Here is a 115,343-nt window from a genome sequence, read left to right as displayed (position 1 = left end):
GGTGTAGAGAATTTGTAACCCGCCGAACCCGAATCCCCCGTCTACAGTCTTACCGAACACGATCACCCTCAAGGAGCTTCCATGTCACGTTTCACTCGCAGTGCCGCCCTTATTGCCCTCAGCGTTGGCAGCGTCGCCAGCCTGCCCGTGCTGGCTGCCGATCAACTGCACTACAACCAGATTTCCCTGCGGGCCGAAGTCAGCCAGGAAGTGGCCCGTGACCAGATGATCGTCACCCTGTACACCGAGTCCCAGAACACCGACCCGGCCAAGCTGGCCGCCGAGATCACCACCACCATGAACAAGGCGCTGGCCCAGGCCCGCGAAGTCAAGGGCGTCACCCTGCGCCAGGGCAGCCGCAACAGCTACCCGATCTACGACAACAAGAACCAGAAGATCACCGGCTGGCGTGAACGCGCCGAATTGCGCATGGAAAGCTCGGACTTCGCGGCGCTGTCCAAGCTCACCGGCGAGATGCTGACCAATCTGAAAATGGACAGTATGGACTTCGCCATCGCCAACCCGACCCGCAAGGCCAGCGAAGATGCGCTGCTCAAGGAAGCGGTCGCTGCATTCAAGGCCCGCGCGCAATTGGCCACTGATGCGCTGGGTGGCAAGGGTTACAAGATCGTCAACCTGAACTTCAACACTAATGGTTATCCACAGCCTTATGCCCGCGGCGGCATGATGATGAAGGCTGCGGCGATGGATTCAGCGCCGACGCCTGAGGTCGAGGCGGGCACCAGCCAAGTCAGCATGAGTGCGGACGGGGTGATTGAAGTTTTACAGTAAGCGTTTCAATCTACAAAGACGGCACAGCCTAATAGCTTGTGCCGTTTTTTTTGGCCTGCCGTTCGATAACAAGACGAACGATGTAGGGGTTTACTTAAACGATCAACCGCACCTAAAGCCCAAGCATAAAAATTGAACCCTTCCCCGGCGCCCTGCCACCTAGCTAAACCAAACTTCTCCAACAAACTAGACATTTAATAAAACATCCCCACAGACAAATACCTATGTCTAAGACACGGACATATAGGCAACTTCATTCGAATTCTCACAGGGAGGATGGGAGCGCGAATAAAACGAGACGTTCATGAATATAAATCCTGCGCCCGCTCTACCGAACTCGACAACAACCCATTCATTATCCGCCGTCAATCCATTGCCCGCAGAAACTACCGCCCCCGCACATCGGCGGCAGACTCGTGCAACCACCGCAACATCCTCTCCACAGAATGCTGCGCACAGAGGGGACAGTGGCTCGCCGCAAACTACAAACCCTGAAATAGCAATCCAAAAAAGAGTTATCTACGGTTCAGACACCGTGCCTGCACCCTCGGCTGGCTACACCCTGCAAGAGCGCAAGCAGCGCATTGATGACTACGCTTTTCGCGTAACGATGCTGATTGAAGAAATACCCAGTATCAACCAGGGTGAAATGGCCGTCAGGTTCCAGAATGCCCGCCTGTTCATGGAGCCGGCAGGCTACTTCAGCGGTGGTTTATTGGCCGCAGGCTATGACCCCCATGAAAAAATCACGGTGACGTTCACGTCCTACACGGGGGTGGGGAAACCAGAAAATCTGAGCAGTACCTCAAAGCGTACTTACTTTGCCTGGGAAATTGCTGCAGGTGCTTTAGAGCACGACAAAGTACAACGGGGCGGCCCGCTCAACTTCAACTTTATGGAGATAGATCCAAAAGATCAAACTAAGGTTGATGATCTGGAGTCGTTGGGCAAAAACCTTCAAAACCACTGGGAACATGAAATATCCAAACCCATGCGAGACCCTTCTGGCCAACTCGCAACCCTCTCGGGACAAGCGGACGCCTACGCAGTACGGGGAACCTTGCAAACCCTGCGCAGTGATACGCAGAGTTTTAAAAAATTGAGCCCTGAAGGGCAAGAAGCTGTCGCGCGGACACTGGATAAGAATGGGCAAGTCATCATTCCAAATATCTACGGCTACCCCTTGTCAGGCTATGCATTTATTCCGTACACGCCCTATGACGGAGATTATAAAAACAGGCCCAACCAAGGATTGATGTTAGATCTGAAGAATGGCACCGTCCGTGAAATACATGGGGATGCCGACTTTGCAACCTGGGCTAAAGACAACCGGGACAACTTGCTGAGAAACTTCAACACCCGAGATATACAAGGCGGCAAGGATTCACACTGGCCCAGCGCGGGTTATGTGCTTGAAACGTTGATCTCCGGCGCCAACGCTCACTTCCCCGGCTATCACAACCTGGTTTCAGATGAGGAAATACCGGCGTCACAACTGTTCAATTACACCCGAGCCCGAGGCAGCGAGTATCAGTTGAAGTTCGGCAATCTTTACAACGGTGTGGCCGACCAGTACCAAGCGGTGAATGCCAAGAATGCATTATGGTCCGACCAAACCCTGGTGTTTGGTTCCTCACAGCAGGATTGGAAGTCGGCGAAAGACTTCTGGGGCAATACATTCGGCTACGTGCCCGTGATTGGCAACACAGGCAATATCGTCTTCGGCGTCCATGACAGTCTCTACGGCATGACGGCGCAGGATCGTGTGGGCGGCAATGCAGCGGCGGTAATATCAGGCCTGCAACTGGCCCACGAACTTGCGCCAGGTGCCGTCGAGTCCGGGCTAGGTGAACCCGCCAAAGTCCCTGGCGTCCCAAGAGCCGAAGATTACCAATGGAGGCAGAACTCACAGACAAACGACTTTGAGTTCGTGCACGCCCCCAAGCCCGCAAAGAATACCGATGAAGTCACCGTGCCAAGCCAGGCCCAGCCTGCCAACCCCTTGCGCCCAAGCCAGGCCGGGCATATCAGCCAGCATGCAGTGCCAAATGGCGAACAGTTGATTGAAAATGTGAAGCCCAACGCCAAAGGGATTTATCAGGTCAAGGATGCAACCACCAACGCAGATCGCTGGTTAATCCGCTACACCGATGCCACCGGCATCAGCAACGTGTATGAGATCCGAGGGGATTTCAAACTGAGCAACGGCTATGTGCAGATCATTGACCAGCAAACCAGGCGCCCTGTGATGACTGTCCACTCTTCGGGCAATGGCGAGTGGGTCTCAGCCAATGGAAAAGGCGGCATCAAGTGGTTCTGGGAGCGCAGCGGCTCACCACCCCCCAGCGATGACATGAAGCTCCCAGCGTCTTTTGCCAATCACTTCGTCGACCTCGAAGGCAAACCAATCACAGGCGCCAACAAGATCGACGAGTTCTTGAAAATCAACGCGGGGTCCAGCTACGAGTTCGCCAGCAGCAATTTCGAGGATAAAGGCGTCATCAAAACTAACTTCAGGGTTTCCTGGAACATCGACGAGACTGGCTTCTCCGTTGCGCCCGGAGAAAAGGCACAGCCCACGGAACACAGTTCGAGCCAGTACTCACCCAACTTTGTCTTGGATATAAACCGTAACCCTTACACCGTCACCACCAAAGAAAAAGGGCTATCCGTCAGCCATCGACTGGACGCCACAGCGAACTCGGCCGAGGGCATCAGGCAAGCGAGGCTGGCGCAGTTCGAGCGCACAATTCCAGACCGCGACCTGCGTGCGCGTATTTCCGAAGTCGCCCATCAAGGCTCAATAGCCCCCGCCACCATTGACTTGAACGGTGGCTCGGTACTGCAAGATGGCTACTACTTTGGCGCTGACGATACCCAGTTTCACATCGAGCACGATCCATCGAGCAAAGTGACGAAGGTCCAAATTACATCCAAAGGACACCTGTCCAACCCGGAAAAAGACATCAACCGGGTGCCGGGTGTGGAGGTGATCATCAAGAGAACGTTCACGATACGCGAAGGTAATGAGCTCGACAGCTTGTACACCATCGACAAGGACGCGCCCACCACTATCGAGGTCGTGACGCTCTCGTAGCCAAGGCACGGCTACAACGGCCACTTACCTGATCCCCTGAACGGCGGTAACCTCGGTGACTGCCGTTTTTCGTATGGGCAGCCTTATATACCTGCCATCTCAGGGGTCTCCATGGAAAAAAACGCCTTGAAAACACTGTTCCTCGCTGCGGGGTTGTTGGCATTGACGCCCATGGCCCATGCCGCCAGTACCCTGGTCTACTGCTCCGAAGCCAGCCCCGCCGGTTTCGACCCCAGCCAATACACCAGCGGCACCGACTTTGATGCCTCGGCCGAAACCGTGTTCAACCGCCTGACCCAGTTCAAGCGCGGCGGGACCGAAGTCGAGCCGGGACTGGCGACCCGTTGGGAGGTGTCCGAGGATGGCCTGGCCTATACCTTCCACCTGCGCGACGGGGTCAAGTTCCACACCACCGAGTACTTCACACCGACCCGCGACTTTAATGCCGACGATGTGTTGTTCACCTTCCAACGCCTGTTGGACGCCAACCACCCATTCCGCCAGGCCTACCCGTCCGAATCGCCGTACTTCACCGACATGGGCCTGAACACCACGATCAAAAGCGTGGAAAAGCTCGACGAGCACAGCGTGCGCTTCAACCTCAATAACGTCGACGCCGCGTTCGTGCAGAACCTGGCCATGAGCTTTGCTTCCGTGCAATCGGCCGAGTACGCCGCGCAGTTGCTTGAACAAGGCAAGGCTGCCGATATCAACCAGAAGCCGGTCGGTACCGGGCCGTTTGTGTTCAAGCGCTACCAGAAGGACTCGCAGATTCGCTACGTCGCCAATAAACAGTATTGGAAGCCTGAGGATGTGAAGCTCGACAACCTGGTATTCGCCATCACCCCCGACGCCGCGTCGCGCCTGCAAAAGCTCAAGGCCGGCGAATGCCAGGTCAGCGGCTATCCGCGCCCCTCGGATATAGAGGTGATGAAGCAGGATCCCAACCTGCGCGTGCTGCAACAGGCAGGCTTCAATCTGGGCTTCCTGGCCTATAACGTGACCCATCCGCCGCTGGATCAACTCAAGGTGCGCCAGGCCCTGGACATGGCCATCGATAAGCCGGCGATTATCCAGGCGGTGTACCAAAGTGCCGGGCAATTGGCGCAAAACGCGCTACCTCCGGCCCAGTGGTCTTATGACCCCAACATCAAGGACGCGCCGCACGATCCGGCCAAAGCCCGGGCGCTACTAAAAGAAGCAGGGGTTGCACCAGGTACCACCATCAACTTGTGGGCGATGACCGTGCAGCGCGCCTCCAATCCCAATGCGCGAATGTCGGCGCAGATGATCCAGCAGGATTGGGCCAAGGTCGGGATCACCGCCAATATCGTCAGCTATGAGTGGGGCGAATACATAAAGCGCGCGAAAAACGGCGAGCACGATGTGATGATTTACGGCTGGACCGGCGACAACGGAGACCCCGATAACTGGCTTGGGGTGCTCTACAGTTGTGCGGCGGTAAAGGGCAGCAACTATGCAAAATGGTGTAACCCGCAGTACGACCAACTGGTGCAGAAGGCCAAGCTCAGCAGCAACCGTGACGAGCGCATCAAGTGGTATCAACAGGCGCAAAAAATACTTAAGGATCAAGTACCTATAACGCCTATTGCGAACTCGACGGTTTTCCAGCCACTGCGCAAGGAAGTCCAGGACTTCAAAATCAGCCCGTTTGGGCTGACGCCGTTCTATGGCGTAAGTCTGAATAAGTAACAATCACGCCCCAACCGAGTGCGCCAGACACCTCGGTTGGGCCGATTTAGTGCACTGCGCGCACCGAAAAAAACCTCGAAAATGCAGATTTGTGTCGAAAATTATATGAATGCGACATTCTTGTACGTTCGTACCACTCTTTGCCGCTTGTTGCCTCTCAACGTCTTGCAATGGGTATGGGGCCTGCATAAGTATCCGCAGGCCGACTCACGAGGTCGCCCTCAATTCCAAAAATGACAACAAATCATGAGGCCAACATGCTTAAACACGCAGTCATTCCGTTTTTAGTCAGCGCCGGTTTAATGGCCGCTGCACCTTTCGCCCAGGCGGCGACTAATCTGGTGTTCTGCTCCGAAGGGAGCCCGGCGGGTTTCGACCCAGGCCAGTACACCACCGGAACAGACTTCGATGCTTCGGCCGAAACCATGTTCAACCGTCTCAGCCAGTTCGAGCGTGGCGGCACCGCCGTGATTCCTGGCCTGGCCACCAAGTGGGACGTTTCCGAAGATGGCCTGACCTACACCTTCCACCTGCGCGAAGGGGTCAAGTTCCATACCACGCCGTACTTCAAGCCGACTCGTGAATTCAACGCCGACGACGTGCTTTTCACCTTCAACCGGATGATCAACAAAGACGATCCGTTCCGTAAGGCCTACCCCACCGAGTTCCCGTACTTCACGGACATGGGGATGGACACCAACATCAAGAACATCGAGAAAATCGACGACCACACCGTCAAGTTCACCCTTGGCACCGTGGACGCCGCGTTTATCCAGAACCTGGCCATGAGCTTCGCCTCGCTGCAGTCGGCCGAATACGCCGCCAAACTGTTGAAGGACGGCAAGCCCCAGGACATCAACCAGAAGCCGGTGGGCACTGGCCCGTTCGTGTTCAAGAGCTACCAGAAAGACTCCAACATCCGCTTCACCGGCAACAAGGATTACTGGAAGCCTGAAGATGTGAAGATCGATAACCTGATCTTCGCCATCACCACCGACCCATCGGTGCGTGTGCAAAAACTCAAGAAGAACGAATGCCAGGTCACCCTCTTCCCACGTCCGGCCGACCTCAAGGCCCTGGGCGAAGACAAGACCCTGAAACTGCCACACCAGGCCGGTTTCAACCTGGGCTACATCGCCTACAACGTGATGCCTGTGCTCAAGGGCCAGACGGCGGCCAACCCACTGGCCGACCTGCGCGTACGCCAGGCCCTGGACATGTCGGTCAACAAGCAGCAGATCATCGACTCGGTTTACCAGGGCGCAGGCCAGTTGGCGGTCAACGCCATGCCGCCGACCCAGTGGTCCTATGACGAGACCATTAAGGACGTCCCGCACGACGTGGCCAAGGCCAAGGAGTTGCTCAAGGAAGCCGGCGTCAAGGAAGGCACCGAAATCACCCTGTGGGCCATGCCGGTCCAACGTCCGTACAACCCCAACGCCAAGCTGATGGCCGAGATGCTGCAGAACGACTGGAAGCAGATCGGCTTGAAGGTCAACATCGTCAGCTACGAGTGGGGCGAGTACATCAAGCGTTCCAAAGGCGGTGAAAACCAGGCCATGATCATCGGCTGGAGCGGTGACAATGGTGACCCGGACAACTGGCTGAACGTGCTGTTCGGCTGCGACTCCCTGGCGGGCAACAACTTCTCCAAATGGTGTGACAAAAAATTCGACGGCATCGTGAAAGAAGCCAAGGCCACGTCGGATGTCGCCAAGCGCACCGAACTGTACAAACAGGCGCAACACGTCCTCAAAGGTGCAGTCCCCATGACACCTATCGCACACTCGACGGTGTATCAACCCATGCGCAACAACGTGCAGGACTTCAAGATCAGCCCATTTGGCTTGAATTCCTTCTACGGGGTGAGCGTCAGCAAGTAGGACGCCTTGGCGGCGACGTTTCATAACGTCGCCGTTATTGCATCCGCCAAGACCTTAGGAATCGGACTACGTTCGCAGGCGCTGCCGACCTACAGCAGCTGACTGCAAGGGTAAAGTCCGATCCCTACAAGGTCTGTCCGGTTCTGCGCATTTACTGCCTTGCCCGCGTTCCCTAACGTCGAGGTAGGCAAACACGCAGTTCCGATACGGCATTTGCTGTGGATGGGAGCAGTGCTTTCGCCATGCCAGGTAAGGCGTGGCGACTGTTCACTGACGAAAACGATAAACATGGATTGGGGACCGTCATGCGCCATACCACCGTTCTATCTGCAATATTGGGTACCAGCCTGTTGGCCGTCGCTTCGATGGGCCAGGCTGGCGAGAAGAAAAGCCTGGTGTTCTGCTCTGAAGGCAGCCCGGCCGGGTTCGATACCGCGCAATACACCACCGCCACCGACAACGATGTGGCCGAGCCGATCTACAACCGCCTGGTTGAGTTTGAAAAGGGCGAGACCGGTGTCGTACCAGGCTTGGCGACCAAGTGGGATATTTCGCCCGATGGCCTGACCTACACCTTCCATCTGCGCGAAGGGGTGAAGTTCCACAGCAACAAGGAATTCAAGCCGACACGGGATTTCAATGCCGATGACGTGCTGTTCACCTTCAACCGCATGCTTGATCCCAACCATCCGTTCCGCAAGGCCTACCCTACGGAGTTTCCGTACTTCAACGGCATGAGCCTGAACAAGAACATCGCCAAGGTCGAAAAAACCGATCCGCACACCGTGGTGATGACCCTCAATACGGTCGACGCGGCGTTTGTCCAGAACATCGCCATGAGCTTCGCGGCGATCCTCTCGGCTGAATACGCCGAGCAACTGCTCAAGGCCGGCAAACCCAGCGATATCAACCAGAAGCCGATCGGCACCGGGCCGTTCGTGTTCCAGCGGTACCAGAAGGATTCGCAGATCCGTTACGCCGGCAATAAACAGTATTGGGACCCGAGCAAGGTCAAGCTCGACCAACTGATTTTCGCCATCAACACCGACGCGTCGGTGCGGGTACAGAAGCTCAAGGCCAATGAATGCCAGGTCACCCTGCATCCACGCCCCGCCGATGTCGACGCGCTCAAGGCCGACCCGAACCTGCAACTGCTGACCAAGCCGGGCTTCAACCTCGGCTACATCGCCTACAACGTGCGGCACAAACCCTTCGACCAGCTCGAAGTGCGCCAGGCGCTGGACATGGCGGTGAACAAGCAGAGCATCCTCAACGCCGTGTACCAGGGCGCGGGGCAACTGGCAGTCAATGCCATGCCGCCGACCCAATGGTCCTACGACGACAGCATCAAGGACGCCGCCTACAACCCGGAAAAAGCCAAGGAACTGCTCAAGGCTGCGGGCGTCAAGGAAGGCACCGAGATCACCCTGTGGGCCATGCCGGTACAGCGCCCGTACAACCCCAACGCCAAGCTTATGGCCGAGATGCTGCAAAACGACTGGGCCAAGATCGGCCTCAAGGTCAAGATCGTCAGCTATGAGTGGGGCGAGTACATCAAGCGCATCAAGAACGGCGAACACGATATCAGCCTGATTGGCTGGACCGGCGACAACGGTGACCCGGACAACTGGCTGGGCACCCTCTACAGCTGCGACGCCATCGGCGGGAACAACTACTCGATGTGGTGTGACCCGGCGTACGACAAGCTGATCAAGCAAGCCAAGGTCGTCACCGACCGAGAACAACGGACTGTTCTGTACAAACAGGCCCAGCAACTGCTCAAACAGCAGGTGCCGATCACGCCTGTCGCCCACTCGACGGTCAACCAGCCGTTAAGCACCAAAGTCGAAGGTTTCAAAGTGAGCCCCTTCGGCCGCAACGTGTTCTCGGGCGTCAGTATTACCCCATAAGAAAATAACCGGATGCGCAGAGCGAAGTTGGCTCTGCTGCAAACGTGCAGCTGTAATTCGCGAAATCTCCTACAGCAAACGTTTGCCATAGCTTGAAGAGTTACACACCCAATAGCCGGCTCACTTAATAAGGCCGGCATAAAAAAAGAGAACCAAAGGAGCTCCACCCATGAAATTGAGCAGCAAAGTGCTACTGGCCATGGCCATCAGCAGCATCACCGCCACCGCTTACGCCGAACCTGCAAGCCAGGAGTTCGTGCCAACCACACTGGCCGGCGCCAGCGCCCAAAGCGAAGCCAAAGGCTTTATCGAAGACTTCAGCCTGGGCGGTCAGACGCGTAACTGGTACTCCCACGAGAGCCTGTACCGCGGCGGCAGCTTCAATTACACCAAGCATGGTAGAACCCTGACCGACCGCAACCGTACCAACTGGGTACAGGGCACTATCCTCAACGCCAGCTCGGGCTTCACCGAAGGTACCGTGGGCGTCAAGGCTGAAGTTGCGCTCTACAACATCGTGGCCCTTGATCGCAGCCGACGTGACGTCAAGGGCGGCTCCAACCGCACCCTGGCTCACTCCAACGGTGATCCCGTAGACCAGTGGAGCAAGCTGGGCCTGGCTAACGTGCAGTTCCGCGTTTCGAACAGTACGCTGACCGCCGGTCGCCAGAACTTCAGCACGCCGATTGTCGACACCATCGGCAACCGCGCACTGCCATCAAGCTTTCAAGGTGTGAGTTTCAACAGCGAAGAATTCAGCAACCTGTCGTTCCAGGGCGGCGTGTTTGACCGCGTTTCCCCACGTTCCGAACAGAGCCTGTCGAAGTTCCGCAGCGAGTACAGCCAACAAGGTGCACGCAGCGCGACAACCGACAAGGTCTACACCCTGGGCGCCAACTACCAGCCGCTCAAAAGCCTGAAAACCAGCTTCTTCGGCGCCAACGTCAAGGACTTCTGGAACCAGTACTACTTTGGCGCGACCCACGAGTTGGGTGACAGCCAGCAACTGGCCCTGACCACTGGCTTCAACTACTACAAAACCGTCGACGAAGGCAAAAAGCTGATGGGGGAAATCGACAACGATACCTTCTCCCTGTCCCTCGGCCTGGCGCATCAGGCCCACAGCCTGACCTTCTCCTACCAGCAAGTGAACGGTAACGAGTACTTCGACTACCTGCACGAAACCAACGGCATCTACCTGGCCAACTCCCTGACGTCGGACTTCAACGGCCCGAACGAGAAGTCCTTCCAGGTTGCCTACGCTATCAACATGGCTGAATACGGCGTGCCGGGCCTGAAGTTCAACGTCTACTCCGCACGCGGCTGGGGCATCGACGGTACTCACTACACGGGTAACAGCAACGGCGCTTACGCCTACACCGGCATCGAAAAACAAGACGGCGAAAAACACCAGGAATACGGTGTTGGCGCAGCCTACGCGGTCCAGAGCGGCCCGCTCAAAGCCACGGCGATTCGTGCAACCTACGTTGAGCATCGCGGTAGCGAGAACCAGTTCGACGGCAGCGTCAAAGAATTCCGTGTGGTCACCACCATTCCGTTCAACATCCTTTAATTAGCGCCAGGTAAACGGCGGGCTCAGGACGAGCCCGCCGTCTACATTTGTGTGGTTGAATCGATTGCAGAGGGCTCTTCGATGAAAATGCTCCCGTTACAAGCTGCCATGACCGCTGCACTGCTGAGTGTGGCCCTGGGCATTTCGGCCAAGCCGCTGGTGGTTTGCACCGAAGCCAGTCCGGAAGGCTTCGACCCGGTCGTGTACGTCACGGCTGTCACCGCCGACGCCGCCGCCGAAACCATGTTCAACCGCCTGGTGGACTTCAAGCCCGGCACCACTGAAATCGTGCCCGCACTCGCCAAATCGTGGGACATCAGTGAGGACGGCCTGACCTATACCTTCCACCTGCGTGATGACGTCAAGTTCCACACCACCGATTACTTCAAGCCTACGCGCAACCTGAATGCCGACGACGTGCTCTGGAGCTTCCAGCGTCAACTGGACCCGAAACACCCGTGGCACGACAAGTCCACCACCGGCTTCCCCTATTTCGAAAGCATGGGTTTCAAGGAACTGCTCAAAAGCGTCGAGAAGACCGATGACCACACCGTGGTCTTCACCCTGACCCGCCCCGAAGCGCCGTTCCTGGCCGATGTCGCAATGCCGTTCACCGCCATCCATTCCGCCGAATACGCCGACAAGCTGCTGGCCGCCAACAAGACCGGCGAGCTCAACAGCAAGCCGATCGGCACTGGCCCGTTCATTTTCACCCGCTACCAGAAAGACGCCCAGGTGCGCTTCAAGGCCAACCCGGAGTACTTCCGTGGCAAGCCGCCCGCTGATCCGCTGATCCTGGCCATCGCGGTGGATAACAACGTGCGCCTGCAAAAGCTCAAGGCCAATGAGTGCCAGATCGCCCTGTATCCAAAACCCGATGACCTGCCGAGCATCAAGGCCGATCCAAACCTCAAGGTCACTGAGCTGGCGGCGATGACCACCGCCTACACCGCGATGAACACCACCCGCAAGTACATGAGCGACGCGCGGGTGCGCCACGCGATCAACATCGCGTTCGACAAACAGGGCTATAACCAATCCCTGTACGGCAAAGGCAATGCCATCGACGCCACCGGCCCGTACCCGCCGACCCTGCTAGGCTTCAACGACAAATTGCAGAACCCGGCCCGCGACCTGGACAAGGCCCGCGCCCTGCTCAAGGAAGCCGGCGTGCCGGAAGGCACCGAGTTCACCCTGTTCACCCGCAACGGCGGCGGCCCGACCAACCCCAACCCGATGCTTGGCGCCCAACGCATGCAGGCGGATCTGGCGCAGATTGGCCTGAAGGTCAATATCAAGGTCATGGAGTGGGGCGAAATGCTCAAGCGCGCCAAGGCTGGCGAGCACGACATGGTCTCTGCCGGCTGGGCCGGGGATAACGGCGATCCAGACAACTTCCTCACGCCGAACCTGAGTTGCGATGCCGCCAAAAACGGCGAAAACTACGCCCGCTGGTGTAACGAAGAGTTTCAGGGCTTGATCGACAAGGCCCGCGCCGTGGCTGAACCCGCCGAGCGCGCCGCACTCTATGAACAAGCGTTGGACGTTTTCGACAAGGACCAACCATGGATCCCCATGGCCTACCCGAAAATGTTCACCGCCATGCGTAAAAACGTCGAGGGATATACCCAAAGCCCCCTGACCAACAATAACTTCGCCACCACCCAGGTGAAGTAATAAGAGACGCCCGGCACCGTCGACGTTGACGGTGCCGGACCTGCCTAACCGGCTGATTGAGGTAGATACCACGATGTTTAGTTTTATTGCCCGCCGATTGGGGTTGTTGATCCCAACGTTCTTCGGCATCACGTTGCTGACTTTTGCGTTGATTCGCATGATCCCTGGCGACCCCGTAGAAGTCATGATGGGCGAAAGGCGGGTCGACCCCGAGATGCACGCCCAGGCAATGGAACGCCTTGGCTTGAACAAACCCTTGTATGCGCAATACCTGGACTACGTCGGCAAGCTCGCCCAGGGCGACCTCGGCGAATCCCTGCGTACCCGCACCAGCGTCTGGACCGAGTTCAGCGCCCTGTTCCCCGCGACCCTGGAACTGTCCATGGCCGCCCTGTTGTTCGCCGGTATCCTCGGGCTCTTGGCCGGGGTGATCGCGGCCTTGAAGCGAGGATCCCTGTTCGACCACGGGGTGATGGGCATCTCCCTGGCGGGATATTCGATGCCGATCTTCTGGTGGGGCCTGATCCTGATCATGTTCTTCTCGGTGAGCCTGGGCTGGACCCCGGTTTCCGGGCGTATCGACCTGCTCTACGACATCGAGCCGCGCACCGGCTTCATGCTGATCGACACCCTGCTGGCCGATGAGCCGGACGCGTTCTGGGATGCCCTGCACCACCTGATCCTGCCAGCCATCGTGCTCGGCACCATCCCGCTGGCGGTGATTGCGCGGATGACCCGCTCCTCGATGCTGGAAGTCCTGCGCGAAGACTACATCCGCACCGCCAAGGCCAAAGGCCTGTCGCCGGCACGCGTGGTGTTCGTACACGGCCTGCGCAATGCGCTGATTCCGGTGCTGACCGTGGTCGGCCTGCAAGTCGGCACACTGCTGGCCGGTGCAGTCCTGACCGAAACCATCTTCTCGTGGCCCGGCATCGGCAAATGGCTGATCGAAGCCATTGGCGCACGGGACTACCCGGTGGTGCAAAACGGCATCCTGCTGATCGCCTGCCTGGTGATCCTGGTGAACTTCGTGGTGGATGTCCTCTACGGCTTCGCCAACCCACGCATCCGTCACCAGCGCTGAGATCATGACCATGACCACACCTACTCAAGTGTCAGCAGTCGATCAAAGCCTGCTGTACCCGTCGCCGTACAAAGAATTCTGGCAAGCCTTCTCCAAGAACAAGGGCGCGGTTGCCGGCCTGCTGTTCATGTTGCTGATCGTGTTCTGTGCGATCTTTGCCCCGTGGGTTGCCCCCCATAACCCCAGCGAGCAATACCGTGATTTCCTGCTGACCCCGCCGTCGTGGCTTGAAGGCGGGCAGATACAGTTCCTGCTGGGCACCGACGAACTGGGCCGTGACTTGCTGTCGCGCCTGATCCAGGGCTCGCGCCTGTCGTTGCTGATCGGTTTGTCATCGGTGGTGATGTCGCTGATTCCGGGGATCCTGCTGGGCCTGTTCGCCGGGTTCTTCCCGCGCCTGCTCGGCCCGACCATCATGCGATTGATGGACATCATGCTGGCCCTGCCATCGCTGCTGCTGGCCGTGGCGATTGTCGCCATCCTCGGCCCTGGCCTGATCAACACCGTGATCGCGATTGCCATTGTGTCGCTGCCATCCTATGTGCGCCTGACCCGCGCCGCCGTGATGGGCGAGCTCAACCGTGACTACGTGACGGCCGCGCGCCTGGCCGGTGCCGGCCTGCCGCGCCTGATGTTCGTCACGGTGCTGCCCAACTGCATGGCCCCCCTGATCGTGCAGGCCACCTTGAGCTTCTCCTCGGCGATTCTCGATGCCGCGGCCCTGGGCTTCCTCGGCCTTGGCGTCCAACCGCCAACCCCCGAGTGGGGCACCATGCTGGCTTCGGCCCGTGACTACATCGAACGCGCCTGGTGGGTCGTGAGCCTGCCTGGCTTGACCATTTTGCTCAGCGTGCTGGCAATCAACCTGATGGGCGACGGACTGCGCGATGCGCTAGACCCGAAACTCAAGAATGCCGCGTGAGGAGATTCCCATGTCACTGCTAGAAATCAAGAATCTCAATGTGCGCTTCGGCGACAAGACTGCCGTGCCAGTGGTCGACGGGCTTGACCTGTCCGTGGACAAAGGCGAAGTACTGGCCATCGTTGGCGAGTCGGGCTCGGGTAAATCCGTGACCATGATGGCGCTGATGGGCCTGATCGAGCATCCCGGCATCGTCAGCGCCGACTCGCTGACCTTCGACGGCAAGGACATGCTCAAGCTGAGCAACCGTCAGCGCCGCCAGATCGTCGGTAAAGACTTGGCGATGGTGTTCCAGGACCCGATGACCGCGCTGAACCCCAGCTATACCGTGGGGTTCCAGATTGAAGAAGTGCTGCGCCTGCACCTGAAAATGTCCGGCAAGCAAGCGCGCAAGCGTGCCATCGAGTTGCTGGAAAAAGTCGAAATCCCCGGCGCTGCCAGCCGCATGGACGCCTACCCGCACCAGTTGTCGGGCGGTATGAGCCAGCGTGTGGCGATTGCCATGGCCATTGCCGGCGAGCCCAAACTGCTGATCGCAGATGAACCGACCACGGCGCTGGACGTAACCATCCAGGCACAGATCATGGAGCTGCTGCTGGCCCTGCAGAAAGAACAGAACATGGGCCTGGTACTGATCACCCACGACCTCGCGGTAGTAGCAGAAACCGCTCAGCGCGTGTGCGTGATGTATGCCGGCCAAGCGGTGGAAGTCGGCCAGGTGCCGGGGTTGTTCGACGTACCGGCGCACCCGTACAGCGAAGCATTGCTGGCGGCGATCCCGGAACACAGCATGGGCGCCGAGCGCCTGGCAACGTTGCCGGGTATCGTCCCTGGTCGCTATGACCGCCCACAAGGTTGCCTGTTGTCGCCGCGCTGCCCGTACGTGCAAGACAGCTGCCGTCAGACCCGTCCGACCCTGGACCCGCAAGCCCACAGCCTTGTGCGCTGCTTCTACCCCTTGAACCAGGAGGTGGCGTAATGGCCGTCGTTCTTACCGCCCGCGACCTGACCCGTCACTACGAAGTGTCCCGCGGCCTGTTCAAGGGCCACGCCACCGTGCGCGCCCTCAATGGCGTGTCGTTTGAGCTGGAGGCCGGCAAGACCCTGGCGGTCGTGGGTGAGTCGGGTTGCGGCAAATCCACCCTGGCCCGGGCATTGACGCTGATTGAAGAGCCATCGTCCGGATCCTTGAAAATCGCCGGCCAGGAAGTCGCCGGCGCCGACAAGGCCCAGCGCAAACAACTGCGCAAAGACGTGCAGATGGTGTTCCAGAGCCCTTACGCGTCGTTGAATCCACGGCAGAAAGTCGGTGATCAACTGGGCGAGCCGCTGCTGATCAACACCAACCTGTCCGCCGCCGAGCGCCGGGAAAAAGTCCAGGCGATGATGAAGCAAGTGGGCTTGCGCCCTGAGCATTATCAGCGCTACCCGCATATGTTCTCCGGTGGTCAGCGCCAGCGGATCGCCCTGGCCCGGGCGATGATGTTGCAGCCCAAGGTGTTGGTGGCGGATGAGCCGACCTCGGCGCTGGACGTGTCGATCCAGGCCCAGGTGCTCAACCTGTTCATGGATCTGCAGCAGCAGTACAACACCGCCTATGTGTTCATCTCCCACAACCTGGCGGTGGTGCAACACGTGGCAGATGACGTGATGGTGATGTACCTCGGCCGCCCGGTGGAAGTGGGTCCCAAGGAAGACATTTACGCACGCCCCCTGCACCCGTACACCCAGGCGCTGTTGTCGGCCACCCCGACCATCCATCCGGACCCGAACAAGCCGAAGATCAAGATCGTCGGCGAACTGCCCAACCCGCTGAACCCGCCACCTGGCTGCGCCTTCCACAAGCGCTGCCCGTACGCGACCGAGCGCTGCAGCAGTGAAGAGCCGCTACTGCGTGAACTGGACAACCGCCAGGTGGCTTGCCACCACGCGGAGCAGTTCGTGGCCTAAACCCCTGTGGGGACGGGCTTGTGTGGGAGCGGGCTTGCCCGCGAAGGCGGCGTGTCAGCCACTGAATGAGGTGCTGACCCACCGTCTTCGCGGGCAAGCCCGCTCCCACAGGGAATCGCGGTAATACCGAGTTGTACAGCCTCTCCCGCCAGATTGCGCATCAATCTGGCAGGAGGGGCTTTTTTGTTTTTAGGGGCCGCATCGGGGCTTGGGCAAAGTGTAAAAGTTGTAAATGACATTTACTTGTATTTGATAATGAATAGCATTCCGGCGCATAGAGCGCGCCGAATCCTGCTGGAAGGCAATTCTGGTGCGCCTCGCTCAGTTGCCACCTTCCTTAAAGGATTTTGCGGACATGTCACCTCGATTCAGGCTCAGCCATTTCTCCCTGGCGTTTATCGCCGCCCTTTCTTCCCCCGCACTGCTCGCGGACACCCAGGAAAGAGAACACGGCAAAGTGCCGGTGCAAGCGAGTGACCTGCCAGTCGATGGCACCTCCCAAGCGTTGGAACTGAGCGAAACACGAATTCTGGGCACCGCCGCCGAAGAGCTCAAACAAGCTCCCGGCGTGTCGATCATCACCGCCGAAGACATCAAGAAGCGCCCACCGACCAACGATCTGTCGGACATCATCCGCCGTGAGCCAGGTGTCAACCTGACCGGCAACAGCTCCAGCGGCAGCCGCGGCAACAATCGCCAGATCGACCTGCGCGGCATGGGCCCGGAAAACACCCTGATCCTGATCGATGGCAAGCCATCGACCTCGCGCAACGCCGTGCGTTACGGCTGGAGCGGCGATCGCGACACCCGTGGAGAAACCAACTGGGTGCCGGCCGAGGAAGTCGAACGCATCGAAATCCTGCGTGGCCCGGCTGCCGCGCGCTATGGCTCCGGCGCCATGGGCGGGGTGATCAACATCATCACCAAGCGCCCGACCGACCAGTTGCACGGCTCGCTGACCACCTATGTGTCGCTGCCGGAAGACGACGCCGAAGGCATGAGCAAACGCACCAACTTCAACCTCAGCGGCCCGTTGAGCGATACCTTGGCGTTCCGGGTCTACGGCGGCCTGAACAAGACCGATGCCGACGACTCCAACATCAACCAGGCCGAGCAGGCCACCGCCGATTCGTTGGTAGCGGGCCGCGAAGGCGTGCGCAACAAGGACGTCAACGGCCTGCTCAGCTGGCAATTCACCCCCGAACAAACCTTGGACCTGGAAGCCAGCTACAGCCGCCAGGGCAATATCTTCGCCGGCGACACAATGCTCAACGGCGGCGGCACCTTCGTTAACAGCCTGGTCGGCAAGGAAACCAGCGTGATCCAGCGCAGCAGCTTCTCCGCCACCCACCGCGGCGAGTTTGACTGGGGTTCGACCATGGCCTCGCTGAGCCACGACCTGACCCGCAACGAGCGCCTCAACGAAGGCCTGGCGGGCTCCGGCGAGGGCGCGCCGTCAGCCACGGCCGGGCGTTTCGAATCGCGGTTGCGCAACACCCGCGCCACCGCCGAGGTCAACCTGCCCCTGAGCTTGGGCACTGAGCAAGTCCTGACCCTGGGCAGCGAATACCTCTATGAATCGATGAACGACCCAGGCTCGCTGCGCCCCCAGAGCTACGACCCAGGCACCGGCGGCGTGCCCAGCATTCCGGGCGTCAGCCGCAGCAGCACCAAGACCACCGCGTCGAGTTACGCGCTGTTCGCCGAAGACAACATCGAAGTCGGCAGCAAGACCATCATTACCCCCGGCCTGCGCTACGACAACCATGAAGAGTACGGCGGCAACTGGAGCCCGAGCCTCAACGCCTCACACCAGTTGACCGATGAACTGAGTCTCAAGGGTGGTATCGCCCGGGCCTACAAGACCCCGAACTTGTACCAGTCCAACCCCAACTATTTGCTGTACAGCCGGGGCAACGGCTGCAATGCCGGCGAAACCAACTCCGGTGGCTGCTACCTGGTGGGTAACCCGGACCTGAAACCGGAAATCAGCGTCAACAAGGAAATCGGCCTGGCCTTCGACAAAGGCACCTGGCGCACCAGCGCGACCTATTTCCGCAATGACTACAAGAACAAAATCAACGCCAGCAACCAGGCCGCCTTCCGCCTGGACGGTGGTCGGCGCGTGCTGCAATGGGAAAACAGCGGCGCGGCATTGGTCCAGGGCATCGAGGGCAACCTGTTCATGACCCTGCGCGACGACCTGGACTGGAACACCAACCTGACCTACATGATCGACTCCAAGGACAAAGACACCGGCGAGCCGTTGAGCATCATCCCCAAGTACACGGTCAACACCACGCTCGACTGGCAGGCCACCGACAAGCTGTCGTTCCAGGTCAGCGGCACCTACTACGGCAAGCAAGAGGCGCCCACCCTCAACTCCCGTAGCGCCAACAATTACGATCGCACTGCCCAGCAGGATGTCGACCCGTACGGCTTGATGGGCTTGAGCAGTGGTTATGAGTTCACCAAGAACCTGAGCGTGCGCGTGGGCATCGAAAACCTGCTGGACAAGCGCCTGTATCGCAAAGGCAACGCGGATGACGCGGGCGCACAGACCTATAACGAACCGGGGCGTGCTTACTTTGCGTCGGTGACTGCTTCGTTCTGACGATACGCGTCAAGGCCTCCTACTCCGCCTGGCATGCCGGGCGGAACTTTACTTAGGCTTAATCCGGACTTATCTGTAGTCCCGACATAACAACAGAGTAAGTCCAGAAACAAACCACACCCCAAGAGCATTAAACTCTTATCAAACTCCGAAACTTCCGAAACATGTAACACCACCCCGTTTTAATATTGCCCTGGCTAAAACCCGAGATTAAAGTCTGCCGCTCCGCTTTTCACCCACAGGTAGACTTTATGAAATACCGCGCTATATCCCGTTCACTGGAAAATCTGCTGAGCACAATCTATGAAGATGGTGACGTCAGCTTTGAAGAGTTCAAAAACCTGCAAGCCGAGTCGGACCGCCGCTGGGAATCGGTCACGCAAGAGCTAGGCAAGAACAACACCCTGGTTTCTTTCCAGAGCGCCATGGATGTTGCCATGCACTTGCTGTACTTGAGTGTGACCCATATAAAAAACCAGGAAATCACCGACTTTGGTGAAGCCATCGTCAAAGATGCGATAGTTGCACAAGTTGAAACAATACGCGCAGGCGCAGAACTTTCCCTCAAGCAACTTAAAGTTGGCCCCAACACTTTATAACCCACTTGTAGGAGCGAGCTTGTTCGCGAAAAGCGTCAACGATAACGCGAGCATTCTGGTTCAACGCGATGCCCCTGCGTTCTTCGCGAGCAAGCTTGTTCCTACAAAAGACGGGACAGCGGCGACAAAAAAGGGCGAAGCCATCACGGCTTCGCCCTTTTTAGTACCACCCGGTACCTTAGTGGTGTTCGCGGGTAGCGCGGAACTTCACATCCGGCCAACGCTCTTCCATCAGCGCCAGATTGACCCGGGTCGGCGCCAAGTAGGTCAGGTGACCGCCGCCGTCGATGGCGAGGTTTTCCACCGCTTTGTTGGAAAATTCCTCCAACTTCTTCTTATCGCTGCAATCGATCCAACGCGCGGAGTACACGGTGATCGGCTCGTAGGAGCATTCGACCTTGTATTCCTCTTTCAAGCGGCTGGCGACCACATCGAACTGCAGCACACCGACGGCGCCGAGGATGATGTCGTTGCTGCGCTCGGGGAAGAACACCTGGGTAGCGCCCTCTTCGGCCAGTTGCTGCAAGCCCTGGCGCAGTTGCTTGGACTTGAGCGGGTCGCGCAGGCGTACGCGGCGGAACAGTTCCGGGGCGAAGTGCGGGATACCGGTGAAGCCCAGTGCTTCGCCTTCAGTGAAGGTGTCGCCGATCTGGATGGTGCCGTGGTTGTGCAGGCCGATAATGTCGCCGGCAAACGCTTCTTCCAGTTGCTCACGCTCGGAAGAGAAGAACGTCAGGGCGTCGCCGATGCGCACGTCCTTGCCAGTGCGCACGTGGCGCATCTTCATGCCTTTTTCGTATTTGCCGGAGCAGATACGCATAAAGGCGATACGGTCGCGGTGCTTGGGATCCATGTTCGCCTGGATCTTGAATACGAAACCACTGAACTTTTCTTCGACCGGCTCAACGGTGCGCTCATTGGCAACTCGCGCCAGGGGTTTCGGCGCCCAGTTCACGACAGCATCAAGCACGTGATCGACACCAAAGTTGCCCAATGCGGTACCGAAGAATACCGGGGTCAACTGGCCGTCGAGGAATTCCTGCTGGTTGAATTCGTGGCAGGCGCCCTGCACCAGTTCCAGTTGGTCGACAAAGCGGTCGTACTCGTCACCCAGGTGGGCGCGGGCTTCGTCGGAGTCGAGCTTCTCGATGATTTTCACATCGGTGCGCTCATGACCATGGCCGGCGGTGTAGACAATGATGTAGTCATCGGCCAGGTGGTACACGCCCTTGAAGTCGCGGTAGCAACCAATCGGCCAGGTGATCGGCGCGGCCTTGATTTTCAGGACGGCTTCGATTTCATCCAACAATTCGATAGGGTCGCGGATATCCCGGTCGAGTTTGTTGATAAAGCTGACGATCGGCGTATCACGCAGGCGGCACACATCCATCAGGGCGATGGTGCGTGGCTCGACGCCTTTACCGCCGTCGAGGACCATCAAGGCCGAGTCCACCGCGGTCAGGGTGCGGTAGGTGTCTTCGGAGAAGTCTTCGTGGCCCGGGGTGTCGAGCAGGTTGATCATGTGTTCGCGATAGGGGAACTGCATGACCGACGTGGTAATGGAAATACCCCGCTGCTTCTCCATCTCCATCCAGTCGGAGGTGGCATGGCGATCGGACTTGCGGGATTTCACCGTGCCGGCCACCGCGATTGCCTTGCCCATCAGCAGGAGCTTTTCGGTGATGGTGGTTTTACCGGCATCGGGGTGGGAAATAATGGCGAAAGTGCGGCGTTTCGCGACTTCGGCGGCCTGGTGGGTCATGGGAAATCGCCTGGCAGGTGAGTCAAAAAAGGGCGGCGAGTATAGCGCAAACCCAGGGAGCCAGACCACCGTTCAGCCCATTGGGGGTGGCTAAATGCTGCCAAGTATGGAACCTTTTAAAAGGTAGAGACGTCCACTCCCCTGCTACCGCACTCGTAACAGGGGCTGAAAAATCAGCAAGTTAGCCTGACGAGGCTGCGCTCATGGCTCGATTTGATACCGCGTTGCCGGTATTGGCGAGCTGCTTTTCGCGACCATATTCGCCGACAGCCAGGAATGGCATTGCCGCTCGGAAATGTGTTCGCCGACAAAAGAAAAAAGGAGTCCGCCTGTGGCTATTCGCTATGGCAAAGGGCTGATAGGAGGAGTGGTTGTCGTCGCTCTCCTGGCCCTGCTGGTCCACTGGATCGGCATCAACACGATCGAACTGTACCGCGACGATTTGTTGTTTTACCTGCAAGCTCATTTGATCCTGGTTCTAGTCTCCATGCTGGCCGCCCTCGTTGTGGGCATCCCCGCCGGTATCCTGCTTAGCCGACCGAACATGGTCGGGCGCGCAGAACGCTTCATGCAGATCTTCAACATCGGCAACACCGTCCCTCCCCTGGCCGTACTGGCCATCGCCCTCGGCGTCCTCGGCATCGGCAGCGGCCCGGCGATCTTCGCCCTGTTCCTCGCCTCCTTGCTGCCCATTGTGCGCAACACCTACGAAGGCCTGAAAAACGTGCAGGGTTCCTTGAAGGAAGCCGCCGTCGGCATCGGCATGACCCCGCGCCAGGTGTTGTTTCGCGTCGAACTGCCCAACGCCGTGCCGATCATCATCGGTGGCGTGCGCGTGGCCCTGGCAATCAACGTCGGTACCGCACCGCTGGCGTTCCTGATTGGTGCCAACAGCCTGGGTAGCCTGATCTTCCCCGGCATCGCCCTGAACAATCAGCCGCAATTGCTGCTCGGCGCCGCGTGTACCGCGCTGCTGGCCTTGCTGCTTGACGGTCTGGTGACCATGGCCAGCCGCCTCTGGCTGGAACGCGGGTTGCGTCCGTCTTAAGGCTGGGTAAAGGAATCGACATGAAAAAATTGAGCTTGATATTAGGCTGCGTCCTGCTGTTTGCAGGCATTGCGCAAGCCGCCGAAAAACCGGTGATCCGCATCGGCGCCCGAGTATTTACCGAGCAGACCCTGCTGGCGGAAATCACCTCCCAGTACCTGCGCACCAAGGGCTATGACACCCGCGTGACCGGCGGTCTGGGCAGCAACCTGGCGCGCAGCGCCCAGGAAAGCGGGCAACTGGACCTGATCTGGGAATACACCGGCGTGTCCCTGGTGGCCTACAACCATGTGGACGAGAAGCTCGACAGCGAACAGTCCTACGCAAGGGTTAAAGAACTCGACGCGAAAAAAGGCCTGGTCTGGCTGTCGCCGTCGAAGTTCAGCAACACCTACGCGCTGGCACTGCCAGAAAACGTGGCCAAGGAATTCCCGCAGGTCAACAGCATCAGCGACCTGACCAAGGCCCTGGCCGAGGACACCAAGGAAAACCGCCTGGTGGCCCTGGACACAGAGTTTGCCAACCGTTCCGACGGCATGGCCGGCATGGTCAAGTTGTACGACATGAACCTCACCCGCAAGAACACCCGGCAGATGGACGCAGGCCTGGTCTACACCGCGCTGCGTAATGGCCAAGTGTTTGCCGGGCTGGTGTACACCACTGACGGACGCCTCAACGCCTTCAAGTTGAAGCTGCTGGAAGACGATCTGCATTACTTCCCGGATTACACCGCAGCGCCTGTGGTGCGTCAGGTGTATCTGGATGCTCACCCGCGACTGGCCGCCGACCTCAAGCCACTGGCGGCGCTGTTCGACGATGAAACCATGCGCCAGCTGAACGCGCGGGTCGACGTCGACCATGAAAGCCCATCCGCCGTTGCCGCTGATTTCCTGCGCCAGCACCCACTCAACTAAAAGAGGAGAAGACATGGAATTCCTGAACGCCTTTTCCCATCTTGATTGGGCCCAAGTCCTGCACCTGACCTGGCAGCACATCACCCTGGTCGGTATCGCCGTGATCCTCGCGATTGTCGTAGGCGTGCCCCTGGGCGTGCTGATGACCCGCTTCCCGACCTTGGCCGGCCCGTTGCAGGCCAGCGCCACCGTGCTGCTGACCGTGCCGTCGATTGCCCTGTTCGGCCTGCTGCTGCCGTTCTACTCCAAGTTCGGCCAGGGCCTGGGGCCGATGCCGGCGATCACCGCGGTGTTCCTCTACTCGCTGCTGCCGATCATGCGTAACACCTACCTGGCCCTGACCGGCGTCGAACCGGGTATCCGCGAAGCCGCCAAAGGCATCGGCATGACCTTCGGCCAGCGCCTGCGCATGGTCGAACTGCCCATCGCCGTGCCGGTGATCCTCGCCGGCGTGCGCACCGCCGTGGTGATGAACATCGGTGTGATGACCATTGCCGCCACCATCGGTGCCGGTGGTCTGGGTGTACTTATTCTGGCTTCCATCAGCCGCAGCGACATGTCGATGCTGATCGTTGGCGCCGTGCTGGTCAGTCTCCTGGCCATCTTCGCCGACCTGCTTCTGCAATGGCTGCAACGCTCGCTGACTCCAAAAGGATTGCTCAAATGATCGAACTTCAAAACCTGTCCAAGACCTTCCAAAGCAACGGCAAGACTGTCACCGCCGTCAACGATGTAAGCCTGACCGTCAATGAAGGCGAGATTTGCGTATTCCTCGGCCCCTCGGGCTGTGGCAAGAGCACCACGCTGAAAATGATCAACCGCCTGATCAAGCCCACCTCGGGCAAGATCCTGATCAACGGCGAAGACACCACCGACCTCGACGAAGTGACCCTGCGCCGCAACATCGGCTACGTGATCCAGCAGATCGGCCTGTTCCCCAACATGACCATCGAGGAAAACATCGTGGTCGTGCCCAAGCTGCTGGGCTGGGACAAGCAGAAATGCCACGACCGCGCCCGCGAGTTGATGAGCATGATCAAGCTCGAGCCCAAGCAGTACCTGCACCGCTACCCGCGCGAACTGTCGGGCGGCCAGCAACAGCGGATCGGCGTGATCCGTGCCCTGGCGGCCGACGCACCGCTGCTGCTGATGGATGAGCCGTTCGGCGCGGTCGACCCGATCAACCGCGAGATGATCCAGAACGAGTTCTTCGAGATGCAACGCGCGCTGAACAAGACCGTGATCATGGTCAGCCACGACATCGACGAAGCAATCAAGCTGGGCGACAAGATCGCCATCTTCCGCGCCGGCAAGCTGTTGCAGATCGACCATCCGGACACTCTGCTGGCCCATCCTGCCGACGAGTTTGTCAGCAACTTTGTCGGCCAGGACAGCACCCTCAAGCGCCTGCTGCTGGTCAAGGCCGAAGACGCGGCAGACAACGCCCCGTCGGTCAGCCCGGAAACCCCGGTAGCCGATGCCCTGGAATTGATGGACGAGCATGACCGCCGCTATGTGGTGGTCACTTGCGCCGAGAACAAGGCGCTGGGGTATGTACGACGTCGCGACCTGCATCGTCAGACCGGTACCTGCGCCCAATACCTGCGCGAATTCAACGCCACCGCAGCGTTTGACGAGCACTTGCGCATCCTGTTGTCACGCATGTACGAGTTCAACCGCTCGTGGCTGCCAGTGATGGATGCCGAGCGGGTGTTTTTGGGTGAAGTGACCCAGGAGTCGATTGCCGAGTACCTGAGCTCCGGCAAGTCCCGTGGGGGCAAGACCAGTATCGTGTCGCCTGCCGAGACTGCCTTGGCCTGATAGACCGCTATCGCAGGCAAGCCAGCTCCCACAGTTGGAATGCAATCCCTGTAGGAGCTGGCTTGCCTGCGATGAATACACCGCAAATCCATCTGATCAGCCCCATCCGGGGAACATCAATCCGTCACACCGGTCGGTTACATAAGTAGCTGCACTGCGCCTCGCGACGAACGCGTGCAAAAACGCGACATTTTTAGTTGATCTCAAGCCCCTCACGCCCTAAAGTTCGCGCCGAACGTCCATGCTGGAAACGATCCATCCGGCTCAAGTACTGACGACGAGACAGCAAGGCCAAGGGAAGCTTATCCCATGGCCTTTTTGCTTTCGGCGACATGCCTTGGGAAGTAGGCGAACCAAAGTGGGGATACGGAGGACGTTCATTTGCACCCATTGTTAATTTCAGTTTGCCCTTAGGAGTTCCCAGCATGTCGATCAATGTCGAAGACTATTTCGCGCGCGCCACGTTTGACAAAATGAAGGCGTTCGCCGACAAGCAAGAAACCCCGTTCGTGGTGATCGACACCGCGATGATCAGCCAGGCCTACGACGACCTGCGCGCCGGCTTCGAATTCGCCAAGGTGTACTACGCCGTCAAGGCCAACCCTGCCGTCGAGATCATCGACCTGTTGAAAGACAAGGGTTCGAGCTTCGACATCGCCTCGATCTACGAGCTGGACAAGGTCATGGACCGTGGCGTCAGCGCCGACCGTATCAGCTACGGCAACACCATCAAGAAATCCAAGGACATCCGCTACTTCTACGAGAAAGGCGTGCGCCTGTTCTCCACCGACTCCGAAGCCGACCTGCGCAACATCGCCAAGGCCGCGCCGGGTTCGAAAGTGTATGTGCGTATCCTCACCGAAGGCTCGACCACGGCCGACTGGCCTTTGTCGCGCAAATTCGGCTGCCAGACCGACATGGCCATGGACCTGCTGATCCTCGCCCGCGACCTGGGCCTGGTGCCCTACGGCATCTCGTTCCACGTCGGTTCGCAACAGCGTGATATCAGCGTGTGGGACGCAGCCATCGCCAAGGTCAAGGTGATCTTCGAGCGCTTGAAAGAAGAAGACGGCATCCACCTCAAGCTGATCAACATGGGTGGCGGCTTCCCGGCCAACTACATCACCCGTACCAACAGCCTGGAAACCTACGCCGAGGAAATCATCCGCTTCCTCAAGGAAGACTTCGGTGACGAACTGCCGGAAATCATCCTGGAGCCAGGCCGTTCGTTGATCGCCAACGCCGGGATCCTGGTCAGTGAAGTGGTGTTGGTTGCACGTAAATCGCGCACCGCCGTCGAGCGTTGGGTGTACACGGATGTGGGCAAGTTCTCCGGCCTGATCGAAACCATGGACGAAGCCATCAAGTTCCCGATCTGGACCGAGAAAAAAGGCGAGATGGAAGAAGTGGTCATCGCCGGTCCTACCTGCGACAGCGCCGATATCATGTACGAAAACTACAAGTACGGCCTGCCGCTGAACCTGGCCATTGGTGATCGCCTGTACTGGTTGTCCACCGGTGCGTACACCACCAGCTACAGCGCAGTTGAATTCAACGGTTTCCCACCGCTGAAATCCTTCTACGTCTAACACCGGCCCACTGTAGGAGCGAGCTCGCTCGCGAAGAACCCGAGAACGACGCGTTCATTCTGAATGTACGCGTTATCGTTAGTGATCTTCGCGAGCAAGCTCGCTCCTACAGGGTTTCAAGCTGCGCCTTGTGCAGCCGGTCGTACGCCACTGTTGACCACCCGCCTCCACTGCTAAGCGGCTGGACGTTACATACAAAAGCCCCGTGCATCGGATGCCCGGGGCTTTTGCATGTAAAAAGGAATCTTTCTCGACAACTCACGGCATAATGCGCGCCGTAAAATTCCTATCCAGCTCAGCGAGGCCGTCCGACGTGTTGAAGAAGACCCTATTCCAGTTGCACTGGTTTTTCGGCATTACCGCCGGGCTGGTGTTGGCATTGATGGGGATTACCGGGGCTGCGTACTCATTCCAGGATGAAATCCTGCGGGCACTCAACCCGACGGTACTGACCGTGGAGAAGCAACCTGCCGGTGTGCTGCCGCCCGCCGAACTGGTGCGCAAACTCGAAGCCACCGAAGGCAAGACCGTATCCATGCTGTGGGTGGAAAGCGAAAGCGGCAACGCCGCCCGCGTCTTCTTCACGCCGCCAGCGGGCGAACGCCGGGGGCAGATGCGCTACTTCGACCCGTACACCGGCGACTACCTGGGCGACGCCGTCGGCCAGGATTTTTTCGGCTTGATGTTGCAACTGCACCGCTTCCTGGCCATCGGTGATACCGGCCGGCAAATCACCGGTGCCTGTACGCTGATCCTGATTTTCTTCTGCCTCTCTGGCCTGTACCTGCGCTGGCCGCGCCAGGTAGCGAGCTGGCGCGCCTGGTTGACCCTGGACTGGCGCAAGAAAGGCCGCAGCTTCAACTGGGACCTGCACTCGGTGTTCGGCACGTGGTGCTTGCTGTTCTATCTGTTGGCGGCGCTCACCGGCCTGTACTGGTCCTACGAGTGGTACAGCAAAGGCCTGACCCGATTGTTGTCCGATGCCCCGCAAAACGAGCGGGTGCGCAACCGTGGCCCAGCGCCTGCGGGGCCCGCTCCCGTCGCCAACTACGACGCCATCTGGAGCAGCATCTACAGCACCGCCGGCCCGCACTTGAGCGCCTACAACATTCGTATGCCAGCTGTCGCCGGGCAACCGGCCACGGTCTACTACCTGTTGCAGAGTTCTCCCCATGACCGCGCGTTGAACCAGATCAACCTGGACCCGGCCACCGGCGTGGTCAAAAGCGTCGAGCGCTATGCCGACAAAAGCCTCAAGGCGCAGTTGCTGACCAGCATCTATGCGCTGCATGTGGGCAGTTATTTCGGCCTGGCGGGGCGGATCATCCTCACCGTCACTTCGCTGTGCATGCCGTTGTTCTTTATTACCGGCTGGCTGCTGTACCTCGACCGCCGTCGCAAAAAGCGCCAGGTGCGCGATGCCCGCAAAAGCCTGGGCAGCAACCGCAGTGATGCACCCGCGTGGCTGATCGGTTTCGCCAGCCAGAGCGGCTTTGCCGAACAGCTGGCCTGGCAGACCGCCGGCCAATTGCAGGCCGCCGGGTTGCCGGTCAAGGTGCGATCCCTGGGCAGCGTCAGCGAAGAGGACTTGCGCCAGTCGGAACATGCACTGTTTGTGGTCAGTACCTTCGGCGACGGCGAAGCACCGGACAGCGCACGCGGCTTCGAACGCAGCGTGCTGGGCGGCGACCTCAGTCTCAAGGGCCTGAACTATTCAGTGCTGGCCCTGGGCGATCGTCAATACCAACACTTCTGCGGCTTTGCCCGGCGCCTGCACTTCTGGCTGACCAACCAGGGCGGCAACGCCTTGTTCGCCCCGGTCGAGGTCGACAGCGGCGACGAAGAAGCCCTGCTGCACTGGCAACAACAACTGGGCCAGATCACCGGCCACGCACCGGCAGCTGCATGGGCCAGCGCCAGCTACGAGAGCTGGACCTTGAGCCAGCGCACCCTGCTCAACCCTGACAGCAGCGGCTCGGGTGTCTACCTGTTGGGGCTCAACCCGCCCGCACCACGCGACTGGCTGGCCGGCGACCTGGTGGAAGTCGTGCCGCGCAATTGTCCGTGGGCCGTCGAACATTTCCTCGATGGCCTGGGCATTGCCGGCACGGACGAAGTACTGATCGATGGCTTGGCGCGCCCCTTGGAACAGGTGCTTGCCGGCCGTCAGCTGCCGGACAATCGCGTACACCTGGTCGGCCTGCATGCGCGCGCCCTGGTGGATGCACTGGTGCCGTTGGCCATGCGCGAATACTCCATCGCCTCGATTGCCAGCGATGGCGTGCTGGAATTGATCGTGCGCCAGGAGCGTCATAGCGACGGCAGCCTGGGCCTGGCATCCGGCTGGCTGACCGAGCACGCACCACTGGGTTCGGCGATCAGCCTGCGTGTACGGCGCAACAGCGGTTTCCACCTTCCAGTCGACCCAGTGCCGATGATTCTGCTGGGCAACGGCACCGGCCTGGCGGGCTTGCGCAGCTTGCTCAAGGCACGCATCGCCGACGGCCAGCAACGTAACTGGCTGCTGTTTGGCGAACGCAACATCGCCCATGACTACCACTGCCAGGACGAGCTGCAAGGCTGGCTGGCCAGTGGCGACCTGGCGTTACTGGACCTGGCGTTTTCGCGGGACCAGGCAGAGAAGATCTACGTTCAGGATCGCCTGCGCGAATCCGCCGATGTGCTGCGTAAATGGCTGGCCGATGGCGCGGTGATTTATGTATGCGGGAGTTTGCAGGGCATGGCGGCGGGGGTCGATCAGGTGTTGGTGGAGGTCCTGGGAAGTGAAGCCGTGGAACGGCTGATCGAACAGGGCCGTTACCGCCGGGATGTCTACTGACAAACATGATGGTTCCAGCTGGCTTGCCAGCGATGAGCATAAGTATCTACACAACATCTAGAAACTGACGCCCCCCCGTGGCGAGCGGGCTTGCCCCTCGCTGGGCTGCGAAGCAGCCCTAAACCCGCCTATCGCGGTTTATCTGAAGAAACGCGGCGGGCTTGTTGGGGCTGCTTCGCAGCCCAGCGCGGGCGATGCGGCGTTCCGACAAGCCCGCTCGCCACAGGGAAGATCGTCAGTTTCTGAAAGTGGTGTAGATACCGATGCAGCGACGAGGCCCTTGAGCCTTGCATCAACCTCGCGGCCGCCATCGCCGGCAAGCCGGCTCCTACGGGGGTTGGTTAGGCGACTGCCAGTTCGACGGCCTCGGGGCGCTTGATCACGGCGTATACCAACCCGGTGAGCACGCTGCCGGCAACGATCGCCGCCAGATACAGCAGCGCATGGTTGATCGTGTTCGGGATCAGCATCACAAACAGCCCGCCATGGGGTGCCATCAACTTGCAGCCGAAGTACATCGACAAGGCACCGGTCAATGCGCCACCCGCGATGCTGGCCGGGATAACACGCAGCGGGTCCTTGGCAGCGAACGGGATGGCGCCTTCCGAGATAAAGCACATGCCCAGGATCAACGCGGCCTTGCCGGCTTCGCGTTCGGTCTGGGCAAACTTGCGCCGGGCCAGGAACGTAGCGATAGCCATGCCAATCGGCGGCACCATGCCCGCCGCCATGGTGGCGGCCATCGGCGCGCCGCTCTGGGAGGCCAGCAGGCCGACGGAGAACGCGTAGGCCGCCTTGTTGATCGGCCCGCCGAGATCGGCGCACATCATCCCGCCCAACAAGATACCCAGCAGCACCGCATTGGTGGTGCCCATGGTGCTGAGGAAGTCGGTCAGGCCAGCCAGCATTTGCGCCACGGGCGGGCCGATCAGGTAGATCATCGCCAGGCCGGTGAACAGGCTCGCCAGTAACGGGATGATCAGGATCGGCTTGAGCGACTCCAGGCTTTGCGGCAACGGCACCACACGGGTGATCAGCTTGACGCTGTAGCCGGCGAGAAAACCGGCGAAGATCCCGCCGATAAAGCCCGCGCCCAGGGTACTGGCCAACAGCCCGCCGATCATCCCCGGCGCGAGCCCCGGACGGTCGGCGATCGAGTAGGCGATGTAGCCGGCGAGCAGCGGCACCATCAGGGTGAAGGCGTGGTCGCCGACCGCCCTGAGGGCCGCCGCCAAGGTGCCGGGCTGCTCGTAAGCGTGGATACCGAACACGTAGGACAGGGCAATCAACAAGCCCCCCGCCACCACCATCGGCAACATGAACGACACCCCGGTCAGCAGGTGTTTGTAGACCCCGGTTTTCTCCGTCTTGGCTACCGCGCCACTGGCGGCGCTTTCCTGCTGGGCCTCGGCCAGGGCTTTATCGAGGATCGCGGCGGATTGCTTGAGCGCGATGCCGGTGCCGCAACGGTAGATTTTCTTGCCGGCAAAGCGCTCCGTGGCCACTTCGATATCGGCGGCCAGCAGCACCACATCGGCATCGCGAATGGCTTGCTCGCTCAAGGGTGTACGTGCGCCCACCGAGCCCTGGGTTTCCACCTGCAGGTCATAGCCCTTGGCCTTGGCGGCCTGCTGCAATGCCTCGGCGGCCATAAAGGTGTGGGCCACGCCGGTAGGGCAGGCCGTGATGGCGACAATGCGCGGTGCGTTTTTTACGGTCGGCACGCTGGCGCTGGCAACGTACAACTGGGCTTCTTGCGCGCCCCGTTGCAGCACCGCTTCAACGTCCTGCAACGCCTGGGCCGGGGTGCTCTGATACACGCGTTTGCCGACAAAGCGCTGCATGTCCACGGGCGTGCTGGCGACCAGCAACACCCACTCGGCCGCGTCAATTGTGGCCTGGGAAAGTGCGCGCTCGGGGTGGTTCGCCTCCACCACTTCGACGCTGGTGCTCCAGCCCTGGCGTTGCGCGGCGGCGTCCAGCAAGCGGGCGCACAGCACACTGGTGACCATGCCGTTGGGGCAGGCGGTAACAATGGCTAATTTCATCACAAACCCTCTTATTGTTCTGTCAGCGGGCGTACGTGCACGCCGCTTTCCAGACGCGCCAGTTGCGCGTCGTCGCTGATGCCGAAACCGATCTGCGTGACCGCCATGGCGGCAATCGCGGTGGCGCGGCGCAGGGTCTGCTCGGGCGCTTCGCCGCTGAGCAGGCCGTGCAGCATGCCCGCCAGCAAGGAGTCGCCGGCACCCACGGTACTGGCGACGCTGACCTTGGGCGGCGTGGCGTGCAACGCTGCGTTGGGGCTGAACCAGTTCACACCGTCGGCCCCGTGGGACACCACCACATGCTCCACGCCTTGGGCGTGCAAATGCGCAGCCGCGCGGGCTTGTTGGACGATGGTTTGCGTGGGGCAGTCGAGCGCTTCAGCGAGTTCTTCAGTGTTGGGTTTGATCAACCACGGCGCGGCTTTCAAGCCAGCACGCAGCGCTTGGCCACTGGTGTCCAGGGCGACTTTCAAACCGAGGTCTTTGAGCGTCTCCAGCAAACCCTGGAACCACTGCGGGCTGACGCCCCGCGGCAAGCTGCCGGCGACCACCACCGCATCGAACTCGGGGCCGATCACCGCGATCAGCTTGAGCAATTGCGCTTGCGCCTTTTCGCTCACCAGCGGCCCCGGTGCATTGATATCGGTGACCCGACCATCCTGCTCGGCAATCTTGATATTGCTGCGGGTTTCGCCCGGCACACGAATAAACGCATCGCCAAACCCGCGGCTGGCGATCAGGGCCTCGAAAGCCTCGGGGTTTTGCGCGCCGAGAAATCCACCCACGCTCACGTAATGGCCCAAATCAGCCAACACCTGCGCCACGTTCACGCCCTTGCCGGCGGCATGGGTCAGCAGGGTTTCGCTGCGGTTGACCTCACCCGGTTCCAGGCACGCCAAACGCACCGTCAGGTCCAACGCCGGGTTCAGCGTCAGGGTCAGAATCTTCGCCATTTACACGGCCTCCAGAAGCGTACGCACTTGGGCAGGGGAGCCCATTGCCAGTGCTTGCTGCGCCAGGCCCCGGGCCTCGCTCAGACTGAATTCACGCACCCGGGCCTTGACCTCGGGAATACTGCGCGCCGACACACTCAACTCATCCACACCCAGGCCCACCAGCACCGGCACCGCCAGCGGATCCGCTGCCAACTCGCCACACACCCCCACCCATTTGCCATGGGCATGGGCCGCACGCACCGTGATGTCGATCAGTTGCAACACCGCCGGGTGCAGGCCGTCAGCCTGGGCCGACAGGGTTGGGTGACCACGGTCGATCGCCAAGGTGTACTGGGTCAGGTCATTGGTGCCGACGCTGAAGAAGTCCACTTCCTGGGCCAATACCGGCGCCAGCAACGCCGCCGAAGGTACTTCGATCATGATCCCCAATTGCAGGTCCGCCACCGGGATCTGCTCGCGCAAACGTTCGGTCATGTCCCGGGCCTGGCGCCATTCATCGACGCTGCCGACCATGGGAAACATGATGCGCAGCGGGCGACCGTCCGCCGAGCGCAACAGCGCGCGCAGTTGCGCTTCCATGATCTGTGGGCGTTGCAGGGTCAGACGGATGCCCCGCACACCGAGGAACGGGTTTTCTTCCTTGGCAATCGGCCAGTAAGGCAGCGGCTTGTCACCGCCCACATCCAAGGTGCGCACCACCAGCGGACGGCCGGCCAGGCCGTCGAGCACACGGCGGTATTCGGCTTCCTGGGTGGCTTCGTCCGGGGCCTGGGAATGGGCCATGAAAATCAACTCGGTACGCAGCAGGCCAATACCCTCGGCACCCTGCTCGACGGCGCCAGCCACACCGGCGCTTTCGCCGATATTGGCGAACACTTCCACAGCATGCCCGTCACGGGTCAAGGCCGGTTCATGGCGCTGTGCGGCAGCGGCCTGCAGACGTTGCTCGCGGGTATCGCGTTCCTGGATGGCGCGCTGCAAAGTGCTGGCATCGGCCTCCACATGCAGGCGCCCACGCTGGCCGTCGAGCAATAAAGGCGTGCCCGAGGCCAGCAGCAACACCGCCGGCCCGGCGCCGACCAGCGCCGGGATCCCCAGGGCGCGGGCGACGATGGCGCTGTGGGCCGTAGCACCACCGCGTGCGGTAAGAATCCCGGCCACCCGCACCGGGTCGAGGCGCGCCACATCCGATGGACCGACTTCATCCATCACCAGAATGTAGGGCTCGTCGGGTTCCTGTGGGGTTTGGACACCACACAGTTGCGCCAGCACACGCCGGCCAATATCCCGCAGGTCGGCGGCGCGTTCGGCGAGCAACGCGTCCTGCAAGGACTCCTGCTGCTTGGCGGCCGCTTCGATCACACTCATCCACGCAGCTTCGGCGCTTTCGCCCTGTTTGAGCCGGGTGTCGACTTCGTCGGTCAGTTCCGGGTCGTCGAGCATTTCCTGGTGGGTGATGAAAATTTCGCGGATCGCCTTGGACGTGTTGCGCTCGATCAAACCCTGGATATCAGCGCGCACCTCGCGCAACCCCGCGGATAAACGCTCGCGCTCGGCACTGGCCGACTCGCCGCGCAGTGGATAGTCAAAAGGCTGCAACACCTGGATATGGGCCGGGCCGATGGCAATCCCGGGGGCGGCGGCGATGGCCTGGATCAGGCTGCCGGAAGCGGGCGCGCGCAATGGCGGCTCGCTCTCGACCTCTTCGACCCGCGCACTGACGGCCGGCAGCGGCTCGACCTCTTCGCCCAGGCCGGCTTGTACTGCCGCCAACAACGCCGGCAGGGCGTCGTCGGCAATGCCTGGCTCGGCGACAAATTCCAGCACCTGACCCCGCCGGGCGCCGAGGCTGAGCAGTTTGCTCAAGCTCTTGACCGACACGGCACCGCCCTGCCCGTCCATGATCCGCACGCGGATCTCACCGTCGAAGCTCTTCGCCAGTTGGGCCAGGGCCTTGGCCGGCCGCGCATGCAGGCCATGGGCGTTGGCCAGGGCGATCCGGGCGCTGGGCCAGTCGGCGGGCAATTCGCCACCCAGCACTTCGAGAACCGCGCGGCTGCTGGTGGCACGTCCCAGTTCCTGGCCGCGCCCTTCAATCAGCAAGGCGCACAGGCGCTCGAGCAATGCCTGATGAGCTTCGCCAAGGCTGGCCAGGCAAAACAGGCCGCTCAAGGGTTGGCCCAGGTAGCGCATGGGCTTGTCCGGGGTGACGAAGGCCAGGCCCGGACGCTTGACCGTTTGTTCGCTGTGCAACCACCACAGGCCATCGCCCAGGGGCAGTGCATCGACTTGCTGTAGCACCGCCGCGAAGCCATTGCTCACACAGTCGGCCTGGCGCAGCAGGCGGGCGCCGCGCCACACCAGCTCTTCAAAATCGTCGGCGGATACGCCAAGGCCGATCATCTGGGCATCCAGCGCCAACTCCTGGGGCGCGCCTTGCAGCAGTTTGAGCAGCGCATCGGCCGAGGTGGCGCGGCACAACGCCTGGCCCAGGTCGGTTTCACCGAGGGCGCGGGTCAGCAGTTGCAGCAGGCGCAGGTGTTCGTCGGATTTGGCGGCAATGCCAATCGCCAGGTAGACGATCTGGCCATCGCCCCAATCCACACCTTGGGGAAACTGCAACAGGCGCACGCCGGTGGCGAACACCTGGTCGCGGGTTTCGGGGGTGCCGTGGGGGATCGCAATACCTTGGCCGAGGAAGGTCGAGCCTTGCGCTTCACGGGCTTGCAGGCCGCTCAGGTAGCCTTCGGCGACCAGGCCGTCGGCCACCAGTTTTTCGGCGAGCAGTTGCAAGGCAGCAGACTTATCCACAGCCACCTGGCCCATGGATATCTGCTCTACGGTGAGCTCAAGCATGCCTTTCTCCTAGTTAGTGCGGTGTGCGCACTAGGTATTGTTTTGAATAAATCAGCGCAAATCCGTTCATGAAAAACTGACTGAGCAGTCAATTGGCAGTGACTACTCAGCGGCGAACATCGTAAAAATACCCTTGCTGAAACGTTTAATCTAGATTTTCTGGCAGATTACTGGGTAATTCTGCATTCTTGAAGCACCACTCGGCACTTGAGTTGCGACAATGGTCGCCTGCAGTAATCGGTTACGATTGGACAAAATGTCGGGGCAAGCTCTAAAAAACAAGGAAATCCCGGTTTGAAACTCAGTGATATCGCACGTATAGCCGGTGTGTCCGTGACCACCGCCAGCTACGTCATCAATGGCAAGGCCGAACAGCAACGGATCAGCAGCGCCACCGTCGAACGGGTGCGCGCGGTGGTCGAGGAGCATGGCTTTACCCCCAATCCCCAGGCCGCCGGGTTGCGCAGCCGACACACGCGCACCTTGGGTTTTATCCTGCCGGACCTGGAAAACCCCAGTTACGCACGGATCGCCAAGCTGTTGGAACAAGGCGCACGGGCCCGTGGCTATCAGTTGCTGATCGCCAGTTCCGACGATGATGCCAACAGCGAGCGCCAGTTGCTGCAACTGTTCCGCGCGCGGCGTTGCGATGCCCTGTTCGTCGCCAGTTGCCTGCCCGCCAGCGATGACAGTTATCGCGAGCTGCAAGCCAAGGGCCTGCCGGTGATCGCCATCGACCGGGTGATGGCGCCTGAGCAGTTCTGCTCGGTGGTCAGCGATGACCGCCAGGCCTGCCAGCAATTGACCAGCAGCCTGCTGCAACCGCTGCCCCGGCAGATCGCGTTGATCGGCGCCCACCCCGAATTGAGCATCAGCCAGGAACGTGCGGCAGGTTTCCAGCAAGCCCTGCACGACTTCAAGGGCGATATTCTGATCGAGCATGGCGATGCCTTCAGCCGCGACTGTGGCCGCCAGTTGATGGAAGAACTCCTGCAACGCCTGGGGCATTTACCCGATGCGTTGGTGACCACTTCCTACGTGCTACTGCAAGGTGTGTTTGATGCGCTGCATGACTTCCCGCTCAAGTCCCGATCGCTACGCCTCGGCACTTTCGGCGACACCCAATTACTGGACTTCCTGCCGCTGCCAGTCAACGCCATGGCCCAGCAACACGCGCTGATCGCCGACACGGCCCTGCGCCTGGCACTGGCGGCGATTGAAGAGCAGCACTACCAGCCGGGTGTGCATGCCATCGGCCGGACTTTCAAGCAGCGGATTCACGAGATATAGGCATGGAGCTGGTCGACAGCCACACCCACCTCGACTTCGAGGACTTCGACGCAGATCGCGACGAGGTGCTCAAGCACAGCCGTCAGCTCGGCGTGCGGCGCATGGTGGTGTTGGGGGTGTACCAGCGTAATTGGCAACGGTTATGGGACCTGACCCAACAGGACCCGGACCTGTACGGGGCATTTGGCCTGCATCCGGTGTACCTGGATGAGCATCGCCCCACAGACCTGGTCGAACTGGGGGATTGGCTGACACGCCTCAAGGGGCATCGCCAGCTATGCGCCGTTGGCGAGATCGGCCTGGATTACTTTCTCGAGCACCTGGACCGCGAGCGCCAGCAAGTCCTGTTTGAAGCCCAATTGCAGTTGGCCGTGGACTTCCAACTGCCGGCGCTGTTGCATGTGCGGCGCAGCCACGCGGCCGTCATCGCCACCCTCAAGCGCATCCGCTTGCCCCGGGGCGGGATTATCCATGCCTTCGCCGGCAGCCGCGAAGAAGCCCGCGAATACATCAAGCTGGGGTTCAAGCTGGGCCTGGGCGGCGCGCCGACCTGGCCCCAGGCTTTGCGCATGCACAAGGTCATCGCCCAACTGCCGCTGGAATCAGTGGTGCTGGAAACCGACTCGCCGGATATGGCGCCCGCCATGTACCCCGGCCAACGCAACAGCCCGCAGCACCTGCCGGCCATCTGCACTGCCCTGGCCGAGCGGATGGGCATCAGCCCTTCAGCGTTGGCCGAAGCGAGCACCCGCAACGCCTGCGAACTGTTCAACTGGCCGCTCGATGATGGGGTTGACCGCCTGTAGCGTCAGGGTCATGCGATGCCGGTGGCGGGCGTGGCGCAGGGTCAGGAAGTGAATCAGGATCGCCACCAGCGACACGTTCAGTTGCCCGACCCTGCTGATCAAGCCGACCCACTCGACCACCAGCGCCACCAATAAAGCCACGCAGGTCAACACGAGCATGCTGGGGCGCAGCAAAGCCAGGTTGTCCAGGGACTTCAACTGGCGCAGTTGCCGGGGGCAATTGAGCTGCAGGACTTTGTGGCAATACGGACAATCAAAAGGCTCGTTCAGAGCAATGGCATTGAGCTGCCAGGGCTTGAGTGCAAAGGTGATATCGCAATGGGCGCAATGCCCTTTCACGCCAAGGGTAGTCTCGGTCATGGCCCTGCCTCCCGGGAGCGCTGGATGGGGTGTGAAACAAATTCTCACCCAATCTCGTTGCGAGAGAAGCTCACGCGGGAAAACAGGACATGCACCACACATCCAACAGACAAAGCCTACGTCCGCGTCCTACACGCGAAATGCACCGATCAGCTTTTTCAGTTCAATCACCTGCAGGGACAGTTGCCGGCTGGCCTCTTCGGTCTGGTGCGCGCCCTGGGCCGCGTGCTCGCCAGCCCGATTGATCTCGACAATATTCTGGTCAATGTCGTGGGCCACGGCCGTCTGTTGCTCCACCGCCGCGGCGATTTGCTGGTTCTGATCGACGATCATGCCTACCGCGCCCAGGATGTTCTCCAGGGCCAACTGGACTTTTTCCGACTGGCCGACCGTACCGCTGGCCATTTTATGGCTACTGCCCATGGCCTTCACGGCCGCGCCGACGCCTTGGTGCAGCTTGGCGATCATTTGCTCGATTTCTTCGGTGGAGTGCTGGGTGCGCCGGGCCAGGGTGCGCACCTCATCGGCCACCACCGCAAACCCGCGCCCTTGCTCACCCGCCCGCGCCGCCTCGATGGCCGCGTTCAACGCCAGCAGGTTGGTTTGTTCGGCAATGCTCTTGATCACCTCCAGCACGCTGCTGATGGATTGGCTGTCGATGGCCAATTGATTGATCACCAGCACTGACTGGTCGATCTCCGACGCCAGTTGCGCGATGCTGCCCTGCTGGGATTGCACCAGGCCACGCCCGCTGAGGGTTTCATCGTTGACGCTGTGGGCACTGCTGACAGCCGCCGCCGCACTGCGCGCCACTTCGTGGGCGGTCGCCGACATCTGGTTCATGGCCGTGGCCACCTGTTCGATCTGACTGCGCTGGCCCGACACCGCCTGGTTGCTGCGCGCCGAAACCGACTCCACTTGCCCGGCCTGATGCTCGACTTCCTGGACGGTCTGCCCTACCCGTTCGATCAGGTCGTGGATTTTGGCCACGGTGCCATTGAACACTTCACCCAGCTCACCCAGCTCATCGCGGCTCTGGGACTTGAAGCTGACCGTCATATCCCCGGCGGCGACCTTATCCATCATCGCCCCCAGGCGGCGCAGAGTGGTGCGCGTCGAGGCATAGAAGCCGCCGTACAAATAGAAGATCAACAAAAACACCGCCGCCAGCGCCGCCACCAGCAGCACCATGTGCGTACGGTTCTGGGCCAGGCGTTGTTGCAATTGCTGGTCGAGGAAGGACAGGGTCGCGTCGTCCAGTTGGTAGGTCTTGGCCATCAAGGCAGTCACTTGATCATAGAAAGCCTGCCACGGCGTCTCCAGGGTTTCGGCCATCACTACCTGTTCCTCGAACAGTTCGCTGCCCTGCTTGAGACTGGCCTGGCTGGCTTGGGCCAGAGCGTCCAGGGAACCATGGGCGGCCTTGCTGGAGCCCAGGGCGTCCTGCACTTTCAGGCCGTATTCCGCCTGGAGCTTCTCCAATTGCTGCAGCAGTTCGTCAAAGCGCGTGCTGGACGATGAGTTGAGAAAACCCTGGCCCAGGGAGTACGCGCCCATGGCCCGGCCCTCGCCCAAGGTCTGGGTGACTTGCGGGGTGACGCTGGTCACCAGTTCGCTGAGTTGGCGCACATCGCCCTGCACATCACGGCTCAACCCAGACTGGCTGGCGATGATCTGGCTGAACATCTGCGCCTTGTTGAGCAATTTGCCGATCAGCGCACTTTTGCTCAACAACGAGGATTCGCTTTGCTGGACCTTGAAGGCCGCGATCATCTCGTCGCGCTTGCCCTCGAACACCGCGACCTGCTCGGGGTCGACCGTCATCGCCTGGAAGCCTTGCAGGCGTTCAAGGACACGCTGTTCCAGTGTGCTGATCTGGCTTTCGATATCGCCCGCCTTGCCCGCCTGGCCGAGGGTGGCGTTGATTTGTACCTGATTGTTCAGGGTTTCCAGGTCGCGGCGCAGGATCAGGCTGCTGCCCAGCAGGTCCAGGCTCCGCAACTCAACCTGGGTGCCCTGGAACTCACGCCAGGAATCCCGGACCAGGTAATAGTTGGTCACCAGCATCGGCAGGAAAAACAACACACTGATCAGGCTGAACTTCATGCCGAAGCTCAGGCGATTCATCAACGCGATGGCGGGATAGAGCAAGCTCTTCACAGATGAACTCCCTTTTCTTTTATTTTTATTGAAGGCGCAGGGCAGCGGCAGAAAGCCACTATTGGGCGCGCTGTCTGTATAGCTTAAATCGGCGGGGAGTTTTGTAACTTAAGGTTAACGCGATCGGCGGAGCTTAGCCGCCAACCGATTTTTTGAAGCCACAACAGATTCTCTGTGGGAGCGGGCTTGCCCTAATTGCCAGTCAGTTAAGCGGTCATCGCCTTCTGTAGGAGCGAGCTTGCTCGCGAAAAACGTCAACGATAACGCGTGCTTACTGAATGAACGCGGCGCCTGTAAGTTTTTCGTCGGAACGCCGCCCGGAGACAAGCTCGCTCCTACAAAGGGCGCTTCTCAGGGCAAAACAGTCCAGATCGCAAACCCGGCATACCACAACACTGCAGCGCGCAGCAGCAGTTCCCACAAGCGATCCAGGCTGTTGATGCCTTCGGCACCGACCACCGGCGCCGGAATCTCGCCGGCCACCAGGCCAACCTTTTCCACCAGTTGCGCTGCACTGATATCCCAGTTCAGCAGCTCATGCAGCATCACACGGCTGACCGCGACAAAGTTGCCCACCAAGGCAAAACTCGCCGCCAGCAACCGCACCGGCAACCAGTCGAACGCATGGCGCAATTGCCCGGCACGCTCGGCCACTAATGGGTTCTGACTGTGTTCACTGGCCAGCGCCAGCAAGCGGTAAGCCAGTGCCACCACCGGGCCGAGGAGGAAGTACCAGAAAATCACCGCAAAAAAGCTCTGGTAGGCTTGCCACAGCAAATGTCCCTGGACCCGCTCCAGCAGTTGCTCGCCGCTGTCGGCGCCAATGGCCAGGTCACGTTCGGCAACATGTTCAGCCGCTTGCAGGTCACCCCGGCGCCAGGCATCGCGGAACGGTCCCAACTGGCCGAGCAGATCACCGCGCCCCAGGCTGTAGATCACCACCAGCAAATGCACCGGCAGCGCCAGCAAGCCATAAGCCACCGGCTCCAGGACCAGCAACAACAGCCCCAGCAGCGCCACCGGCAGCAACACCAGCAGCGCCAGGATCAACCAGGGCTGCTTGCCCAACCGAGCGCTCGACTCAAGCCGGGCCAGTTCGCGCAGCCAACCGCCATCGCGCTGCACCCGCTGACGCAAGGCCGAGAACTTCTCGATCCATACCGCCAGCACCAACACCAGGAAACTCATTGTGTATGTCCTCCATCCTGCAAGGCGCCACGAAAACGCGCCCAATCAAAAGCCGGTCCAGGATCGGTCTTGCGTCCTGGGGCGATGTCACTATGACCGCAAATGCGCTGGAGCGTGATGCCCGGGTAGGCGACCAGCAATTGGCGGCTCAGTTCGATCAAGGATTGGTACTGGGCATCGGTAAAGGGCTGGTCGTCGGTCCCTTCCAGCTCGATGCCCAGGGAAAAGTCATTGCAGGTTTCGCGCCCCTCGAAACAGGAGACACCCGCATGCCAGGCTCGGTCCTGACAGGAAACAAATTGCGTCACCGCACCCTCACGCTCAATCAGAAAATGCGCGGATACCCGTAGGTCAGCGATGCCTGCAAAGTAGGGATGTTCCGTGACATCCAGGCGATTCTGGAAAAACTCTTGCACTTTACCCGTGGCGAACTGGGCCGGTGGCAAGCTGATGTTATGCACCACCAACAGGGAAATCTCGCCGTTTGGGCGTTCATTGAAGTTGGGCGACGGGCAATGGGCAATGCCCTGGCACCAACCGCTGGTGGGGTCCAACTGCATACAGGTTCCTTGCGCAAGACTTAGGAGCACTCAGTATGCCGTGATCGGCCTGGTGGTTGCGATCACTTGGCGCGATTGAGTTGCCGCAGATTGCCGATCACCGACGCCAGGGCGCGGTCGAACAACAGCGCGTCATCCAGGGTACGGACCCCGCCACGCTTGAACTCCAGGGCCAACTCCGTGCAGGTTTTTTCCAGGACCTTAAGGCCCGTGCGATTGACGAAGATGTAGCTGTTGGCCGGGGCGATAATCGCCGTCAGCTTGCAGCGCAGGGTGTTTTCTTCATCTTCGCGGAACTCGACCCAACTGCCGATGTGCAATTGCCGAACCTTGAGCAGATCGGGATCATCCTCCGCCAGGCTGAGCGCCTGCGAAGGCATTTCGGCGCTCGCATCCCCGCGCACTTCGACCAGCGCCACGCTGGGCGGCGGCGTGCCCTGGAATGCCTGGGTATGCAGCGCCTGTAACTGGATAAAAAACTCCCGGGTGACAAAGGAGTCGAACGCCGCCTCGCTCAACCCCTCACGCAGGGCCTTGAGCAGCGCGGGTAATTGCTCCAGCAAGCGACGACCGGCCTCGGTGTGCTCACTCAGGCTGACACTCCAGATCAATTCGTCCATGGACCGCAGCCGTGCCTGCCATTGCGGCGAGTGCTGGCCGTGCTTGAGGCATTCAAGCAACAAGACCTGGCTCCACGCCTGTTGCAGGAACTGCACCACGAAATGCGGCAAGACCTTGCCCAGCAAGCGCTGATTGACTGCATCGGCAACCCGCTGCCGCGCCTGCTCGGTACGGGCGCGCCCTTCTTCGGCGTCGCGGGTGCGCTGTTCGAGCAACTCACTGCGGCGGCGCTCGTCCTGGGTATAAGCAGTGAACTCTTGCAGGAGCACCGAGAAAATTGCCGGATCGTCGACAAAGTCGTTCAACAGGCGTTGCACCACCTGCTCGATGCGCAGGTAAAGGCTGTCACGCTGATAATCATCACGCTTGCCCCAGCCCATGGCCGCAGCCCCGATTTCATTGAGCAAGCGCCGCGCCGGGTGGCTGCCGCGGCTGAAGAAACTCTTGTCCAGCACGGCCACTTTCAACATGGGGATCTGCAGGCGCGCAATCAACGCCTTGAAGGAGTCAGGCAAGGTGCGGTCGTCGAGGATGAACTCGAACAGCATGGCGATCAGGTTGATCACATCCTCGTCAGCATCCTCCACTACCCGCGACTTGCCACTCTTGACGCTGACCCGGGTGAGCAGTTCTTCCAACTGGCGGCGCAAGTCAAAATCGTCCTCCACCGCAGGCTCCGGCACATACTGCTGCAGATGGGACAGCAGGCGCAGCAGGTCGCGGGTGGAAATCGGCTGGGCCTGGGCGCTGGCCTCCAGGGTCGGCGCCACACTGCCGCGCACCGTCAGCAGTAGCTCCTGCAGGGCCGCGAAGACTTGTTGCTCGGCCTCGTCGGCCTGTGGGTCGGCTGCAGGCGGTGCCTCGGCCGGCGGGCGGGCGCTGCTGGCGCGCTCGCCGGAACGGCGCGAAGGTACGGCCTTGAGCTCGGGCAGTACGCCCGTGGCGGCCAGCAACTGATTGGCCTCGCCGTACAGCAGGTCGGCATCGCTGAGTACGTACTTTTCAAACAGTTTCAAAATAATCAGCTTGACCCGGATCTCCACCCCCAGGCTGCGCCCGGCCCGCAGGAAGTACTCACAGAGCATCGCCGGGCCCAGGGGGTTTTCCCGATCGTCCAGGCGCTTGCCCAACAACGCGCCCAGGCGCGCGGTCAGTTGTCCCAGGGCCAGGCCGTCACGGTGCATGACCTTGTCGAGCATGGCCTCCAGGGCCACGGCTTTTTCCAGATCGTCAGCCGACACCCCCGGCGCCGCGTCGTAGGAGACCGTCGGCAGCAGCAGTTCGCCTTGCCCGGCCTGCCCCAGGTTGGCGAACGCGGCGAAAAGCTGCTCCATGAACACACGCTCGAAGTTCTTGCGCTTGAGGCGCAGGTCGCGCATGGCTTCAAAGAAAATATTGTGGTCGGCGTTGTTGCGCGCCTTGTCGGCCATTTCGAACAGAGTGTCGTCGGCGTTATCGAACAGCTCCTGCAAACCCCGGTCCAGTTGCTGCGTGGCCTTGTCACGAACCTGAAGCACGATCACGGGCAGGCGGGCGAGCGGCGATGGCATCGCTTGTGCGGCGATCTTATTGATCGGCACCACCTTTGCGTCATTGTGCATGCTGGCCTCCTGGAATGACGGGGTTCGGTTTTATGAGCGCTCGCCGCAACCGCCGGTGGAACAGCGGCAGGTAGCGATTATCTGTAGATCACCGAGACGTCAAAGCTATGACGCCAATTGCAAGGCGCGAGATTATCTTGCAATTAGACCCTGTAGCGCCAGCAAACTCTGTAGCTGCTTTGTAATCAGGCAGGTTATGCCTGCATACCTTGGGTTCGGCGCTGCCATGCCCCTATAATCGGGGCACTTTGTATGTGGAGCCCGCTATGCCGAATCTACGCCTCGCCGACCTCACCGCCGAAATCGAAGCCAACGTGCGCCGCGCACTGCTGGAAGACATCGGCAGCGGCGACATCACTGCGCAATTGATCCCGGCCGAACGGCTGGCCAAGGCCACGATCATCACCCGTGATGCTGCCGTCATCAGTGGCACCGCCTGGGTCGATGCCGTATTCCGCCAGTTGGACCCACGGGTTGCCGTGCACTGGCAGGTGCGCGACGGTGAGCGCGTCAGCCCCAACCAGGCGCTGTTCCACCTCGAAGGTCCTGCCCGCTCGCTGTTGACCGGTGAGCGCAGCGCGCTGAACTTCCTGCAGTTGTTATCCGGCGTGGCCACACGTGCGCAATACCTGGCGGACTTCGTGGCAGCCACCCAGGTCAAGCTTTTGGACACCCGCAAGACCCTGCCCGGCCTGCGCCTGGCGCAAAAGTACGCAGTGACCTGCGGCGGTTGCCACAATCACCGCATCGGCCTGTATGACGCGTTCCTGATCAAGGAAAACCATATCGCCGCCTGCGGTGGCATTGCCCAGGCCATTACTGCCGCCCACAAGATCGCCCCCGGCAAGCCGGTGGAAGTCGAAGTGGAAAGCCTGGAAGAGTTACGCGAAGCGCTGGCGGCGGGCGCCGATATCATCATGCTGGATGAGTTGAGCCTGGACGACATGCGCGAAGCCGTACGCTTGAACGGCGGCAAGGCCAAGCTGGAAGCCAGCGGCGGGATCAATGAAAGCACCTTGTTGCCCATTGCCGAGACCGGTGTGGACTACATCTCCATCGGGGCGATGACCAAGGATGTGAAGGCGGTGGATTTGTCGATGCGGCTCAGTATTTGAACTGAACCACTGTCATCGCCGGCAAACCGGCTCCTACAGGTCCGGCACAATTTCTGTAGGAGACGGCTAGCCGTCGATGAGGACCGGGAGACGAACAGATAGCGTTTAAACCACCAGGTCGTTCATCTCGCAGTACTCTTCCCACTCGACACCCAACACCTCGGCCGCCTCTTTATGCAGGGCCAGGCGTGCCACTTCGAACTCCTCTGGCGTGGACGTGTACTTGAGGGTCAGCTCCCAAGGCTGGAAGCCCTGGCTCTCGGCCTCGTCCTCGAATGCCCACTGGATCTGGTCGCGCTGATCATCAGCACTCAGGTCCTTGATCTCTTCCTTAAGCTGCGGCGACTCCTCGAGGTACTTTTTGAGGGCTTCTGCGTGCCGCACTTGCTGGGTCATTTCTGTCGTGGTCATGGCGTTCTCTTAGATCGAGGAATGGGGATGCATCTGGGTCATCAAGGTTGCGCAGATACAAAAGAACGGGCATGAATACCGGTTCGTCTGGCCTTCAGAACCATTCTGGGATCATCTGAAAACTGTGGTGCCTTTTTGCCCGAGACAGGAGTCGAACCTGCGACCTTCGCGTTACGAGTGCGCTGCTCTACCAACTGAGCTACACGGGCGGTGGGCTAAAGCTAGCACTGCATGGGGCGCCCGGCAACTTACCGGATGTGCGGCGCAATGACTCCCTGGACCCAGAACCGTGGCTGCAGGTGGCCTTTGGCAGTGTCGATGTAGTGTTGGCTGCGCTCCGTGGAGCCAGGCAGGTCGCGGTACACGACAACTACCAGCAACGCCACCGCAAGCACAGCCGCCACTTGCCAGGCCCGATGCAACAGCGGCATCGGTTCGACAACCGGCGTGTGCCACGGATGCAATGCCATCAGCCAGCCCACCACCAGCGCCAACCAGAGTTGCGAATAGGGCATCACAATCACCCCGTCGACCATCGCCTGCACGGTCGCGCCCAGCAACGCGGCGAACAGACACAGGCGCAACAGGTCTTGCGGTGACCGGGCCGGCCCTTGCCGATGGATCACCCTCAACGTGACCCAACCACCGCGCAGCGCCAGCAACGACACACACAAGGCCGAGGGCACGCCCCACTCACTGGCCCACTGCAGGATTGCCTGGTGTGGGTGGGCTGCGATCGGGTTGGGGATATCAGCAAAGTGCATCGGCCCAAAACCGAGCCATGGCCGTTCGCGGATCATGTCCCAGGCTTGCCACCAGATCACTTCACGACCTGAAAGGCTGGTGGTGAGCCGGTCATTGGAAAGACTGGCAATCTCCAGCCCCAGGTAACGCGCCAAAACCATGAACAACAACCAGTACAAAAACAGCCCGCCACACAACGCAGCCACCTGCCAGGCCAACCAGCGACGCCCCGCAGCCCCCAAAAAAGCCAGGATGACCGCCGCAACGCCGACCCCCAGCCAGGTACCACGGGTGCCACCACCAATTGCAATCAACCACCAGGCACACAACAGGGCGAACACCAGGCCACGCGTCAACCGCGAAGTGCTCGCAAGCAGCAGCGGCAACGCCAGCAAGGGCAAGGTAAAGGTCTGGAACTGGCCGTAGAAGCGCTTGTTGGAGAACCCACCAAGCAGAAGATCTGTGTCCAGTGTCGTGTCGCCACTGGTAAACGCCAGCACGCCTGCGTACCCATATTGAAGGGTCTTGATCAGGCACAGCAGCAACACAAACAGGATCAGCGCCTGATCCAGGGCCTGATCGCCATTGCGTCGCAGCCGGGCAAAAGCCGCCGCAATCACCCCGCAGGTGAGCATCAGCGCCCACTCGGTCAACGCCCAAAGTGGCTGGTGGGCCAACCACGTGGAGACCAACCCCAGGCCAAGAACCAGCGCCAGGCCGATCGCGGTGGGCCTGTCGACCAGCCTGCCGGCGGGAGTCACCAGGCCGTAGACCACTGCGCACACGCCAACGCCAACCTGCACCACACGCTGCCAGTCATGACCACTGAAGGATAGGGTGATGCCCAGTAGCAGAAGGCTCAGCGCCAGCACCAGGAACACGCTTCCTCGCTGTTGCACGGATAACGTCATGGGCAATCTTTACTTCCTTGTGGAGTGCCTGGGAGCCGTTACGCCCGGCTCCCGTCACTGATTCAGGCGACCCGGCCTCATTTGACAGCCGCGCACCCCTTTGCAATGTACTGCTCGTCAGCGGTCGTGGTGCACTTCCAACCCTCGCTGGCACTGCGCGCCAGGGTAATGAGCTTGCCCTGGATGGGCGCAGGCGCATCGAGAATTTCACAGGCAATCGAACCCGTGCCCGTAGCCACATCACCTGCAACGCTGATCGTGCAGTTGGCGGTCGGGCTGGTACCACCGATCAGCGCCAGCGTGGGCACCGTGCCCTGGTTGAAGGTGTCCTCGAAACCGGCCTTCAACGCCGAGATTTCCGCCAGCCCCGCCGTGAACTTGGCCTTGGCCTGATGCTTGGTATACATGGGCAGGCCAATCGTGGCCAAGATGCCGATGATCGCCACGACGATCAACAGCTCGATCAAAGTAAAGCCGTTCTGACGCATCACACTCACTCTCCAGAATAAAAACCCATCGCAAGGCACATCCTGCGCCCTGCCCTTGGCAACCGCGCCAGTGTACTCATCCGCGTCGGGCCAGGCCCTCACAAGACGCACAATCTGACATTTTTCCCCTCCCCAATAGCCGGATGGACACAGAGGCCTGACTAAGCTGTAGATCATCACCTGCCGATGAGCTATCGCCGCCAATGAATGATGTCACTGTGAGCCCCACCGCCACCTATGCTTGGGAAGGCACGTTGCGCAATGGCCGCAAGGTGTCCGGCGAAACCCGTGGCCATAGCCCGGCCGTGATCAAGGCACAACTGCGCCGGCAAGGCATAACCCCGGTTCGGGTACACGTGCGCTCCAGCCTCCTTTGCGGCCTGGGCAACCCAATCACCCCAGCCGATATTGCGCTGTTCACCCGCCAACTGGCGACCCTGCTGAAGGCGGGAATTCCCTTGCTACAAGCCTTCGACATGATTGGCGAAGGCTTTGACAGCCCGGCCATGCGCACAATGGTCCAAGGGCTGAAGCAGGAGATTGCCGCCGGCAACAGCCTGACCGCCGCGCTATCGAAACAGCCGCAGTGCTTCAACCCCCTGTATTGCAGCCTGATCGCGGCCGGCGAACAGGCCGGCACCCTGGAGACCTTGCTGGAGCGGGTAGCCACCCACCTGGAGAAGAGCCAGCGCCTCAAGGCCCGGATCAAGAAGGCCATGACCTATCCGCTGGTGGTCGTGCTCGTGGCGATGCTGGTCAGCAGCATCTTGCTGATCCACGTCGTGCCCCAATTCGAAAGCCTGTTCGCCGGCATCGACACACCGCTGCCACGCTTTACCCTGCTGGTCATCGGGCTGTCCGAATTCATGCAAGGCGCATGGTGGATGCTATTGCTGACCGCAATCGCAAGTGCCTGGGGAATACGCCGCGCCTACCGCCGACACAACGGTTTGCGCCTGTGGCTGGACACTGGTTTGTTGAAACTGCCGCTGGCAGGCACACTGCTGAAAAAAACCGCAGTCGCCCGCTACGCTCGCACACTCGCCACCACCTTTGCCGCTGGCGTACCGCTGGCACAGGCGCTGGACTCAGTGGCCGCAGCCGCTGGCAACGAGCGGTTCACACAGGCAATCACGCGTATGCGCCAGGACGTGGCAATAGGAATGCAATTGAATCGAACCATGACCGCCAGCGGCCTGTTCCCTGGCATGGCGATCCAGATGACCGCCATCGGCGAAGAATCAGGAGCGCTGGACAGCATGCTGGAGAAGGTCGCCGATCATTATGAAACGGACGTCGACAACCTGGTGGACAACCTCAGCAGCCTGATGGAGCCGCTGATCATGGTGGTGCTCGGCAGCATTGTCGGGGCACTGGTAATCGCCATGTACCTGCCGATCTTCCAGCTTGGCACGGCGTTTTGAATATGACCCTGGACCAACTCCTGATCCTCCATCCCTGGTTGTTCGTCTGGGCAGCACTGGTGCTCGGGCTGATCGTCGGCAGCTTCCTCAACGTGCTGGTCTGGCGCCTGCCAAAAATGCTCGAACGGGACTGGCGCGCCCAGGCCCATGAGATACTCGGCCTGCCTCCGGAGCCCGGTGGCCCGACCTATAACCTGTTGCGCCCCAACTCCTGTTGCCCGCATTGTTCGGCGCCGATTCGCCCATGGGAAAATATCCCGGTGATCAGTTATCTGCTGCTCAGGGGGCGCTGCGCGCGATGCCACGGCTCCATCAGCCCGCGCTACCCGCTCACCGAACTGGCCTGCGGGCTGCTCTCGGCATTTATCGCCTGGCACTACGGCTTCGGCTGGCCGGCCGCTGGAGTGCTGTTCTTGAACTGGGGCTTGCTGGCCATGAGCCTGATTGATGCCGACCACCAGCTATTACCGGATGTGCTGGTGCTGCCACTGCTGTGGCTGGGGCTGATCCTCAATTACTTCGAGCTGTATGTAACGCTGCCCGATGCAGTGTTGGGCGCGGTTGCCGGGTACCTGAGCCTGTGGTCGGTGTTCTGGCTATTCAAGCTGTGCACTGGCAAGGACGGCATGGGCTATGGCGACTTCAAGCTGCTAGCCCTGCTCGGCGCCTGGGGTGGCTGGCAGATCCTGCCGCTGACGCTGTTGCTGGCGTCGCTGGTGGGTGCGATCGCAGGGGTGATTGTGTTGCGCGTGCGTAACGCGCAGACCTCGGTGCCCCTGCCTTTTGGCCCCTATCTGGCGATTGCCGGCTGGATTGCATTGCTCTGGGGTGGTCAAATAACCGACTTCTATTTGCAGTCTGTCGGTTTCAAATGACCACTTCTGTCGCAACACCCTGGATTCTTGGCCTGACGGGCGGCATCGGCAGCGGCAAAAGCGCTGCGGCCCAGCACTTTATCGACCTTGGCGTGGACCTGATCGACGCCGACCATGCCTCACGCTGGGTGGTGGAGCCCGGGCGGCCAGCGTTGGCGAAGATTGCCGAGCACTTCGGTGGTGGGATTCTGCTGCCCGATGGCCAGTTGGATCGCGCCGCCTTGCGCAAGCGCATTTTCGAGGCGCCGCAAGAGCGGCTGTGGCTGGAAGCCCTGCTGCACCCGCTGATTGCCGACGAGATCCGCAGCCATCTGGCCCGCGCCCGCTCGCCCTATGCGATTTTGGTGTCGCCGTTGTTGATCGAGTCGGGTCAATACACCATGACCCAACGCATCCTGGTGATCGATGTGCCGCAATCAACGCAAATTCAGCGTACCCTGCTGCGCGACGGCATCAGCGAAGAACAGGTGCGGGCGATTCTCAAGGCCCAGGCCTCCCGGGAAGATCGCTTGCGCCATGCCGACGATGTACTGGTCAATGATCAGGACCTGGCCTGGCTACAGGCCGAGGTCGAGCGACTGCACCACTTTTACCTTACTTTGCGTGGAGGCCGAACATGAGCCAACCCTTGACCGTCGAATGCCCAACCTGCGGCGCCCCCGTGGAATGGAAAGCGACCAACCTCAACCGGCCATTCTGCTCGGATCGCTGCAAACTGATCGACCTGGGTGCCTGGGCCTCAGAAGAACACAAGATTCCGGTCAGCCCGGATGCCGAAGACGAACTGTTCTCCGAAGACCTGCCACCGCGCGCCCACTAAGGCCGCATAAAAGCGTATTCCTGCTGGTCGTCGAGGTTTTCCGCAAGGTATTGCAACTCGTCGGCCAGGTCTTCAAAACTGCGCACGCCCTTGCTCTGCTGCACCACCGCACTCAGCAGGGCACGTAGGCTCAAACCTGGATCAAAGCCAATTTCCAGCGCCGCTTCCTGACTCCTGCGTATCTCTTGCCGCGCCCACTCGTACACACTCATGATCGTGCTCCTGGAAGTTTCGCAGAGCATGCGACCACTTGCGCGTTGTGCCTTTGATTTGGATCAAGGCCGCGAATTGTCGTCCTTCCAGGGCGCCGAGAGGTAGCGCGTGCGGTTGAACGTCTCAAGCCACTCCGGGCAAAACACCACCAAGGCACTGATCACCATGCCGTTGATGAAGGCTTCGGGAAAGATGATCAGCCACAGGTAGCCGATAAAGTCTTCGATCCATTCGGGCATGGCGAAGCGACCGTCCAGCCACAGCAAGCCCAGGCCGGCCAACAGGCACAGCAACGCCGACAATGCGGCGGCAAAAAAACCGGAACAGAAGATATACACGAAGGGATTGCGCGGCTGCGCCCGCTCCACCAGCAACGCACACGTTTCGGTCACCAATACCGGCAAGAGGATCAGCAGTGCACCGTTGACCCCGACCGCCGCCAGGTCCTGGCGCCCGAGCAGCACCAGGCCCAGTTGCGCAGCCAGCCCACCGACAATTGCCAGCGGCCAGTCGAGCAACAGGGTCACGGCGGTCATGCCGATAAAGTGGTAGGACACGCCGGTATCGAAATCCCGACGCACCAGCCACAACATGAACAGCGCGAACACCGTACCGAACAACAAATGCTGGCGCCGTCGGTCGGCAAACAACTCGACCCAGGACGAGCGCAGGACCGCCCAAACAACCACCGGCGCATACAGCAGCCAGCCCAGCCACAGGGTTTGCGGCGCCAGCACGGCGGCACTGATCACGGCTGCACCTGCTCCAGGGCCTGGCGCAGTTCGGTGGCAGAGGCGTACTCATGGCGCGCGACCAGCTTGCCGTCTTCCAGTTGCAGCCACAGTACTTTATCCACAGGCGCCGGATAACGTGGAGCGATCCGAGCATCACGGTCGAGCATGACCCGGTAGTTGTAGGCCTGCATCGCGGGGACGGCGAAAAGCTTGGCGATCAACCTCGGCATGCGCTGGATATCGGCGACAAACACCACATGGCGCGCCTCCAGATAGCCCTTGGGCTGGCCCTGCAATGCCGCATCCACCTGTTTGGCTGCGTCCATGCTCCGCGCCACCAGCAGGACCTGCGCCTGATTATCCAGGGTATAGGCCTGGTCGAATTGATCCAGCAAGGTCCAGGGCGCCAGCCGCTCGCCGAGCTCAACTGCCTGGGCCCACAGGGGCAGAAAGACCAGAAACACCGCAACCAAAAACCTCACCGCGAACTCCTTGAGCAAAACCATCAACCGAACCGCCAGTCTACACCGAGCCTTTTCACACGGGACTTCCTGCGGTCATCATTTGAACGCTAAGCTGGAACCATGGATGACTCAGATTATTTGCGCCTGCTCACCATAGCGGCCGAACAAGCCAACGCGTTCCTGTCCAATGCCCGCAAATGGGAGCGTGAGCGTTGGGTCTGCCAGCGCCTGCTACAAGGCCTGAATGTGCCCTACCGCGCCGAAGAATTTCATGCCGCCGGTCAAGAGCCGCCGGATGTGCTGTTTCGCGACGCCAGTTTCGAAGTGTTTTTTGTCCTGGACGAAGGCCGACGCCTGAATGACGAATGGCGCGACGAACTGCTGCGGCGGCGCAGTGCTTTTTCCCTGAGCCAATTGGTGCGACGTGAAGCCAAGCCCAGGCGCATTCCCGCCCATGAGTTCCTGCTGCGCCTGGCGCCGACCCTGCGCAAGAAGGCCCATAACTATAAAGAACGCGGCATGGACCTGGGGGAGCTGGATATCATCGCCTTCGCCAGCCTCAAGCGCGAAGTGCTGGACCTCAACAGCCATTTCCCGCCGCCCACGGAATACCTGCGCCAGGGCTGGCGCTCGCTGTCATTGGTCGGCCCGACCTTTGCACGCGTGTTGTTCGCCCACCCGGACGCCCCGGATTTCTTGCGCAACAACCTGGGGCGCAGCATAGTGTTCGACGTGGGTATCAGCCTGTAACGTGATGCCCTTTTGCAACGTCTACCTGACGAGGCCTTTATGACCAGCCGCCTGAACCCTGACGACCAAGAACATGTCGAAGAGTACCTGCAACTGTCCCAACACCAGGTTGAGCGCAAGCCTTTCCGGCCGTGGCTGCTCCTTGGGGTGGTACTGATTGTGGTGATTGGCCTGGGCCTCCTGAGCCGCCTTTTGAGTTATCTGACGCTATGAGCTGCCTGGCGCTCGCTCGGGTAACTGCACCGATTTCTTTTAGCCTTGCGAGATACCCCCATGACCCATCGTATTATTATCGTCGGCGGCGGCGCCGGCGGCCTGGAGTTGGCTACCCGCCTGGGTAAGACTCTGGGCAAGCGCGGTACCGCCAGCATCACGCTGGTGGACACCAACCTGACCCATATCTGGAAACCCCTGCTGCACGAGGTTGCCGCCGGCTCGCTGAACTCCTCTGAAGACGAACTCAATTACGTTGCCCAGGCAAAATGGAACCACTTCGAGTTCCAGCTGGGGCGCATGAGCGGGCTTGATCGTGAACAGAAGATAATCCAGCTGGCCGCGACCCTTGATGAAGAAGGCCGGGAACTGGTGCCTGCGCGCGTGTTGGGCTATGACACCCTGGTGATTGCGGTCGGTAGCACCACCAATGATTTCGGCACCGAGGGCGCAGCACAACACTGCCTGTTCCTCGATACCCGCAAACAGGCAGAACGCTTCCACCAGCAATTGCTCAACCACTACCTGCGCGCCCATGCCGGGCAAACCGATGTGGTGGAAAAAATCAGCGTGGCAATCGTTGGCGCTGGCGCCACCGGTGTCGAGTTGGCCGCGGAGCTGCACAACGCGGCCCATGAGCTGGCAGCCTATGGCCTGGACCGGATCAAACCAGAAAACATGTCCATCACCCTGATCGAAGCCGGGCCACGGGTCCTGCCAGCCCTGCCAGAGCGAATCAGCGGACCTGTGCATAAAACCCTGGAAAAGCTCGGGGTGACGGTCATGACCAACTCCGCCGTGAGCGAAGTCACCGCCGACAGCCTGATCACCAGCAGTGGCCAGGTGATTCCCGCCAGCCTCAAGGTGTGGGCCGCCGGGATTCGCGCGCCGGGCTTTCTCAAGGACATCGACGGCCTGGAGACCAACCGTATCAACCAACTGCAGGTGCTGCCAACGCTGCAGACCACCCGTGACGAGAATATCTTCGCCTTTGGCGACTGCGCGGCCTGCCCGCAGCCGGGTACCGACCGTAACGTTCCACCGCGGGCGCAAGCGGCCCACCAGCAGGCGTCGTTGCTGGCCAAATCGCTGAAATTGCGCATCGAGGGCAAGCCCCTGCCCAGCTATAAGTACACCGACTACGGCTCACTGATCTCGCTGTCGCGTTTTTCGGCTGTGGGTAACTTGATGGGCAACCTGACCGGCAGCGTGATGCTTGAAGGCTGGCTGGCGCGGATGTTCTATGTGTCGCTGTACCGCATGCACCAGATGGCCTTGTACGGGTTCTTCCGCACGATGATGTTGATGCTGGGCAGCAAGATTGGACGGGGCACCGAGCCGCGTCTCAAACTCCACTAACAACACGGTCCCGGATGGGAGGGGGCTTGCTCCCGATAGCGGTGGTTCACACACACCGCAATCGGGAGCAAGCCCCCTTCTACATTGGATCGGCGGTACTTTCAGGTTTTGCGCAGGCAAAAAAAATCCCCGTATCTTTCGATACGAGGATTTTTAATATGGTCGGGGTAAGGGGATTCGAACTCCTGACATCCTGCTCCCAAAGCAGGCGCGCTACCGGACTGCGCTATACCCCGGTAAAAAAAAGGCGACCTTTTCAAGTCGCCTTCTTCGATCAGTGCTTTTGGCCTCTGATCTTAAGATTCGATTCCAGCGTTAACTGGTCTCAAAAATGGTGGGTCGTGTGGGATTCGAACCTACGACCAATTGGTTAAAAGCCAACTGCTCTACCAACTGAGCTAACGACCCAAAAATGGTCGGGGTAAGGGGATTCGAACTCCTGACATCCTGCTCCCAAAGCAGGCGCGCTACCGGACTGCGCTATACCCCGGTTTGAAATTGGCTCCGTGACCAGGACTCGAACCTGGGACCCAATGATTAACAGTCATTTGCTCTACCGACTGAGCTATCACGGAACTACATATTTCAAAGTACAACTTTTACTGCGATGTATCCTTCTCTTCGACGCTGTCCGTATCGCTACGTTAGCGTGTCTGAGGCGCGCTATTCTACAATCTTAAAAACCCCTGTCAACCCTTTAAATTGCTTTTAAGACAATGATTTGCGCTTCTTTCTGATTTCTCCTTGGGGAGAAGAAACCCGTGGGCTGACGTTGCTGCGGGGCGCACTTTACAAGCCTTTGCCTTACAGTTCAACGCCCTATCGAAAAAAAAGGCCCCGCAATGCGAGGCCTTTGCTTATAACCACCCAATCGGCGCTTAGTGGAAGACGATTTCGTCGTTTTCCACGGTGGCCTTGACGCTGGTCCCCGGCATAAAGCTGCCCGACAGGATCAGTTGGGCCAACGGGTTCTCGATCCAGCGCTGGATCGCACGTTTTAATGGCCGTGCGCCATACACCGGGTCGTAACCCACGGCGATCAACTTGTCCAAGGCCTCGCTGCTCAGCTCCAGCATCAGCTCGCGCTCTGCCAGACGGCTGCGCAGGCGGCCCAACTGGATCTCGGTAATGCCCGCGATCTGATCCCGCGCCAGAGGCTCGAAGATCACCACTTCATCGACCCGGTTGATAAATTCCGGGCGGAAGTGGCTGGTCAGCGCATCCATTACCGCAGCACGCTGACCTTCACGATCCCCGACCATTTCCTGGATCTGTACCGAGCCCAGGTTGGAGGTCATCACGATCACCGTATTACGGAAATCCACGGTACGCCCGTGGCTGTCCGTCAGCCGGCCATCTTCCAGCACTTGCAGCAACACGTTGAACACGTCCGGGTGAGCCTTCTCGACCTCATCCAGCAGGATCACCGAGTAAGGCTTACGCCGTACCGCTTCGGTCAGGTAGCCACCTTCCTCGTAGCCCACATAGCCTGGTGGCGCCCCGATCAAGCGAGCCACGGAATGTTTCTCCATGAACTCGGACATATCGATACGCACCATCGCCTCTTCTGTATCAAAGAGGAACTCGGCCAGGGCCTTGCACAACTCGGTCTTACCCACGCCGGTCGGGCCGAGGAACATGAACGAGCCACTCGGGCGGTTCGGGTCGGACAACCCGGCGCGCGAACGCCGTACCGCGTTGGACACCGCCACCACCGCCTCTTCCTGGCCGATGACGCGCTGGTGCAACAGGCTTTCCATACGCAACAGCTTGTCACGCTCGCCTTCCAGCATCTTCGACACCGGAATGCCGGTCCACTTGGACACAACCTCGGCAATTTCTTCCTCGGTCACCTTGCTGCGCAGCAACTGGTTTTCGCTGTGGCCATGCTGGTCGACCATTTGCAGGCTGCGCTCCAGATCCGGGATCACCCCGTACTGCAGCTCGGCCATGCGGTTCAGGTCGCCTTTACGGCGGGCAGCTTCCAGCTCCTGGCGCGACTGCTCGATCTTTTGCTGGATCTGCGCGGAACCCTGCACTTCGGCTTTTTCCGAGGTCCAGATTTCTTCCAGGTCCGAATACTCACGTTCCAGGCGGACGATTTCTTCCTGGAGTTTTTCCAGGCGTTTCTTCGCCGCGTCATCGTCCTCTTTCTTCAGCGCCTGGGATTCGACTTTCAGTTGAATCAGCCGGCGCTCCAGGCGGTCCAGCACTTCAGGCTTGGAATCGATTTCCATGCGAATACGGCTGGCCGCTTCGTCGATCAGGTCGATGGCCTTGTCCGGCAACTGACGGTCAGTGATGTAGCGATGGCTCAACTTGGCCGCCGCAATGATCGCGCCATCAGTGATTGCGACCCGGTGGTGGACCTCATAACGCTCTTTCAGGCCACGCAGGATCGCGATGGTGTCTTCTTCGCTCGGCTCTTCCACCAGGACTTTCTGGAAACGACGCTCAAGGGCCGCGTCCTTTTCAATGTACTGGCGGTACTCGTTGAGCGTGGTCGCACCGACACAATGCAACTCGCCCCGAGCCAGTGCTGGCTTGAGCATGTTGCCCGCATCCATCGAGCCTTCGCCTTTACCGGCGCCGACCATGGTGTGCAGTTCGTCGATAAACAGAATGATCTGCCCTTCCTGCTTCGACAGTTCGTTAAGCAGGGATTTGAGGCGCTCTTCGAACTCACCACGGAACTTGGCACCGGCGATCAACGCGCCCATGTCCAGGGACAGCAAGCGCTTGCCCTTGAGGCCGTCCGGCACCTCACCATTAATGATGCGCTGGGCCAGGCCTTCGGCGATGGCGGTTTTACCCACGCCAGGCTCGCCGATCAGCACCGGGTTGTTCTTGGTGCGACGCTGCAGGACCTGGATGGTGCGACGAATTTCATCGTCACGCCCGATCACCGGGTCCAGCTTGCCGTCTTCGGCGCGCTTGGTCAGGTCGACGGTGTATTTGTCCAGAGCCTGGCGCGACTCCTCGTGATTGGGGTCATTCACCGCCTCGCCGCCGCGCAGGTTGTTGATGGCATTTTCCAGGGCCTTTTTGCTCACGCCCTGGCCCAGCAACAACTTGCCGAGCTTGCTGTTGTCGTCCATGGCAGCGAGCAGCACCAGTTCGCTGGAGATGAACTGGTCGCCCTTCTGCTGGGCCAGGCGGTCCGCCTGATTGAGCAAGCGCGCCAAATCCTGGGACATATTCACGTCGCCCGTCGGATTCTGGATTTTCGGCAGCTGGTCGAGCTCTTTGCTCAATTCCTTGCGCAGACTGTTGACGTCAAAGCCCACCTGCATCAGCAGGGGTTTGATCGAACCACCCTGCTGTTCGAGGAGCGCCTGCATCAAGTGCGCGGGCTCAATGGCCGGATGGTCGAGGCCAACCGCCAGGGATTGGGAATCCGATAACGCCAATTGTAATTTGCTGGTTAAACGATCAATACGCATTAGTCACCTTCCTTTTGAGCAGGCCGGAGCTATGTGCGAGCGAGCTTGCTCGCGATTAACGCATCCTGAATGAAGAAACCTGCCAGATACCCTTATAGATGGGGTGGATTCTGGAGGATTCAAGCCGGCGATGCATGATATGGATCAGCAGAGTCTAGCGTTCGAGCCAGATCAGGGAGGCAAATCGACCGGTGCGCGGGCTGCGCCGGTAAGAAAAGAAGCGTGGGTCGGTCACCGTACACAAACCGCCACCATAAACGGCGGTGATACCGCGCGCAGCCAGGCGCAGACGCGCCAACTGATAGAGGTCGGCCAGGAACTTGCCAGGATTATGGCTGGGAACGAAGGCCTGCGCGGTTTGCGGATGTTGCTGCACGAAGGCTTCACGCACTTCCGGGCCCACTTCAAAGGCCTTCGGGCCAATCGCCGGGCCTAACCAGACCAGTACGTCGGCAGGCGCAGTGTCCAGGCTTTCGGCGGCAGCTTCCAGCACTCCCGCGGCCAGTCCACGCCAACCGGCATGGGCGGCGGCAACCCGGGTCCCGGCTTTGTTGCAAAACAAGGCCGGCAGGCAATCGGCGGTCATCGCCGTGCAGGCGATGCCGGGCGTATCGGTCCAACTGCCATCTGCCTCGGCAATCTGCCCCGGATCGGCCTTGACCACGACGACACCATGGACCTGGCGCAGCCAGGCCGGCTGGATATCGAACGCGGCAGTGAGACGACGGCGATTCTCAAGTACAGCCCCAAGGCTGTCCTCGACATGATCGCCCAGATTCAGACTGTCGAACGGCGCCAGACTGACGCCGCCCGCACGGGTAGTGACACAGGCTTTCACCCCGGCCGGCGCAGGCCAGTCAGGAATCAGCCAGTCACTCATCCGACAAAGGCCTCGCGGTCTTGCTTGAGTAGCGACAGCAACCAGACAAAATCGTCGGGCAGTGGCGATTCCCAGCTCATCCGCTCACCGCTCGTCGGATGATCCAGCTCCAGGAAGCGTGCATGCAACGCCTGGCGCGGGAACGACTTCAACGATTCGACCATGGTCACACTGGCGGCCGGCGGAATACGGAAGCGACCACCGTAGGCCGGATCGCCGACCAACGGGAAGTTGATATGCGCCATATGCACCCGGATCTGGTGGGTACGGCCGGTTTCCAGCTTGACCCGCACATGGGTGTGGGAACGGAAACGCTCCAGCACGCGGTAGTGGCTGACGGCCTGCTTGCCACCCTCCATCACCGCCATGCGCTGGCGCTGCTGGCCATGACGACCGATAGGCGCGTTGATCTTGCCACCCGCCACGACCACACCAATCACGATGCACTCATAGATGCGGCTGACGCTGCGGCTCTGCAATTGTGTGACCAACTGCGTCTGTGCCTGGATGGTCTTGGCCACCACCATCAGACCGGTGGTGTCCTTGTCCAGGCGGTGGACAATGCCGCAGCGCGGGACATTGATGATGTCCGGCACATGGTGCAACAAGGCATTGAGCAAGGTGCCATCAGCGTGCCCGGCCGCCGGGTGAACCACCAGGCCTGCGGGTTTGTTGATCACCAGGATGTCGTCGTCTTCATAGACGATATCCAGCTCGATGTCCTGGGCGATCCATTCTCCCTGGGCTTCCTGCTCGGCAGTCAGCTCAAGAACCGAACCGCCATGAACTATGTCTCGCGGGCGGATAACCGCTCCATCCACAGTCAGGCGGCCGTCTTTGATCCAGGCGGAAAGGCGCGAGCGCGAGTGCTCAGCGAATAGTTGTGCGGCGACTTGATCGAGGCGTTGGCCGCCCAATTCGGACGGCACCTCTGCGCGAAGTTCAATTTTATCGGACATGCTCAGACTAGGCGTGGCACAGCCTTTGGTTTCGGCTGCGCGCTTGTGGTTAAATACGGCGTCTTTTGCCCCGAGGCTTTCATCGGGGCGCTCATCATAACAGGACGGCCCCGCCCAAGACAGCGGCCGTCATAGGGACGCAAGCCGCCATGCAAGTGAAACACCTGCTGCTGATCGCCATCCTCGCCATGACTGCTGCTTGCTCGTCAACAAAGGACGTCGTCGACGAAAACCTCAGTGAAGTCGAGCTGTACCAGCAGGCTCAGGCCGACCTGGACAATAATAGCTACACAAGCGCCACGGCCAAGCTCAAGGCCTTGGAGTCGCGTTATCCGTTTGGCCGCTATGCCGACCAGGCCCAGCTCGAACTGATCTACGCGAACTACAAGAACGCCGAGCCGGAAGCTGCCAAGTCCGCTGCCGAGCGTTTTATCCGCCTGCACCCGCAACACCCGAACGTGGACTACGCCTACTACCTCAAGGGCCTGACCTCGTTTGACCAGGACGTTGGCCTGCTGGCGCGCTTCCTGCCGCTGGACATGACCAAGCGTGACCCTGGTGCTGCGCGCGACTCCTATAACGAGTTCGCCCAGCTGACCAGCCGCTTCCCCAACAGCCGCTACGCGCCGGACGCCAAGCAGCGCATGATCTACCTGCGCAACCTGCTGGCTTCCTACGAAATCCACGTAGCCCACTACTACCTGACGCGCCAGGCTTATGTCGCTGCCGCCAACCGTGGCCGCTATGTAGTGGAAAACTTCCAGGAAACCCCTTCGGTGGGTGATGGCCTGGCAGTAATGACCGAAGCCTACATGCGCCTGCATCTGGATACCCTGGCGGACACCAGCCTGCAGACCTTGAAACTCAACTACCCAGACCACCCAAGCCTGAAAGACGGCCAGTTTGTGCCGCAGGTTGCCGAAGCGGACAACCGCTCGTGGCTGAGCAAGTACACCCTGGGCCTGATCGAGTCCCGTCCGCCGTTGCCGCCAGGTGAAACCCGCGCCAACCAGGACATCCTCAAGCAGTATCAGGACGCCAAGGACTCCATCCCGTCCGAGCTCAAGCCCCATGACGAGAACGGCGACGTGATCGAGGAAGAAACACCAGAGGCCCTGGGCAACAACCAGGATCGCTCGTGGTTCAGCTACATGACGTTCGGTGTCTTTGACTGAAAACCAGTCTGGCAGCGCAAGAAGGAGCCTCTCGGGGCTCCTTTTTTCATGGCGCGACTTTATTACCCTGTGCGCCGTTAACATCCTTGGCTAAACTGCCGCATTCCCTGTCGAGAAGCTGCCTGCCATGGTTCGTTTACTGTTCTGGATTGCCCTGATTGCTGCTGCGGTATGGTTCTGGCGCAAGTTCAAGCGCTCCGCTTCAACGCAGCAACAGCCCCGCGAACAAGGCGCCGCGCCCATGGTTCGCTGTGCCCACTGTGGCGTACATCTGCCTCAGGACCGGGCATTGAGCCAGCAGCAGGAGTGGTACTGCACCCAGGCGCACCTCGAGCAGGGACCAAAGTCTATCGAACGCTGAAAGCCTGGAACCGTAGGAGCTGGCTTGCCGGCTCCTGCAAGGGCCCACGCTTATATCCGACCAACGGGCGCATAGGGAGCGGGGTCAATAACCGGCTCGTGCCCCAACAGCAAGTCAGCAAACAACTGGCAAGACGCAGGTGCCAATACCAGGCCGTTGCGGTAATGCCCGCAGTTGAGCCACAGCCCTTCAAACCCTGGCACCTTGCCAATATAAGGGATGCCCTCGGGCGAACCAGGCCGCAACCCGGCCCAATGCCCCACCACTGCGGCATCCGCCAGTGCCGGAATCAACTCCACCGCCGAGGCTTTCAGGCTTTCCAGGGCCGGTTCGGTCGGCGTCTTGTCGAAGCCTTCATGTTCCAGCGTACTGCCAACCAGGATGTGCCCATCCCGGCGTGGAATCGCATAGCGCCCTTTCGCCAGGACCATGCTCGACAGAAAGTCCGAGGCGCACTTGTACAGAATCATCTGCCCCTTGACCGGCTCCACGGGCAACGTCAGCCCCAGGCTGTCCAGCAATTCACCACTCCAGGCCCCGGCCGCGAGCACGACCTGATCGCCACGCACCTCACCCTGAGCCGTATTGACCCCGACGATGCTGCCGCCCTCCTGGATAAAGCCCTGTACCGCGCAATGCTCATGCAAGGTCACCCCGGGCAACGCCAATAACGCAGCCTTCAGGGATTTGACCAGGCGCGGATTACGCACGTTGGCCACGTCGGCCATATAAATGGCCTGTGAAAACCCTGCCCCCAGCACAGGAACCGCATCACGGGCGGCCGACACATCCACCTTGCTCAATGGCCGACCTTCCCGTGCAGCCCAGGCCAGGGCATCGGCCTCGTCGTCGAGGTCCAGCCAATAAAGGCCGGTGGTATGAACCTCGGGATCCACACCGGTGGCGGCAAACAGGCGCTGGGCCAATTGCGGATAGAAATCCTGGGACCAATGGGCCAGCGCCGTGACGGCCGGGCTGTAGCGCCACGGGTATAACGGCGAAACAATCCCGCCACCGGCCCAGGAAGACTCTTGCCCGACCGATGAACGGTCCAGCACGACCACTGCCTGCCCCTGCGTTGCCAGGTTGAACGCCGTCAACAGCCCGATAACACCACCACCCACCACTACGACTTGCTGTTGCTTAGTCATTGTTCGATCCAGCCCATGAAAAGAAAGGAGTACCCCTGGTACCCCGTCGCCCACCAGCCTCATCGCCCCCAGCACTCCTGACGAGTGGTGCCGGGCACCGCGCCGGGATTAGCCCGCGCGCCAGTGCTGGTCAAACTGAACTCACCACAAGTATCACCCAGCATCGCGCCAGCAAGAGGCGTCGCGGTCAGGGTGAAGTCCTGCGGGTTCAGTATCACCGTGATTCTATAGCGATCATTACCGGTACTGACGCCGCTGGCATCAATAAAAGTGCCATTTCTCACGTAATAGCGTTCCAGCTGCTGGGCTTGCTCCGTGAGCAGCCCGACGATTTCTGTGCGGTAGGCCTTTTTCACATGGGCGCTGTACCCCGGATAAACCACCGCAGCCAATGTGGCAATGATCGCTAGTGCAATCAGTAACTCTATCAAGGTGAATCCTTTGCAGTTGCCGCTCATCGTGATGCTCACCTATTGAAGTTGTCGCCATAGAACTCGTCGAAATCCCCCACCGGCATCCGGGTCGACGCGCGCAAAGACGCTCTCCAGAACGGTGCGCGACTGACCGCTGACCCCCACAGCAGTGACCCGATATAAAGTTGCGGGGGTATTGGGCGGCAAATGTGCCATTCCGATACCGGGCCCCAGGTTTTGAATACCGTATACGCCCCCCTTCAGGCCGACCCAGGCGATGACCGAGACCGGATCGACGCCCGGCTGGCTGATGGCATACGCCTCTTTTGGCGGTGCGCAGGTGACTTGCGACTGACAGGCCGGCAAACCGAACCCATGCGCCTGCACAGCCGACTCACCGCGCCTGAGCCCGTCTTCGGCCGCTTGAAACGATAAGTTGCGGTGCCTGATGCTGCCGGCGAGTTGCTCCTGCGACGTTGCGCCCTGCATCGATGACAGCCCGAGAACCGTCAACAGCAGCAGCAATACCAGGCTGATCAACAGCACCATGCCGCGCTGCCTGGAGGCCGATATCCGGCGCCCACTATTCAAGGCGATTACGCACAGCTGCGACGGCGCTGTAGATCTGGTCGCGCGCGCGACGTGCCGGATCGCGGAGCGTCAACGCCACACGCACAGTGCGGATCAGCGATTCGTCGCTGGGGTGGCTGTCATACCGGGTCACGACACTGGACCCGGGCCGGCTGGCCATCCCGAAGCTCATTTCGAACGCCCCCACATTATCCACCAGCACCGCCTTGGCCGGGGTTGCCGGAGTGCTGATCTTCAGTTGCCCTGACTCAAAGGTGTAGGTCAGCTTGCGCACGGGAAAAGCGATCTGCCCGGGCCCTGGCTTGGGGGGTACCCCTGAATAGGCCTGAGCGCTGTCAATACAATTGCTGAGCACCGTCCAATCAGGTCGACTGCCCTGGTCGCCGACATCGCCCGTGACCAGCGTCAGGCTGGTTGAGGCACCATTGACCAGCACACTGACCGGCCTGGAAAAGTCAGCAGGCGCCTGAGCAATCAAAGGCAGGGACAGGCAACCGAACATCCCCGCCAGGCGAATCTCCTGGAGCATCTTGCCCAGGACAAACCGCCCATCATCCTGCAATAGCGCCGAGGCGTGCTGGCTGGCCGCAGTGCTTCGGGCAGCCAGTGTTACCTGGACGGCCGCCAGGACTACAAGTAACCCCAGGAGCGTCGCCAGCAGTGCCTCGACCAGGCCAAAGCCCGCACTGGAGCGCCTCATAGCACAGGCCTCGGATCAACCGCGACACGACTGGTCAGGGTGAATGTTTCACGGGTGTTGTCAGCATTGGCTGCACGCGAATCATCCCAACTGATGCTGATAGTCACCTCGCGCTGGCTGATCGCAATCGAACCTTTGGCGGAATCGCCAGCCAAGTGGCGGATATTGGCCTCGAAGTCGTGCAAGTCCAGGTCGCGGACACTCGCGGCCAAGGTGTTGGCTGCCCAGCTATCGCCACTTTCCCAGGAGTAGTCAGCACCCGCGTTGGCGCGAATCCGGTCGAGCATGTCATAGGCGATGAAACTCGCCTGGCTGATCATTCTGGAGCTGTCGGTGTACTTGAGTGCATTCAGCTGGATCAACCCGGCCCCCAGCAGGCCGACGCCGAGAATCAGCAGCGAGACCAGTACTTCGATCAGGCTCATGCCAACCTCCCGAGCGGCGGGGACGGGAGTACAACACGTTATCGGGCAGGCTCGCATAGCCATCGTCATCCTTGTCGAGGGTCATAAAAACGGCCGAGATGGCCGTGGGTTGTCCAAGACTAGCGCCGCCCTGGCAGCCGCGCTGCCCCTCGGAATATAGGGAAATACTTTGGACAGGAAGGCCATCACTGCGCAGTCGTGGACCGCCGCTATAACTATTCCTGTCACAAGCAAATGAACTGTCCACGGAGGGACGATGTATGAAACAACGCGGTTTCACATTGATCGAATTGCTGCTCGGTTTGATCGTCAGCGGCATCCTGGCGCAATTGGCAGTGCCCGGATTCAAGAGCCTGATGGACTCACAATCGCGACTGAGCGCGGCACAGGCACTGGCCTCCGGCCTGCGCTACGCCCGCACCCAAGCCATTGCTCGCAATCGGACGGTCGTCATCCATGCACTGGATGACGACTGGAGCAAAGGCTGGAGGGTGGTGGTGGACATGAATGGGCGCGGCCACCTGGACGACGACAACCCGGTACTGCTGGAGCGCCAGGACAATGGGCGGACTCCCATCGTAGGCAATACACCGGTGCGCACGCAGATTCGTTTCAGCGGGCTGGGCGAACCCCTGCTGTCTGCGGGAGGGTTTCGTGCCGGCACCGTGCATGTGTGCTCAGCGGAGCAGCCGCTGAGCCTGCATCAGGTAGTGCTGGCACCCAGCGGCCGGATCAGCTTGCGCAGCGACAAGGCCGAGCAGGCATTGTGCCGCGGGTACACCAGCGAGACAGGGCTCAGAGCAGCGAACGAACCCGCAGCTCCTTGGGCATGGAAAAAGTGATATTTTCTTCACGCCCTGCCAGCTCATCGGCGCCTGTCGCGCCCCACGCCTGCAACTGCTGGATGACGCCACGCACCAAGACTTCCGGCGCCGAGGCGCCCGCCGTGATACCGATACGCTCGACACCGTCGAACCAACTGCGCTGCAGGTCTTCGGCGCCATCGATCAGGTATGCCGGAGTAGCCATGCGCTCGGCCAGCTCACGCAGACGATTGGAGTTGGAGCTGTTGGGACTACCCACCACCAGTACTACGTCGCACTCGTCGGCCAGTTGTTTGACGGCATCCTGGCGGTTTTGTGTGGCGTAGCAGATATCGTCCTTGCGTGGCCCACCAATGGCGGGGAAACGAGTACGCAGGGCATCAATGACGCGGCTGGTGTCATCCATCGACAACGTGGTCTGGGTCACGAATGCCAACTTTTCAGGGTTATGCACTTGCAGCTCGGCGACGTCTTTTTCGTCTTCCACGAGGTAGATCGCGCCGCCATTGCTGGCGTCGTACTGCCCCATGGTGCCTTCGACCTCCGGGTGGCCGGCGTGGCCGATCAGGATGCACTCACGGCCGTCACGGCTGTAGCGTGCCACTTCGATATGCACCTTGGTAACAAGCGGGCACGTCGCGTCGAAGACTTTCAGGCCGCGGCCTGCCGCTTCGGTGCGCACGGCCTGGGAAACGCCGTGGGCGCTGAAAATGACGATAACGTCATCCGGCACCTGTTCCAGCTCCTCGACAAAAATCGCGCCGCGAGCCCGCAGGTCTTCGACCACGAACTTGTTGTGGACAACTTCATGGCGTACGTAGATCGGTGGCCCGAAGACTTCCAGGGCGCGATTGACGATTTCGATCGCCCGGTCCACGCCGGCGCAGAAGCCACGGGGGTTGGCGAGTTTGATTTGCATGCTGTGCCTCGTGTCTTGCCATGTAGGAGCGAGCTTGCTCGCGAAAATTTCACAGGCACCGCGATCATTCAGGATGCCAGGATTTTCGTTGAAGACCTTCGCGAGCTAGCGCGCTCCTACAATAGGCCGGAATCGTCAGTTAGAGCGCTTTAACGTCGATGATTTCAACATCAAAGGTCAAGGTCTTACCGGCCAACGGGTGGTTGAAGTCGATAGTCACCTGAGTGTCATCAAAGGTTTTGACCACGCCGGGCAGTTCAGTATTCGCCGCATCGTTGAAGATCACCAGCAAGCCTTCCGACAGCTCCATATCCTGGAACTGCGAACGCGGGATGATCTGTACGTTTTGCGGGTTGGGCTGGCCAAAGGCGTTTTCCGGCGGGATCTGCAAGTTGCGCTTGTCGCCTGCCTTGAAGCCGAAAAGTGCCGCTTCGAAGCCCGGCAGCAGGTTGCCGTCGCCGACCTTGAAGGTCGCCGGGGCCTTGTCGAACGTGCTGTCGACCGTGTCGCCATTCTCCAGGCGCAATGCAAAATGCAAGGTGACTTCCGTGTTCTGGCCAATGCGTTGTTCGGCCAATACTTGTTCAGTCATTTACGGCTTCTCCGGGTTTGTTGCCCTTGAACATATCCAGCGCCAGCATGACAGCGCCAACGCAGATGGCGCTGTCGGCAAAATTGAACGCCGGGAAATAATGGCGGTTCTGCCAGTGCACCAGAATGAAGTCGATCACATGGCCCAAGGCAATGCGGTCGTACAGATTGCCCAGGGCCCCGCCCAGCACCAGTGCCAGGGCGATAGCCAGCCAGGTGTCGTTGCGGCCCAGGCGCTTGAGCCAGACCACCAGCACCGCGCTGACCACCACGGCGATCAGGGCAAACAGCCAACGCTGCCAACCGCCACTGTCAGCCAGGAAGCTGAATGCAGCGCCGGTGTTGTAGGCCAGGGTCCAGCTGAAGTAGTCAGGAATCACCACGATCTGCTGGAACATTTCCAGGGAGCCCTCGAAGTGAGCCTTGCTGACCTGGTCGATGACCAGGACCAGCAAGCTCAATACGAGCCAACCCAGACGTCCGAAACGGCTGGATTTAGGCATAGTGGCGAACCTCGCCAGCACCGCTGATGTTGTCGACGCAACGACCGCAGATTTCCGGATGCTCAGGGTTCACGCCAACATCTTCACGGCAGTGCCAGCAACGGGCGCACTTGGCGAAGGTCGACTTGACCACCTTGAGCTTGAGGCCCGGTACTTCGGTAGCCACCGCATCAGCCGGGGCCTGGGCGAATGGCGCGAGGCTGGCTGTGGAGGTAATCAGCACGAAGCGCAGTTCGTTGCTCAACTTGCCCAGGTCGGCGGTCAGGCCCTCCTCGGCAAACAGCGTGACTTCGGCTTGCAGGTTGCCACCGACGGCCTTGGCCGCACGCTGGACTTCCAGTTCCTTGTTCACCGCAACCTTGACGGCCATCACACCTTCCCAGTACTCGCGGCCCAGTTCGAAGTCGGCCGGCAATTCGGTCAGGCCTTCGTACCAGGTGTTGAGCATCACGGACTCGTTACGCTCGCCCGGCAGGTACTCCCACAGTTCGTCGGCGGTGAAGGCCAGGATCGGTGCAATCCAGCGCACCAGCGCTTCGGAGATGTGATACAGCGCGGTTTGCGCCGAGCGGCGCGCCTTGCTGTTGGCGCCGGTGGTGTACTGGCGGTCCTTGATGATGTCGAGGTAGAAGCCACCCAACTCCTGCACGCAGAAGTTGTGGATCTTCGAATAGACGTTCCAGAACCGGTACTCGCCGTAGTGTTCCTGCAACTCGCGCTGCAGCAACAGGGTACGGTCCACAGCCCAACGGTCCAGGGCGAGCATTTCCTCGGCCGGCAGGATATCGGTGGCCGGGTTGAAGCCGGTCAGGTTCGACAGCATGAAGCGTGCGGTATTGCGGATACGGCGGTAGGCATCGGCGCTGCGTTGCAGGATCTGCTCCGAAACGGCCATCTCGCCCGAGTAGTCGGTGGAAGCCACCCACAGGCGCATGATATCGGCGCCCAGGGTGTCGTTGACCTTCTGCGGCGCGATCACGTTGCCCAGGGACTTGGACATCTTGCGACCGTTCTCGTCGACGGTGAAGCCGTGGGTCAGCAGTTCGCGGTATGGGGCGTGATCGTCGATGGCGCAGCCGGTCAGCAGGGACGAGTGGAACCAGCCACGGTGCTGGTCCGAGCCTTCCAGGTACAGGTCGGCACGCGGGCCGGTCTCGTGACCCATCGGGTGCGAACCACGCAGTACGTGCCAGTGGGTGGTACCGGAGTCGAACCACACGTCGAGGGTGTCGCTGATCTTGTCGTACAGCGGCGCTTCGTCGCCCAGCAGCTCAGCGGCATCCAGCTTGAACCAGGCTTCGATGCCTTCCTGTTCAACGCGCTGGGCCACCACTTCCATCAACTCGACGGTACGTGGGTGCAGTTCGCCGCTTTCCTTGTTCAGGAAGAACGGGATTGGCACACCCCAGTTGCGCTGGCGGGAGATGCACCAGTCCGGACGGTTGGCAATCATCGAGTGCAGACGTGCCTGGCCCCAGGCCGGGACGAACTTGGTGTCTTCGATGGCTTTGATCGCACGCTTACGCAGGGTTTCGCCGGCGACTGGCTCTTTGTCCATGCCGATAAACCACTGCGCGGTGGCGCGGTAGATCAGCGGGGTCTTGTGGCGCCAGCAGTGCATGTAGCTGTGCTTGATGGTTTCGGTGTGCAGCAGCGCACCGACTTCCGACAGCTTGTCGATGATCGGCTGGTTGGCCTTGAAGATGAACTGGCCGCCGAAGAACTCCAGCGAAGGCGCGTACACGCCATTGCTCTGCACCGGGTTGAGGATGTCATCGTTGACCATGCCATAGGCTTTGCAGGTCACGAAGTCGTCCACGCCGTAGGCCGGCGCGGAGTGAACCACACCGGTACCCGAACCCAGTTCGACGTAGTCAGCCAGGTACACCGGCGACAGGCGGTCATAGAATGGGTGACGGAAGTTGATCAGTTCCAGCGCAGAGCCGGTGGCGGTGGCGATCACCGAGCCTTGCAGCTCGTAGCGGGCCAGGCAGGCCTCGACCATTTCCTCGGCCAGCACCAGCAGGCGATCACCAACGTCCACCAGGGCGTAGGTGAATTCCGGATGCACGTTCAGCGCCTGGTTGGCTGGGATGGTCCACGGGGTGGTGGTCCAGATCACGATGGCAGCTGGCTTGGCCAGGCTCGCCAGGCCAAAGGCCCCGGCCAGCTTGGCGTCGTCGGCAATCGGGAACGCGACGTCGATGGTCGAGGACTTCTTGTCTTCGTACTCGACTTCCGCTTCGGCCAGGGCCGAGCCGCAGTCAAAGCACCAGTTCACGGGCTTGAGGCCCTTGAACACGAAGCCGCCCTTGACGATCTCGGCCAAGGCACGGATTTCACCGGCCTCGTTCTTGAAGTTCATGGTCTTGTACGGGTTGTCCCAGTCGCCCAACACACCCAGGCGGATGAATTCGGACTTCTGCCCTTCGATCTGCTCGGTGGCGTAGGCACGGCACAGCTCGCGGGTCTTGTCGGCGCCCAGGTTCTTGCCGTAGGTCACTTCGACCTTGTGTTCGATCGGCAGGCCGTGGCAGTCCCAACCCGGGACATAAGGCGCATCGAAGCCCGCAAGGGTTTTCGAGCGGATGATCATGTCCTTGAGAATCTTGTTCAGCGCATGACCGATGTGAATCGTGCCGTTGGCATAAGGAGGGCCGTCGTGCAGGACGAATTTCGGACGATCCTTGCCAATCTCGCGCAACTTTCCGTACAGGCCAATACTGTCCCAGCGCTGCAGGATCTGCGGTTCGCGCTGTGGCAGGCCGGCCTTCATTGGGAAGGCGGTGTCCGGAAGGTTTAGCGTGGCTTTATAGTCGGTCATTTAAGGCTCTTCATTAGCGATGGGCGCTAGGTGCGGCTAGTGCACGGGCGGCGGCGACATCCGCATTGATCGCCGTTTTCAACGCCTCAAGGGAGGCGAATCGCTGCTCTTCACGCAGCTTTTGGTGGAAAACCACCGTCAAACGCCGGTCATACAAATCCCCGGCAAAATCCAAAAGGTGAACTTCCAGGTGGGCCTTGCCATCACCTGCAACCGTTGGCCTGACGCCTATATTGGCGACTCCGGGCCACGGTTGGCCGTCGATCTCGACACTCACCAGATACACCCCGGTCAGTGGCACGCGACGGCGCTTGAGTTGCACGTTGGCGGTTGGCGTGCCCAGTTGGCGCGCCAGCTTCTGGCCGTGCAGGACCCGCCCGGCAATCCGGAACGGGCGACCGAGCAAACGCTCGGCCAAGGCGAAGTCGGCAGCGGCCAGGGCATTTCGCACCTGGGTGCTGCTCACGCGCAGACCGTCCAGTTCAACGGTTTGCGCGGCTTCGACGGTAAACCCCTGGGTTACGCCGGCTTGTTGCAGGAAATCGAAATCCCCTACCCGGTCGCAACCGAAGCGGAAGTCGTCACCGACCTCCAAATGCTGCACACCCAAGCCATCGACAAGGATACGGTCGACGAACTCGGTGGCGCTGAGACTGCGTAAACGCTGGTTGAACGCCAGGCACAAGACCCGGTCCACGCCTTCTTCGGCCAGCAGCTGCAGTTTGTCCCGCAAGCGGGCCAAACGGGCCGGGGCCGTCTCGGGGGTGAAGAATTCACGGGGCTGCGGCTCGAAAATCACCACGCAGCTGGGCACACCCAACTCGACTGCGCGCTCGCGCAGCCGCGCCAGGATAGCCTGGTGGCCACGGTGAACACCGTCAAAGTTGCCAATAGTGGCGACGCAGCCCCGATGCTCGGGGCGCAGGTTGTGGAGACCTCGAACCAGCTGCATAACGCGCTTCTTGCTCATAAAGTGGTCGATTATAACCACACCCGGCCCCGGACGACAGGCAACAGCACAGGCCAAATGATTCGAATCGAAAAAACAGCCGGCTTATTGTTGATTGCGATCAATTCAGCGCCTTGCGATTGAAATCCCGCAGACGGAAGCCCAGCAGCAACAACATGCCAAAGTAGGCGATCACCCCGGCCACGACCAGCAGGCCCAGGCGCAGGAATCGCTCGAGCATCTGCCCTTCGTCCCACGCCGGCATCCAATGCATCAGCCCCAGCAATACTGCCGACATCACGGCCACGGCCAACAGCAACTTGAGGGCAAACACGCCCCAGCCTGGCTGCGGCTGATACATTTTTTGTTTACGCAGTTGATAAAACAGCAGGCCAGCATTGATGCAGGCGCCGGCGCTGATTGCCAGGGCCAGGCCGGCGTGAGCCAGCGGCCCGATGAATATCAGGTTGAACAGTTGGGTGACCACCAGGGTAAAAATCGCGATTTTCACTGGGGTACGAATGTTTTGCTGGGCATAAAAGCCCGGCGCCAAGACCTTGATCACGATAATCCCCAGCAACCCCACCGAATAAGCGATCAGCGCGCGCTGGGTCATCAAGGCATCAAAGGCACTGAATTGGCCATACTGGAACAGCGAAACCGTCAGTGGCTCCGCCAGGATTCCCAGGGCCAGGGCGCATGGCAGCACCAGCACAAAGCACAGGCGCAGGCCCCAGTCGAGAATGCGCGAGTATTCATGGCGGTCCTTGCTGGCGTAAGTACGCGCCAGGGTCGGCAGCAAAATGGTGCCCAGCGCCACGCCCAGCACGCCGGATGGCAATTCCATCAGACGGTCGGCGTAATACATCCACGACACGGAGCCGGAGACCAGCAGCGAAGCAAACGCGGTGTTGATGATCAGGGAGATCTGGCTGACCGACACCCCAAGAATCGCCGGCAGCATGTTTTTCATCACGCGCCACACGCCAGTGTCCTTGAGATTGAGGCGCGGCAACACGAGCATGCCGATCTTTTTCAGATGCGGCAGCTGATACAACAGTTGCGCCAGGCCACCGGCCAGCACTGCCCAGCCGAGCGCCATGACCGGCGGATCGAAGTACGGCGTGAGGAACAACGCAAATATGATCATGCTGACGTTAAGCAGGGTCGGCACAAACGCCGGCACCGAGAAACGGTTCCAGGTATTGAGGATCGCGCCCGCCAGGGACGATAGGGAGATCAGCAATATATAAGGAAAGGTCACCCGCAACAGATCGCTGGTGAGGGCGAATTTTTCCGGGGTGTTGGCAAAACCGGGCGCCGTGGCCCAGATAATCCAGGGTGCGGCGAGCATCCCGGCGATGGTCACCAGCATCAGCACCAGGGTCAACAGGCCCGAGACGTAGGCGATGAAGGTGCGGGTGGCCTCGTCGCCTTGCTGGGTTTTGTATTCCGCCAGAATCGGCACAAATGCCTGGGAAAACGCACCCTCGGCGAAGATCCGCCGCAGCAGGTTGGGCAGCTTGAAGGCGATAAAGAAGGCATCCGTGGCCATGCTCGCGCCAAAAATACGTGCAATGAGGGTGTCACGTACAAACCCCAGAACCCTGGAAATCATCGTGATAGAGCTGACGGCGGCCAACGACTTGAGCAGATTCATTGAAAGAGTTTTTGCCTATAGATAAAGAGCAGGCGAACAAAGCGCCCACTTATGCGATACTGCGCGCCTGCAACAGCACAGAGCCAAAGCTCGCGAGTTTACAGGTCAAGCGCCGGAAATAAATAACCCGCCTCTTCAGATCGACCACTCAGCAGTTCGCATCAGCCGCCCTTGACAAGACTTCAACTCATCGGCATGATTCGCGGCCTATTTTGTTTGCTATTTCCTAAAAAGTCTTTCGAGGAGCTCGACGGTGGCCAACACACCTTCCGCCAAAAAACGTGCAAAACAGGCTGAGAAGCGTCGCAGCCACAACGCCAGCCTGCGTTCCATGGTTCGTACCTACATCAAGAATGTAGTTAAGGCCATTGACGCAAAAGACGCTGAAAAAGCTCAAGCTGCTTACGTTCTGGCCGTGCCAGTTATCGACCGTATGGCCGATAAAGGCATCATCCACAAGAACAAAGCTGCTCGCCATAAAGGTCGTCTGAATGGCCACATCAAGGCTCTGAACCTTGCTGTTGCAGCCTAAGCGATAAGCTTGTTAAAAAACCGACCCCAGGGTCGGTTTTTTATTGCCTACGATTTATGCCAACCCCAAAACAAATGCGGGAGCTGACTTGCCTGCGACGGGCGCATAACATTCAACACAGATGTCGACTGTTAAACCGCTATCGCAGGCAAGCCAGCTCCCACATAAAGCAACGCTGCACTGTCAGGCTTATTGCGCACTAGGCCAAGGCAGGATCGGAATCGCCGTCACCGCATTCTGCGGACTGCCTTCGATCAGGCGGTCGCTGTAGACCAGATACACCAGGGTATTGCGCTTCTTATCAAGGAAACGCACCACCTGCATGGTCTTGAACACCAGCGAGGTGCGCTCCTTGAACACTTCGTCGCCATCCTTGAGCTCACCCTTGAAGCGGATCGGCCCGACCTGGCGGCAGGCAATCGACGCTTCGGCGCGATCTTCGGCCAGGCCCAGACCACCTTTGACACCGCCGGTCTTGGCGCGGGACAAGTAGCAGGTCACGCCGTCAACCTTGGGGTCGTCAAACGCCTCGACGACGATTCGGTCGTTGGGGCCGACAAACTTGAACACCGTCGATACCTGGCCAATCTCTTCAGCCGAAGCCAGCAGCGGCATCGCCACCAACAACCCCAGCAACCCCTTCAATACACGCATCGCAGCTTTTCCTTTAAACCAGGATCAGGTTATCGCGGTGAACCAGTTCCGGCTCAGCCATGTAACCCAACAGACCGACAATCGACTCAGACGACTGCCCAATGATTTTCTGCGCCTCAAGGGCGCTGTAGTTAGCCAGGCCACGGGCGATCTCACGACCGTCCGGCGCTACGCACACCACCATTTCACCACGGCGGAAGCTGCCCTGGACCAGCTTGACGCCTACCGGCAACAAGCTCTTGTTACCTTGGGACAACGCCGACACCGCCCCCGCATCCAGCACCAGGGTGCCGCGGGTCTGCAGATGGCCGGCCAGCCACTGCTTGCGCGCCGCCAGCATGCCACGCTCGGGCGATAGCAACGTGCCAATGCGCTCGCCAGCCTTGAGGCGATCCAGCACGCGCTCCAGGCGCCCGCCGACGATGATGGTATGGGCACCAGAGCGGGCCGCCAAGCGCGCAGCGCGCAACTTGGTCTGCATGCCACCACGCCCCAGCGCACCACCGACACTGCCGGCCACGGCATCGAGCGCCGGGTCATCGGCACGCGCCTCGTAGATCAACTGGGCGTCCGGGTTATTGCGCGGATCGGCGTCGAACATGCCATCGCGATCCGTGAGGATCACCAGCAGGTCAGCCTCCACCAGGTTGGCCACGAGGGCAGCCAAGGTGTCGTTGTCGCCAAAACGGATCTCGTCGGTCACCACGGTGTCATTCTCGTTGATCACCGGGATCACCTTGAGCTCGACCAGGGCACGCAAGGTGCTACGGGCATTGAGGTAACGCTTGCGGTCAGACAGATCGTCATGGGTCAACAGAATCTGCGCGGTATGGCGCCCGTGCTCGGCGAAGCTGGATTCCCAAGCCTGCACCAACCCCATCTGACCAATCGCCGCAGCCGCCTGCAACTCATGCATCGCGCTGGGTCGCGCGGTCCAGCCAAGGCGGCTCATCCCGGCGGCAACCGCCCCGGACGACACCAGCACCAACTCGACACCCGCTTCATGCAAGGCCACCATCTGTTCAACCCAGACGCTCATGGCTGCGCGATCCAGCCCCTTGCCATCTGCCGTCAGCAGCGCACTTCCGATCTTTACGACCCAGCGTTGCGCACCCGTCACTTTGCTCCGCATCATCTTCAACCTTAGATTGAGGGCCACGCGACCCAGCGCCGCCCATAACGTTATTCGTGACTACCGATTACCAGATACTAAAACGCCGCTCGATTGAGCGGCGCTTAAGTTTATCGCAACAGATCAGTCACGCACGTAAATGATTTCTGGACCATCTTCATCATCCACATCTTCCTCGTCCCAATCATCGTCACCGATATCATGGACCGACTTGACGCCACTGCGACGCAGGGCACGCTGGTCATCCAGCGCCTGCAACTGCGCACGCGCCTCGTCTTCGATGCGCTGATCAAGATCCGCCAGCTCGGCCTTGTAGGCCGGATCGGCAGCCAGGCGATCGGCACGATCTTCCAGGTAGCGCATGATGTCGCGGGTCAGACGCTCAGTGCCTTCTTTGGCAATGGCGGAGATCACGTAGACAGGACCTTCCCACTGCAGGCGGTCAACGATTTCCTTGACCCGCTCTTCGTGCTCTTCTTCGAGGATCTGGTCGCACTTGTTCAACACCAACCAACGGTCACGCTCAGCCAGGGACGGGCTGAACTTGGCCAGTTCGTTGACGATCACTTCGGCAGCATCCGGGGCACTGGTTTCATCCAGCGGCGCCATATCGACGAGGTGCAGCAACAGACGGGTACGGGACAAATGCTTGAGGAAGCGAATCCCCAGGCCCGCGCCATCGGAAGCACCTTCGATCAGACCCGGAATGTCCGCGACCACGAAGCTCTTCCAACGATCGACACTGACCACACCCAGGTTCGGCACCAGGGTGGTGAACGGATAATCCGCGACTTTCGGCTTGGCGGCGGACACCGAGCGAATGAAGGTACTTTTACCGGCGTTCGGCAGGCCCAGCAGGCCAACGTCTGCCAGTACTTTCATTTCCAGCTTCAGGTCACGCTGCTCGCCCGGCTTGCCCGGCGTAGTCTGGCGTGGCGCACGGTTGGTACTGGACTTGAATCGGGTATTACCCAGACCGTGCCAGCCGCCCTGCACAACCATCAGCTTCTGGCCGGCCTTGGTCAGGTCGCCAATCACTTCCTGGGTCGCAGAGTCGATGATCGTGGTGCCGACCGGTACGCGCAGCACCAGGTCCTCACCTTTTTTACCGGTGCAGTCGGTGCTGCCGCCGTTGGAGCCACGCTCGGCATCAAAGTGCCGGGTGTAACGATAGTCCACCAGGGTATTGAGGTTTTCGTCGGCCATCATGTAGATGGAACCGCCATCACCACCATCACCACCGTTCGGACCACCGTTCTCGATGAACTTTTCGCGGCGGAAACTCATGCAACCGTTACCGCCGTCGCCTGCTTTTACTCGGATGGAAACTTCATCAACGAACTTCATAACAAAACGCCTCTCGCCGCACGGACGAGCTTAAGAAACCAAGACATAAGACTCTTGCAAAAATGAGCGCAGCGACCTCAATCAACGACCGCAAATCCAGCGCTTGAGCCCATCACAAACAGCTTTGCAAGAGACTCACCCCACAAACGAAAAAGCCCCGTCGCAAGACAGGGCTTTTCCAGCGAGCTCGCAATTAAGCCGAGACAACGCTCACGTAACGGCGGTTGAACGCGCCTTTTACTTCAAACTTGATCACGCCTTCGATTTTCGCGAAGAGGGTGTGATCTTTACCCATGCCTACACCGTAACCGGCGTGGAATTGGGTGCCGCGCTGACGCACGATGATGTTGCCCGGAATGATTTTCTGGCCGCCATACATCTTAACGCCAAGGCGTTTGGCTTCTGAGTCGCGACCGTTACGGGTACTACCACCAGCTTTTTTGTGTGCCATGAGTCAATTCTCCTAGTGAGGAATTAGGCTGAAATTAAGCCTGAATACCGGTGATTTTGATCTCGGTGTACCACTGGCGGTGGCCCATACGCTTCATGTGGTGCTTACGACGACGGAACTTGATGATGCGGACTTTATCGTGACGACCTTGGGAGATCACTTCAGCCACAACGGTAGCGCCAGCAACAACTGGAGCGCCGATGTTCACGTCATCGCCATTGGCGACCAACAGAACGCGATCAAAAGTAACGGATTCGCCGGTAGCGATTTCCAGTTTTTCGATCTTCAGGTATTCACCTGGGGCGACCTTGTATTGCTTGCCACCAGTAACAATTACTGCGTACGACATGGTATTTCTCCGATAATCCTGCTCACCCAGCGCTTTATAAGAAGAGGTATTGGCTGGCATGGCTGCATGGGATGGACGTCCCGAATGCAATTGCGTAAGGCAGGTGCTGCCCAGGAAGTTCAGGGTGCGCGATTGTACGCAAGCTGTGGAAGGCTTGCAAGTAGCCGCCAGTCGCCGTGAAAGCGTAGCGAGCGAAGGGAAGACAAGGAAAAAACAGGCGAGGAAGCGGAGTTTACTGGTTGTAAATGAGCATTCCGAGCCTGTTTTTGACGCAGGATTACCGAGCGCAGTAGCTTTCACGGTGACTGGACGCGCCTTGACACCCGGGGGCGCGGGTCCTAGCATGCCGCGCAACCCTTCTGGAGCGACTGTCGCTGATGCAACCCCAAGCTTTCTACCGCGCGGTGGCGGACGATTTTAGCGCCGTCGACGACATCATCAAGAAGCAACTGACTTCTAAAGTGCCGCTGGTCTCCAAAATTGGCGACTATATTACGTCTGCCGGCGGTAAACGCCTGCGTCCTTTATTAGTGTTGCTGTGTGGCAAGGCCCTGGGCCGCGAAGGCGATGACCTGCGCCTGCTGGCCGCTACTATCGAGTTCCTGCACACCGCCACCCTGCTGCACGACGACGTGGTCGACATGTCCGGCATGCGCCGTGGTCGCGAGACCGCCAACGCCATGTGGGGCAATGCGCCCAGCGTGTTGGTGGGCGACTTCCTGTATTCGCGCTCGTTCGAAATGATGGTCGAACTGGGCTCGATGCCGGTGATGAAAATCCTGTCCCAGGCCACGCGCATCATCGCTGAAGGCGAAGTGTTGCAGCTGTCCAAGGTGCGTGACGCGAGCACCACCGAAGAAACCTACATGGAAGTGATTCGCGGCAAGACCGCGATGCTCTTCGAAGCCTCGACCCACAGCGCCGCCGCCCTGTGCCAGGCGACTGCCGAACAGGCCGAAGCCCTGCGCACCTTTGGTGACCACCTGGGCGTGGCCTTCCAACTGGTGGATGACCTGCTCGACTATCGCGGCGACGCTGAAGCCCTGGGCAAGAACGTCGGTGACGACCTGGCCGAAGGCAAGCCGACCCTGCCGCTGATCTACACCATGCGCGAAGGCACGCCGGAACAGGCAGCACTGGTGCGCAAGGCGATCCAGAAAGGCGGCATCGAGGACCTGGAAAGCATCCGCGCAGCCGTGGAAGCCTCGGGCTCGCTCGACTACACCGCACAACTGGCCCGCGACTACGTAGCCCGCGCCATCAAATGCCTGGAAGCCCTTCCAGCCAGCGAATACCGGGATGCCCTGGTGGAACTGAGTGAGTTTGCGGTAGCCCGTACTCACTAACGCTCTGTGGGAGCTGGCTTGCCTGCAATAGCATCACCTCGGTACCGCTGATAGACCGAGGTGCCTGCATCGCAGGCAAGCCAGCTCCCACATTTAGACCGCAGCGCCCCCGCCCCAGCAAAACCCTATATAATGTGCGACTTTTAGCCATCCTGACTTTCAAGGAGCTTTAGTGAGCACGTTGCCACCCTGCCCAAAATGCAATTCCGAATACACCTATGAAGACGGCGCCCAGCTGATCTGCCCGGAATGCGCCCACGAGTGGTCCGTCGGTGGTGAAGCCGAAGCAGCCAATGATGAAGCCGTGAAGAAAGACTCCGTGGGTAACGTCCTGCAAGACGGTGACACCATCACCGTGATCAAAGACCTCAAGGTCAAGGGCACCTCGCTGGTGGTCAAGGTCGGCACCAAGGTCAAGAACATCCGCCTGTGCGATGGCGACCACGATATCGACTGCAAGATCGACGGTATCGGCCCGATGAAGCTCAAGTCCGAGTTCGTCCGCAAGGTCTGACCTGCCTGCCCATCCCGCGCCCGCCGCGGGATGGCGTCTCACCCTCCCCGCTTCACCTCCCTCCAAGTAGCAAAAAGCCATCCCTTTTGACCTTGCACAATGCCCACACAGAAAAATCAGGAAATTGCCAATAGGGACTTGCTATTCTACGAATAAGAATTATTCTCATTGAAACCTTTCAAGGAGATGCGAACCATGACTTATTTGATTGATGCCTGGCTGGACCGTCCGCACCCTTACCTGCGGATCCTTCATCGGGAAACCGGCGAAGTGTGTGCGGTGCTCGAAGAAGAAGCGCTGAATGAATTGCAGGACCAGGGCGACCTGGACGTCAACGGCCTGAGTTCCAGTGAACCTGGGGTGCTGAAGGAGGTAGTGAGGAATCTGTTTCTGTTCTGCTATGCCCGAGCATTGCGCCCGGTGACAGAGCTGCATGGCAAGTTTCACCCATGAGCAACCCGAAAAGCCCTGATTGCACCGGGCTCAGGTGGGAGCTGGCTTGCCTGCGATAGCAGCACCTCGGTGTAGCTCAAGACCGAGTCATCTGCATCGCACGCAAGCCAGCGCCTACACAGAGCCAGGCGCAACCATCAGCAGGTCTTACAGAACGTCGAGCAGCTCGACGTCGAATACCAGAACGCTGTGCGGCGGGATGCTGCCAACGCCTTGTGCGCCGTAAGCCAGTTCGCTCGGCACGTACAGGCGCCATTTGCTACCGGCATTCATCAGTTGCAGGGCTTCAGTCCAGCCAGCGATCACGCCACCCACCGGGAATTCTGCCGGCTGGCCACGCTCGTAGGAGCTGTCGAACACAGTGCCGTCGATCAGGGTGCCATGGTAGTGGGTACGCACCTGGTCTTCACGGGTCGGCTTGGCGCCTTCACCGGCGGTCAGCACTTCAAACTGCAGGCCGGAAGCCAGGGTGGTGATGCCTTCACGCTTGGCGTTTTCAGCCAGGAATGCCAGGCCAGCGCCTGCGGCGGCTTCAGCCTTGGCTGCGGCTTCGGCTTGCATGATGTCGCGGATCACCTTGAAGCTGGCAGCCATTTGCTCTTGGTCAACACGGCTTGGCTTGCCGCCGAACGCGTCGGTCAGGCCAGCCAGGATCGCGTCCAGGCTCACGCCAGGTGGCGGGTTGTCGCGCAGTTGGTCGCCCAACTGACGGCCAATACCGTAGCTGACGCGGGTTTCGTCGGTGGACAGATTAACTTCGGACATGGAAAGGCTCCGCTGTAGGACAACCGCAAAGGCCTGCAAAAGCGCAGTTTCTGCGTGCTATCCAAACTAAAAGGGCGAGCAGACTAGCACACTCGCCCTACGCTTGATGAGCCCAAAATCCCGGGCCAAAAGGCGCCGGGCCTGGATCAATGCTTGGTGACTTTATCCAGGTAACCCATGGCAAACGCCGAGATCACGAAGGTCATGTGAATGATCACGTACCACATCAGGTGCTGTGGATCGACATTCTTGGCATCCATGAAGATACGCAGCAGGTGGATCGAGGAAATCGCCACGATGGATGCCGCCACTTTCATCTTCAGCGACGAAGAGTCCATGGTGCCCAGCCAGTTGAGCTTTTCCTTGTTGTCGTCGATATCCAATTGCGAGACGAAGTTCTCGTAGCCGGAAATCATCACCATCACCAGCAACCCACCCACCAGGGCCATGTCGATCAGCGACAGCAGCACCAGGATCAGCTCCGACTCGGCCATCGCAAAGACATTGGGCAGCAGGTGGATCACTTCCTGGAAGAATTTCAGCGCCAACGCCAGCAGCCCGAGGGACAAGCCGAAATAGATCGGCGCCAGCAGCCAGCGGGAGGCATACATTGCATTTTCGATAAAGCGTTCCATGGAATCTCACACAGCGTGGCTAGAAATGGCGGCGAGTATATCAGCCACGTACATCGCGCCATAACCACCCGGAAACTGACCTGTAGCGCTTCTGTAAGACAATTTTTCTGCTAGTGTCGGCCTCATCAAAGTGGCTCGATGCTGCCGGACAGGAATCTCAAATAATGGATGTGCGATCTCCCTTGGCCAGTCTTGGCCTGTGTGTGGCATTGCTGGCGGCCAGCGGCTGCTCCCCCAACGACGAGCACAAGCAAGCCAGTCTCGAAGAAAAAACCGCTCAGTTCGAGCAATCCCTGGACGCCATCCAGGACCCACGCCTCAAGGAGGCCGTAGCCGAACTGGGCGGCTCGCTGCTGCTGCTGGAGCGTGCGCGCATCAAGCTAGACAGCAAACCCGTCGAGACCGAGTACGGGGAAAACACCCTGGCCGCGCTTGCGCACTACCCGACGCCACAAGCACTGGTGGATACCTACATCAACGGGCTATTCGTCCTGCGCAAAAACTCGCACTCGGACTACCTGACCGATCTGCAACCGGTGTTCCCGTTCAGCGTCAATATGCCGGACCAATTCCCCTTTCCCCATGGCCTGGAATGGCAATCGGTGACCTTGAGCAACAACAAGGTCATCCCATTCCAGCCGGAATGGTCGGAAACCGACCCCGGCATTCAACTGAGCCCCAGCAGCTCCAACCTGACCAACCCGGACGACCTGACCGTCACCTATCCGTTCATCGAAGGCATCGAGACGGACAACAAGAGCCAGCCCCAACCCGTCACACTCAAGGGCCAGGTCGAGGTCATCGCACCGCGTAAAGTCCTGACCTTCGACCTGACTCGCAAAGACGTGGGCCAGAAACGCAGCGAAGAAAACCTCACCGTTACCCTGCTGGCCCTGGAAAACAACTACGCCGAGATCGAACTGACCAACACCGCGCCCCTGGCGCCGCAAGTGGCGGATGAGTCGCCCAACCCGCTGCTGGTCCAGGCCCGCGACACTACAGGGCAGTTTCTTTCCCGCTCCGGCTCAATCAACGAGAGCGCCGCCCAGGTGGCGTTCTACGAGCAGCAACTGGCGCAGATGCGCAAGCAGAAAACCTGGTCCGACGCCTTTGAGAAACAGCTGGGAGACGAGCAGAAAGCCTTTGAGCAAAAACAGGCCAGCCACTACGCCAAGGTCTACTTCAATGGCCAGATCGATAACCTGCAGGTCAGCGTACTGGACTTTTCCCAAGCAACCGTCACCCGCAAGGACCTTGAGCTGCCGATCCGGCGCTTCGACAAAAACAGCCTGGAAAAAACCGTGCAGGCCCTGCCCATGCCGGTCACGGTGTATGACGACCAGGCCGCAGACTGGCTGCAAAGCGCCAGCCTCACCGAAGACCAGTTGAAAAGCAGCATCACCATCAGCCAGTCAGTGGAGGACGCCAGCGCCGCCCACATCGCCTTTGACCATCCTTTCACGTTCAATGACGACCTGATCGGCTCAACACGCACCAGCAGCGATGCACCGCTGACGTTCTTTACGGCAAACGATGAAGGCAAGCGCGGCGAGCCCATCGAGTTGCCCACCGAGGCCTTTGAGGTCGACCCATGGCGCGGAACGATCACCTACGATCTGAATTTATTCCCGGAAAACCCAGGGTTTGCCGTGGGATCGATCCCACTGTTCCTCGCCACCATCGAAAAAAGCACCGTCAGCACGGCACAATTGCCCAAGGGCCTGTCGCTCCAGGACAACGCGCTGATTGTCGACCAGGCGCTTTTTCCTTCAGACAGTTGGCGGTTCTTTGCCAAGGACGCCAGCGGCAACTACTTGAAGGAAATCCTCGGCGTCAGCCATCGCGCCCAGGAATACGGCACTGCACTGTTTGATGTGCATTACTTTTATGGCCGGCCGACCGAGCTTGAAACCTACCAACGCACGGCGTTGAACACGGTGCAGTACGGCTTTGAGGTCAAACTGGACAAACCCGAGACCAAATAACCTGTAGGAGCCGGCAAGCCGGCTCCTACAGGGGTTGCGGGTTACAGGTGCAGGGCGTGGGGCCGGCCGCCGTTGAGCTGGCGCAGATGGGCTTGCAGGTGAATGCACCATATCTGCGGGTCGTCGGCCAGTTCGTAGCCGTGCAGGGTCAGGCTTTGCACGATGGATTCAAGAATGTTTTCCGCGACGAACGGCCCGTGGAACGGCCCTTGGGACTTGATGGTCGAGGGCTGCTCACCGGTCATTCCGGCGGCAAACAGCAACGTCCACATCCCTGCGTCCCCCGCAAGAGGACGAATGGAACATTCAATTCGGGTAACCAGGCCCAGGCACTGGCGGGTGAGGCAAAGGCTGCGCGGCATGGCGGCGACCCTCGGTAGATCCGGTGTTCAGCCTCCAAGTGCAAGGCTGTCTCTATCCCATGACTCCTGTAGATATCCCTTGAGCTGAGAATAGAAGAAAACCGGTACAAACCAAGGTTGTAGGGACCAACGGTGGTTGGCCCCATACAATTGAGCCAAAAATATGGCACCCCCTGTAGGAGACGGCTTGCCGGCGATAGCGCCAAAGCTGCTGGCCTATCAATACCTGACAGACCGCCATCGCCGGCAAGCCGGCTCCTACAACGGATACATCAGGTTGGCTTGGCCTCAGCCAACGCCTGCTGCGCCAGTTCCTTTTCCGCCTCTTTGAGGTCTTCCTCGCTGATCATCTCGGCAATCGCCCGCAGACGCTCAACCACGCGGGCGTTGACGCTACCCTCGGGGAATTGCCCTTCTGCATCCGGCTCACCCGCAGGTTCGCCCACCAACAGGCTCAACGCCTCGTCGGCCTGGCGCACGGCATACACATGGAACTGCCCTGCCCGCACGGCCTGCAAGACCTTCTCATCGAGCATCAACGTCGCGACGTTGGCCTGGGGAATGATCGCGCCCTGCTCGCCCGTCAAGCCACGAGCCTCGCACAGACGGAAGAAGCCTTCGATCTTCTCGTTGACCCCGCCCACCGCCTGCACTTCGCCGAACTGGTTGATCGAGCCGGTGATGGCAAAGCACTGCTTGAGCGGCGTCTTCGACAGCGCCGAAATCAATGTGCAGGCCTCGCCCAACGAGGCACTGTCGCCGTCGACGTAACCGTAGGATTGCTCCAGGGCAATGCTCGCGGAGATCGCCAGGGGGAATTCCTGGGCATAACGGCTGCCCAGGTAACCGGTGAGGATCATCACGCCCTTGGAGTGGATCGGTTGCCCAAGGTTGACCTCGCGCTCGATATCGACAATGCCGCTACCGCCCGGGTACACCGTGGCGGAAATCCGCGCCGGCACACCAAACGCCGAATCACCGACCTCGAGCACAGTCAGCCCGTTGCATTTACCCACCGCGGCGCCAGCCGTGTCGATGAGGATGACACCGGCGAGCATGTCGTCGAGAATCCGCGCAGAGACCCGCCCGGTACGCGTGGCCTTGGCTTTCAGGGCACGTTCGATATGCCCGGCGTCAGTGCGTTCGTCGCCTGCCAAGTGGCGGATGAAGTCCGCCTCGCTGACCAGTTGGAACAGGTCGCCAATCCGGGCCGACAGGCGTGCCTGGTGCTCCGCCAGGCGAGCGCTGTAGGTCGCCAGCCGCGCCACGGCATCCGAGGTCAGCGGTGCCATGCCTTCTTCCGAGGTACGGGTTTTCAGCAATTGGGCAAATTGCTCCAGGCTCTCATCGACCATCGGGATATCTTCATCGAAATCCACCAGTACCCGGAACATCTCCTGGAAGTCCGGATCCAGGTCTTGCAACGTGTAGTACAGCGAACGGGCGCCGATGATGATGACCTTCACCTGCAATGGAATCACTTGCGGGTTGAGGGTCACGGTGGCCAGGCGGCCCAACTCGCCCAGTGGCGATTCCATCTTCAGCTTGCGTGATTGCAGGGCCCGCTTGAGCGCGTCCCAGACAAACGGCTCGCTGAGCATTTTCTCGGCTTCCAGGATCAGGAAGCCGCCGTTGGCGCGGTGCAGCGCCCCCGGGCGCAATTGCCGATAGGTGGTGTAGAGCGCGCCCTGGTCGGTGCTGTACTCGATCCGGCCGAACAGGTTGTCGTAGGTCGGGTGCGGCTCGAACACCACGGGTGCGCCGCCATTGAGCGCATGGCCCACTACCAGGCTCGGGCAGTACTGCTCTTCGAGCAGCTTGCGCGCCTGGGCGTCGGTTTTCGCGTCATCCACCAACAACTCGACCACGGTCTTGAGCAGATAGACCTGCATCGCCTGCAGGTAGCCGCAGACGCCGGCGTTCTCGGCGTACTTCTCCGACAACGGCGCCAGCAATGGCTGCAAGGCCAGGGTGATGGTCTCTTCGTTGAACTGGCGCATCTGGTTGTTGGACTCGCGCTTCCACTGCGGCAGGCTGGCGAGTTCTTCGTTGAGGCGTTCTTCGAGCTCGGAAATATCCGTGTGGAAGCGCTCACGATCGGCTTCCGGCAGTTGCGAGAACTCGGCCTCGTCCAGGGCCTTGCCATCGAGCATCGGGGTAAAGGCGATGTTGGTGCTGTCACGGTACAGCGCCACGTCCTTTTCCAGGGCCAGACGCTCGATCACGTCCAACGCACGGTCGTAGCGCTGGTTGAAGGCGCGGTCGATGGCGCTTTTGCGCTGCTGATACGTCGGGTGCTCGAACACCGCCGGGAACGTGGCGACCAGGTTGTCGATCAGGCCACTGATATCGGCAATGAACGGGGCCGCGCCGCCTGCAGGCAATTCCAGGGCGCGGGGCTCGCGGGGCTCGTCGAAATTATTGACATAGACCCAGTCTGCCGGGGTCTGCAGGCGCTTGCCTTCGGCCTTGAGGTAGCGTTTGACGAACGAAAAGCGCCCGGTACCGGGCTCACCCATGACAAACACGTTGTAACCGGGGCGTGGCATCGCCACACCGAACTGCAACGCTTCAACCGCGCGTTCCTGGCCAAGCACACCGCGAAAGGGCTCCAAGTCATTGGTGGTCGAGAAGCTGAACTGTTCAGCGGAGAAAGGACGAGTCAGCGCTTCGGGCGCTAGACGCAAGCTGGCAGCAACAGGATCAGGCATCGGGCTTCCTTACATCAGGCGGGGCAATGGCGGCATTCTGGCGCCGTGCGTAGCTGGCTGGCAAGGCACGACTGAGGTAAAGCATAGACACGGGATGCGGCTTGCAAAAAAACCGGTCTGCATTGATTGTTTTACAAAAACCCACGGAACCCTTGGAACATGCCTAAACTCCAAACTGCGCGGGTTGGACTAATAACTGGCCCCTAGGGCGCCATGAGGCGCCTGAACCCTTGTCCATTGGTTTGCACACTAAGAGAACAAAGCTATGAAACGGATCCTTCTCGGTACTCTCTTCACCGTTGTCTCCCTCAATGCAATGGCCGAAGCGCCAGGTGGCCCGAACTGCGGTTGGGGCAACATGCTGTTCGAAGGCCAGCGCGGCACGCCGGCCCACTTCCTGGCCTCCACCACCAACGGCACCTCCGGTAACGCCACGTTCGGCATGACCTCGGGCACCAACGGTTGCAGCACCAACAGCGCGCTGACTTACGGCGGCAAATCGTGGATTGCCATGAATGGCATGATGAACGAGCTGTCCGAAGACATGGCCAAAGGCAATGGCGAAGCGCTGACCACCTATGCCGTGGTCCTGGGCGTTGCTCCAGAGGATCGTGATCACTTCGCAGCAGTGACTCACGAACACTTCCAGCAGATCTTCAGCAAGGCTGACGTAACCGCAGAAGACGTGCACTCCAACACCATCGCTGTTCTCAAAGGCGATGCCCGCCTGGCGAAATACGCCACCCAGGCTTAAGCTCGACCTGCCCGCGCCCTTATCCGGCGCGGGTTTTGTTTTTTGGACCTGCCCGCTTTGGGTCTTTATTTATTCCGACTTAAGTTGCCCCTATGCTCAAACGCCTTGCCTACCTGGCACTCTTCGCCTGCGCCCCGCTATCTGCGGCACCGCATCTTGATGATCAACGTTTGCAGCAACTGGCCAATGATCCGTTCTGGCTTTCGCTGGGGCACTACGAAGCCGGCAAGATCAGCGGTTGGCGCAGCTATGTCAGCGACCAGAAATTTTTCATCGCCAAAGACGGTGCCCATCACCCGGACGCCGAGCTCAAGGCCACTGTAGAGGCGTTGTACGCCCCGGCCAGCCTTGGCGAAAAACACACCCAATGCGTGTACCCGGCCCGCACCCGCTGGCTCAAAGACCAGTTGCAGCTGAGCGACCTGCCGGCCGTGGACTGCGCCGAGTTCAAGCAATGGTTCAAGGACGTCGCGCCCCACAGCGCGGTGATGATCTTCCCGGCGGCCTATCTCAACAGCCCGTCCTCGATGTTCGGCCATACCTTGCTGCGCATCGACCAGGCCGACGTACAAAGCAACAAGACTGCCCTGCTCAGCTACGCGATCAATTTCGGCGCCTACATTGAAGGCTCGGACAACAGCATCCTCTACGCCTGGAAAGGCCTGATGGGCGGTTACCCAGGGCTGTTTGCCCTGGTGCCCTACCAGGAAAAACTCTCGGAATACCGTAGCCTGGAGAACCGCGACCTGTGGGAATACCGCCTGAACCTGACCCAGGTCGAAACCGAGCGCATGGTCGAGCACGTGTGGGAGCTCAAGCAGATCCAGTTCGACTACTTCTTCTTCGATGAAAACTGCTCGTACCGCCTGCTGGAGCTGCTGCAAGTGGCGCGCCCCGGCCTGCGCCTGACCGAACAGTTCCCGCTGACTGCCATTCCTACCGACACCGTAAAAGCGGTGAAGGACGCCGGCCTGGTGGAAAAAATCGATTACCGCCCGTCCCGTGAACGGGAATTACTGGAGCGCGCCAAGCCCCTGGACAGCGACGAGCAACAATGGGTGCTGAAGATCAGCGATGACCAGAAACAACTGCAAGACCCAACGTTCAAAAGCCTGGGCAAAGACCGCCAGGCCCTGATCATCGACGCTGCCTACCGCCTTGGCCGCTACCGTGCCAACGGCCTGGAGCGCGACAGCGAGCGCTCCCAGCGCAGTTTCGAGTTGCTGCGGGCAATCAACCAGAACCCGGCGCCCGACCTCCAGATCGATCGCCCTGGCCTGCCGGAAAACGGCCATGAGTCGCGCACCTGGCAAGCAGGCATCGGTACCCGTGGCGACAAGGCCTTCGGCGAATACGGCCTGCGCATGGCTTACCACGACCTCAACGACAACGCCGAAGGCTTCCCCCTGGGCGCGCAGATTGAAATCCTGCAGATGAAACTGCGCCAGTACGAAGGTAACAACTGGCAACTGCAGCAACTGGACCTGGCGACCATCCGCTCCCTGACCCCACGCAATGAGCTGCTGCAGCCGTTGTCCTGGCAAGTCACCGGCGGCCTTGAGCGAGTACCGGGCAAACATGACGACGAAACCCTGGTCAGCCACGTCAATGGCGGCGCCGGCGGCACCTGGCAACTGCACGACGACATGCTCGGTTTTGCCCTCGGCACCGTGCGCGTGGAACATAACAACGACTTCAGCGAATTCATCTCCCCGGCGGCCGGCTTCAACACTGGTGTCTTGTGGAAAAACCCGCTGGGCAACCTCAGCCTGGAGGCCAAGGGCGACTTCTTCACCAATGGCGAAGTACGCCGTAGTATCAGCCTGAATCAGCAGTGGGAAGTGTCACGTAACCTCGGCGTACGCCTGAGCGCACAACGCGAGTTCAGCCACATGGCCACGCCGGTGAACGAAGTGATGCTGGAAGTGAAGTGGTATCACTATTGACCCGGCGCAAAACCCACTGAAATTCCAGTGTGGGAGCGGGCTTGCCCGCGATGGAGGAGTATCAGTCGCCGGATAGATTGACTGAAGCACCGCTTTCGCGAGCAAGCCCGCTCCCACATTTTTAGTCCGTGTTTACCCCATACCTACAGGAGCTCTAACGACATGGCCGTCACCTGCACCACCCTTGAACAAGTCCGGGAAAACATCGACCGCCTGGACCGCCAGATCGTCGCCCTGCTGGCCGAACGCGGTAGTTTCGTCTCCCAGGCTGCGCGCTTTAAAAAAGACAGCGACGGCGTCAAGGCTCCCCAGCGTGTCGAACAAGTCATCAACAAGGTTCGCGAGCTATCGCACACCCTTGGCGCCAACCCCGACGTCACTGAACAGGTGTACCGGGCGATGATCAGCGCATTCATCCAGCAGGAATTGGCCGAACACGCCGCTCTCACCCAACCTACGACATAACCCCCTGTGGCAAGCGGGCTTGCCAACAAAAATATGCCGTCCAAACAGATAGCTCACCCAGCTTTCACATCTCCCCGACGAATCCCCTTCTAGACTTCCCTTATCAGCCGCTCAACGGCCGGGGAGTATGAGATGTGGCGGTTCGCTGTGATGCTGGGCGTGGTGATGGCGCTTTCAGGGTGCCAGACCACCCACGAGGAGTTGCTGGCCAGGGGTTATCCACCGGCCTTCGCCGACGGTTTTGAGGATGGCTGCGGCAGTGGGCGCCAGGCGGCCGGGGTAATCACTGGGGTGTTTCGCAAGGACGTCCCACGCTATGTGAAGGACCGCACCTACGCCGAAGGCTGGGAAGATGGCTTTCGCCAGTGCAAGGCCATGCGCGAGAGCGAGGACCAGCAGGACTACCGGGAGCGCCACTGGGACGAGCGCGAGCGCGCCTGGCAGCAAGAGAAGGACCGCGACGCCGCACGGGCCTATCGCAGCCAATAACACCTCTGTAGGCGCTGGCTTGCCAGCGATGGCAAGCCGGTTCCTACAGTGGATCAGCGTTATGGCTTAGACGATGCCCTGGGCCAGCATTGCATCGGCCACTTTCACAAAGCCCGCGATGTTCGCGCCCTTCACGTAGTTGACCCGGCCATTTTCCTCACCGTAGTGCACACAGGCGTGGTGGATCGATTGCATGATGTTGTGCAGTTTGCTGTCCACTTCACCGGCGGTCCACAGCAGGCGCATGGCGTTTTGCGACATTTCCAGGCCACTCACCGCCACGCCGCCGGCATTGGAGGCTTTGCCCGGTGCGAACAGGATGCCGGCGTCGATAAAGATATCCACAGCCTCGAGGGTGATCGGCATATTGGCGCCTTCGGCCACGCAGATGCAGCCGTTGCGCAACAGGTGGTGGGCGGCTTCGGCGTCCAGTTCGTTCTGCGTCGCGCATGGCAGGGCGATATCGCAAGCCAGTTCCCACGGGGTCTTGCCGGCGCGGAATTCCAGGCCGAAGCGCGAGGCCAATTCGCTGATACGCTCGCGCTGTACGTTTTTCAGCTCCAGCAGCGCCGACCATTGCTCCTCGGTCAAACCACTTTCGCAATACAGGGTGCCTTCGGAATCGGACAGGGAAATTACTTTGCCGCCCAAGTCCATGACTTTGCGCGCCGCGTACTGCGCGACGTTGCCCGAGCCAGAAACCGCCACGCGCTTGCCTTCGACACGCTGGCCCTGGCGCTTGAGCATTTCTTCAGCAAAGTACACACAGCCAAAACCGGTGGCCTCGGGGCGGATCAGGCTGCCGCCGTAGCTCATGCCCTTACCGGTAAACACCGAGGTGAATTGGTTGCTCAGGCGCTTGTACTGGCCGAACAGAAAGCCGATTTCCCGGGCGCCCACGCCAATGTCACCAGCGGGTACGTCAACGTCCGCGCCGATATGGCGATACAACTCGCTCATGAACGACTGGCAGAAACGCATGACCTCGGCGTCGCTCTTGCCCTTGGGATCAAAGTCCGAGCCGCCCTTGCCGCCGCCCATGGGCAGCGAGGTCAGGGAGTTCTTGAAGGTCTGCTCGAAGGCGAGGAATTTCAGCACTCCGAGGTTGACCGACGGATGGAAGCGCAGGCCGCCTTTATAGGGACCAATGGCGCTGTTCATCTGGATACGGAAACCGCGATTGACCTGGACCTTGCCCTGGTCATCGACCCACGATACCCGGAAGGTAATGGCCCGCTCCGGCTCGCAGATGCGCTCGAGGATGCCCGAAGTCAGGTAGTGGGGATTGGCTTCAAGAAAAGGCCACAGGCTGCGTAGGACTTCTTCCACGGCTTGGTGGAATTCCGGCTGGTCCGGGTCGCGTTTTTTGAGGCGGGCAAGGAAGGATTCGACGGATTCGATCATGAAAAGTCTCGGCAGATTTATTGTCGTTAATGGCGAATTGCCCAGGACTTTATCAATTCATGTCGCACCGCGACAGGGCAAAATGTCGCTTTTGTGAATTTAAATGGTGCAATAGATATAAATAACTGACTCTTAACGCCCCAAAAAGGGTATTTCAGCTTCAGGCATGCACCAACAGTTAAACCGCTTTCGCGAGCAAGCCCGCTCCCACATTTGATCGAGTTTCAACCTTGGAATGCGGTCGAATGTGGGAGCGGGCTTGCTCGCGAATGCATTCAACGCGGTATTCCCGAAACACAGGCAAAAAAAACGGAGCCCGAAGGCTCCGCTTTTCAAACCACCGACCCGATTCAGGCCAGTTTCTTGTGCCGTACACGATGCGGCTGGGCAGCCGCTTCGCCCAGGCGCTTCTTGCGATCGGCTTCGTACTCGGTGTAGTTGCCTTCGAAGAACACAGCTTGCGAGTCATCTTCGTACGCGAGGATGTGTGTCGCCACGCGGTCAAGGAACCACCGATCGTGAGAGATCACAATCGCGGCGCCCGGGAAGTCCAGCAGGGCTTCTTCCAGGGAACGCAGGGTTTCAACGTCGAGGTCGTTGGACGGTTCGTCGAGCAGCAGGACGTTGCCGCCCTCTTTCAGGGTCAGGGCCAGGTGCAAGCGACCACGCTCACCACCGGACAGGTCCTTGACGAACTTCTGCTGGTCGCCACCCTTGAAGTTGAAGCGGCCGACATAGGTGCGCGACGGGATTTCATAGTTGCCGATGCGGATCTGGTCGGAACCGTCGGAAATCTGCTGGAACACGGTCTTGCTGCCGTCGAGGTCTTCGCGGCTCTGGTCGACACAGGCCAGTTGCACGGTTTCGCCGACTTCGATGGTGCCCGAATCCGGTTGCTCCTTGCCCATCAGCATGCGGAACAGCGTGGATTTACCCGCACCGTTACCACCGATCACGCCAACGATGGCGCCTTTAGGCATGGAGAACGACAGGTTGTCGATCAGCACGCGGTCGCCATAGCCTTTGCAGACGTTCTTGAACTCGATGACCTTGTCACCCAGGCGCGGACCGGCCGGGATGTAGATTTCGTTGGTCTCGCTGCGCTTCTGGAATTCCTGGGACTGCATTTCCTCGAAGCGTTGCAGACGGGCCTTGGATTTCGACTGACGGGCCTTGGCGCCTTTGCGCACCCATTCCAGCTCGTCTTTCATGGCCTTTTCATGGGCCGACTGCTGCTTGGATTCAGCGGCCAGACGGTCGGACTTGGCTTCCAGCCAACCGGAGTAGTTGCCCTCGTAAGGGATACCCGCGCCACGGTCGAGTTCCAGGATCCAGCCGGCGACGTTGTCCAGGAAGTACCGGTCGTGCGTGATCGCAACCACGGTGCCCGGGAAGTCATGGAGGAAGTGTTCCAGCCAGGCCACGGAGTCGGCGTCCAAGTGGTTGGTCGGTTCGTCGAGCAGCAGCATGTCGGGGGCCGAGAGCAGCAGGCGGCACAAGGCCACGCGGCGCTTTTCACCACCGGACAGGTGCTCGACCTTGGCGTCCCACGCCGGCAGGCGCAGCGCATCGGCGGCGACTTCCAGCTGGCGCTCCAGGTTGTGACCGTCACCGGCCTGCAGGATGGCTTCGAGCTTGGCCTGTTCGGCGGCCAGTTTGTCGAAGTCGGCATCCGGCTCGGCGTAGGCGGCATAGACCTCGTCCAGGCGGGCCTGGGCGTCCTTGATGACGCTGACGGCTTCCTCGACCACTTCACGCACAGTCTTGGACGGATCCAGGATCGGCTCTTGCGGCAGGTAGCCGATGTTCAGTTCGGGCATCGGGCGGGCTTCGCCTTCGAACTCGGTGTCGACGCCAGCCATGATTTTCAGGAGCGTGGACTTACCCGAACCGTTGAGGCCGAGCACACCGATCTTGGCGCCCGGAAAAAAGGACAACGAAATGTTTTTCAGGATTTCCCGCTTCGGTGGAACAACTTTGCCCAACCGATGCATGGTGAAAACGTATTGAGCCAAAATATGGACCTCGTAAAAAGATGAGAACAGGGCCTGCGTAGCGGCATGGCGCTGTACGTAGCACATCGAATGATCAAGGTTAACCTAAGTCAGCGGCGGCGGGCAGGTTGACAGGTGCTTTTCAGCCGCGCTTTTTCCTGCTGTAGGCCAGATAGAACACAAACCCCAGCGCCAACCCCCAAAATGAAGAAGACACATGGAAGAAGTCGGGGAAATACACGGTGATCATCAAGGTGGCGACAGCCGGGTAATAAAGATCACTTTTGAGCGCGTCCCTCAGGGCGTCCGCCAGCGTGCTGAACAATGCCAGTGCTGCCAGCGCCAGCACAACCGCCGAGGGAATGACCGATAACAGGCTCACCAACCCGGCGGCAAAGAACGCCATGACCCAGTAACTGATGCCCGCCGCACAACTGGCGATATACCGCTGCGACTTGTCTTCGCAGGCCAAGGGCCCGGCACACATGGCCGCCGTCAGCGCTGCCAGGTTGAGATTGTGGCAGCCGAACAGGGAGGCACAACTGGTGGCGAATCCGGTGACGAACAGCATCCCGGGGAAATGGCTGGTGTAGCCGTTATTACGCAAAATCAGATAGCCGGGAATATTCTGTGAAAACAACGTGACCACAAACAGTGGGATGGACAGGTTGATAAACGAAGACAAGGTGAAGACCGGTACTACCCACTCAAACGTCAAGGCTGAAGCCTCCACCACCGGTGCCAGCGGTGGCTGGAGCAGGAAATAGGCAAATAGCGCGCAAAGCGTCACCGGCAAGGCGAATAACGGTTTGAAGATAAACAGCACCAACCAAAGGGCGGCCACCACTCCCATGATCAAGGGGTAGCGCTCAAAGGCCGGTACAAACGAGGTGGACAGTGAGAGCAAAACCCCCGCCAGCATCGCCGATGACAGGCTGGCGGGTATTTTTTCAATATAGCGGGCAATGTTCGGTACTACGGCCAGCGCTAGCATCAGCACCCCGGACATGAAAAAGGCACCGACTGCTTCACCAAACCCAACCAGGGGCTGGTTATACCCAAGCAGGATCGCCGACCCCGGTGTCGACCACGCAAACGCGTACGGCTTTCGGGTTAACAAGGAGTAGGCGATCCCCAGCCCTCCCTGAAACAGACACAGTACCGCCAGGGCGCTGACCGCCTGGCTGGGTGAAGCCCCCACGTTGTAAAAACCCTGCAGCACAATAAAAAAAGTACTGATAAACCCTATCAGCGCTGCACTCGCACCTGTGCTGATCAGGCTCCACCAAGCCACGGGTAGACCACTGCGCGCACTCCATCGCTTGCTTGAAACACTCATCACCGCCACCTCGCTTGTCGACTTTTCGAGCCGTGACAGGAACAAACTTGCACAATCGAAAATACGATGCTAAACCAATATCCAATGGATATTGGTTGCTTCGTCTGAATAGTAGTGAGTAGTAGATTTGAAAAGCAAACGGCTTAGTGACCTGGGTGAAATTCAACACAGAACAGCAAGCGAGCAGATTGAACAGGTGCTGAAGCAGGCAATCCTGGAGGGCCGGCTCCCTCCCGGAGAGGTGTTGCGCCAAGAGGAGCTGGCGCAGACCTTCAACGTCAGTCGCATGCCGGTTCGAGAAGCGCTGAAGAAACTGGAGGCACAGGCGCTAGTGGATTTCGTGCCTTACAAAGGCGCGATCGTGACGCAGATATCGAAGGCCGATGGCCTTGATAACTACGCGATCCGCCTGGCACTGGAACCGGCCGCCATACGGCAGTCGATTCCCTACTTGACCCACGAAGATCTGCAGATGGCCAGGGACTTGATCCAGCAGATGAATGACGAAACGGAAATGGACCAACTGGGGGTGCTGAACAAGCGTTTTCACATGTGCCTCTACGGGAAGACGCCTCATGCCAAGTTCTTGCAACTGGTCGAGAAACAACTGTCCGTGGAGGATCGTTACCTGCGCTTTCACTTGTCTGCCATGGGCCGTGAGCACATGTCACAGGACGAACACCTGGCGATGGTCGAGGCCGCCACCCACCAGGATCTGGACCGCGCCGAGGAGTTGGTGCGCAAGCACTTGATAAAGGCCGCTATTGCACTGGAAAACTTTTTCGACCGCAAAACTTAAAAGTGAGTGCTTACCGCACAACAAGGAGGTAGTCGTGGTAGAGGTCATTTCAGCAACCGCCGTGGATTCGGCGCAGAACCTGGCCGGGAAGTCGATTTTCCTGGAAATGGGCGCACGTTTGGGCGTTGTCGAGCTGCTGTTGCAAGCAGAGCCCTTCGATGCGCAACAGGTCGTAGACCTGAGCGGCGCCAAGCACCATTTCGTCGTGTCCTACCTCAACGCGCTATGCAAGCTGGGGCTGGCCGCGCCTGGCCCTGCCCCCGAAAGCTACAAGGGCACCGCCGAACTGCCGGCGGCGGTGAACAACTGCGGCTACCTGCTCTGGGCCTTGCAGTCCTGCGCGCCGTTGATCGAACACCCTGTGCAGTTCGCCAATGATATGCAGGGTGCTATCGACACCTACGTACGCAATGGTGAGCACGTGGCCAGGACGTCCAAATGGATGGGGGCGACCGACTTTTATCCCCATGCCGAAAAGGAAATCCTGCAAGCCAACCCGCAAAAAATCATTGATTTCGGCTCAGGCACTTGCGGCCTGCTGATCCGCCTGCTTGAGCAACTGCCACAGGCCACGGCAATTGGCATAGACCTGAGTGCCAGCGCTTGCCAGAAAGCCCGGGAAATCATTGAAGGCAAAGGCCTGAGCCAGCGGATCCAGGTGATTCATGCACCGGTTGAAACCCTTATCAACGATCCGGCCTTGCTCAAGGACGTCGATGTCATTCACGCAGGCTTCGTGTTCCATGACCTGAACCCGACGCAAAGCCAGGTTCTGCCGCGACTGCTGGCGGCCATCAAGGGCGCATCCCCCCGCGCCAAACTGGTGATTGCGGACGCCATCCCCGACGACACACCTTGGCAAAACAACGCCTATTCGCTGGCGTTCACGTTTTTACATACCCACTTCATGGATCGACGGTTTCCTTCTGAGCAAGGCTGGCGAGCGCTGCTCGAACAGGCTGGGTTCATGGACGTGACCATCAGTAAACCCGGCCTGTCGGGCAGTCGCCTGATTGTCGGTCACTAAAGCACCACCCTTCCTTTAAAGCAGTAAGGAACCCTATGTCGTAACCAATCCTTGGGAGATCGATCATGCGTATAGAAACCCTTGTGGACCGTGTCAAAACCCATCGCTGCTACAGCCACCCCATCTTCCACAACTGGGCCCGGGTCAACCCCGGAACCGAAGCTATCGGCGCCTTGTTCCACCATATACGCAGCTTTTGCGATGCCACCCGCCCGGGCTGGAACCTGCCTGAAGGCCTGAAGCAGATCGGCCTGCCCACCGAAAGCCATCTGCTGCAGGAAATCGTCGACAGCGAGGAAAACCATGGCCCGGAACTGGCGATGATGGCCGGGCATATCATCAACCGCTCAGTGCCGGGCAAGGCGCTGTTCGACGACCTGTCCGACCAGGCCCATATCGAGTCCATGCTCAAGCGTTGCTCCGACGAGTTGCTCGGCCAACTGCCAGGTTACGACTTTGCCACCGGCCTGATGCCGCAAACCAAAAAAGCCATCCACACCTTTGAAGCACGCAAATCGACGGCGCCCCAGGATGTGTACAAAAGCCTGGGCACCGCGCTGGCCCTGGAGATCATCTCCAATCGCCAACTGATACCCGGAGAAAAAGCCTGCCTGATTGACAGCGGCCTGTACCGCGCCAGCTTCGACGAGCCGGCCATGCACTACCTGCTGGAGCACTACGGTGAAACCGGCGCCGAATGCCAGCACGAACAGAATGCCATCGAAGCCGTAGGGTCAGTCCTCAGCGCCGAGAACAGCACGGCAATCGTCCAGGGCGCCGATGATTTCCTCAATAACCTGGAAGCGTTATGGGACTTGCTGGACGCCACTCTCCTCCAGGCCGAGGGTAGCCGCGCAGCGGCCTGAAGCGTACCGACGGGCCGGGCGACCGGCCCCTTTCACCGACCAAACCACAGGTGAACCATGAACCTACAAGCACTCGACACCCTCTTCGAAGAGTTCTTCCGCAGGCCCGTCGCCAATGCCGAGGACATATTTGACCTGGGCGCGAACTCCTTGACGGCCATTCAATTGATCGGCCGGGTCAATGAGGCGTTTGGCGCGAATATCAACATGGAGCAGTTTTTCCTCAAGCCGTGCAAACAAACCATCATCGATCAGTTGCAGCCGGCAACGGCGGCCCATTACGCCTGATGAGGTACGCCATGCACAGCCTGTTCCCCTTGACCCTGAACCTGCCGCGCGCCGGCAAGGTGATCTGTGTACAGAGCCTGCCAATTGATCCGGCCCGGGAGACCTTGCTGCTGTTATCACCAGTCGGCACGCAGTGTTTCTACATGAAGAACGCCGCATTGTTTTTCATCAGCCGCTTCAATGTGATCATTCTGGAAAGTGACGCCCTGCTGTCCTATGCCTCCACAGCGCAACTGACACCGAGCGCGGGGGTCAGCGATTTTTTCACGCAGCTGCGCACTGCGCTGCCTGAGGGCGTATGCCTGGATGCTCTGGTGGGTTACTGCTCTTCCGCACCTTTGGCGCTGTTGGCCGCGACCCAGGGTGCCTGCCGCAAATTGCTATTGCTCAACGGCGCCTACTTTCTCAGGGGTGATGAAATTGCCAAGAGCCAGTATGAACGCGACGTCGAACGCATGATGCAATCGATCGCGCAGGGGAACTGGGCCCAAGTGTATGAAGCCGTCAGCCTGATCCACACCGCGTGCAGCTATACCCCCAGCGACTACCGCTACCAACAGGTCCGGCCTTTGCGCGAGCTACAGGCCTTTCACCAATACCTGACCTTCCTCAACCACTTGGCGAGCCTGGAAGTGGCGAGCACCGCCCAGGCCGTCAAGACACCCACCCTGGTCTGGTGTGGCAGCAACGATCGCTACACCGACACTGCGTCTTCAAAATACGTGGCGCAGTGGCTGCCTGACTGCCAACTGATCGAAGACCCGGCCGGACATCATCACGACTTTGTCGACGGCCATGAACAGCTGTACCAGGCCATGAGCTGTTTTCTGACCCGCGACACAGCGCAGGCCAGCCGATGAACGCACATAATCGGTCCACGACCCGGGTGTTTCGCAAGTTCCAATCGATTTGCACGGTGACGCCCGATGCGGTCGCGGTTGTCGCTGAAGACGCGTCGATTACCTATCAACAGTTGCATGAGCGAGTACTGGGGCTGTGCGAGCAATTGACCCAGCGGGGCCTGGCCGATACCCCATGCCTGCCGCTGGTCGCCAATCGTTGCCTGGACTATCTGGTGACGCTGCTGGCTTGCGCCAAGCTGGGGCTGGCCTATGTTGCCATCGATCCCGGCACCCCCGCCAAGCGCATTGTCGCGCAGCTTGATCAACTGGGCTGCAACCATGTTTTGCTGCTCGACCAGCCCGAAGCAGTCAATTTAGATCCACGCCTGACCCACTTGCGTCTTGACGAAAGCGGCGCCCTTAGCGCCCAAGGTCCAGCCTTTCGCCGGCCCACCCGGCCGTATCCAATGGACATCGATCCGCTCACGGTGATGTTCACCTCCGGCACCACTGGCGTCCCCAAAGGTGTGCTGATTGGCCAGGATGGGCTGCTGAACCTGGTGGAGAACGTACAGCGGCAAGTTCAAGGCCTGGCGCGCAACTATGTTCATCACTCCTCGATCGGCTTTGACGCCGCGTTGTTTGAGGTCTGGGTCCCTTTGCTGACAGGTGCCTGCGTCACCTTGCACAAACCCGCTTTCAATATCGAGACCCTTTGCGAGGCGGTGCAAAAAGCCCGGTGCGACGTGCTGCTGTTGACCACCTCGCTGTTTCATCTGGTGGCGCAGCACCGCCTGCACATGCTCGCCGCAGTGCGGGTGCTGTATGTCGGTGGCGAAGTACTCAAGCCGGTGCATGCCCGGGCGCTGCTGGCGGCCAATCCAGGCATCACCCTCATCAACGGCTACGGCCCGACCGAGAACACCGTGTTTTCCACCTGGCATAGCCTGGGCACACTCAAGGATGCCCAGGCGCAGGTCATCCCGATTGGCCATCTGCTCAGCCAGGTTTACGCCAAAGTCGTCGATGCCGACCTTCGAGAGGTCACACCCGGCACATCCGGCGAGTTGCTCCTCGGCGGACGAAACCTGGCCCTCGGCTATCTGGACGTCGAACTGACCCGCAAGCGTTTCCTGCGCCTGCCAGAAGGTATCTATTACCGTACCGGCGACTATGTGATCGAGGACGAACATGGGGTTTTCCGCTATCAGGGCCGCATCGACGAACAGGTCAAGATCCACGGCTACCGCGTCGAGCTCGCCGAGGTCGAACAGGGGCTGATGCAGTTACCGGGCATCGCCCAAGCGGTGGTGCTGGCCCGCGCCATGAATCCTCTGGAAAGCTGCCTGCATGCCTTCATTGTGTTCCAGCATGGCTGGCCGGATACCGACGAAGGCAAGTTACTGAGCCTGCTATCCAGCCGGCTTCCCCCCTATATGCTGCCATCGCGCATCCATCGGCTGTTCGAACTGCCGGTGACGGCCAATGGCAAGGTGGATAAACGCGCGCTGCAATCACTGGCGGACGAACAGGCCGTTCATATTGCGCCCCACCCTGCAGGCTCCGCGGTGCTGGAAGCCTGGTCCAGCATCCTGGGCACCCGCGACTTGCAGCCTGAAAACTCCATTTATACCTATGGCGCCTCATCCCTGAGCGTCGTCATGGCCCACACGCAAATCAACCAGACCCTTGGCAGAAAAACCCCATTCGATGAAGTCGCCCGGCTGAACACCTTGCAGGAATGGGTGCAGTACTACGTAGCGCATGAAAACCTCAGTAACCTCTCTTAGGAGCCGACATGGATATCACTGACTTTTCGTTGACGGAACAGGAGCATCAGCAATTCGACCGGGACGGCTTTATCGGGCCCTTCACGCTCTACGAGCCTGAAGAAATGATGCAACTGCATAAAACCGTACGGGCGCAATTGTTCAACCGTACGCACGCGCCCTATGACGCGCCCCTGGATGTGGCGATCACCAATTACGACCGGCACCTGGACGTTGAATTGCTGACCCGTCATGTCTTTCGCAAAGAGATCGTGCACCGCCTCAAAAGCATCCTGGGCCCGGACGTAATCTGCTGGCGCAGCGAGTTCATTCCCAAATATCCCGGCAATGAAGGCACCGATTGGCACCAGGCGGACACGTTCGGCCATGCCTCCGGGGAACCCCAATTGGTCTGGCCCGAGGATGAAGCATTCGGCGGCGCCATCAACGTGTGGACCGGTTTTACCGACGCCACCCCGGAAAACGGCTGCATGCTGTTTATTCCAGGCACCCACAAAAAAATGAACTACGACGAGTCCATCGGCATGACGTTCGACCCGGTCGCCAATAAAGATGTGGTCAAGGGCCAATACGCCCGCGGCTTCAACGGCTACGACTACAGCACCCTGCAAAAAGACAAATCCTGGCAACCGGACGAAGCCGCAGCGGTGCCGATCGTGATGAAAGCCGGGCAGTTTGTGATCTTCCGCTCGATGCTGATGCACTCCTCGCTGCCCAACTCGACGTCGGACAAAACCCGCTTGGGGTATGTGGCGCGCTATGTTCCAGGACGGGTGAAGGTCTACCCCGGCACCGACTATGTGAAAGAGTTTGGTGGCGAGTACCGCCTGGACAAATTCGGCGTGGTGCAAGTTGCCGGGACCTGTACCGACCCGCAAAACCGCGTGGCGAACAGGAGCCTCAGCGGCCTGGACCTCAAGCCTCTGGCCAGTTGACAAGGATCGCCCATGGAACAGCCCTCGTACCTGGCGATCGACCATATCGCCTACGCCACCCGATCCACGGAAAAAACCTCAGCGTTCTTCAAGACCCTGGGGTTCGAGGTGCTGTTTCATCGGCAACCGATCGAGACCTTTGGCGTATTCATCACCAAATTGCGTTCTCCGGCGGGTGAGATCGTCGAAGTGGTCGAACCCTTTCGCGCCGACAGCGTGGTCAGCCGACTGCTGGTGGACGTGGAGGCGTGTATCTATCACGTGGCCTTCAAGGTCGGTGACCTGCACACCACCCAGGCGTCACTGGCAAAAATCGGGGGGGTGACCGTGACCAATGCCATGACGATTCCCTATCCCGCCACACCAGAACACCGTTCACTGACGACGTCACACATGTTTCATCCGGCGGTCGGCCTGTTCGAGATCACTGGATGAGAGGGACGCCATGAACCACACAACCCTGGCGCAGCCCCGCTGGCTCGCACCGTTCCACACAGGGCACGCCGCCGTCCAGCGACGCATATTGCTGTGCTTCCCCTATGGCGGTGGAGGCATGGCGCCGTTCCTCGGGTTGAACGCCTTACACAGCATCGACATCGCAGCCTGGGGGGTCAGGCTGCCTGGACGTGAGGAACGTATCCAGGAGGCGCCAGCGCTCAGTGTCGAGCAAATGATCAATGCCATAGTCACCGAGCTGCAAGCGCTGACACTTCCGTTTGCCTTCTATGGCCACAGCTTCGGCGCCGGCCTGGCACTGGATATCGCCCATGCCCTGGCCGAACGGGGCCACCCTTTACCCACCCACCTGCTTCTTTCCGGGCGCATGCCACCCCATACCGGCTATTCCCCGTTGCTGGGAGCGATGAACGATCAGCAGTTATGGGCGCACATCCGAGCGCAAAGCACCCTGCCGTTGCCACCGGACCCTGCGTGCAGTTTCGCCCGTACCGCCGTGAAGAAACTCAAGGCCGACCTGGCGCTCAACCAACAACTGACCTACCGCTTCCTGCGACCCTTGCCGGTCCCCCTGCATACCCTCAATGGCTATGACGACCCGTTGATCGACCCCCATCGCCTCGACGAGTGGGGTTGCTACACCAGTGCCACCTTTCAGAGCCAGTGCGTACCAGGCGGGCACTTTTTTTTCGAAGACGACTTTCCACGCTTTTACTCGTTTTTTTTAACCGCCCTCAGTGAACAAGGCAGCTAAGTCATATGGAACGCGCATTCTGGAGCACCCCTTACCTTTCGACCCTGGACGCTCGTGTGCTGAGTATCGAGGGGCGTAACGTGGAGATCAGCCCGACGATTTTTTTTGCCGAGTCGGGCGGCCAGGAGTCTGATCACGGTACGATCAACCACATTGAGGTCAGCCAGGCCACGGTGGCGGGTGAGCGGATCATCTATGCCCTGGCCCAGGACCCGGACTTTGCCGTTGGCGACCAGGTCAACGTAACGATCGACTGGCCTCGGCGCTACGCATTGATGCGGTTACACTTCGCCGCGGAAATCGTGCTGGAACTGTTCTACAAGAAATTCCCCGACCTGCAGAAAATCGGCGCCCACATAGGCCAGACCAAGGCGCGGATCGACTTTACCCTGGCAGAGAATGTCAGCCAGTACTTTCCCGAAATCCTGCAGGAAGTCGAAACGCTGGTCGCGGCCGATCTGCCCATTGAAAGCCGCTTCACCGACACCGCGCGCTTGCGCCGCTGCTGGCACATCGACGGGTTTTCCCAAGTGCCCTGTGGCGGTACGCACCTGAACACCACCGGCGAAATCGGCAAGATCCGCCTCAAGCGCAATAACATCGGGGCGCAAAAAGAGCGTGTCGAAATCTACCTGCTGGACTAACCGCCCTACCCCCTGACTGTCCTGGGAGACAGCCTTCATGCTCAACGTCATGTCTGCACTTGGGTTGCTGCTATTAATGCCGGGGCCGACCAATACCCTGTTATTGCGCTCTGGGGTGCTTTCTGGTTTCAGGCGGGCCTGGACCTTGAGCTTGTTGGAATGCCTGGCTTACCTGCTGCAGATTTCATTTTGGGGCTACCTGCTCAGCCATATGGGTGCCAGCGCGCCCTGGTGCCTGAAAGTGATGCAGTTTGTCTCGATCTGTTACCTGGCCAAGACCTCGTACTGCCTGTGGCGCGAGCCCACCGCCGGCCTGCCCGCTATACCGGGCGCGCAGGTATCGCGCCGGCAGTTCTTTTTGCTGACGCTGATCAACCCCAAGGGCTTGCTGGTGGTGTCGTTCATCGTGCCCGTGCAAACCTTTGCCGATACCGCCTTGTATGGGCAGTTCGTCATGCAATTCACCGCGGTAGTGATCCCGGTAGGCTGCGCCTGGGTGCTCTTCGGTGCGCGTATCAAGCGCAGCGGGCATGCCTGGTTGACCCCGCAAAACATAAACCGCACGGCGTCTGTGGTTATTAGTTGCTTTGCACTGGCAATTCTATTCAAACTGGCGGATGCGTTGATCCGTACCGGCCCGGCCTTATAGTCCTGCCAGGCGGCGCTGGCACTTTGCCACAACTCAAGGCATGCTAGCCGCCCTTCGGGCGTCCGGCTTATAGTGCACGTCGCGCGCCAGTACAGCCAAACCGCAGGATCACAGCTTGACCAACGTAACAAAGCCAAGCCCGTTGCGCGCAGCCCATATTGCGCCGGGCGCCCCCCTGCACGGAACCCTCAAGGGCGCGTTGGCGACGCTGGTCCTGTTGCTGCTCGCGCTATTGTTCTGGCAACTGCTGGACCAACTGCAGCAAAACCAGAAGAACCAGCAGCAATACACCATCAACTACAGCGCCGACCTGGCCGAACAGATCAGCCTGAACATGGCCCTGAGCGCGCAAATCGCCCTCAACCTGCTGCCGATTGTCGAGCCCCCACGCAACGAAGAACAGCACCAGGCCCTGGTGCGCAGCTTGCAACGCTCGCTGCCGGAACTACGCAGCGTCGCCCTGCTCGCCCCCAGCGGCGCGATCATCAGTGACACCGCCGACAACAGCCAGGACGGTGCCTGGCTCGAAGAGCTGGTCAAGCGCAGCCATGCCCAGTCCTATTACCTGAGCAACAACAGCGACGGCTCCGTCATCTACTTGCTGCTGCACCAACCCAGTGGCGGCGCAAAAATGTACTGGGCGTTGCGCCTGGCCCCCAATTACCTGGCCAACCTGACGCGCCAGGACGGCCAGGGGCCGCGCCCGATGTGGGCGATTGAGAACCAGTTGAACCATCGGATTGTCAGTCGCGACAGCGGCATGCCCAGCCAATGGTCGTCCGGGCTGACCCCGGAAGAACTGAATAAAACCGTACTGGTCACCCCCTTGAGCAAAAGCGACTGGCAACTGCGCGGCCTGTTCGACCGCGCCGCCGTGCTGGAGCAACTGCTGCCGGCGTTTATCGGCAAGTGCCTGCTGGGCCTGGCCTTTTCGCTGATCCCGGTGCTGGTGCTGCTGAACATGCGCCGCCGCCAGCGCCAGGTCAACGAAGGCCGGCGCCGCTATCAGGATATCTTCGACGGCACCGGCGTGGCCTTGTGCGTGCTCGACCTGTCGGGCCTGCGGGGGTTCTTCGACAAGGCCCAGTTGCACACCCGCGAGCAGTTGCAGGACTGGCTGCAAAACAGCCCCGAGCAACGCCAGCATCTGCTTAAGGAACTGCGCATCACTGAAGTCAACCAGGTGGCGGTGCGCCTGCTGAATGTGGCGTCCTGCGAACAGGCCTGGGACCGTTTGATCGACGGTTGCGCGCTGAACACCAGCGCCATTGGCTACCAAGTGCTGGAAGCCGTGCTGACCCAGCAAAAACAGCTGGAGCTGGAGATTCAACTCAGCGACATCGACGGCAACGACCAGTACCTGTGGCTGGTGATGCGCCTGCCGGAAGCACAGCACGACTATAAGGCAGTGATCCTCAGCATCAGCGATATCACCAGCCGCAAGCTGATCGAACTGTCGCTGGTGGAGCGCGAAGGCTTCTGGTCGGACGTGGTGCGTACCGTGCCGGATCACCTGTATGTGCAGGATGTGATCAGCCAGCGGATGATCTTCAGCAACCACCACCTGGGCCATACCCTGGGCTACAACCGGCACGAACTGCAACAGATGGGCGAGTACTTCTGGGAGATCCTGCTGCACCCCGAAGACGCCGAGTACTACCACGAACTGCGCCAGCAACAGCGCGCCGCCGGGTACCTGGCACAGTTGCAGTGCCAGCTGCGCTTTAGGCACCGCAACAACCAGTGGCGGCGCTTCGAGATCCGCGAACAGGCCCTGGCCCGGGACAAGACCGACCAGGTCACGCGGATCATCGGCGTGGCCAAGGACATCACCGACCAGATCGAAGCCAGCGAGTCCCTGCGCGACAGCGAGCAGCGCTACCGGATGTTGGCCGAAAGCATCAGCGACGTGATTTTCTCCACCGACAGCAAGCTGGCCCTCAACTACGTCAGCCCGTCTGTGAATGCAGTGCTGGGCTATGAAGTCGACTGGATCTTCAAGAACGGCTGGCAATCGACCATCGCCAACCCGCAACAACTGACCGGCATCTACACCCTGGTGGAACGGGTCAGCCGCTCTCTGGACCAGCCCGAAGCCCTGGCCCTGCTGCGCGATGACGTGCAGACCCAACTGTTCCTGTTCGACTGCCTGCGGGCCGATGGGCGCAAGGTGCCGATCGAGCTGCGCCTGGTGCTGGTGTGGGACGAGCACGGCGCGTTCGAAGGCATCCTCGGCGTGGGTCGCGATATCAGCCAGCAACGCCGCGCCGAGAAAGACCTGCGCATGGCGGCCACGGTATTCGAGCATTCCACCTCGGCAATCCTGATCACCGACCCGGCCGGCTACATCGTGCAGGCCAACGAAGCGTTCAGCCGGGTCAGCGGTTATGCGGTGGCCGACGTCCTCGACCAGTTGCCGAACATGCTCACCGTCGACGAACAGCAGGAAGCGCACCTGCGCTACGTGCTCAAGCAGTTGCACCAGCACAGCACCTGGGAAGGCGAAGTGTGGCTCAAGCGCCGCAGCGGCGAACATTACCCGGCCTGGGTCGGCATTACCGCCGTACTCGATGATGAAGGCGACCTGGCCAGTTATGTGTGCTTCTTCAGTGATATCAGCGAGCGCAAGGCCAGCGAGCAACGCATCCACCGCCTGGCCTACTACGACGCCCTGACCCACCTGCCCAACCGCACCCTGTTCCAGGATCGCCTGCACACCGCGCTGCAGTCGGCCGAACGGCAGAAGTCGTGGGTGGTGCTGATGTTCCTCGACCTCGACCGTTTCAAGCCGATCAACGACTCCCTGGGCCACGCCGCCGGCGATCGCATGCTCAAGGAAATGGCCACCCGCCTGCTCGGCTGTGTGGCCGAAGACGACACCGTGGCGCGCATGGGCGGTGACGAGTTCACCTTGCTCCTGCAACCGCGGGTCAGCCGCGAAATGGCGCTGAACCGGGCTATTCATGTGGCCGAGCAGATCCTCGCCAGCCTGGTGAAGCCGTTTGTGCTCGAAGGCCGCGAGTTTTTTGTCACCGCCAGCATCGGTATCGCCCTGAGCCCTCAGGACGGCAACGAACTGAGCCAACTGATGAAAAACGCCGACACGGCGATGTACCACGCCAAGGAGCGCGGCAAGAACAACTTCCAGTTCTACCAGGCCGACATGAACGCCAGCGCCCTGGAGCGCCTGGAACTGGAGAGCGACCTGCGCCATGCCTTGGACCAGAACGAATTCGTGCTGTACTACCAACCGCAGTTCAGTGGCGATGGCAAACGCTTGACCGGCGCCGAAGCCCTGCTGCGCTGGCGCCACCCACGGCGCGGGCTGGTACCGCCGGGGGATTTCATCCCGGTACTGGAAGAATTGGGCCTGGTGGTGGATGTGGGCGACTGGGTGATCGACGAGGCCTGCCGCCAACTCAAGACCTGGCACCAGAACAAGGTGCGGGTACCCAAGGTTTCGGTGAACATTTCGGCCCGGCAGTTCTCGGACGGGCAGTTGGGTACGCGGATCGCTACCATCCTCAAGGAAACCGGCCTGCCACCGGCGTGCCTGGAACTGGAGCTGACCGAAAGTATCCTGATGCGCGAGGTCAACGAGGCCCTGCAGATCCTCGCCAGCCTGAAAAACCTCGGCCTGAGCATCGCCGTAGACGACTTCGGCACGGGTTATTCATCGCTCAACTACCTCAAGCAATTCCCCATCGACGTGCTCAAGATCGACCGCACCTTCGTCGACGGCCTGCCGTCCGGCGAGCAGGACGCGCAGATCGCCCGCGCAATCATCGCCATGGCCCACAGCCTGAACCTGGCGGTGATCGCCGAAGGCGTGGAAACCCATGAGCAACTGGACTTCCTGCGCGAGCATGGCTGTGACGAGGTGCAGGGTTACCTGTTTGGGCGGCCGATGCCGGCCAATCGGTTTGAGGCGCAGTTCAGCAATGATGCGCTGTTCATGTTTGACTGAAAATCATGTGGTGGGGCAGACGGCCTCATCGCGGGCAAGCCCGCTCCCACAGTTGAAATGCGTTCCCATGTGGGAGCGGGCTTGCCCGCGATGAGGCCCTCAAATACGCCATCCATCTCTGGATGAGCGCCACTTGTCCGCGACATGATGTCCTTTCATATGCCATCTAAAACCCATTGGGTTAGAATGCCCCTCTTTTCTGCCCCCGATCCTTGAGGACCGCCATGTTCAGCCGTGATTTGACTATTGCCAAGTACGACGCCGATCTCTTTGCCGCCATGGAGCAAGAAGCTGTGCGCCAGGAAGAGCACATTGAGCTGATCGCTTCGGAAAACTACACCAGCCCTGCGGTGATGGAGGCTCAAGGTTCGGTTCTGACCAACAAGTACGCCGAAGGCTACCCAGGCAAGCGCTACTACGGCGGTTGCGAGTTCGTCGACGTGGTTGAGCAACTGGCCATCGACCGTGCCAAGGAACTGTTCGGCGCCGATTACGCCAACGTCCAGCCACACGCCGGCTCCCAAGCCAACGCGGCCGTTTACCTGGCCCTGCTGCAAGGCGGCGACACCATCCTGGGCATGAGCCTGGCCCACGGCGGTCACCTGACCCACGGCGCCAGCGTTTCGTCCTCCGGCAAGCTGTACAACGCTGTGCAGTACGGCATCGACGGCAATGGCCTGATCGACTACGACGAAGTCGAGCGCCTGGCGGTCGAGCACAAGCCAAAAATGATCGTGGCCGGTTTCTCTGCCTACTCGCAGATCCTCGACTTCCCACGCTTCCGTGAAATCGCCGACAAGGTTGGCGCCTACCTGTTCGTCGACATGGCCCACGTGGCCGGTCTGGTCGCCGCTGGCGTCTACCCGAACCCAGTGCCTTACGCTGACGTCGTGACCACCACGACCCACAAGACCCTGCGCGGTCCACGTGGTGGCCTGATCCTGGCGCGCGCCAACGCCGAGATCGAGAAGAAGCTCAACTCCGCGGTATTCCCGGGCGCCCAGGGTGGCCCGCTGGAGCACGTAATCGCCGCTAAAGCGATCTGCTTCAAGGAAGCGTTGCAGCCTGAGTTCAAGACTTACCAGCAACAAGTGGTGAAAAACGCCCAGGCCATGGCCAGTGTGTTCATCGAGCGCGGTTTTGACGTGGTTTCCGGCGGTACTGAAAACCACCTGTTCCTGCTGTCGCTGATCAAGCAGGACATCTCCGGTAAAGATGCTGACGCTGCCCTGGGCAAAGCCTTCATCACCGTGAACAAGAACTCGGTACCGAACGACCCACGTTCGCCGTTCGTCACCTCGGGCCTGCGCTTCGGCACCCCGGCCGTGACCACTCGTGGCTTCAAGGAAGCAGAGTGCAAGGAACTGGCTGGCTGGATCTGCGACATCCTGGCAGACCTGTCCAACGAAGCCGTGATCGACGCGGTACGTGAGAAGGTCAAGGCCATCTGCAAGAAGCTGCCGGTGTACGGCGCTTGATTGCAGTTGCTTGAATGAAAAGCCCGGCTCTTGAGCCGGGCTTTTTTATGCCTGTTGGAACGCGGTCAAAAATGTGGGAGCTGGCTTGCCTGCGATAGCGGAGGGTCAGTCAATGATGTGGTGGCTGACAGACCGCTATCGCAGGCGAGCCAGCTCCTACATTGATCGTGTTTCAGGTCAGGGTTGGTAGACCCGCTGGAAGCCCGCGCGAATCTTCTCTTCGGGCAATTCGTCGGCAATAAACACAATCACACTCTCCCGCGCCTCGCCCTCGGCCCATTCGGTATCCCAATCGAAACCGTAGAGCTTGAGCACGCCCTGGAACACCATGCGCCGGTCTTCCCCGGCGATGTTCAGCACGCCCTTGTAGCGCAGCAGTTGCTTGCCGTGCTCCTCCAGCAGCTCGTTCATGAACTCACTGAGGCGGTCGATATCCAGCGGCTGGTCGGTGCGCAATACCAGGCTGGAGATACGGTCGATGGACGGTGCCTGGCTGACCGGGCGCAAGGTCATGCCGGCGTTGAGGTTGAAGCCACGCACGTCCAGCAACTCGGCGAGGTCAATCTTGCCGTGCTCCACCACCCGGATCGGCGCACGGCGGTTGATGCGGGTCAGGCGCTCGCAGAGGGCGTCGAAGCTGGCGTCGTCCACCAGGTCACGCTTGCTCACCAACAGGCGGTCGGCAAAGCCGATCTGCGCCTGGGCGATGGTCTGGGTCAGGTGGTGTTCGGCGTGGGCCGCGTCCACCAGGGTGATGATGCCGTCGAGGATGTAGCGCTCGCGCAGTTCTTCATCGATGAAAAAGGTCTGGGCCACCGGCGCCGGGTCGGCCAGGCCGGTGCATTCGATCACCAGGCGGTCGAAGGCGATCTCGCCGCTGTCCAGGCGTTCGAGCAGCAGGTACAGGGCTTTGGTCAGGTCGGTGTGAATGGTGCAGCACACGCAACCGTTGGACAGGGTCATGACTTGCACCGGTTCATCGCCCAGCAACTGGGTGTCGATACCGGCGTCGCTGAATTCGTTTTCGATCACGGCGATTTTCAAGCCGTGTTCGGCCTTGAGCAGATGACGCAACAAGGTGGTCTTGCCAGCGCCGAGGAAGCCGCTGAGGACGGTGACGGGGATGGGAGAGGACAAAAATATTCTCCTTGAGGAAACTTAAAACAAATGTGGGAGCGGGCTTGCCCGCGATTGCGATCTCACATTCAACATCGCTGCTGACTGACAGTCCGCCATCGCGGGCAAGCCCGCTCCCACAAGGGATCACACAGGCCCAAGCCTATGGGTTCAACAGCACTTGGGCCCGCCCTTGCCGCCGTAACGGGCTTCCTGGCGTTCCCGGAAGAACGCCTTGTAGTCCATCATCGGCTTGTCCGGGTGCTTGGTTTGCATATGCTCGACGTAGGTGTCGTAGTCGGGCATGCCGACCATCAGGCGCGCGGCCTGACCGAGGTATTTACCGAGGCGACCAATGTCATTGAACATGTTTGCAACCCTCTATCACGCGTCCGGCATGGCTTGGAATGGCGCTTCTTTATCCGTACGTTCCTTGGTACCCCAGGCGGCTACGCCGACTTTGATCGCATAGAACAGGATGCTGAAGACCACGAACAGGAACAGTACCGTCAGCGTCGCGTTGGTGTAGGCGTTCCAGATCACATGCTGCATCTGGTCGATGTTCTTCGCCGGGGCAAGGATCTGACCGTTGGCCAACGCATCGCTGTACTTCTTGGCCAGCGACAGGAAGCCGATTGCCGGGTTGGCGTCGAACAGCTTGATAAAGCCTGCGGTGGTGGTGCAGATCAGCAGCCAGACAGCCGGCAGCAGCGTGACCCAGATGTAGCGCTGGCGCTTCATTTTGATCAGCACAACAGTGGCGAGCATCAGCGCGATACCGGCCAGCATCTGGTTGGAGATGCCGAACAGCGGCCACAAGGTGTTGATGCCACCCAGCGGATCGATCACGCCTTGGTACAGCAAGTAACCCCACATCGCCACACAGCCTGCGGTCGCGATCAGGTTGGCGGTCCAGGACTCGGTACGCTTGAGCGCTGGGACGAAGGAGCCGAGCAAGTCCTGGAGCATGAAGCGACCGGCACGGGTACCGGCGTCAACTGCAGTCAGGATGAACAGCGCTTCGAACAGGATCGCAAAGTGGTACCAGAATGCCATGGTGTTTTCACCCGGCAGGACACTGTGCAGGATCTGCGCGATACCGACCGCCAGGGTCGGCGCACCGCCGGCACGGGCCAGGATGGTGGTTTCACCGATATCGTTGGCCACTGCCTGCAGCGCTTCCGGGGTAATTGCAAAGCCCCAGCTGCTGACGGTCTGGGCAACGGTCACCACATCAGTGCCGACAATCGCCGCAGGGCTGTTCATGGCGAAGTACACGCCTGGCTCGATCACCGAAGCGGCAACCATGGCCATGATGGCGACGAACGACTCCATCAACATGCCGCCATAGCCGATGTAGCGCGAGTGGGCCTCATTGGCCAATAACTTGGGCGTGGTGCCCGAGGAGATCAGCGCATGGAAGCCGGACACCGCACCACAGGCGATGGTGATGAACAGGAACGGGAACAGGCCGCCCTTCCACACCGGGCCAGTGCCATCGATAAACTGGGTCAGTGCTGGCATTTTCAGGTCAGGCATGGTGACCAGAATGCCGATCGCCAGGGCGATGATCGTGCCGATTTTCAGGAACGTCGACAGGTAGTCACGGGGAGCCAGGATCAGCCACACCGGCAATACCGCCGCCACGAAGCCGTAGCCGACCAGCATCCAGGTGATCTGGATCCCGGTGAAGGTGAAGGCCTTGGCCCAGACCGGATCAGCGGCAATCTGCCCGCCCAGCCAGATCGAACCCAGCAGCAACAGCACGCCGATGATCGAGATCTCGCCAATGCGGCCCGGCCGGATGTAGCGCATGTACACGCCCATGAACATCGCAATCGGGATGGTCGCCATCACCGTGAAGATGCCCCACGGGCTCTCGGCCAGAGCCTTGACCACGATCAGCGACAACACCGCGAGGATGATGATCATGATCAGGAAGCAGCCAAACAGCGCGATGGTCCCGGGAATGCGGCCCATCTCTTCGCGAACCATATCCCCCAGGGAGCGGCCGTTGCGACGGGTGGACAGGAACAGGATCATGAAGTCCTGCACCGCACCCGCCAGCACCACACCGGCAATCAGCCACAGGGTACCTGGCAGGTAGCCCATCTGCGCGGCCAAGACCGGGCCGACCAAAGGCCCTGCACCGGCAATGGCGGCGAAGTGGTGACCGAACAGGATATGTTTGTTGGTCGGCACATAGTCCAGACCGTCATTGTTGATCACTGCGGGGGTGGCCCGCCGTGGATCGAGTTGCATCACATTATTTGCAATGAACAGGCTGTAGTAACGATAAGCCACCAGATAGATGGCGACTGCCGCGACTACAATCCACAAGGCGTTGATCGCCTCGCCGCGACGCAAAGCCACTACGCCCAGGGCGCACGCTCCTACGATTGCCAGCAACAGCCAGGGTAGATGGCGGAGCAGGCTATTATTATTTTTCATTTTTTTATTCCAGCCAGGTTGGACAGAAAGACAGCCATCCGGAGTTTAGCGCGCTGCGCCCTAAAGACCAGCCCCCTACGTTGGTCTAGAGCCTTGCCGGGGCGAAAAAAACAGAAATAAATGCCCGACAATGGCGCAAGGCTACAATCCCTGTACCTACAGAGGGTTTCACCATGAGCGACCAGCCGTCAGATCGCCGCCGTTTTCGGCGGATTGCCTTCGATGCCAGGACCGAACTCAAGCAGAACGGCCAGCAATGGCCGGTGCAACTGGTGGATTTATCGCTCAAGGGGCTGCTGGTGCAAAAGCCCGCGCCGTGGTTGGGCAAGGGTAATGAGCCGTTTGACGTGGACATTCACCTGGACGCCCAGACCGACGTCAGCATGCAGGTGCGGCTGACCCATGATGACCAGGGGCAACTGGGGTTTGTCTGTGAGCATATCGACCTGGACTCGATCAGCCATTTGCGCAGGTTGATCGAGCTGAATCTGGGGGATGAGGAGGAGTTGCATCGGGAGCTGGGCGAGTTGCTGAACATCTGACCTTTGCCGGCGATGGCGGCGTGTCAGTCAGGGATGTAGCGACTGATTCGACGTCATCGCTGGCAAGCCAGCACCTACAGGGTTTTGGGTTATTCGAACAAGGCGTCCAGGGCCTGCTCCAGACGCGTCACCGCAATCACCTGCAACCCCGGTGGCGCCTCCTTCGGTGCATTGCCCTTGGGCACGATGGCACGCTTGAAGCCATGCTTGGCCGCTTCCTTCAGACGCTCCTGGCCGCTGGGCACCGGACGCACTTCGCCCGACAAGCCCACCTCACCAAATACCAGCAGGTCATGGGGCAACGGCCGATTGCGCAGGCTGGAAATCACCGCCGCCATCAACGCCAAGTCCGACGCGGTTTCCAGCACCTTTACACCGCCGACCACGTTGAGGAACACGTCCTGGTCATGGGTCGGAATCCCGCCGTGGCGATGCAGCACCGCCAGCAGCATCGCCAGGCGGTTCTGATCCAGGCCCAGGGTCACGCGGCGCGGGTTGGCCAGGTGGCTGTCGTCCACCAGGGCCTGGACTTCCACGAGCATCGGCCGGGTGCCCTCCCACGTTGCCATTACCACACTGCCCGGTACTTCTTCCTGGGCGCGGGTCAGAAAGATCGCCGAGGGGTTGGAGACTTCTTTGAGCCCCCGGTCCGTCATGGCGAACACACCCAGCTCGTTGACCGCACCAAAACGGTTTTTCACCGCGCGCAACAGGCGCAGGCGCCCATCGGACTCGCCCTCGAAATACAGCACTGTATCGACCATATGCTCCAGCACCCGCGGGCCGGCCAACGCGCCTTCCTTGGTGACATGGCCCACCAGGAAAATCGCCGTACCGCTTTGCTTGGCATAGCGCACCAGCAACGCCGCGCTCTCCCGCACCTGGGACACCCCTCCCGGCGCCGATTGCAGCTGCTCGGTGAAGATCGTCTGGATCGAGTCGATCACCATCACCTTGGGTTTTTCCACACGGGCGGTGGCGATGATGCTTTCGATACAGGTCTCGGTCATGACCCGCAACTGGTCCTGGGGCAGGCCCAGGCGACGGGCGCGCATGGCCACTTGCTGCTGGGATTCTTCGCCGGTGACATACAAGGCCGGCATACGGCTGGCGATGCTGCACAGGGTTTGCAGGAGGATGGTCGATTTGCCGATCCCCGGATCGCCGCCGATCAACACCACCGAGCCGTCCACCAGGCCGCCACCGAGCACTCGGTCAAGCTCGCCGGAAGCGGTAGAAAAGCGCGGGATTTCTTCGACGCTGACTTCAGCCAGGGTCTTGATCTGGGCTTGCTGGCCGGTCCAGCCTGCGCGACCGGTGGGCGCTGCGGCGCCGCCACTTTCGATCATGGTTTCAGTGAGGGTGTTCCACGCTCCGCATTCGCCACACTGGCCCGCCCATTTGGGAAAGGTCGCGCCGCACTCCGTGCAGCCGTACATGCGCTTGGCCTTTGCCATCTGAGAACCTCCAACCGAAAAACCGCGATGATAGCTCAGCGCGGCAGTGCGGTACGGATTTCACCGTTGGCTAATCGTGTAGCGCTGTTGCCCAGCGGGTCCTCGGCGTTCAGGTCGGCGCCCTGGGCCTTGAGTGCATCGAGCAGTTCCACGCGCTTGAACAGCCCGGCGTACATGGCCGCCGTCTGTCCGGCACCGTTGCGTTGGTCAGGGTTGCAGGCGGTGCCCAGCAAACGCCGGGCAATGCTCAGCTCACCCTTGAAAATCGCCCCCATCAACGCCGTGTTGCCGCGTTTGTCCTGCACGCAAGCATCGGCACCGGCCGCCAGCAGTTGCTCCACGGCCGGTCCCTGCCCGTGATAGGCGGCCAGGATCAGTGCGGTGTAGCCCTTGTCATCGACGGTGTTCAGGGAATAGCCGGACTCGATAAAGGTGTTGAGCATCTCCACATCGCCACGCCGGGCGGCGTCGAAGTAGTAGTCCTGCAATTGCGCCTTGAGGGCCTGCGGGTCGGCCAATACGCTCAAGGACCA

Annotated in this window: 101 protein-coding genes and 5 tRNA genes (1 of these 106 cut by a window edge); 55 read left to right on the top strand and 51 right to left on the bottom strand. The window is 60.1% G+C overall.

Annotated elements, in window-relative coordinates; translation table 11 throughout:
* Window positions 1-81: 81 nt before the first annotated feature.
* The 13 genes from HKK57_RS14325 (at window position 82) to HKK57_RS14265 (ending at window position 19,814) form a co-directional block, all read left to right on the top strand.
* On the top strand, window positions 82-792 hold the full coding sequence (locus HKK57_RS14325; RefSeq protein ID WP_029291927.1) for an SIMPL domain-containing protein: 711 nt from the start codon (window positions 82-84) through the stop codon (window positions 790-792).
* Window positions 793-1,096: 304 nt separating this feature from the next.
* Window positions 1,097-3,889 (top strand): hypothetical protein, encoded by a 2,793-nt coding sequence (locus HKK57_RS14320; protein ID WP_237150389.1) that lies wholly within the window; start codon window positions 1,097-1,099, stop codon window positions 3,887-3,889.
* A gap of 111 nt (window positions 3,890-4,000) precedes the next feature.
* Entirely contained in the window at window positions 4,001-5,602 is a 1,602-nt protein-coding gene (locus HKK57_RS14315; RefSeq protein ID WP_154906600.1) for an ABC transporter substrate-binding protein, read from the top strand.
* Between the two features lie 257 nt (window positions 5,603-5,859).
* The gene (locus HKK57_RS14310) at window positions 5,860-7,485 is read left to right on the top strand and encodes an ABC transporter substrate-binding protein (protein WP_070994116.1); all 1,626 of its coding nucleotides are present in this window, start codon (window positions 5,860-5,862) and stop codon (window positions 7,483-7,485) included.
* A gap of 305 nt (window positions 7,486-7,790) precedes the next feature.
* On the top strand, window positions 7,791-9,395 hold the full coding sequence (locus tag HKK57_RS14305) for an ABC transporter substrate-binding protein (protein ID WP_070994117.1): 1,605 nt from the start codon (window positions 7,791-7,793) through the stop codon (window positions 9,393-9,395).
* Window positions 9,396-9,564: 169 nt separating this feature from the next.
* Entirely contained in the window at window positions 9,565-10,968 is a 1,404-nt protein-coding gene (locus tag HKK57_RS14300) for an OprD family porin (protein WP_070994118.1), read from the top strand.
* An 81-nt stretch (window positions 10,969-11,049) separates the two neighbouring features.
* Window positions 11,050-12,645: an ABC transporter substrate-binding protein gene (locus HKK57_RS14295; RefSeq protein ID WP_070994119.1), complete on the top strand. Its 1,596-nt coding sequence runs from the start codon at window positions 11,050-11,052 to the stop codon at window positions 12,643-12,645.
* Between the two features lie 73 nt (window positions 12,646-12,718).
* Entirely contained in the window at window positions 12,719-13,729 is a 1,011-nt protein-coding gene (locus HKK57_RS14290) for an ABC transporter permease subunit (protein ID WP_169390323.1), read from the top strand.
* A gap of 10 nt (window positions 13,730-13,739) precedes the next feature.
* Window positions 13,740-14,651, top strand: coding sequence for an ABC transporter permease subunit (locus HKK57_RS14285; protein ID WP_029291943.1), 912 nt, complete (start codon window positions 13,740-13,742; stop codon window positions 14,649-14,651).
* 10 nt (window positions 14,652-14,661) lie between these two features.
* Entirely contained in the window at window positions 14,662-15,630 is a 969-nt protein-coding gene (locus tag HKK57_RS14280) for an ABC transporter ATP-binding protein (protein ID WP_029291945.1), read from the top strand.
* Window positions 15,630-16,601 (top strand): peptide ABC transporter ATP-binding protein, encoded by a 972-nt coding sequence (locus tag HKK57_RS14275; protein ID WP_029291946.1) that lies wholly within the window; start codon window positions 15,630-15,632, stop codon window positions 16,599-16,601. The genes HKK57_RS14280 and HKK57_RS14275 overlap by 1 nt, the downstream gene beginning before the upstream one ends.
* A gap of 355 nt (window positions 16,602-16,956) precedes the next feature.
* On the top strand, window positions 16,957-19,215 hold the full coding sequence (locus tag HKK57_RS14270; protein WP_133714610.1) for a TonB-dependent siderophore receptor: 2,259 nt from the start codon (window positions 16,957-16,959) through the stop codon (window positions 19,213-19,215).
* A 251-nt stretch (window positions 19,216-19,466) separates the two neighbouring features.
* A complete protein-coding gene (locus tag HKK57_RS14265; RefSeq protein WP_029291949.1) occupies window positions 19,467-19,814 on the top strand; it encodes a hypothetical protein in 348 nt (115 codons plus the stop codon).
* 178 nt (window positions 19,815-19,992) lie between these two features.
* Here HKK57_RS14265 and HKK57_RS14260 read toward each other — a convergent pair whose 3' ends face one another.
* On the bottom strand, window positions 19,993-21,576 hold the full coding sequence (locus tag HKK57_RS14260; RefSeq protein WP_029291952.1) for a peptide chain release factor 3: 1,584 nt from the start codon (window positions 21,574-21,576) through the stop codon (window positions 19,993-19,995).
* 331 nt (window positions 21,577-21,907) lie between these two features.
* On the opposite strand from HKK57_RS14260, the gene HKK57_RS14255 reads away from it, so the two are divergent.
* The 6 genes from HKK57_RS14255 (at window position 21,908) to HKK57_RS14230 (ending at window position 29,787) form a co-directional block, all read left to right on the top strand.
* Window positions 21,908-22,624: an ABC transporter permease gene (locus HKK57_RS14255; RefSeq protein ID WP_029291954.1), complete on the top strand. Its 717-nt coding sequence runs from the start codon at window positions 21,908-21,910 to the stop codon at window positions 22,622-22,624.
* Between the two features lie 20 nt (window positions 22,625-22,644).
* Complete coding sequence (locus tag HKK57_RS14250; RefSeq protein ID WP_169390322.1) at window positions 22,645-23,538, top strand: glycine betaine ABC transporter substrate-binding protein; 894 nt, start codon at window positions 22,645-22,647, stop codon at window positions 23,536-23,538.
* Window positions 23,539-23,551: 13 nt separating this feature from the next.
* Complete coding sequence (locus tag HKK57_RS14245; RefSeq protein ID WP_027604864.1) at window positions 23,552-24,205, top strand: ABC transporter permease; 654 nt, start codon at window positions 23,552-23,554, stop codon at window positions 24,203-24,205.
* Complete coding sequence (locus tag HKK57_RS14240) at window positions 24,202-25,359, top strand: osmoprotectant ABC transporter ATP-binding protein OsmV (RefSeq protein ID WP_029291958.1); 1,158 nt, start codon at window positions 24,202-24,204, stop codon at window positions 25,357-25,359. The genes HKK57_RS14245 and HKK57_RS14240 overlap by 4 nt, the downstream gene beginning before the upstream one ends.
* Window positions 25,360-25,784: 425 nt before the next feature.
* Window positions 25,785-26,948, top strand: a complete 1,164-nt coding sequence (locus HKK57_RS14235) for a type III PLP-dependent enzyme (RefSeq protein WP_032861941.1) — start codon at window positions 25,785-25,787, stop codon at window positions 26,946-26,948.
* Between the two features lie 313 nt (window positions 26,949-27,261).
* Window positions 27,262-29,787: a PepSY domain-containing protein gene (locus tag HKK57_RS14230; protein ID WP_169390321.1), complete on the top strand. Its 2,526-nt coding sequence runs from the start codon at window positions 27,262-27,264 to the stop codon at window positions 29,785-29,787.
* A 341-nt stretch (window positions 29,788-30,128) separates the two neighbouring features.
* On the opposite strand, the gene HKK57_RS14225 is transcribed toward HKK57_RS14230, so the two are convergent.
* From HKK57_RS14225 to ptsP, 3 genes are read right to left on the bottom strand one after another with little or no spacing between them, the layout of a single operon-like run.
* Window positions 30,129-31,835 carry a PTS fructose-like transporter subunit IIB gene (locus tag HKK57_RS14225; RefSeq protein WP_169390320.1) on the bottom strand — a complete coding sequence of 569 codons (1,707 nt, stop codon included), beginning with the start codon at window positions 31,833-31,835 and terminating at the stop codon, window positions 30,129-30,131.
* A gap of 11 nt (window positions 31,836-31,846) precedes the next feature.
* Complete coding sequence (pfkB, locus tag HKK57_RS14220; protein ID WP_169390319.1) at window positions 31,847-32,788, bottom strand: 1-phosphofructokinase; 942 nt, start codon at window positions 32,786-32,788, stop codon at window positions 31,847-31,849.
* A complete protein-coding gene (gene ptsP / locus HKK57_RS14215; protein WP_169390318.1) occupies window positions 32,789-35,647 on the bottom strand; it encodes a phosphoenolpyruvate--protein phosphotransferase in 2,859 nt (952 codons plus the stop codon).
* Between the two features lie 294 nt (window positions 35,648-35,941).
* On the opposite strand from ptsP, the gene cra reads away from it, so the two are divergent.
* Both cra and HKK57_RS14205 read left to right on the top strand, forming a co-directional pair.
* Entirely contained in the window at window positions 35,942-36,937 is a 996-nt protein-coding gene (gene cra / locus HKK57_RS14210) for a catabolite repressor/activator (protein WP_070994124.1), read from the top strand.
* 2 nt (window positions 36,938-36,939) lie between these two features.
* On the top strand, window positions 36,940-37,743 hold the full coding sequence (locus HKK57_RS14205) for a TatD family hydrolase (RefSeq protein ID WP_070994125.1): 804 nt from the start codon (window positions 36,940-36,942) through the stop codon (window positions 37,741-37,743).
* Here HKK57_RS14205 and HKK57_RS14200 read toward each other — a convergent pair.
* From HKK57_RS14200 to HKK57_RS14180, 5 genes are all read right to left on the bottom strand, one after another.
* Window positions 37,663-38,103, bottom strand: a complete 441-nt coding sequence (locus tag HKK57_RS14200; RefSeq protein WP_029291972.1) for a hypothetical protein — start codon at window positions 38,101-38,103, stop codon at window positions 37,663-37,665. The two genes, HKK57_RS14205 and HKK57_RS14200, sit on opposite strands and share 81 nt — an antisense overlap.
* A 129-nt stretch (window positions 38,104-38,232) precedes the next feature.
* Window positions 38,233-38,937, bottom strand: coding sequence for a methyl-accepting chemotaxis protein (locus HKK57_RS27315; RefSeq protein WP_373347688.1), 705 nt, complete (start codon window positions 38,935-38,937; stop codon window positions 38,233-38,235).
* A 1,677-nt stretch (window positions 38,938-40,614) separates the two neighbouring features.
* Window positions 40,615-41,451, bottom strand: a complete 837-nt coding sequence (gene ampE, locus HKK57_RS14190; protein WP_029291976.1) for a regulatory signaling modulator protein AmpE — start codon at window positions 41,449-41,451, stop codon at window positions 40,615-40,617.
* Window positions 41,448-42,011, bottom strand: a complete 564-nt coding sequence (gene ampD / locus HKK57_RS14185) for a 1,6-anhydro-N-acetylmuramyl-L-alanine amidase AmpD (RefSeq protein WP_169390317.1) — start codon at window positions 42,009-42,011, stop codon at window positions 41,448-41,450. The genes ampE and ampD overlap by 4 nt, the downstream gene beginning before the upstream one ends.
* 62 nt (window positions 42,012-42,073) lie before the next feature.
* Window positions 42,074-44,233 carry a DUF1631 domain-containing protein gene (locus HKK57_RS14180; protein WP_169390316.1) on the bottom strand — a complete coding sequence of 720 codons (2,160 nt, stop codon included), beginning with the start codon at window positions 44,231-44,233 and terminating at the stop codon, window positions 42,074-42,076.
* 266 nt (window positions 44,234-44,499) lie between these two features.
* On the opposite strand from HKK57_RS14180, the gene nadC reads away from it, so the two are divergent.
* Window positions 44,500-45,348, top strand: coding sequence for a carboxylating nicotinate-nucleotide diphosphorylase (nadC, locus tag HKK57_RS14175; RefSeq protein WP_070994129.1), 849 nt, complete (start codon window positions 44,500-44,502; stop codon window positions 45,346-45,348).
* 105 nt (window positions 45,349-45,453) lie between these two features.
* On the opposite strand, the gene HKK57_RS14170 is transcribed toward nadC, so the two are convergent.
* From HKK57_RS14170 to HKK57_RS14155, 4 genes are all read right to left on the bottom strand, one after another.
* Window positions 45,454-45,759, bottom strand: a complete 306-nt coding sequence (locus tag HKK57_RS14170) for a DUF6388 family protein (RefSeq protein ID WP_070994130.1) — start codon at window positions 45,757-45,759, stop codon at window positions 45,454-45,456.
* A 136-nt stretch (window positions 45,760-45,895) separates the two neighbouring features.
* Window positions 45,896-45,968 (bottom strand) — tRNA-Thr (locus tag HKK57_RS14165).
* Between the two features lie 39 nt (window positions 45,969-46,007).
* Window positions 46,008-47,414 (bottom strand): O-antigen ligase family protein, encoded by a 1,407-nt coding sequence (locus HKK57_RS14160; protein ID WP_169390315.1) that lies wholly within the window; start codon window positions 47,412-47,414, stop codon window positions 46,008-46,010.
* 77 nt (window positions 47,415-47,491) lie between these two features.
* Window positions 47,492-47,902, bottom strand: coding sequence for a pilin (locus HKK57_RS14155; RefSeq protein WP_029291989.1), 411 nt, complete (start codon window positions 47,900-47,902; stop codon window positions 47,492-47,494).
* Between the two features lie 203 nt (window positions 47,903-48,105).
* Between HKK57_RS14155 and HKK57_RS14150 the strand changes: the two genes are divergently transcribed.
* The 4 genes from HKK57_RS14150 to yacG are packed head-to-tail and all read left to right on the top strand — an operon-like array spanning window position 48,106 to window position 51,021.
* Window positions 48,106-49,326 carry a type II secretion system F family protein gene (locus HKK57_RS14150; RefSeq protein WP_169390314.1) on the top strand — a complete coding sequence of 407 codons (1,221 nt, stop codon included), beginning with the start codon at window positions 48,106-48,108 and terminating at the stop codon, window positions 49,324-49,326.
* A gap of 2 nt (window positions 49,327-49,328) precedes the next feature.
* Window positions 49,329-50,201: a prepilin peptidase gene (locus HKK57_RS14145; RefSeq protein WP_169390313.1), complete on the top strand. Its 873-nt coding sequence runs from the start codon at window positions 49,329-49,331 to the stop codon at window positions 50,199-50,201.
* Complete coding sequence (gene coaE / locus HKK57_RS14140; RefSeq protein WP_169390312.1) at window positions 50,198-50,821, top strand: dephospho-CoA kinase; 624 nt, start codon at window positions 50,198-50,200, stop codon at window positions 50,819-50,821. The genes HKK57_RS14145 and coaE overlap by 4 nt, the downstream gene beginning before the upstream one ends.
* Window positions 50,818-51,021 carry a DNA gyrase inhibitor YacG gene (gene yacG / locus HKK57_RS14135; protein WP_092238375.1) on the top strand — a complete coding sequence of 68 codons (204 nt, stop codon included), beginning with the start codon at window positions 50,818-50,820 and terminating at the stop codon, window positions 51,019-51,021. The genes coaE and yacG overlap by 4 nt, the downstream gene beginning before the upstream one ends.
* Here the strand turns inward: yacG and HKK57_RS14130 are convergent.
* The 3 genes from HKK57_RS14130 to HKK57_RS14120 form a co-directional block, all read right to left on the bottom strand.
* Window positions 51,018-51,233, bottom strand: coding sequence for a hypothetical protein (locus HKK57_RS14130; protein WP_029292000.1), 216 nt, complete (start codon window positions 51,231-51,233; stop codon window positions 51,018-51,020). The two genes, yacG and HKK57_RS14130, sit on opposite strands and share 4 nt — an antisense overlap.
* A 63-nt stretch (window positions 51,234-51,296) precedes the next feature.
* Window positions 51,297-51,986: an energy-coupling factor ABC transporter permease gene (locus HKK57_RS14125; RefSeq protein WP_169390311.1), complete on the bottom strand. Its 690-nt coding sequence runs from the start codon at window positions 51,984-51,986 to the stop codon at window positions 51,297-51,299.
* Window positions 51,983-52,474, bottom strand: coding sequence for an FAD/FMN-containing dehydrogenase (locus HKK57_RS14120; protein WP_169390310.1), 492 nt, complete (start codon window positions 52,472-52,474; stop codon window positions 51,983-51,985). Before HKK57_RS14120 ends, HKK57_RS14125 begins: the two co-directional genes overlap by 4 nt.
* Before the next feature lie 78 nt (window positions 52,475-52,552).
* On the opposite strand from HKK57_RS14120, the gene HKK57_RS14115 reads away from it, so the two are divergent.
* The 3 genes from HKK57_RS14115 to HKK57_RS14105 are packed head-to-tail and all read left to right on the top strand — an operon-like array spanning window position 52,553 to window position 54,754.
* Window positions 52,553-53,182, top strand: coding sequence for a DUF1780 domain-containing protein (locus HKK57_RS14115; protein ID WP_029292005.1), 630 nt, complete (start codon window positions 52,553-52,555; stop codon window positions 53,180-53,182).
* 39 nt (window positions 53,183-53,221) lie between these two features.
* Complete coding sequence (locus HKK57_RS14110) at window positions 53,222-53,395, top strand: DUF3094 family protein (RefSeq protein WP_104910930.1); 174 nt, start codon at window positions 53,222-53,224, stop codon at window positions 53,393-53,395.
* A 60-nt stretch (window positions 53,396-53,455) separates the two neighbouring features.
* Window positions 53,456-54,754, top strand: a complete 1,299-nt coding sequence (locus HKK57_RS14105; RefSeq protein ID WP_154906589.1) for an NAD(P)/FAD-dependent oxidoreductase — start codon at window positions 53,456-53,458, stop codon at window positions 54,752-54,754.
* A 159-nt stretch (window positions 54,755-54,913) separates the two neighbouring features.
* Here the strand turns inward: HKK57_RS14105 and HKK57_RS14100 are convergent.
* The 7 genes from HKK57_RS14100 to rluD form a co-directional block, all read right to left on the bottom strand.
* Window positions 54,914-54,990: transfer RNA gene (locus tag HKK57_RS14100), tRNA-Pro, on the bottom strand.
* A 96-nt stretch (window positions 54,991-55,086) separates the two neighbouring features.
* Window positions 55,087-55,162 (bottom strand) — tRNA-Lys (locus tag HKK57_RS14095).
* A gap of 5 nt (window positions 55,163-55,167) precedes the next feature.
* Window positions 55,168-55,244, bottom strand: a tRNA-Pro gene (locus HKK57_RS14090).
* A gap of 9 nt (window positions 55,245-55,253) precedes the next feature.
* Window positions 55,254-55,329 (bottom strand) — tRNA-Asn (locus HKK57_RS14085).
* A gap of 303 nt (window positions 55,330-55,632) precedes the next feature.
* Window positions 55,633-58,197 (bottom strand): ATP-dependent chaperone ClpB, encoded by a 2,565-nt coding sequence (gene clpB / locus HKK57_RS14080; protein ID WP_092230488.1) that lies wholly within the window; start codon window positions 58,195-58,197, stop codon window positions 55,633-55,635.
* A gap of 154 nt (window positions 58,198-58,351) precedes the next feature.
* The gene (gene pgeF, locus HKK57_RS14075) at window positions 58,352-59,077 is read right to left on the bottom strand and encodes a peptidoglycan editing factor PgeF (RefSeq protein ID WP_169390309.1); all 726 of its coding nucleotides are present in this window, start codon (window positions 59,075-59,077) and stop codon (window positions 58,352-58,354) included.
* A complete protein-coding gene (gene rluD, locus HKK57_RS14070) occupies window positions 59,074-60,036 on the bottom strand; it encodes a 23S rRNA pseudouridine(1911/1915/1917) synthase RluD (protein ID WP_029292014.1) in 963 nt (320 codons plus the stop codon). The genes pgeF and rluD overlap by 4 nt, the downstream gene beginning before the upstream one ends.
* 149 nt (window positions 60,037-60,185) lie before the next feature.
* Between rluD and HKK57_RS14065 the strand changes: the two genes are divergently transcribed.
* Window positions 60,186-61,211, top strand: a complete 1,026-nt coding sequence (locus HKK57_RS14065) for an outer membrane protein assembly factor BamD (protein WP_169390308.1) — start codon at window positions 60,186-60,188, stop codon at window positions 61,209-61,211.
* A gap of 127 nt (window positions 61,212-61,338) precedes the next feature.
* The gene (locus HKK57_RS14060; protein ID WP_029292019.1) at window positions 61,339-61,572 is read left to right on the top strand and encodes a PP0621 family protein; all 234 of its coding nucleotides are present in this window, start codon (window positions 61,339-61,341) and stop codon (window positions 61,570-61,572) included.
* Between the two features lie 50 nt (window positions 61,573-61,622).
* Here HKK57_RS14060 and thiO read toward each other — a convergent pair whose 3' ends face one another.
* The 5 genes from thiO to pilV are packed head-to-tail and all read right to left on the bottom strand — an operon-like array spanning window position 61,623 to window position 64,909.
* Window positions 61,623-62,723, bottom strand: a complete 1,101-nt coding sequence (thiO, locus tag HKK57_RS14055; protein WP_070994137.1) for a glycine oxidase ThiO — start codon at window positions 62,721-62,723, stop codon at window positions 61,623-61,625.
* Between the two features lie 59 nt (window positions 62,724-62,782).
* Window positions 62,783-63,181 carry a type IV pilin protein gene (locus HKK57_RS14050; RefSeq protein WP_070994138.1) on the bottom strand — a complete coding sequence of 133 codons (399 nt, stop codon included), beginning with the start codon at window positions 63,179-63,181 and terminating at the stop codon, window positions 62,783-62,785.
* A 12-nt stretch (window positions 63,182-63,193) separates the two neighbouring features.
* Entirely contained in the window at window positions 63,194-63,685 is a 492-nt protein-coding gene (locus tag HKK57_RS14045; protein ID WP_169390307.1) for a pilus assembly PilX family protein, read from the bottom strand.
* 34 nt (window positions 63,686-63,719) lie between these two features.
* A complete protein-coding gene (locus tag HKK57_RS14040) occupies window positions 63,720-64,427 on the bottom strand; it encodes a PilW family protein (protein WP_169390306.1) in 708 nt (235 codons plus the stop codon).
* Window positions 64,424-64,909: a type IV pilus modification protein PilV gene (pilV, locus tag HKK57_RS14035; RefSeq protein WP_070994141.1), complete on the bottom strand. Its 486-nt coding sequence runs from the start codon at window positions 64,907-64,909 to the stop codon at window positions 64,424-64,426. The genes HKK57_RS14040 and pilV overlap by 4 nt, the downstream gene beginning before the upstream one ends.
* Window positions 64,910-65,112: 203 nt before the next feature.
* Here pilV and HKK57_RS14030 point away from each other — a divergent pair, with 203 nt between their 5' ends.
* Complete coding sequence (locus HKK57_RS14030; protein WP_169390305.1) at window positions 65,113-65,694, top strand: GspH/FimT family pseudopilin; 582 nt, start codon at window positions 65,113-65,115, stop codon at window positions 65,692-65,694.
* Here HKK57_RS14030 and ispH read toward each other — a convergent pair.
* The 6 genes from ispH to murJ all read right to left on the bottom strand — a co-directional run bounded on the left by ispH (window position 65,648) and on the right by murJ (window position 73,122).
* Window positions 65,648-66,595 carry a 4-hydroxy-3-methylbut-2-enyl diphosphate reductase gene (gene ispH, locus HKK57_RS14025; RefSeq protein ID WP_029292032.1) on the bottom strand — a complete coding sequence of 316 codons (948 nt, stop codon included), beginning with the start codon at window positions 66,593-66,595 and terminating at the stop codon, window positions 65,648-65,650. The genes HKK57_RS14030 and ispH overlap by 47 nt on opposite strands.
* Window positions 66,596-66,734: 139 nt before the next feature.
* Window positions 66,735-67,172, bottom strand: coding sequence for an FKBP-type peptidyl-prolyl cis-trans isomerase (fkpB, locus tag HKK57_RS14020; protein ID WP_169851210.1), 438 nt, complete (start codon window positions 67,170-67,172; stop codon window positions 66,735-66,737).
* A 7-nt stretch (window positions 67,173-67,179) separates the two neighbouring features.
* Window positions 67,180-67,689 (bottom strand): signal peptidase II, encoded by a 510-nt coding sequence (lspA, locus tag HKK57_RS14015; protein WP_029292036.1) that lies wholly within the window; start codon window positions 67,687-67,689, stop codon window positions 67,180-67,182.
* A complete protein-coding gene (gene ileS, locus HKK57_RS14010; RefSeq protein ID WP_070994145.1) occupies window positions 67,682-70,513 on the bottom strand; it encodes an isoleucine--tRNA ligase in 2,832 nt (943 codons plus the stop codon). Before ileS ends, lspA begins: the two co-directional genes overlap by 8 nt.
* A 13-nt stretch (window positions 70,514-70,526) precedes the next feature.
* Window positions 70,527-71,465, bottom strand: a complete 939-nt coding sequence (gene ribF, locus HKK57_RS14005; protein WP_029292040.1) for a bifunctional riboflavin kinase/FAD synthetase — start codon at window positions 71,463-71,465, stop codon at window positions 70,527-70,529.
* A gap of 118 nt (window positions 71,466-71,583) precedes the next feature.
* Window positions 71,584-73,122, bottom strand: a complete 1,539-nt coding sequence (gene murJ, locus HKK57_RS14000; protein ID WP_169390304.1) for a murein biosynthesis integral membrane protein MurJ — start codon at window positions 73,120-73,122, stop codon at window positions 71,584-71,586.
* Between the two features lie 253 nt (window positions 73,123-73,375).
* On the opposite strand from murJ, the gene rpsT reads away from it, so the two are divergent.
* Window positions 73,376-73,654: a 30S ribosomal protein S20 gene (gene rpsT, locus HKK57_RS13995; protein WP_029292043.1), complete on the top strand. Its 279-nt coding sequence runs from the start codon at window positions 73,376-73,378 to the stop codon at window positions 73,652-73,654.
* 189 nt (window positions 73,655-73,843) lie between these two features.
* On the opposite strand, the gene HKK57_RS13990 is transcribed toward rpsT, so the two are convergent.
* From HKK57_RS13990 to rplU, 5 genes are all read right to left on the bottom strand, one after another.
* Window positions 73,844-74,308 carry a CreA family protein gene (locus tag HKK57_RS13990; protein WP_029292045.1) on the bottom strand — a complete coding sequence of 155 codons (465 nt, stop codon included), beginning with the start codon at window positions 74,306-74,308 and terminating at the stop codon, window positions 73,844-73,846.
* A gap of 13 nt (window positions 74,309-74,321) precedes the next feature.
* Complete coding sequence (proB, locus tag HKK57_RS13985; RefSeq protein WP_057441105.1) at window positions 74,322-75,440, bottom strand: glutamate 5-kinase; 1,119 nt, start codon at window positions 75,438-75,440, stop codon at window positions 74,322-74,324.
* Window positions 75,441-75,563: 123 nt separating this feature from the next.
* Entirely contained in the window at window positions 75,564-76,787 is a 1,224-nt protein-coding gene (cgtA, locus tag HKK57_RS13980; protein ID WP_029292050.1) for an Obg family GTPase CgtA, read from the bottom strand.
* A 193-nt stretch (window positions 76,788-76,980) separates the two neighbouring features.
* Window positions 76,981-77,238 carry a 50S ribosomal protein L27 gene (rpmA, locus tag HKK57_RS13975; RefSeq protein WP_029292052.1) on the bottom strand — a complete coding sequence of 86 codons (258 nt, stop codon included), beginning with the start codon at window positions 77,236-77,238 and terminating at the stop codon, window positions 76,981-76,983.
* Between the two features lie 34 nt (window positions 77,239-77,272).
* Entirely contained in the window at window positions 77,273-77,587 is a 315-nt protein-coding gene (rplU, locus tag HKK57_RS13970) for a 50S ribosomal protein L21 (RefSeq protein ID WP_003176051.1), read from the bottom strand.
* A gap of 377 nt (window positions 77,588-77,964) precedes the next feature.
* Here rplU and HKK57_RS13965 point away from each other — a divergent pair, with 377 nt between their 5' ends.
* From HKK57_RS13965 to HKK57_RS13955, 3 genes are all read left to right on the top strand, one after another.
* Complete coding sequence (locus HKK57_RS13965) at window positions 77,965-78,933, top strand: polyprenyl synthetase family protein (protein WP_169390303.1); 969 nt, start codon at window positions 77,965-77,967, stop codon at window positions 78,931-78,933.
* Window positions 78,934-79,105: 172 nt separating this feature from the next.
* The gene (locus HKK57_RS13960; RefSeq protein ID WP_029292067.1) at window positions 79,106-79,447 is read left to right on the top strand and encodes a zinc ribbon domain-containing protein YjdM; all 342 of its coding nucleotides are present in this window, start codon (window positions 79,106-79,108) and stop codon (window positions 79,445-79,447) included.
* 195 nt (window positions 79,448-79,642) lie between these two features.
* The gene (locus HKK57_RS13955; RefSeq protein ID WP_029292069.1) at window positions 79,643-79,900 is read left to right on the top strand and encodes a PA4570 family protein; all 258 of its coding nucleotides are present in this window, start codon (window positions 79,643-79,645) and stop codon (window positions 79,898-79,900) included.
* A 147-nt stretch (window positions 79,901-80,047) separates the two neighbouring features.
* Here the strand turns inward: HKK57_RS13955 and HKK57_RS13950 are convergent, their stop codons facing one another.
* On the bottom strand, window positions 80,048-80,665 hold the full coding sequence (locus tag HKK57_RS13950; protein ID WP_029292071.1) for an FKBP-type peptidyl-prolyl cis-trans isomerase: 618 nt from the start codon (window positions 80,663-80,665) through the stop codon (window positions 80,048-80,050).
* Between the two features lie 146 nt (window positions 80,666-80,811).
* The gene (locus tag HKK57_RS13945) at window positions 80,812-81,300 is read right to left on the bottom strand and encodes a TIGR00645 family protein (RefSeq protein ID WP_029292073.1); all 489 of its coding nucleotides are present in this window, start codon (window positions 81,298-81,300) and stop codon (window positions 80,812-80,814) included.
* Between the two features lie 164 nt (window positions 81,301-81,464).
* On the opposite strand from HKK57_RS13945, the gene HKK57_RS13940 reads away from it, so the two are divergent.
* The gene (locus tag HKK57_RS13940) at window positions 81,465-83,285 is read left to right on the top strand and encodes a hypothetical protein (protein ID WP_169390302.1); all 1,821 of its coding nucleotides are present in this window, start codon (window positions 81,465-81,467) and stop codon (window positions 83,283-83,285) included.
* A 41-nt stretch (window positions 83,286-83,326) separates the two neighbouring features.
* Here HKK57_RS13940 and HKK57_RS13935 read toward each other — a convergent pair whose 3' ends face one another.
* On the bottom strand, window positions 83,327-83,647 hold the full coding sequence (locus tag HKK57_RS13935; RefSeq protein ID WP_029292076.1) for a PA4575 family protein: 321 nt from the start codon (window positions 83,645-83,647) through the stop codon (window positions 83,327-83,329).
* A gap of 272 nt (window positions 83,648-83,919) precedes the next feature.
* The gene (locus HKK57_RS13930; protein ID WP_029292078.1) at window positions 83,920-86,358 is read right to left on the bottom strand and encodes a Lon protease family protein; all 2,439 of its coding nucleotides are present in this window, start codon (window positions 86,356-86,358) and stop codon (window positions 83,920-83,922) included.
* A 265-nt stretch (window positions 86,359-86,623) separates the two neighbouring features.
* On the opposite strand from HKK57_RS13930, the gene HKK57_RS13925 reads away from it, so the two are divergent.
* The 4 genes from HKK57_RS13925 to HKK57_RS13910 all read left to right on the top strand — a co-directional run bounded on the left by HKK57_RS13925 (window position 86,624) and on the right by HKK57_RS13910 (window position 90,012).
* Window positions 86,624-87,112 carry a DUF3015 domain-containing protein gene (locus HKK57_RS13925; protein ID WP_029292080.1) on the top strand — a complete coding sequence of 163 codons (489 nt, stop codon included), beginning with the start codon at window positions 86,624-86,626 and terminating at the stop codon, window positions 87,110-87,112.
* A gap of 92 nt (window positions 87,113-87,204) precedes the next feature.
* The gene (locus tag HKK57_RS13920; protein ID WP_070994149.1) at window positions 87,205-89,058 is read left to right on the top strand and encodes an Lnb N-terminal periplasmic domain-containing protein; all 1,854 of its coding nucleotides are present in this window, start codon (window positions 87,205-87,207) and stop codon (window positions 89,056-89,058) included.
* Window positions 89,059-89,220: 162 nt separating this feature from the next.
* The gene (locus HKK57_RS13915) at window positions 89,221-89,523 is read left to right on the top strand and encodes a chorismate mutase (RefSeq protein WP_092230514.1); all 303 of its coding nucleotides are present in this window, start codon (window positions 89,221-89,223) and stop codon (window positions 89,521-89,523) included.
* A 132-nt stretch (window positions 89,524-89,655) separates the two neighbouring features.
* The gene (locus tag HKK57_RS13910; protein WP_092230517.1) at window positions 89,656-90,012 is read left to right on the top strand and encodes a hypothetical protein; all 357 of its coding nucleotides are present in this window, start codon (window positions 89,656-89,658) and stop codon (window positions 90,010-90,012) included.
* 66 nt (window positions 90,013-90,078) lie between these two features.
* Here the strand turns inward: HKK57_RS13910 and gdhA are convergent, their stop codons facing one another.
* The 3 genes from gdhA to HKK57_RS13895 all read right to left on the bottom strand — a co-directional run bounded on the left by gdhA (window position 90,079) and on the right by HKK57_RS13895 (window position 94,749).
* Window positions 90,079-91,416 carry an NADP-specific glutamate dehydrogenase gene (gdhA, locus tag HKK57_RS13905; protein ID WP_169390301.1) on the bottom strand — a complete coding sequence of 446 codons (1,338 nt, stop codon included), beginning with the start codon at window positions 91,414-91,416 and terminating at the stop codon, window positions 90,079-90,081.
* Window positions 91,417-91,766: 350 nt separating this feature from the next.
* The gene (ettA, locus tag HKK57_RS13900) at window positions 91,767-93,431 is read right to left on the bottom strand and encodes an energy-dependent translational throttle protein EttA (protein WP_029292090.1); all 1,665 of its coding nucleotides are present in this window, start codon (window positions 93,429-93,431) and stop codon (window positions 91,767-91,769) included.
* Between the two features lie 121 nt (window positions 93,432-93,552).
* Window positions 93,553-94,749: a benzoate/H(+) symporter BenE family transporter gene (locus tag HKK57_RS13895; RefSeq protein ID WP_070994152.1), complete on the bottom strand. Its 1,197-nt coding sequence runs from the start codon at window positions 94,747-94,749 to the stop codon at window positions 93,553-93,555.
* A 127-nt stretch (window positions 94,750-94,876) separates the two neighbouring features.
* Between HKK57_RS13895 and HKK57_RS13890 the strand changes: the two genes are divergently transcribed.
* The 13 genes from HKK57_RS13890 to glyA all read left to right on the top strand — a co-directional run bounded on the left by HKK57_RS13890 (window position 94,877) and on the right by glyA (window position 109,244).
* Window positions 94,877-95,548, top strand: coding sequence for a GntR family transcriptional regulator (locus tag HKK57_RS13890; protein WP_029292093.1), 672 nt, complete (start codon window positions 94,877-94,879; stop codon window positions 95,546-95,548).
* A 34-nt stretch (window positions 95,549-95,582) separates the two neighbouring features.
* Entirely contained in the window at window positions 95,583-96,575 is a 993-nt protein-coding gene (locus HKK57_RS13885) for a class I SAM-dependent methyltransferase (protein ID WP_169390300.1), read from the top strand.
* Between the two features lie 83 nt (window positions 96,576-96,658).
* Window positions 96,659-97,441: a hypothetical protein gene (locus HKK57_RS13880; RefSeq protein WP_237150390.1), complete on the top strand. Its 783-nt coding sequence runs from the start codon at window positions 96,659-96,661 to the stop codon at window positions 97,439-97,441.
* A gap of 57 nt (window positions 97,442-97,498) precedes the next feature.
* Complete coding sequence (locus HKK57_RS13875) at window positions 97,499-97,729, top strand: acyl carrier protein (RefSeq protein ID WP_029292099.1); 231 nt, start codon at window positions 97,499-97,501, stop codon at window positions 97,727-97,729.
* Window positions 97,730-97,740: 11 nt separating this feature from the next.
* The gene (locus tag HKK57_RS13870) at window positions 97,741-98,589 is read left to right on the top strand and encodes an alpha/beta fold hydrolase (protein ID WP_104910944.1); all 849 of its coding nucleotides are present in this window, start codon (window positions 97,741-97,743) and stop codon (window positions 98,587-98,589) included.
* Window positions 98,586-100,361 carry a non-ribosomal peptide synthetase gene (locus HKK57_RS13865; protein WP_169390299.1) on the top strand — a complete coding sequence of 592 codons (1,776 nt, stop codon included), beginning with the start codon at window positions 98,586-98,588 and terminating at the stop codon, window positions 100,359-100,361. The genes HKK57_RS13870 and HKK57_RS13865 overlap by 4 nt, the downstream gene beginning before the upstream one ends.
* Before the next feature lie 8 nt (window positions 100,362-100,369).
* Complete coding sequence (locus HKK57_RS13860) at window positions 100,370-101,296, top strand: chlorinating enzyme (RefSeq protein ID WP_029292105.1); 927 nt, start codon at window positions 100,370-100,372, stop codon at window positions 101,294-101,296.
* 12 nt (window positions 101,297-101,308) lie between these two features.
* Window positions 101,309-101,731, top strand: a complete 423-nt coding sequence (locus HKK57_RS13855; RefSeq protein WP_070994157.1) for a VOC family protein — start codon at window positions 101,309-101,311, stop codon at window positions 101,729-101,731.
* A gap of 10 nt (window positions 101,732-101,741) precedes the next feature.
* The gene (locus HKK57_RS13850) at window positions 101,742-102,506 is read left to right on the top strand and encodes a thioesterase II family protein (RefSeq protein ID WP_092230526.1); all 765 of its coding nucleotides are present in this window, start codon (window positions 101,742-101,744) and stop codon (window positions 102,504-102,506) included.
* Window positions 102,507-102,511: 5 nt separating this feature from the next.
* A complete protein-coding gene (locus HKK57_RS13845) occupies window positions 102,512-103,150 on the top strand; it encodes an alanyl-tRNA editing protein (protein WP_029292111.1) in 639 nt (212 codons plus the stop codon).
* A 37-nt stretch (window positions 103,151-103,187) separates the two neighbouring features.
* Window positions 103,188-103,799 carry a LysE family translocator gene (locus HKK57_RS13840; RefSeq protein ID WP_169390298.1) on the top strand — a complete coding sequence of 204 codons (612 nt, stop codon included), beginning with the start codon at window positions 103,188-103,190 and terminating at the stop codon, window positions 103,797-103,799.
* 115 nt (window positions 103,800-103,914) lie between these two features.
* Window positions 103,915-107,766, top strand: coding sequence for a bifunctional diguanylate cyclase/phosphodiesterase (locus HKK57_RS13835; RefSeq protein ID WP_159908881.1), 3,852 nt, complete (start codon window positions 103,915-103,917; stop codon window positions 107,764-107,766).
* Window positions 107,767-107,990: 224 nt separating this feature from the next.
* Entirely contained in the window at window positions 107,991-109,244 is a 1,254-nt protein-coding gene (gene glyA / locus HKK57_RS13830) for a serine hydroxymethyltransferase (protein WP_029292115.1), read from the top strand.
* A 177-nt stretch (window positions 109,245-109,421) separates the two neighbouring features.
* Here glyA and yjiA read toward each other — a convergent pair whose 3' ends face one another.
* The 3 genes from yjiA to HKK57_RS13815 form a co-directional block, all read right to left on the bottom strand.
* Entirely contained in the window at window positions 109,422-110,381 is a 960-nt protein-coding gene (gene yjiA, locus HKK57_RS13825) for a GTPase (RefSeq protein WP_029292117.1), read from the bottom strand.
* Between the two features lie 150 nt (window positions 110,382-110,531).
* Window positions 110,532-110,729, bottom strand: a complete 198-nt coding sequence (locus HKK57_RS13820) for a YbdD/YjiX family protein (protein ID WP_029292120.1) — start codon at window positions 110,727-110,729, stop codon at window positions 110,532-110,534.
* 15 nt (window positions 110,730-110,744) lie between these two features.
* Window positions 110,745-112,811 carry a carbon starvation CstA family protein gene (locus HKK57_RS13815; protein WP_029292122.1) on the bottom strand — a complete coding sequence of 689 codons (2,067 nt, stop codon included), beginning with the start codon at window positions 112,809-112,811 and terminating at the stop codon, window positions 110,745-110,747.
* 173 nt (window positions 112,812-112,984) lie between these two features.
* Here HKK57_RS13815 and HKK57_RS13810 point away from each other — a divergent pair, with 173 nt between their 5' ends.
* Complete coding sequence (locus HKK57_RS13810) at window positions 112,985-113,353, top strand: PilZ domain-containing protein (protein WP_169390297.1); 369 nt, start codon at window positions 112,985-112,987, stop codon at window positions 113,351-113,353.
* Between the two features lie 89 nt (window positions 113,354-113,442).
* Here the strand turns inward: HKK57_RS13810 and radA are convergent, their stop codons facing one another.
* Together radA and HKK57_RS13800 are read right to left on the bottom strand one after the other, a co-directional pair.
* Window positions 113,443-114,810, bottom strand: coding sequence for a DNA repair protein RadA (gene radA, locus HKK57_RS13805; RefSeq protein ID WP_169390296.1), 1,368 nt, complete (start codon window positions 114,808-114,810; stop codon window positions 113,443-113,445).
* A 35-nt stretch (window positions 114,811-114,845) separates the two neighbouring features.
* Window positions 114,846-115,343: the 3' portion of an ankyrin repeat domain-containing protein gene (locus HKK57_RS13800; protein WP_169390295.1), read on the bottom strand. Its footprint extends 33 nt past the window's final position; 498 of the gene's 531 nt are visible here — the last part of the coding sequence; the start codon falls outside the window, past its right edge — the gene reads right to left on this strand; its stop codon occupies window positions 114,846-114,848.

It is taken from the genome of Pseudomonas sp. ADAK21, assembly GCF_012935735.1.
GTDB classification, from domain to species: domain Bacteria; phylum Pseudomonadota; class Gammaproteobacteria; order Pseudomonadales; family Pseudomonadaceae; genus Aquipseudomonas; species Aquipseudomonas proteolytica.
The sequence above is the reverse complement of the archived record's forward strand: the minus strand, read 5'-3'. Positions and strand labels throughout refer to the sequence as shown.

Coding starts and splice junctions, on each gene's coding strand:
- HKK57_RS14325 (WP_029291927.1), top strand. CDS start 82: ATGTCACGTTTCACTCGCAGTGCCGCCCTTATTGCCCTCAGCGTTGGC.
- HKK57_RS14320 (WP_237150389.1), top strand. CDS start 1,097: ATGAATATAAATCCTGCGCCCGCTCTACCGAACTCGACAACAACCCAT.
- HKK57_RS14315 (WP_154906600.1), top strand. CDS start 4,001: ATGGAAAAAAACGCCTTGAAAACACTGTTCCTCGCTGCGGGGTTGTTG.
- HKK57_RS14310 (WP_070994116.1), top strand. CDS start 5,860: ATGCTTAAACACGCAGTCATTCCGTTTTTAGTCAGCGCCGGTTTAATG.
- HKK57_RS14305 (WP_070994117.1), top strand. CDS start 7,791: ATGCGCCATACCACCGTTCTATCTGCAATATTGGGTACCAGCCTGTTG.
- HKK57_RS14300 (WP_070994118.1), top strand. CDS start 9,565: ATGAAATTGAGCAGCAAAGTGCTACTGGCCATGGCCATCAGCAGCATC.
- HKK57_RS14295 (WP_070994119.1), top strand. CDS start 11,050: ATGAAAATGCTCCCGTTACAAGCTGCCATGACCGCTGCACTGCTGAGT.
- HKK57_RS14290 (WP_169390323.1), top strand. CDS start 12,719: ATGTTTAGTTTTATTGCCCGCCGATTGGGGTTGTTGATCCCAACGTTC.
- HKK57_RS14285 (WP_029291943.1), top strand. CDS start 13,740: ATGACCACACCTACTCAAGTGTCAGCAGTCGATCAAAGCCTGCTGTAC.
- HKK57_RS14280 (WP_029291945.1), top strand. CDS start 14,662: ATGTCACTGCTAGAAATCAAGAATCTCAATGTGCGCTTCGGCGACAAG.
- HKK57_RS14275 (WP_029291946.1), top strand. CDS start 15,630: ATGGCCGTCGTTCTTACCGCCCGCGACCTGACCCGTCACTACGAAGTG.
- HKK57_RS14270 (WP_133714610.1), top strand. CDS start 16,957: ATGTCACCTCGATTCAGGCTCAGCCATTTCTCCCTGGCGTTTATCGCC.
- HKK57_RS14265 (WP_029291949.1), top strand. CDS start 19,467: ATGAAATACCGCGCTATATCCCGTTCACTGGAAAATCTGCTGAGCACA.
- HKK57_RS14260 (WP_029291952.1), bottom strand. CDS start 21,576: ATGACCCACCAGGCCGCCGAAGTCGCGAAACGCCGCACTTTCGCCATT.
- HKK57_RS14250 (WP_169390322.1), top strand. CDS start 22,645: ATGAAAAAATTGAGCTTGATATTAGGCTGCGTCCTGCTGTTTGCAGGC.
- HKK57_RS14245 (WP_027604864.1), top strand. CDS start 23,552: ATGGAATTCCTGAACGCCTTTTCCCATCTTGATTGGGCCCAAGTCCTG.
- HKK57_RS14240 (WP_029291958.1), top strand. CDS start 24,202: ATGATCGAACTTCAAAACCTGTCCAAGACCTTCCAAAGCAACGGCAAG.
- HKK57_RS14235 (WP_032861941.1), top strand. CDS start 25,785: ATGTCGATCAATGTCGAAGACTATTTCGCGCGCGCCACGTTTGACAAA.
- HKK57_RS14225 (WP_169390320.1), bottom strand. CDS start 31,835: ATGAAATTAGCCATTGTTACCGCCTGCCCCAACGGCATGGTCACCAGT.
- pfkB (WP_169390319.1), bottom strand. CDS start 32,788: ATGGCGAAGATTCTGACCCTGACGCTGAACCCGGCGTTGGACCTGACG.
- ptsP (WP_169390318.1), bottom strand. CDS start 35,647: ATGCTTGAGCTCACCGTAGAGCAGATATCCATGGGCCAGGTGGCTGTG.
- HKK57_RS14205 (WP_070994125.1), top strand. CDS start 36,940: ATGGAGCTGGTCGACAGCCACACCCACCTCGACTTCGAGGACTTCGAC.
- HKK57_RS14200 (WP_029291972.1), bottom strand. CDS start 38,103: ATGACCGAGACTACCCTTGGCGTGAAAGGGCATTGCGCCCATTGCGAT.
- HKK57_RS27315 (WP_373347688.1), bottom strand. CDS start 38,937: ATGTCGGCGACCGCCCACGAAGTGGCGCGCAGTGCGGCGGCGGCTGTC.
- ampE (WP_029291976.1), bottom strand. CDS start 41,451: ATGAGTTTCCTGGTGTTGGTGCTGGCGGTATGGATCGAGAAGTTCTCG.
- ampD (WP_169390317.1), bottom strand. CDS start 42,011: ATGCAGTTGGACCCCACCAGCGGTTGGTGCCAGGGCATTGCCCATTGC.
- HKK57_RS14180 (WP_169390316.1), bottom strand. CDS start 44,233: ATGCACAATGACGCAAAGGTGGTGCCGATCAATAAGATCGCCGCACAA.
- nadC (WP_070994129.1), top strand. CDS start 44,500: ATGCCGAATCTACGCCTCGCCGACCTCACCGCCGAAATCGAAGCCAAC.
- HKK57_RS14170 (WP_070994130.1), bottom strand. CDS start 45,759: ATGACCACGACAGAAATGACCCAGCAAGTGCGGCACGCAGAAGCCCTC.
- HKK57_RS14160 (WP_169390315.1), bottom strand. CDS start 47,414: ATGACGTTATCCGTGCAACAGCGAGGAAGCGTGTTCCTGGTGCTGGCG.
- HKK57_RS14155 (WP_029291989.1), bottom strand. CDS start 47,902: ATGCGTCAGAACGGCTTTACTTTGATCGAGCTGTTGATCGTCGTGGCG.
- HKK57_RS14150 (WP_169390314.1), top strand. CDS start 48,106: ATGAATGATGTCACTGTGAGCCCCACCGCCACCTATGCTTGGGAAGGC.
- HKK57_RS14145 (WP_169390313.1), top strand. CDS start 49,329: ATGACCCTGGACCAACTCCTGATCCTCCATCCCTGGTTGTTCGTCTGG.
- coaE (WP_169390312.1), top strand. CDS start 50,198: ATGACCACTTCTGTCGCAACACCCTGGATTCTTGGCCTGACGGGCGGC.
- yacG (WP_092238375.1), top strand. CDS start 50,818: ATGAGCCAACCCTTGACCGTCGAATGCCCAACCTGCGGCGCCCCCGTG.
- HKK57_RS14130 (WP_029292000.1), bottom strand. CDS start 51,233: ATGAGTGTGTACGAGTGGGCGCGGCAAGAGATACGCAGGAGTCAGGAA.
- HKK57_RS14120 (WP_169390310.1), bottom strand. CDS start 52,474: ATGGTTTTGCTCAAGGAGTTCGCGGTGAGGTTTTTGGTTGCGGTGTTT.
- HKK57_RS14115 (WP_029292005.1), top strand. CDS start 52,553: ATGGATGACTCAGATTATTTGCGCCTGCTCACCATAGCGGCCGAACAA.
- HKK57_RS14110 (WP_104910930.1), top strand. CDS start 53,222: ATGACCAGCCGCCTGAACCCTGACGACCAAGAACATGTCGAAGAGTAC.
- HKK57_RS14105 (WP_154906589.1), top strand. CDS start 53,456: ATGACCCATCGTATTATTATCGTCGGCGGCGGCGCCGGCGGCCTGGAG.
- clpB (WP_092230488.1), bottom strand. CDS start 58,197: ATGCGTATTGATCGTTTAACCAGCAAATTACAATTGGCGTTATCGGAT.
- pgeF (WP_169390309.1), bottom strand. CDS start 59,077: ATGAGTGACTGGCTGATTCCTGACTGGCCTGCGCCGGCCGGGGTGAAA.
- rluD (WP_029292014.1), bottom strand. CDS start 60,036: ATGTCCGATAAAATTGAACTTCGCGCAGAGGTGCCGTCCGAATTGGGC.
- HKK57_RS14065 (WP_169390308.1), top strand. CDS start 60,186: ATGCAAGTGAAACACCTGCTGCTGATCGCCATCCTCGCCATGACTGCT.
- HKK57_RS14060 (WP_029292019.1), top strand. CDS start 61,339: ATGGTTCGTTTACTGTTCTGGATTGCCCTGATTGCTGCTGCGGTATGG.
- thiO (WP_070994137.1), bottom strand. CDS start 62,723: ATGACTAAGCAACAGCAAGTCGTAGTGGTGGGTGGTGGTGTTATCGGG.
- HKK57_RS14050 (WP_070994138.1), bottom strand. CDS start 63,181: ATGAGCGGCAACTGCAAAGGATTCACCTTGATAGAGTTACTGATTGCA.
- HKK57_RS14045 (WP_169390307.1), bottom strand. CDS start 63,685: ATGGTGCTGTTGATCAGCCTGGTATTGCTGCTGCTGTTGACGGTTCTC.
- HKK57_RS14040 (WP_169390306.1), bottom strand. CDS start 64,427: ATGAGGCGCTCCAGTGCGGGCTTTGGCCTGGTCGAGGCACTGCTGGCG.
- pilV (WP_070994141.1), bottom strand. CDS start 64,909: ATGCGAGCCTGCCCGATAACGTGTTGTACTCCCGTCCCCGCCGCTCGG.
- HKK57_RS14030 (WP_169390305.1), top strand. CDS start 65,113: ATGAAACAACGCGGTTTCACATTGATCGAATTGCTGCTCGGTTTGATC.
- ispH (WP_029292032.1), bottom strand. CDS start 66,595: ATGCAAATCAAACTCGCCAACCCCCGTGGCTTCTGCGCCGGCGTGGAC.
- lspA (WP_029292036.1), bottom strand. CDS start 67,689: ATGCCTAAATCCAGCCGTTTCGGACGTCTGGGTTGGCTCGTATTGAGC.
- ileS (WP_070994145.1), bottom strand. CDS start 70,513: ATGACCGACTATAAAGCCACGCTAAACCTTCCGGACACCGCCTTCCCA.
- ribF (WP_029292040.1), bottom strand. CDS start 71,465: ATGCAGCTGGTTCGAGGTCTCCACAACCTGCGCCCCGAGCATCGGGGC.
- murJ (WP_169390304.1), bottom strand. CDS start 73,122: ATGAATCTGCTCAAGTCGTTGGCCGCCGTCAGCTCTATCACGATGATT.
- HKK57_RS13990 (WP_029292045.1), bottom strand. CDS start 74,308: ATGCGTGTATTGAAGGGGTTGCTGGGGTTGTTGGTGGCGATGCCGCTG.
- proB (WP_057441105.1), bottom strand. CDS start 75,440: ATGCGGAGCAAAGTGACGGGTGCGCAACGCTGGGTCGTAAAGATCGGA.
- cgtA (WP_029292050.1), bottom strand. CDS start 76,787: ATGAAGTTCGTTGATGAAGTTTCCATCCGAGTAAAAGCAGGCGACGGC.
- rpmA (WP_029292052.1), bottom strand. CDS start 77,238: ATGGCACACAAAAAAGCTGGTGGTAGTACCCGTAACGGTCGCGACTCA.
- rplU (WP_003176051.1), bottom strand. CDS start 77,587: ATGTCGTACGCAGTAATTGTTACTGGTGGCAAGCAATACAAGGTCGCC.
- HKK57_RS13965 (WP_169390303.1), top strand. CDS start 77,965: ATGCAACCCCAAGCTTTCTACCGCGCGGTGGCGGACGATTTTAGCGCC.
- HKK57_RS13955 (WP_029292069.1), top strand. CDS start 79,643: ATGACTTATTTGATTGATGCCTGGCTGGACCGTCCGCACCCTTACCTG.
- HKK57_RS13950 (WP_029292071.1), bottom strand. CDS start 80,665: ATGTCCGAAGTTAATCTGTCCACCGACGAAACCCGCGTCAGCTACGGT.
- HKK57_RS13945 (WP_029292073.1), bottom strand. CDS start 81,300: ATGGAACGCTTTATCGAAAATGCAATGTATGCCTCCCGCTGGCTGCTG.
- HKK57_RS13940 (WP_169390302.1), top strand. CDS start 81,465: ATGGATGTGCGATCTCCCTTGGCCAGTCTTGGCCTGTGTGTGGCATTG.
- HKK57_RS13935 (WP_029292076.1), bottom strand. CDS start 83,647: ATGCCGCGCAGCCTTTGCCTCACCCGCCAGTGCCTGGGCCTGGTTACC.
- HKK57_RS13930 (WP_029292078.1), bottom strand. CDS start 86,358: ATGCCTGATCCTGTTGCTGCCAGCTTGCGTCTAGCGCCCGAAGCGCTG.
- HKK57_RS13925 (WP_029292080.1), top strand. CDS start 86,624: ATGAAACGGATCCTTCTCGGTACTCTCTTCACCGTTGTCTCCCTCAAT.
- HKK57_RS13920 (WP_070994149.1), top strand. CDS start 87,205: ATGCTCAAACGCCTTGCCTACCTGGCACTCTTCGCCTGCGCCCCGCTA.
- HKK57_RS13915 (WP_092230514.1), top strand. CDS start 89,221: ATGGCCGTCACCTGCACCACCCTTGAACAAGTCCGGGAAAACATCGAC.
- HKK57_RS13910 (WP_092230517.1), top strand. CDS start 89,656: ATGTGGCGGTTCGCTGTGATGCTGGGCGTGGTGATGGCGCTTTCAGGG.
- gdhA (WP_169390301.1), bottom strand. CDS start 91,416: ATGATCGAATCCGTCGAATCCTTCCTTGCCCGCCTCAAAAAACGCGAC.
- HKK57_RS13895 (WP_070994152.1), bottom strand. CDS start 94,749: ATGAGTGTTTCAAGCAAGCGATGGAGTGCGCGCAGTGGTCTACCCGTG.
- HKK57_RS13875 (WP_029292099.1), top strand. CDS start 97,499: ATGAACCTACAAGCACTCGACACCCTCTTCGAAGAGTTCTTCCGCAGG.
- HKK57_RS13870 (WP_104910944.1), top strand. CDS start 97,741: ATGCACAGCCTGTTCCCCTTGACCCTGAACCTGCCGCGCGCCGGCAAG.
- HKK57_RS13865 (WP_169390299.1), top strand. CDS start 98,586: ATGAACGCACATAATCGGTCCACGACCCGGGTGTTTCGCAAGTTCCAA.
- HKK57_RS13860 (WP_029292105.1), top strand. CDS start 100,370: ATGGATATCACTGACTTTTCGTTGACGGAACAGGAGCATCAGCAATTC.
- HKK57_RS13855 (WP_070994157.1), top strand. CDS start 101,309: ATGGAACAGCCCTCGTACCTGGCGATCGACCATATCGCCTACGCCACC.
- HKK57_RS13850 (WP_092230526.1), top strand. CDS start 101,742: ATGAACCACACAACCCTGGCGCAGCCCCGCTGGCTCGCACCGTTCCAC.
- HKK57_RS13845 (WP_029292111.1), top strand. CDS start 102,512: ATGGAACGCGCATTCTGGAGCACCCCTTACCTTTCGACCCTGGACGCT.
- HKK57_RS13840 (WP_169390298.1), top strand. CDS start 103,188: ATGCTCAACGTCATGTCTGCACTTGGGTTGCTGCTATTAATGCCGGGG.
- glyA (WP_029292115.1), top strand. CDS start 107,991: ATGTTCAGCCGTGATTTGACTATTGCCAAGTACGACGCCGATCTCTTT.
- HKK57_RS13820 (WP_029292120.1), bottom strand. CDS start 110,729: ATGTTCAATGACATTGGTCGCCTCGGTAAATACCTCGGTCAGGCCGCG.
- HKK57_RS13815 (WP_029292122.1), bottom strand. CDS start 112,811: ATGAAAAATAATAATAGCCTGCTCCGCCATCTACCCTGGCTGTTGCTG.
- HKK57_RS13810 (WP_169390297.1), top strand. CDS start 112,985: ATGAGCGACCAGCCGTCAGATCGCCGCCGTTTTCGGCGGATTGCCTTC.
- radA (WP_169390296.1), bottom strand. CDS start 114,810: ATGGCAAAGGCCAAGCGCATGTACGGCTGCACGGAGTGCGGCGCGACC.